The 86,747-nt window shown below is 71.7% G+C and carries 71 protein-coding genes, 1 tRNA gene and 1 other RNA gene; 23 read left to right on the forward strand and 50 right to left on the reverse strand.

The window, feature by feature from the left end:
- The first annotated feature begins 33 nt into the window (after positions 1-33).
- Complete coding sequence (locus HET64_RS01430) at positions 34-621, forward strand: isochorismatase family protein (RefSeq protein WP_215101345.1); 588 nt, start codon at positions 34-36, stop codon at positions 619-621.
- A gap of 35 nt (positions 622-656) precedes the next feature.
- Here HET64_RS01430 and HET64_RS01435 read toward each other — a convergent pair whose 3' ends face one another.
- Positions 657-1,088 carry a hypothetical protein gene (locus HET64_RS01435; RefSeq protein WP_215101347.1) on the reverse strand — a complete coding sequence of 144 codons (432 nt, stop codon included), beginning with the start codon at positions 1,086-1,088 and terminating at the stop codon, positions 657-659.
- Between the two features lie 124 nt (positions 1,089-1,212).
- Entirely contained in the window at positions 1,213-3,615 is a 2,403-nt protein-coding gene (locus HET64_RS01440; protein ID WP_215101349.1) for an immune inhibitor A domain-containing protein, read from the reverse strand.
- 427 nt (positions 3,616-4,042) lie between these two features.
- Between HET64_RS01440 and HET64_RS01445 the strand changes: the two genes are divergently transcribed.
- The gene (locus HET64_RS01445) at positions 4,043-4,354 is read left to right on the forward strand and encodes a hypothetical protein (protein WP_215101351.1); all 312 of its coding nucleotides are present in this window, start codon (positions 4,043-4,045) and stop codon (positions 4,352-4,354) included.
- Positions 4,355-4,384: 30 nt separating this feature from the next.
- On the opposite strand, the gene HET64_RS01450 is transcribed toward HET64_RS01445, so the two are convergent.
- Together HET64_RS01450 and HET64_RS01455 are read right to left on the reverse strand one after the other, a co-directional pair.
- Positions 4,385-5,053, reverse strand: coding sequence for an RDD family protein (locus tag HET64_RS01450; protein WP_215101353.1), 669 nt, complete (start codon positions 5,051-5,053; stop codon positions 4,385-4,387).
- A 183-nt stretch (positions 5,054-5,236) separates the two neighbouring features.
- On the reverse strand, positions 5,237-6,871 hold the full coding sequence (locus tag HET64_RS01455; RefSeq protein WP_215101355.1) for an RDD family protein: 1,635 nt from the start codon (positions 6,869-6,871) through the stop codon (positions 5,237-5,239).
- Between the two features lie 245 nt (positions 6,872-7,116).
- On the opposite strand from HET64_RS01455, the gene HET64_RS01460 reads away from it, so the two are divergent.
- The gene (locus HET64_RS01460) at positions 7,117-7,599 is read left to right on the forward strand and encodes an SsgA family sporulation/cell division regulator (RefSeq protein WP_215101357.1); all 483 of its coding nucleotides are present in this window, start codon (positions 7,117-7,119) and stop codon (positions 7,597-7,599) included.
- 25 nt (positions 7,600-7,624) lie between these two features.
- On the opposite strand, the gene HET64_RS01465 is transcribed toward HET64_RS01460, so the two are convergent.
- Positions 7,625-8,992, reverse strand: coding sequence for an FAD-binding oxidoreductase (locus tag HET64_RS01465; protein WP_215101359.1), 1,368 nt, complete (start codon positions 8,990-8,992; stop codon positions 7,625-7,627).
- Positions 8,993-9,089: 97 nt separating this feature from the next.
- Between HET64_RS01465 and HET64_RS01470 the strand changes: the two genes are divergently transcribed.
- Positions 9,090-10,751, forward strand: a complete 1,662-nt coding sequence (locus HET64_RS01470; protein WP_215101361.1) for a lipopolysaccharide assembly protein LapB — start codon at positions 9,090-9,092, stop codon at positions 10,749-10,751.
- Between the two features lie 112 nt (positions 10,752-10,863).
- Here the strand turns inward: HET64_RS01470 and hppD are convergent, their stop codons facing one another.
- The gene (hppD, locus tag HET64_RS01475; RefSeq protein WP_215101363.1) at positions 10,864-12,009 is read right to left on the reverse strand and encodes a 4-hydroxyphenylpyruvate dioxygenase; all 1,146 of its coding nucleotides are present in this window, start codon (positions 12,007-12,009) and stop codon (positions 10,864-10,866) included.
- Positions 12,010-12,131: 122 nt separating this feature from the next.
- Here hppD and HET64_RS01480 point away from each other — a divergent pair, with 122 nt between their 5' ends.
- The 8 genes from HET64_RS01480 (at position 12,132) to HET64_RS01515 (ending at position 18,717) form a co-directional block, all read left to right on the forward strand.
- Complete coding sequence (locus HET64_RS01480) at positions 12,132-12,605, forward strand: Lrp/AsnC family transcriptional regulator (RefSeq protein WP_215101365.1); 474 nt, start codon at positions 12,132-12,134, stop codon at positions 12,603-12,605.
- A gap of 41 nt (positions 12,606-12,646) precedes the next feature.
- Positions 12,647-13,294, forward strand: a complete 648-nt coding sequence (locus tag HET64_RS01485) for an ABC transporter permease (RefSeq protein WP_030087600.1) — start codon at positions 12,647-12,649, stop codon at positions 13,292-13,294.
- Positions 13,287-14,558: an ABC transporter ATP-binding protein gene (locus tag HET64_RS01490; RefSeq protein ID WP_215101367.1), complete on the forward strand. Its 1,272-nt coding sequence runs from the start codon at positions 13,287-13,289 to the stop codon at positions 14,556-14,558. The genes HET64_RS01485 and HET64_RS01490 overlap by 8 nt, the downstream gene beginning before the upstream one ends.
- Positions 14,555-15,424, forward strand: coding sequence for an ABC transporter permease (locus HET64_RS01495; RefSeq protein WP_215101369.1), 870 nt, complete (start codon positions 14,555-14,557; stop codon positions 15,422-15,424). Before HET64_RS01490 ends, HET64_RS01495 begins: the two co-directional genes overlap by 4 nt.
- Before the next feature lie 110 nt (positions 15,425-15,534).
- On the forward strand, positions 15,535-16,425 hold the full coding sequence (locus tag HET64_RS01500; RefSeq protein ID WP_251144627.1) for a glycine betaine ABC transporter substrate-binding protein: 891 nt from the start codon (positions 15,535-15,537) through the stop codon (positions 16,423-16,425).
- 77 nt (positions 16,426-16,502) lie between these two features.
- A complete protein-coding gene (locus HET64_RS01505) occupies positions 16,503-17,120 on the forward strand; it encodes a transcriptional regulator (RefSeq protein ID WP_215101371.1) in 618 nt (205 codons plus the stop codon).
- 43 nt (positions 17,121-17,163) lie between these two features.
- Positions 17,164-17,358, forward strand: a complete 195-nt coding sequence (locus HET64_RS01510; RefSeq protein ID WP_215101373.1) for a hypothetical protein — start codon at positions 17,164-17,166, stop codon at positions 17,356-17,358.
- A gap of 42 nt (positions 17,359-17,400) precedes the next feature.
- On the forward strand, positions 17,401-18,717 hold the full coding sequence (locus tag HET64_RS01515) for an MFS transporter (RefSeq protein ID WP_215101375.1): 1,317 nt from the start codon (positions 17,401-17,403) through the stop codon (positions 18,715-18,717).
- On the opposite strand, the gene HET64_RS01520 is transcribed toward HET64_RS01515, so the two are convergent.
- The 4 genes from HET64_RS01520 to HET64_RS01535 form a co-directional block, all read right to left on the reverse strand.
- Entirely contained in the window at positions 18,677-19,465 is a 789-nt protein-coding gene (locus HET64_RS01520) for a S16 family serine protease (RefSeq protein ID WP_215101377.1), read from the reverse strand. The two genes, HET64_RS01515 and HET64_RS01520, sit on opposite strands and share 41 nt — an antisense overlap.
- Before the next feature lie 103 nt (positions 19,466-19,568).
- On the reverse strand, positions 19,569-20,213 hold the full coding sequence (locus HET64_RS01525) for an IclR family transcriptional regulator (protein WP_006124906.1): 645 nt from the start codon (positions 20,211-20,213) through the stop codon (positions 19,569-19,571).
- A gap of 496 nt (positions 20,214-20,709) precedes the next feature.
- Positions 20,710-22,494: a DEAD/DEAH box helicase gene (locus tag HET64_RS01530; protein WP_215101379.1), complete on the reverse strand. Its 1,785-nt coding sequence runs from the start codon at positions 22,492-22,494 to the stop codon at positions 20,710-20,712.
- 294 nt (positions 22,495-22,788) lie between these two features.
- Entirely contained in the window at positions 22,789-24,303 is a 1,515-nt protein-coding gene (locus tag HET64_RS01535; protein WP_215101381.1) for an MFS transporter, read from the reverse strand.
- Positions 24,304-24,528: 225 nt separating this feature from the next.
- Between HET64_RS01535 and HET64_RS01540 the strand changes: the two genes are divergently transcribed.
- Positions 24,529-24,603 (forward strand) — tRNA-Cys (locus HET64_RS01540).
- 57 nt (positions 24,604-24,660) lie between these two features.
- Here the strand turns inward: HET64_RS01540 and HET64_RS01545 are convergent.
- From HET64_RS01545 to HET64_RS01615, 15 genes are all read right to left on the reverse strand, one after another.
- A complete protein-coding gene (locus HET64_RS01545; protein ID WP_215101383.1) occupies positions 24,661-25,446 on the reverse strand; it encodes a hypothetical protein in 786 nt (261 codons plus the stop codon).
- A gap of 213 nt (positions 25,447-25,659) precedes the next feature.
- A complete protein-coding gene (locus tag HET64_RS01550) occupies positions 25,660-26,910 on the reverse strand; it encodes a hypothetical protein (RefSeq protein WP_251144621.1) in 1,251 nt (416 codons plus the stop codon).
- A 254-nt stretch (positions 26,911-27,164) separates the two neighbouring features.
- On the reverse strand, positions 27,165-27,470 hold the full coding sequence (locus HET64_RS01555) for a hypothetical protein (protein ID WP_308369722.1): 306 nt from the start codon (positions 27,468-27,470) through the stop codon (positions 27,165-27,167).
- 106 nt (positions 27,471-27,576) lie between these two features.
- Positions 27,577-27,900 carry a hypothetical protein gene (locus HET64_RS01560; protein ID WP_215101387.1) on the reverse strand — a complete coding sequence of 108 codons (324 nt, stop codon included), beginning with the start codon at positions 27,898-27,900 and terminating at the stop codon, positions 27,577-27,579.
- A gap of 332 nt (positions 27,901-28,232) precedes the next feature.
- Positions 28,233-30,548, reverse strand: coding sequence for a DUF6571 family protein (locus tag HET64_RS01565; RefSeq protein WP_215101388.1), 2,316 nt, complete (start codon positions 30,546-30,548; stop codon positions 28,233-28,235).
- 19 nt (positions 30,549-30,567) lie between these two features.
- Positions 30,568-30,987 carry a hypothetical protein gene (locus tag HET64_RS01570; RefSeq protein WP_215101390.1) on the reverse strand — a complete coding sequence of 140 codons (420 nt, stop codon included), beginning with the start codon at positions 30,985-30,987 and terminating at the stop codon, positions 30,568-30,570.
- Between the two features lie 189 nt (positions 30,988-31,176).
- Entirely contained in the window at positions 31,177-33,531 is a 2,355-nt protein-coding gene (locus HET64_RS01575; protein WP_215101392.1) for a molybdopterin cofactor-binding domain-containing protein, read from the reverse strand.
- 106 nt (positions 33,532-33,637) lie between these two features.
- Positions 33,638-35,329 carry a 2Fe-2S iron-sulfur cluster-binding protein gene (locus HET64_RS01580; protein WP_215101394.1) on the reverse strand — a complete coding sequence of 564 codons (1,692 nt, stop codon included), beginning with the start codon at positions 35,327-35,329 and terminating at the stop codon, positions 33,638-33,640.
- Positions 35,326-36,222 carry a xanthine dehydrogenase family protein subunit M gene (locus HET64_RS01585; protein ID WP_215101396.1) on the reverse strand — a complete coding sequence of 299 codons (897 nt, stop codon included), beginning with the start codon at positions 36,220-36,222 and terminating at the stop codon, positions 35,326-35,328. Before HET64_RS01585 ends, HET64_RS01580 begins: the two co-directional genes overlap by 4 nt.
- A gap of 352 nt (positions 36,223-36,574) precedes the next feature.
- Complete coding sequence (locus HET64_RS01590) at positions 36,575-38,245, reverse strand: beta-N-acetylhexosaminidase (protein WP_215101398.1); 1,671 nt, start codon at positions 38,243-38,245, stop codon at positions 36,575-36,577.
- A gap of 4 nt (positions 38,246-38,249) precedes the next feature.
- Positions 38,250-39,155 (reverse strand): carbohydrate ABC transporter permease, encoded by a 906-nt coding sequence (locus HET64_RS01595; RefSeq protein WP_374105526.1) that lies wholly within the window; start codon positions 39,153-39,155, stop codon positions 38,250-38,252.
- Positions 39,152-40,132 carry a carbohydrate ABC transporter permease gene (locus HET64_RS01600; RefSeq protein ID WP_215101400.1) on the reverse strand — a complete coding sequence of 327 codons (981 nt, stop codon included), beginning with the start codon at positions 40,130-40,132 and terminating at the stop codon, positions 39,152-39,154. The genes HET64_RS01595 and HET64_RS01600 overlap by 4 nt, the downstream gene beginning before the upstream one ends.
- A gap of 2 nt (positions 40,133-40,134) precedes the next feature.
- Positions 40,135-41,439, reverse strand: a complete 1,305-nt coding sequence (locus HET64_RS01605) for an extracellular solute-binding protein (RefSeq protein WP_215101402.1) — start codon at positions 41,437-41,439, stop codon at positions 40,135-40,137.
- A 239-nt stretch (positions 41,440-41,678) separates the two neighbouring features.
- Entirely contained in the window at positions 41,679-41,975 is a 297-nt protein-coding gene (locus HET64_RS01610) for a DUF3039 domain-containing protein (RefSeq protein WP_006124925.1), read from the reverse strand.
- A gap of 121 nt (positions 41,976-42,096) precedes the next feature.
- Complete coding sequence (locus tag HET64_RS01615) at positions 42,097-42,657, reverse strand: YqgE/AlgH family protein (RefSeq protein WP_215101403.1); 561 nt, start codon at positions 42,655-42,657, stop codon at positions 42,097-42,099.
- 287 nt (positions 42,658-42,944) lie between these two features.
- On the opposite strand from HET64_RS01615, the gene murA reads away from it, so the two are divergent.
- Positions 42,945-44,285 carry a UDP-N-acetylglucosamine 1-carboxyvinyltransferase gene (gene murA / locus HET64_RS01620; protein ID WP_007450559.1) on the forward strand — a complete coding sequence of 447 codons (1,341 nt, stop codon included), beginning with the start codon at positions 42,945-42,947 and terminating at the stop codon, positions 44,283-44,285.
- 127 nt (positions 44,286-44,412) lie between these two features.
- Here murA and HET64_RS01625 read toward each other — a convergent pair whose 3' ends face one another.
- Positions 44,413-45,243 (reverse strand): AraC family transcriptional regulator, encoded by an 831-nt coding sequence (locus tag HET64_RS01625; protein ID WP_215101405.1) that lies wholly within the window; start codon positions 45,241-45,243, stop codon positions 44,413-44,415.
- A 49-nt stretch (positions 45,244-45,292) separates the two neighbouring features.
- Between HET64_RS01625 and HET64_RS01630 the strand changes: the two genes are divergently transcribed.
- Complete coding sequence (locus HET64_RS01630) at positions 45,293-45,757, forward strand: DUF2000 domain-containing protein (protein WP_215101407.1); 465 nt, start codon at positions 45,293-45,295, stop codon at positions 45,755-45,757.
- A gap of 31 nt (positions 45,758-45,788) precedes the next feature.
- On the opposite strand, the gene HET64_RS01635 is transcribed toward HET64_RS01630, so the two are convergent.
- The 7 genes from HET64_RS01635 to HET64_RS01665 form a co-directional block, all read right to left on the reverse strand.
- A complete protein-coding gene (locus tag HET64_RS01635) occupies positions 45,789-46,349 on the reverse strand; it encodes a hypothetical protein (RefSeq protein ID WP_251144623.1) in 561 nt (186 codons plus the stop codon).
- Positions 46,350-46,560: 211 nt separating this feature from the next.
- The gene (locus HET64_RS01640) at positions 46,561-46,842 is read right to left on the reverse strand and encodes an HU family DNA-binding protein (protein ID WP_003968811.1); all 282 of its coding nucleotides are present in this window, start codon (positions 46,840-46,842) and stop codon (positions 46,561-46,563) included.
- A gap of 376 nt (positions 46,843-47,218) precedes the next feature.
- Positions 47,219-48,655, reverse strand: coding sequence for an NAD-dependent malic enzyme (locus HET64_RS01645; RefSeq protein ID WP_215101409.1), 1,437 nt, complete (start codon positions 48,653-48,655; stop codon positions 47,219-47,221).
- A 458-nt stretch (positions 48,656-49,113) separates the two neighbouring features.
- Positions 49,114-51,495: a UvrD-helicase domain-containing protein gene (locus HET64_RS01650; protein WP_215101411.1), complete on the reverse strand. Its 2,382-nt coding sequence runs from the start codon at positions 51,493-51,495 to the stop codon at positions 49,114-49,116.
- A gap of 156 nt (positions 51,496-51,651) precedes the next feature.
- Complete coding sequence (locus HET64_RS01655) at positions 51,652-52,647, reverse strand: anti-sigma factor (protein ID WP_215101413.1); 996 nt, start codon at positions 52,645-52,647, stop codon at positions 51,652-51,654.
- A complete protein-coding gene (locus HET64_RS01660) occupies positions 52,644-53,231 on the reverse strand; it encodes a sigma-70 family RNA polymerase sigma factor (protein ID WP_063739458.1) in 588 nt (195 codons plus the stop codon). The genes HET64_RS01655 and HET64_RS01660 overlap by 4 nt, the downstream gene beginning before the upstream one ends.
- Before the next feature lie 66 nt (positions 53,232-53,297).
- The gene (locus tag HET64_RS01665) at positions 53,298-53,936 is read right to left on the reverse strand and encodes an ABATE domain-containing protein (protein ID WP_215101415.1); all 639 of its coding nucleotides are present in this window, start codon (positions 53,934-53,936) and stop codon (positions 53,298-53,300) included.
- A gap of 145 nt (positions 53,937-54,081) precedes the next feature.
- On the opposite strand from HET64_RS01665, the gene HET64_RS01670 reads away from it, so the two are divergent.
- Positions 54,082-54,702 (forward strand): GNAT family N-acetyltransferase, encoded by a 621-nt coding sequence (locus HET64_RS01670; protein WP_215101461.1) that lies wholly within the window; start codon positions 54,082-54,084, stop codon positions 54,700-54,702.
- Here the strand turns inward: HET64_RS01670 and HET64_RS01675 are convergent.
- The 7 genes from HET64_RS01675 to HET64_RS01705 all read right to left on the reverse strand — a co-directional run bounded on the left by HET64_RS01675 (position 54,635) and on the right by HET64_RS01705 (position 63,320).
- Positions 54,635-55,198: a GNAT family N-acetyltransferase gene (locus tag HET64_RS01675; protein ID WP_215101417.1), complete on the reverse strand. Its 564-nt coding sequence runs from the start codon at positions 55,196-55,198 to the stop codon at positions 54,635-54,637. The genes HET64_RS01670 and HET64_RS01675 overlap by 68 nt on opposite strands.
- Positions 55,199-55,292: 94 nt before the next feature.
- Complete coding sequence (locus tag HET64_RS01680) at positions 55,293-56,435, reverse strand: uroporphyrinogen-III synthase (RefSeq protein ID WP_215101419.1); 1,143 nt, start codon at positions 56,433-56,435, stop codon at positions 55,293-55,295.
- A 185-nt stretch (positions 56,436-56,620) separates the two neighbouring features.
- On the reverse strand, positions 56,621-57,952 hold the full coding sequence (locus HET64_RS01685) for a NarK/NasA family nitrate transporter (protein WP_215101421.1): 1,332 nt from the start codon (positions 57,950-57,952) through the stop codon (positions 56,621-56,623).
- A gap of 157 nt (positions 57,953-58,109) precedes the next feature.
- Positions 58,110-59,279: an acyltransferase gene (locus HET64_RS01690; protein ID WP_215101423.1), complete on the reverse strand. Its 1,170-nt coding sequence runs from the start codon at positions 59,277-59,279 to the stop codon at positions 58,110-58,112.
- The gene (locus tag HET64_RS01695; RefSeq protein WP_215101425.1) at positions 59,276-61,495 is read right to left on the reverse strand and encodes a glycosyltransferase; all 2,220 of its coding nucleotides are present in this window, start codon (positions 61,493-61,495) and stop codon (positions 59,276-59,278) included. Before HET64_RS01695 ends, HET64_RS01690 begins: the two co-directional genes overlap by 4 nt.
- Positions 61,496-62,188 carry a hypothetical protein gene (locus HET64_RS01700; RefSeq protein ID WP_215101427.1) on the reverse strand — a complete coding sequence of 231 codons (693 nt, stop codon included), beginning with the start codon at positions 62,186-62,188 and terminating at the stop codon, positions 61,496-61,498.
- Between the two features lie 160 nt (positions 62,189-62,348).
- Positions 62,349-63,320 carry a LysR family transcriptional regulator gene (locus HET64_RS01705; RefSeq protein WP_215101429.1) on the reverse strand — a complete coding sequence of 324 codons (972 nt, stop codon included), beginning with the start codon at positions 63,318-63,320 and terminating at the stop codon, positions 62,349-62,351.
- 207 nt (positions 63,321-63,527) lie between these two features.
- Here HET64_RS01705 and HET64_RS01710 point away from each other — a divergent pair, with 207 nt between their 5' ends.
- A complete protein-coding gene (locus HET64_RS01710; RefSeq protein WP_215101431.1) occupies positions 63,528-64,874 on the forward strand; it encodes an MFS transporter in 1,347 nt (448 codons plus the stop codon).
- Positions 64,875-65,036: 162 nt separating this feature from the next.
- Here HET64_RS01710 and ssrA read toward each other — a convergent pair.
- The 5 genes from ssrA to ftsE all read right to left on the reverse strand — a co-directional run bounded on the left by ssrA (position 65,037) and on the right by ftsE (position 68,968).
- Positions 65,037-65,424: a transfer-messenger RNA gene (ssrA, locus tag HET64_RS01715) on the reverse strand.
- Between the two features lie 119 nt (positions 65,425-65,543).
- Positions 65,544-66,032: an SsrA-binding protein SmpB gene (smpB, locus tag HET64_RS01720; RefSeq protein ID WP_032790702.1), complete on the reverse strand. Its 489-nt coding sequence runs from the start codon at positions 66,030-66,032 to the stop codon at positions 65,544-65,546.
- Positions 66,033-66,050: 18 nt separating this feature from the next.
- Entirely contained in the window at positions 66,051-67,238 is a 1,188-nt protein-coding gene (locus HET64_RS01725) for a S41 family peptidase (protein WP_215101433.1), read from the reverse strand.
- Between the two features lie 68 nt (positions 67,239-67,306).
- Positions 67,307-68,224 (reverse strand): permease-like cell division protein FtsX, encoded by a 918-nt coding sequence (gene ftsX / locus HET64_RS01730; RefSeq protein ID WP_215101435.1) that lies wholly within the window; start codon positions 68,222-68,224, stop codon positions 67,307-67,309.
- Between the two features lie 54 nt (positions 68,225-68,278).
- The gene (gene ftsE / locus HET64_RS01735) at positions 68,279-68,968 is read right to left on the reverse strand and encodes a cell division ATP-binding protein FtsE (RefSeq protein ID WP_003968787.1); all 690 of its coding nucleotides are present in this window, start codon (positions 68,966-68,968) and stop codon (positions 68,279-68,281) included.
- A 259-nt stretch (positions 68,969-69,227) separates the two neighbouring features.
- Here ftsE and HET64_RS01740 point away from each other — a divergent pair, with 259 nt between their 5' ends.
- Positions 69,228-69,428 (forward strand): hypothetical protein, encoded by a 201-nt coding sequence (locus tag HET64_RS01740; protein WP_003968786.1) that lies wholly within the window; start codon positions 69,228-69,230, stop codon positions 69,426-69,428.
- Between the two features lie 203 nt (positions 69,429-69,631).
- Here the strand turns inward: HET64_RS01740 and HET64_RS01745 are convergent, their stop codons facing one another.
- From HET64_RS01745 to HET64_RS01760, 4 genes are all read right to left on the reverse strand, one after another.
- The gene (locus HET64_RS01745) at positions 69,632-70,573 is read right to left on the reverse strand and encodes an LPXTG cell wall anchor domain-containing protein (RefSeq protein ID WP_215101437.1); all 942 of its coding nucleotides are present in this window, start codon (positions 70,571-70,573) and stop codon (positions 69,632-69,634) included.
- A 330-nt stretch (positions 70,574-70,903) separates the two neighbouring features.
- Positions 70,904-72,010: a peptide chain release factor 2 gene (gene prfB / locus HET64_RS01750; RefSeq protein ID WP_097871292.1), complete on the reverse strand. Its 1,107-nt coding sequence runs from the start codon at positions 72,008-72,010 to the stop codon at positions 70,904-70,906.
- Positions 72,011-72,124: 114 nt separating this feature from the next.
- Complete coding sequence (locus HET64_RS01755; protein WP_215101439.1) at positions 72,125-73,372, reverse strand: serine/threonine-protein kinase; 1,248 nt, start codon at positions 73,370-73,372, stop codon at positions 72,125-72,127.
- Between the two features lie 248 nt (positions 73,373-73,620).
- Positions 73,621-75,291, reverse strand: a complete 1,671-nt coding sequence (locus tag HET64_RS01760; protein ID WP_215101441.1) for a serine/threonine-protein kinase — start codon at positions 75,289-75,291, stop codon at positions 73,621-73,623.
- A 493-nt stretch (positions 75,292-75,784) separates the two neighbouring features.
- Between HET64_RS01760 and HET64_RS01765 the strand changes: the two genes are divergently transcribed.
- The 5 genes from HET64_RS01765 to HET64_RS01785 all read left to right on the forward strand — a co-directional run bounded on the left by HET64_RS01765 (position 75,785) and on the right by HET64_RS01785 (position 85,762).
- Positions 75,785-79,453, forward strand: a complete 3,669-nt coding sequence (locus HET64_RS01765) for an FHA domain-containing protein (protein WP_215101443.1) — start codon at positions 75,785-75,787, stop codon at positions 79,451-79,453.
- Positions 79,454-79,708: 255 nt separating this feature from the next.
- Positions 79,709-81,073: an ABC transporter substrate-binding protein gene (locus HET64_RS01770; protein WP_215101445.1), complete on the forward strand. Its 1,365-nt coding sequence runs from the start codon at positions 79,709-79,711 to the stop codon at positions 81,071-81,073.
- A 106-nt stretch (positions 81,074-81,179) separates the two neighbouring features.
- On the forward strand, positions 81,180-82,466 hold the full coding sequence (locus HET64_RS01775) for a carbohydrate ABC transporter permease (protein ID WP_215101465.1): 1,287 nt from the start codon (positions 81,180-81,182) through the stop codon (positions 82,464-82,466).
- On the forward strand, positions 82,463-83,344 hold the full coding sequence (locus HET64_RS01780; protein ID WP_215101447.1) for a carbohydrate ABC transporter permease: 882 nt from the start codon (positions 82,463-82,465) through the stop codon (positions 83,342-83,344). The genes HET64_RS01775 and HET64_RS01780 overlap by 4 nt, the downstream gene beginning before the upstream one ends.
- Before the next feature lie 189 nt (positions 83,345-83,533).
- On the forward strand, positions 83,534-85,762 hold the full coding sequence (locus HET64_RS01785; protein ID WP_215101449.1) for a bifunctional glycosyltransferase family 2 protein/CDP-glycerol:glycerophosphate glycerophosphotransferase: 2,229 nt from the start codon (positions 83,534-83,536) through the stop codon (positions 85,760-85,762).
- A 45-nt stretch (positions 85,763-85,807) separates the two neighbouring features.
- On the opposite strand, the gene HET64_RS01790 is transcribed toward HET64_RS01785, so the two are convergent.
- On the reverse strand, positions 85,808-86,747 hold a 940-nt coding region (locus HET64_RS01790; RefSeq protein WP_215101451.1), incomplete at its 5' end, for a glycosyltransferase.

Here is an 86,747-nt window from a genome sequence, read left to right on the forward strand (position 1 = left end):
ATCCGCTCCCGCCCCCACCGAAGGACACCCGCCATGCACCGCGCATTGATCGTCGTGGACGTTCAGAACGACTTCTGCGAGGGCGGCAGCCTCGCGGTGGCGGGCGGTGCCGACGTCGCCGCCGCCATCACCGACCTGATCGGCGCCGCCCAGCCCGGCTACCGCCATGTGGTGGCCACCCGCGACCACCACATCGACCCGGGCGACCACTTCTCGTCCAGCCCCGACTTCGAGCACTCCTGGCCGGTGCACTGCGTCGCCGGTACGGAGGGGGTCGGCTTCCACCCGAACTTCGCGCCCGCCGTCGCCTCCGGCGCGATCGACACGGTGTTCGACAAGGGGGCTTACGCGGCCGCGTACAGCGGGTTCGAGGGCTCCGACGAGAACGGGATCGGGCTCGCCCAGTGGCTGCGCGACCGCGACGTCACCGAGGTCGACGTCGTCGGCATCGCCACCGATCACTGCGTGCGGGCCACCGCTCTGGACGCGGCCCGCGAGGGCTTCGTCACGCAGGTGCTGCTCGACCTGACCGCGGGCGTGTCCGGGGCGACCACCGACCGGGCCCTGGCGGAGATGCGCACGGCGGGCGTGAAGCTCTCCGGCACACCGGTCGTCGCGTAGTCGCGGCCGCCCCTCCCGGACCACGCCCCTTGCGCCTACGCGGCCGGGCGGGCCGGTCCGGCGTACCCGGTGGGACCCAGCAGGGCCCTGATCGGGTGCCACAGCTCCTGGCACGACTGCGGTGACGGGGAGGACCGGGGCGACTGGGGTGCGAGGCCCGACAGGCCGGCCGGGTCCGTCTGCGGGGCGGCCCGCCACAGCAGACCGTCCGGATGGTGCAGCACCGCCGTGACCTCGTCCGGCGTGGGCGGCAGGTCGTTGCCGCGCAGGTAGACCGCCCGCAGCCCCAGGTTGCGCAGCCTGGTCAGGGCGCGCGCCCGGTTCGCCGCGTGCACCAGCACCCGCACCGGGGCCCCGGGCCCCGCTCCCGTACCCCCGTGGGGGCCTGTTCCCCCGTCCGGTCTGGTCAGGGTCAGTGCGACCACCACCGTGCCGTTCGGCAACCTGCAGAAACCTCCGCCAGCCATGCTCCGCGCTCCCCCGTGAGACGTCGTGTCAATAAGGATGTGAACAAGACGCACCTAAACACGATCGGCCGCCGCCCGCTAGGGGGCGACGGCCGATCATGGTTTGACCTGCGGTTCTCCTTGATCAGCGACCCGAGGGGCTGACCAGCACGCTCATCGTCGAGCCGTTGCGGGGCTCGTGGACGATGGAGATGCGGGTGTTCGTGTCAGAAACCTTGACACTGCCCGTGGGGTTCTCCTTGTACCAGTAGGTGCCCTTCCGGTCGTCGAAGACCGGGTTGCCCAGGGCGGGCTTGATGTACTGCGGCACGTCCGCGTTGTGCAGCGTGAAGCCCTGGTTCGGGTACCAGCTGAAGGTCGCGTCGAACGGCTGGATCTTGTTGCGCAGGAGCGAGCCGTCCTTCCACTTCAGCGGCTTGGCGTGCGCGTCGATCGGCAGGATCAGACCCTGGCCCGGGTGGACGGAGGTGTTGTTGTCCTTCTGGGAGGTGTCCCAGAGCCAGACCAGCAGACCGTTCTGGTACGCGTAGTGCTCGACCCAGTCCGGACGGGTGCCGGAGAAGCCGAAGTTGTACGGGCCGACCTTGAGGGTCTCGTCGTACGACACGTACTGGCGGTTCTCCGCGATGTAGTACTGCGGGTAGTCCTGGGTGAAGGACTCGCCGATGCGCGAGAAGCCCTTCGCGGTCCAGCCGTTGTCGTCGCCCTCGGCGTTGTCCGAGAAGAGCGCGGCGCCGTCGGCCGTGACGGTGACGGCGTCGGCCGCGAAGCCCTTGCCGCCCGCGCCGCCGTCCGTCTGGTAGCGGAAGCGGAGGTCGACCTTCTTGCCCGCGTAGGCGTCCAGGGAGAAGGACAGCTTCTGGTACGCGCCCGAGACGCCGGTCAGGGCCGGCTTGTCGCTGGCGTCGCGCGGGAGGGCCTTGCCGTCGGCGGTGCCGTCGAGCGCGGTCCAGTTGGCGCCACCGTTGTCGGACACCTCGGTGTAGAGGTAGTCGTAGTCGGCCTCGATGTCGTACCAGCCCGAAAGGTCCAGCGTGGCCTTGGACTTGCCGGTCAGGTCGACCGGGCGGGTCAGGGTGTTCGACAGGTCGTCGCCCATGTCGCTCCACCACTGCTTCGCGCCCTCGGCGGGCTTGACGACGGTGGTGGTGACGGCCTTCTTGGGCAGCTCGACGACGAGCGCCTGCGGGTTCTTGGTGTTGTACTCCGAGACGCCCAGCTTGTGCAGCGAGGTCTTGCCGGCCTTGGCCTTGTCGTAGTCGAGCCAGCCCAGCTGGAGCTTGTCCCACGAGGTCATGTCGCCCGGCAGGTTGCCGATCTCGCCCTTGCCGGTGCCGAGCCAGGAGCCCGCCGACATCAGGGACCAGAAGCCGACCGAGTTCTCGCCGCCACCGGAGGTGTCGTACAGGTCCGGGAGACCGAGGTCGTGGGCGTACTCGTGGGCGAAGACGCCCAGGCCGCCGTTCTCGGGCTGGACGGTGTAGTCGCCGACCCAGATGCCCGTGTCGCCGATCTGGGCGCCACCGGCCTTGTTGTCCGCGGGGCCGGTCGCACCGGCGTTGGTGCCGTACGCGTACCAGCGGTGCGCCCAGATGGCGTTGGTGCCCTCGGCGCCGCCGCCGGCCGACTCGTCCTCGCCGGCGTGGACCAGCTGGAAGTGGTCGATGTAGCCGTCGGGCTCGTTGAAGTTGCCGTCACCGTCGAAGTCGTAGCGGTCCCACTCGTCGTACTCGGCGAGGTTCGCCTTGATCTCCGCGTCGGTGCGGCCCTTGGCCTGCTGGTCCGCGACCCAGGCGTTCACGCCGTCGCGCACCGCGTCCCACACGTTGGCGCAGTTGGACTGGCCGCAGTAGTTGGAGCCGTAACGGGCCTCGTTGTAGGGGACCTTGACCCAGTCGGAGACCTCTCCCTCGACCGAGTAGCGGCCCGAGGAGGTCTTCTCGTAGTAGGTCTTGAGCGAGTTGACGCCCTTGCCCTCGCCGAAGTAGAGCTCCTGGAAGTGCTCCTGGTTGTAGTCGGCCTGCCAGGCGGTGCTGTTGTCCTTCTTCGGGTCCGGCTTGGCGATCTTGTTGTGCGCCGGGCCCGGGGCGCCCCCGAACTTCTTGACGGGCGGCTTGGGGCCGTCGCCGTCGGGGTCGAACATCGTGGTGTCGTCGACCTGGTCGCCGAACTCCAGCAGGATGGTGAAGATCTTGTCGGTCTTCTCCCGGCCGAGCTCCACGTACTTCTTGTCGCCGAGCTTGACGACCTTGGAGCCGCTCCGGTTCGCCACCTTCTTGTCGCCGGACAGCACCAGCTCCAGCGCGGCCTCGCGCTGGGCGGCCTGCTCCTCGCTGAAGGGGCCCTCCAGGTTGTGCTCCACGTGCCCCTTGGCCGGCGCCGGGTCACGGCGGTCGACGGTGGAGACACCGGAACCTGATGAGCTGTCATGCGCCTGGGCGGTGGCGAAGGTCGACGCCGTCGCGGCGGTCGCAGCCATGGCCACGACAACGGCGGCGGCGCGAAGCGCCTGTCTCTGATTGGTCACTTGATGCAGTCCTCCCCGGGCGTCCGCGCCGCGGCCAGGGGGGTATGAAACGGGCCGTGCGCGTAAACGCGTCACAAGTGACGACATTCGATCGGAGTTATGAGAGAAAAGACAGACCTTGACTTGAACAGGCCAAGTGCACTATGCGGAGGGCTCTTCCGGTATGCGGACGGTATGAGGAGGGCATGGGAACGGCAAAAGAACGCCGCCGGCCGGGACCGGGCCGTTCGCCACACCCCAACAGGCGCGTTCCGCTGTCCGGTTGGTGAGAGGCGTGACTCCGTGCGCCCCCTGTGCACCGGTACCGTGTGTTAGGTCACGCTTACTACCGGTCCGGCTCGGGCATTCACCGTCGTAGGGTCGTTCGGCGCGCACGACCGTGCCGACCGCCGCCCGCCCATCCGACGTCCCGAGGACGGAAACCGCCATGCCGCGTCCGACTGCCGCACAGTTCGCCTACGGTTCGGCCACCGTCGTCGTCACGACGCTCGCCCTGCTGCTGCTGTTCCGCACGGAGTCCGGCATCGGCGTCGCCGCCGTCGGCACGACCGCGCTGGCCCTCGGCCTCCTGGTCGCCGTGCGCCTGCCCCGCCACCGCGGAGGGGAAGGGACGGGACGGACGGCGACCGCCGACGCCGCCTCCCGAACCCACCACGCCCTGGAGGGCGTCGGGGCCCGGGAGCGGGTCGCGGCGGGCCGCTCGTCGGCACCGGCGAACGACCACTCGCTGCGCCGCTGAGCGGACGACGGACCGGAGGATGGCCGTCCGCTAGCGGGCGGCCACCACGACCGTCTTGGCCGCCTTGTCCTGCAGACCCTGCCGGTAGGGCTTGTCGGTGAACATCAGCACGATGTTGATCAGCCACCACAGGCACGGGCAGCACAGCAGCGCCGGGGCCCACAGCACGACGGCCCGCATCAGCGCGGCCCCGGTGTCGGGCACCCGCCCGTCGTTGAGCATCGCGACGCGCAGCTTGAGCAGCCGCTTGCCCGGCGTGCGGCCGTCCTTGTGGGTGAAGTACGTGTCGTAGGCGACGTAGACCACCAGACCGATGATCGACCAGAGCAGCTGGTGCCCGCTGTACCCGCTGGCGACCGCGTCCCCGAACCCGTCGTCCCCGTCCCCGTTGACGTCGACCGCGCCGCCCCAGGGCAGCGAGATCAGGTACAGCGGGATCGAGATGATGAGGAAGTCGATGAGCCGCGCCAGGATCCGCTTCCCCGGCTCGGCGAGCGGCGGCATTCCGGCCAGCGGATCGGGCGCCCCGAAGCCGCCGCCGCTGCCGTACGGGTCGTTCGGCGGGGGCGGAGGCGGCGGCGGGGGCGGCGCACTGCCGTACGGCTGACCCTCGGACGGCGGCGAGGGCTCCTGCGGCTTCTTGAGGAACGGATCGTCGTCCTCGGGCGGCTGGCCGGGCGTCGGCTGGTCGTTGCTCATGGGGGCAGTGCATCCCGCGTCACCGGGCCCCGCAACGGCTCAGGTGCGTTCGGGGGACACGGAGTGGCATACGAGTCTAAACGGGCATGTCGCCGCGCGCTCGGTCACGCGTCCCCGGAGCCCGGGCACGCGAGCCACCGGGCCCGCTCAGCGCGCTCAGCCCGCTCAGCCCGCTCAGCCCGCTCAGCCCGCGACGAAGGTGCGGGCAGCCTTGTCGTGCCAGCACTGGCGCCAGGGCCGGTCGATCAGGCACCAGAGAACGTTGACGACGCCGATGACGAGCAGCCCCAGCACGCCGTAGACGAGCCAGCGGCGCAGGGCCGCGCCCAGGGTGGGCGCGTCGTGGGACTCGATGTCCCGTACGTCGAGCCCGCAGAGCTTCTTGCCCAGCGTCCGGCCCCACTTGGCCGTCGGCAGCGCCTCCAGGAGGAAGCCGATGAGGAGGAACGCGGCGAGCAGGGCCCCCAGCAGCGCCCCGGTGGTGGAGTCCAGCAGCCAGACGGTGACCGTCTCCCCCGTCTCCTTCGCCGCGGTGATCTTCCGGTCGATGTGGTCGAGCGCCCGGGTCGCCAGCGGGACGGCCGCCGCCCCGACGGCCGCGCCGAGCACGAGGCTGTCGACCAGCCGGGCGGCGAACCGCTTGCCGAGCCCCGCGGGCCGGGCCGAGGCCTGGTTGCGGGCGAGTTGCTGGAAGGGGTCGTCGACCGGCGGCTTCCAGGGCACGACGGGCTGGTCCGCGTCCGGCCCCTGGTGCTGGTGCTGGTGCGGTTGCTGGTGCTGGTGCTGGTGCGGTTGCTGGTGCTGGTGCTGGTGCGGTTGCTGCTGCTGCTGGTGCGGTTCGGGCTGGGCCAGTTGGTGGACCTGCTGCGCCCAGGAGGCCGAGCCGCCGCCGGGGCCCGGCGTCAGCGGTGTCTGCAGGGCCGCGGGCCGCACGGGGGCGGGAGACGGTGTGGGCGCGGGGGCAGGGGCCTGGACCGGCCCCTGCCGCACTTCCTGCGGTACGGGAGCCGGGGCCGGGGCGGCCTGTGCGGGAGTCGGCAGCGGTGCCTGCTGCACCGGTGTCCGCCGCGGCTGCGCGTGCTGCGCCGGTGACTGCTGTGGCTGCTGTGCCTGCGCCGGCAGTGCCCGGGGCGCCGGAGCCGGTGCGAGGCTGCTCTGTGCCGCGCCCACGTTCTGCGGCCCCTGCTGCGTACCGGCGTTCGACGATGCCGGGGCGGCAGGCGGAACGGCATTGGCCTGTGCGGCGCCGGGCTGTACGGCGTTGGGCCCCGCGGCGCGCGGTCCCACCGCGCGGATCGTGACCGTCCCGTCCGTCGGCGGACGCGCCCCGGCCTCCTCGGCGGACCGGCCGCCGTCCCGCATCCCCGGCAGCGCGCCGCCGGTCGGATCCTGGGCCAGCGGCGCCCTCGGGTCGGCCGGCGCCGAGGGGTGGCCGGCGGGCTCCTGGGCCGGCCCGCCCCAGTCGACCCGGCGGTCCCGTTCGCCGCCGAAACCGTTCTGGCGCGCGGTGTCCGCCTGCCAGACGGACGCCGAGTCCGCGGTGTCCGCGGCGGGTTCACCGGATCCGGCCGGGGCCGCCGGGCCGTCCTGGAGGCCATCCTCCTCGTCGAAGAAGATCGGCCCGGTCTCCTCCACCGGCGCGGCCTGCGCACCGGCGGCGGGAGCGGCGGCCGGACCCGCCTGACGGGGCGCGGGGCGGCTCGTGCCGGGGACCCAGGACGCGCCGTTCCAGTACCGGACGTAGCCGGGGATGGAGGGGTCGGGGTAGTAGCCCTCGCGGGGGCTTTCGTCACCGGGTGCCGGAGTTGGCGCGCTCATCAGCGGGTCCCGTATCTCTTCGAGGCCTCAGGCCGTCCCCGCCGGGCGGGGACGGCCTCAATACAAGGGTCCACATCTATCAGACCGCCGGCCACCCCCGGGCCGGTCCACCTGTTTGGGACCACTTTCGGGACCGCACGAAGTTTTTTGGAGAAGTCGCGTAATAGGTGGCGGGGAGGGCGCTCTCTCCTTGTGCGGGACGGTCACGGGGCCGGCCCACGAGCACCGGAAGGTTGTGCATTCTCATGATGAGCATCGTGGAACGTGAGCTGGAGCTGAAGCTGGTCCTGTCCCCCGAGCGGTCCATTCCGGTACCCGCCCGGCTGACGTATCGCACGGACGACCCGTACGCCGTGCACATCGCCTTCCACATCGGCTCCGAGTCGCCCGTGCACTGGACGTTCGCCCGGGAGCTGTTGGTGGAGGGCGTGTTCCGGCCGTGCGGGCACGGGGACGTACGGATCTGGCCGACGAAGGTCGCGGGCCGCAGCGTCATCTGTGTGGCCCTCACCTCCCCGGACGGCAACGCCCTGCTCGAAGTGAACTCGGCCGCCGTGGCCGCCTGGGTGGAGCGGACCCTGCGGGTGGTGCCGCCGGGTTCGGAGAGCGACCGGCTCGGCATGGACGAGGCGCTGGCGGAGCTGCTGGCCCCGCTGCCGGCCGACGACCTCTGGTTGAGCGACCCGTGGCAGTCGGACGACGCGCCGTCCCAGGACGGCGAGGCGTGAGGGCGGCCGGACAGCGGGGCCGCTGTCAGAAGAGCTTGCCGGGGTTGAGGAGTCCGAGCGGGTCGAAGGCGGCCTTGACGGAGCGCTGCAGTTCGATGCCGGTCTCGCCCAGTTCGCGGGCGAGCCACTCCTTCTTGAGGACGCCGACGCCGTGTTCGCCGGTGATGGTCCCGCCCAGTTCGAGGCCGAGCGCCATGATGGCGTCGAAGGACTCGCGGGCCCGGCGGGACTCGTCGGGGTCGTGGTGGTCGAAGCAGACGACGGGGTGGGTGTTGCCGTCGCCCGCGTGGGCGCAGACGCCGATGGTGAGGTCGTACTCCTCGGCGATGGCCGCCGTGCCCGCGAGCATCGCGCCGAGCTGCGAGCGCGGTACGCAGACGTCGTCGATCATCGTGGCGGGCTTGACGGTCTCCAGTGCGGTGAGCGACATCCGGCGTGCCTGGAGGAGGAGTTCGGACTCCGCGGGATTGTCGGCGGGGACCACCTCGGTGGCCCCTGCGGCGGTGCACAGGGCTCCGACGGCGGCGAGGTCGGCGAGCGGGTCGGGGGTGTCGAAGGCGCAGAGCAGCAGGGCCTCGGTGGTCTCGGGCAGGCCCATGGAGGCCATGGCGTTGACGGCACGCACGGTCGTACGGTCCATCAGTTCGAGGAGTGACGGGGTGTGACCACGTTCCATGATCCGGCACACAGCGTCACAGGCGGCGGCTGCCGAGGGGAACTCGGCGGCGAGGACGAGCTGCTGGGGCGGCTGTGGTTTCAGCGCGAGGACGGCCTTGACGACGATTCCGAGGCTGCCCTCGGAGCCGACGAAGAGCCGGGTCAGATCGTATCCGGCGACGCCCTTGGCGGTGCGACGGCCGGTGGTCAGGAGCCGTCCGTCGGCGAGGACGACGTCCAGGCCCAGGACGTATTCGGCGGTGACCCCGTACTTCACGCAGCACAGGCCACCGGACGCGGTGCCGATGTTGCCGCCGATGGTGCACGTCTCCCAGCTGGAGGGGTCCGGCGGGTAGTACAGACCGTGTTCGTTCACCGCGCGTGACAGCACCGCGTTGACGACGCCCGGTTCGACGACGGCGATCCGGTCGACCGGGCTGATCTCCAGGATCCGGTCCATCTTCACCAGGGAGAGCACGACGCAGCCGTCCGAGGCGTTGGCCGCGCCGGACAGGCCGGTACGGGCGCCCTGCGGGACGACCGGGACGCGCAGCGCGGTGGCGGTGCGCATGACGTGCTGGACCTGCTCGACCGTGCGCGGGAGCACCACGACGGCCGGGGTGCCGGCCTCGCAGAAGCTCGCCATGTCGTGGGCGTAGGACGCGGTGACGTCCGGATCGGTGATCAGCGCCTCGGGGGGCAGTCCCGCGCGCAGCCGTTCGAGGAGATCGCTCATGATCCAAGCGTGTCACCCGGGGCCAATGGTGTGAACCCGTGGGCGGCGGCGATCCCAAGGAGCGGTGTGCTCGTATGACTGACGCACAGTGATGGCCATGGATGTCATGCCGCAGCAGGATCCGGAGTCCCGCCAGCCGCCCGAACCGTCCCCGCAGGACCCTTACGTGATGCCCGCCGAAGGCGCCACCGCCGTACCCCCGCCGCCGCCGACCCTGCGGACGACGTTGCGCCGGGCCGCGTTCGGCGCGGTCGCCGCCGGGGTGCTGCTGGCCGGGGCGCTGGTGGCGGTGGAGGACGGGGAGGGCGACGGGCCGAAGGAGCCGGGGCCGGTCGAGCGGGCCGAGGCGGCGACGACCGCGGGCTCCCCCGCCTCGCTCTCGGACCTCACCGCGCTGATCGGGGACCGGCAGAAGTGGGTGGAGTCCCACCCGAAGGACGCCCCGTCCCTGGCGACGCTGGGCACGGCGTACGTGGAGTGGGCGCGGCGTTCGGCGGACACGACGTACTACGCCCGCGCCGAGGAGACCCTGAAGCGTTCGCTGGCGGCGCGGGCGGGCGAGCGCGGGAACGGGGAGGCGTGGGTGGGTCTGGCGGCCCTGGCCAACGCCCGGCACGACTTCCTCGCGGCGAAGCGGTGGGGCGAGACGGTGAAGAGGCAGCAGCCGAAGGCCTGGAGCGTGTACCCGGTCCTCATCGACGCGTACACCGGGCTCGGCGACCAGAAGGCGGCGACCGCGGCGACGGAGAAGTTCGGTGAGCTGCGCAAGGGTGTTCCGGCGCTGGCCCGCACCGCCGAGCTGTACCGGGGCCAGGGCTGGCGCGAGGACGCGCTGGCCACCGCCCGGGAGGCTGCCGACCGGGCGACGCAGCCCGCCGAGAAGGCCGAGGCGCTGCACCGGCTGGGCGAGCTGGCCTGGGAGCGGGGCGAACCGGAGGAGGCGGTGGCGCAGTTCGACGCGGCGCTGCGCACGGACGCCGGTCACCACGCCTCGCTGGCGGGCCGGGCCCGGGCCCTCGTGGCGCTGGAGCGCACCGACGAGGCGCTGGCGGCGTACCAGAGCGCGCTGGAGAAGCTCCCGCGCCCGGAGTACGCCCTGGAGCTGGGCGAGCTGTACGAGTCGCTGGGGCTGGACGGGGACGCCCGCACCCAGTACGCGGCGCTGCGGGAGATGGTGGCCGGGGCGAAGAAGGCCGGGGTCGACGAGTCCCTGGTGCTGGCCCGCTTCGAGGCCGACCACGGGGACCCGGACGCGGCGGTGGAGCTTTTGCGCGGCCAGTGGGCGAAGCAGCACCGCAGTGCGGCGGTGGCGGACGCGCTGGGCTGGGCGCTGCACCGGGCGGGCGAGTCCGAGGAGGGTCTGGAGTACGCGGAGCGGGCCGTCGGCACGGGTGTGCGGAACGCCTCGTACGCGTATCACCTGGGCGTGATCCAGCGGGAGCTGGAGGACTACGGTCCGGCGCGCCGGAATCTGGAGCAGGCCGTGCGCACCAACCCGGCCTTCTCGCCGCTCGCCGCGCCGCTGGCCCGGGAGGCGCTGGACGCGCTGGGTGAGCCGCCGCCGGGCGGGCCGGGCGACCTGCAGCCGCCGCCCGCTCCGGAGCCGAAACCGGAGCCGAGGCGGGAGACGAGGCCCGAGGCTCCGGCCCCCTCGAATGCGGCCCCTTCCACGTCCCCGTCCCCGGCCCCGTCGAAGGCCGCGGCGAGCAGCCCGGCGGCCGGGAAGCCGGAGGCGGCCGAGGCGTCGAAGAGCCCCTGACACGGTGCCGTGAACGACGTGGGCCGCCGCGGTCCGGGGTACTGCCCCGGACCGCGGCGGCGTTCCGCGTGGGAGACGCAGATCAGAGAGACACAGATCAGAGAGACGCGGATCAGAGGTTGCCGCGCTTCTCCTGCTCGCGCTCGATCGCCTCGAACAGGGCCTTGAAGTTGCCCTTGCCGAAGCCCATGGAGCCGTGGCGCTCGATCATCTCGAAGAAGACGGTCGGCCGGTCCTGGACCGGCTTGGTGAAGATCTGCAGCAGGTAGCCGTCCTCGTCGCGGTCGACGAGGATCTTCAGTTCGCGCAGGGTCTCGACCGGCACCCGGGTCTCGCCGGCCCACTCGCCGAGGGTGTCGTAGTACGAGTCGGGGGTGTCCAGGAACTGGACGCCGGCGGCGCGCATCGAGCGGACCGTGGAGACGATGTCGTTCGTGGCGAGCGCGATGTGCTGGACGCCCGCGCCGCCGTAGAACTCCAGGTACTCGTCGATCTGCGACTTCTTCTTCGCGATGGCCGGCTCGTTGATCGGGAACTTGACCTTGAGCGTGCCGTCGGCGACGACCTTCGACATCAGGGCGGAGTACTCGGTGGCGATGTCGTCGCCCACGAACTCCTTCATGTTGGTGAAGCCCATGACCTCGTTGTAGAAGCCGACCCACTCGTTCATCCGGCCCAGCTCGACGTTGCCGACGCAGTGGTCGATCGCCTGGAAGGTGCGCTTCGCGGCCGGCTCGACGATCGGCGAGGCCGCCGCGAAGCCGGGGAGGTAGGGGCCCTCGTAGCCGGAGCGCTCCACCAGGGTGTGGCGGGTCTTGCCGTACGTGGCGATGGCGGCGAGGACGACGGTGCCGTGCTCGTCCTTGACCTCGTGCGGCTCGGTGATGCCGCGGGCGCCGTGCTCGACGGCGTACGCGTACGCGGCGCGGGCGTCCGGGACCTCGATCGCGAGGTCGATGACGCCGTCTCCGTGCTCGGCGACGTGGTCGGCGAGGAAGGTGCCCCACTCGGTGGACGGTTTGATCACGGAGGTGAACACGAAGCGGGCGGCGCCGTTGGTCAGGACGTAACTCGCGGTCTCGCGGGTGCCGTTCTCCGGTCCGGAGTAGGCGACCAGCTTCATGCCGAAGGCGGTCGAGTAGTAGTGCGCGGCCTGCTTGGCGTTGCCCACGGCGAAGACGACCGCGTCCATTCCCTTGACCGGGAAGGGGTCGGCCCGCCGGGCGGTCTCGGGGCTGGTGTGCAGAGTCTCAGTCATGTTCGAAGGCTCTCCCCACATCGCAAGGTGCGCAACAGTTCGCGCATTGACTGGTCAATGTGCCCAGTGGATCGCCATGATGGCCGGACTATCTGTACAGGGTGACCATCAGAGGCAGGCTCATGGCGATCGATCATCTGGACGGGCGGCTCATCGTGCTCCTGGCGCGCGAACCACGGATCGGCGTCCTCGAGGCGTCCCGGCGGCTCGGGGTGGCGCGCGGGACCGTGCAGGCGCGGCTGGACCGTCTTCAGTCGAACGGCGTCATCCGGGGATTCGGCCCCGACGTGGATCCGGCGGCGCTCGGCTACCCGGTCACCGCGTTCGCCACGCTGGAGATCAAACAGGGCCAAGGGGTCGACGTACGCGCCCATTTGGGCGGCGTGCCGGAAGTGCTGGAGCTGCACACCACCACCGGGCACGGCGACATGTTCTGCCGCCTGGTCGCCCGTTCCAACGCCGATCTCCAGCGGGTGATCGACCGGGTTGTCGGATTTGATGGCATTGTCCGGGCCTCCACGGCGATCGTCATGGAGAACCCGGTTCCGCTGCGGATCATCCCGTTGGTGGAACAGGCGGCCGAGGACACCGACTGAGCGACGGGCTCGGGAGGTCACCCGATCCGAAGGAGCGCCGTGTGAGCTTCTGGGAGTATCTGAACACCCGCCACCAGCAGCTCCTCACGGATGCGTTCCAGCACGTCAGCGCGGTCTTCCAGTGCATGGTCATCGCCACCGTGCTGGGCGTGGTCATCGGCGTGGTGAGCTACCGCAGCGGCTGGGGCGGCTCGCTCGCCATCACCTCCACGGCCACGATCCTCACCATCCCCTCGCTCGCCGCGATCGGCCTGCTGATCCCGCTGGTCGGCCTCGGCGTCGCGCCGACCGTGATCACCCTGACGCTGTACGGGCTGCTGCCGATCGTCCGGAACTCCATCGTCGGGCTGCGGGGCGTCGATCCGTCGCTGGTCGACGCGGCGACGGGCATCGGGATGTCGCGGCTGGCCCGGCTGTGCCGGGTGGAGCTGCCGCTCGCCTGGCCGCCGATCCTGACCGGGATCCGGGTGTCCACCCAGATGCTGATGGGCATCGCCGCCATCGCCGCGTACGCCTCCGGGCCCGGCCTCGGCAACGAGATCTTCCGGGGCATCGCCTCGCTGGGCAGCGCCAACGCGATCAACCAGGTCCTCGCGGGCACGCTCGGCATCGTCGTCCTCGCCCTGCTCTTCGACGCCGCGTACGTCCTGCTGGGACGGCTGACCATCCCGAGGGGGATCCGTGCCTGAGACCGAGACCGACACCGGGGCCGCCACCGCGGGCGGGACCGCCGCCACCTCCGGGGCCACCATCCAGCTGGAGAACCTCACCAAGAGCTATCCGGGCAACCCGAACCCGGCCGTCGAGAACGTCTCGATGGAGATCAGGGCGGGCGAGACGGTGATCTTCGTCGGCCCGTCCGGCTGCGGGAAGTCCACCACCCTGAAGATGATCAACCGGCTGATCGAGCCGTCGTCGGGCCGGATCCGGATCGACGACGAGGACGTCACCGACATCGACCCGGTGAAGCTGCGCCGCAAGATCGGGTACGCCATCCAGTCCTCCGGCCTCTTCCCGCACATGACGGTCGCGGACAACATCGCCCTGGTCCCGAAGATGGTCGGCTGGTCCAAGTCCCGGGTGAAGGACCGGGTGGAGGAGATGCTCGACCTGGTGGGCCTGGACCCGCGCGAGTTCCACGGCCGCTATCCGCGCCAGCTCTCCGGCGGGCAGCAGCAGCGGGTGGGGGTGGCGCGGGCGCTGGCAGCCGACCCTCCCGTCCTGCTGATGGACGAGCCGTTCGGGGCGGTCGACCCGATCACCCGCGACCACCTCCAGGACGAGCTGATCCGGCTCCAGCACGAGCTGCACAAGACGATCGTGTTCGTCACCCACGACTTCGACGAGGCGATCAAGCTCGGCGACCGGATCGCGGTGCTGCGGGAGCGCTCGCACATCGCGCAGTTCGACACCCCCGAGGCGATCCTGACCAACCCGACGGACGACTTCGTCTCGGGTTTCGTGGGGGCGGGCGCGGCCCTGAAGCGGCTGAACCTGACCCGCGTACGGGATGTGGGCATCGCGGACTTCCCGACGGTGACGGTCGAGGACCCGCTCCAGTCGATCTTCAACAAGCTGCGCAGCGGCCCGCACAACGAGCTGCTGATGCTGGACCGCCGCAACCGTCCGTACAAGTGGCTGCGGCGCGGCGACCTGATGCGGGCGCGCGGTTCGCTGGCGCGGGCCGGGCAGCTGGTGCACGACACGGTGACCCGGGACGCCACGCTGCACGACGCGCTGGAGGCGGTCCTCACCGACAGCGGGGGCCGGGTCGCGGTGACCGGGCGGCGCGGCGAGTTCATCGGGGTCGTCGACATGAAGACGCTGATGGACAACGTGCAGGAGCTGCTGGAGGCCGACCGGCTGACGGCGATGGAGCACCAGCACGAGCTGGAGGAGCTGCGGGTCCACCAGACGGAGCAGGAGCTGGAGGGGGGTGGCGACGGCCGATGAGTCCCAGCCATCCGTCCGGCTCCGGCAAGGGCCCGGCCACCCCCACCCGCCCGCCGGGCGAGCACGACGTCAAGGGCCACGCGTTCCACGACGAGGAGAGCGACCCCTCCCCCGGACCGGCCGCACCGGAGCGCCGGTTCACCTGGCGGAAGCTGGTGGTCCTGCCGGCGGTGCTCGTCGTCATCGTGGTCATCACCTACGTCTGGATCACCAACATCCATCTGGACTCGATCGCGGAGAACTCGCTGAGCGGCGGCAACGTGCAGCTGCGCTGGTGGCAGCACGTGCGGCTGACGGCGATCTCCACGCTCTGGGTGCTGATCATCGCGATCCCGCTGGGCATCGCCCTGACCCGGCGGCGGCTGCGGAAGGCGGCCCCGGCGTTCACCGCGCTGGCCAACATCGGGCAGGCGACGCCCGCGATCGGTCTGCTGGCGCTGCTGGTGATCTGGCTGGGCATCGGCCCGCGGACCGCGATCATCGGCATCGTGATCTACGCGGTGCTGCCGGTGCTCTCCAACACGGTGGCGGGTTTGCGGGCGATCGAGCCGAACATGATCGAGGCGGCGCGCGGGATGGGGATGTCGGGCCGGGGTGTCCTGATGAAGGTGGAGCTGCCGCTCGCGGTGCCGTTGATCCTGGCCGGGGTGCGTACGGCACTGGTCCTGAACGTCGGCACGGCGACGCTGGCGACGTTCGGCGGGGGCGGCGGACTGGGCGACCTGATCACGTCGGGGATCCAGACGCAGCGGATGCCGGTGCTGATCATCGGCTCGGTGCTGACGGTAGTGCTGGCCCTGCTGGTGGACTGGCTGGCCTCGCTGGCCGAACTGGCGCTGACGCCGCGCGGGCTGGAGGAGCGATGAGGAGGACGGCGTACGTTCCCCGGCGCGGGGCCTTCACGGTCGGCGGCACGGCCCTGTCCCTCACGCTGGCACTGACGCTGGGCGGCTGCGGGCTCAAGAGCGGTTCGCCGATGGTGGACGACGTGTCGCCGGGGTCGGTAGGGCAGGGCGAGCCGCTCAAGGGCGCGTCGCTGACCGTGACGTCGAAGAACTTCAGCGAGAACATCATCCTGGGCCAGATGACCGGCCTGGTGTTCAAGGCGGCCGGGGCGGAGGTCCTGGACCGGACGAACCTGCCGGGTTCGATCAGCGCCCGCGAGGCCATCATCAACGGCGACGCCGACGCCCAGTGGGACTACACGGGCACCGGCTGGATCACCTTCCTCGGCCACGCGGACCCCATCGTCGACCCGAGGAAGCAGTACGAGGCGGTGCGGGACGAGGACCGGGGCAACGGGGTGGTCTGGCTGCCGCCGGCGCCGCTCGACAACACGTACGCGCTCGCCATCAGCAAGAAGAACAACGCGAAGTACCGGCTGAAGACCCTCTCGGACGTGGCGGCCCTGGTGAAGAAGGACCCGGGCGCGGTGACGATCTGCGTGGAGAACGAGTTCGCCTCCCGCGACGACGGGCTGCCCGGCATGGAGAAGCGGTACGGGATGAGGATCCCGGCGGGCAACATCCAGAAGATGGACGCCGGGATCATCTACACCCAGGTCTCCGGGTCCGACTCCTGCCTGCTGGGCGAGGTGTTCACCACCGACGGCCGGATCAAGGCGATGAACCTGGACGTCCTGGAGGACGACAAGGACTTCTTCCCCAACTACAACGCCTCCCCGGTCATCCACGAGGCGACCTTCGAGAAGTACCCGGTGATCGCGGAGCTGCTGGACCCGCTGGCGAGGAAGCTGACGACCGAGGTCGCGCAGACGCTGAACGCCAAGGTGGACGTCGAGGGCGAGGACCCGCACGAGGTCGCCAAGGACTGGCTGGTGGCGGAGGGGTTCATCGAGGAGGAGTGAGTTGTCCGGGGTGCGCTGCAAAGACCTCGTTGCAAAAAAGCCTTGCAAAGCACTCTTTGCATCTCTACTGTCGAGACATGCCGGAGAACGAGCACACCCCCCACCCCTACCGCCATGACGGAACCGACCGCAGGATCCACAACGTCGACGCCCGTACGCTGCGCGCCGTCGCGCACCCCCTGCGGATTCGCCTGCTGAAGGCGCTGCGCGATTTCGGCCCCGCCACCGCTTCCCAACTCGGCGAAAGGCTGGGCGAGTCCAGCGGTGCGACCAGCTACCACCTGCGCCAGCTGGCGGAGAGCGGGCTGGTCGAGGACGCTCCGGAGCTGGGCAAGGGCCGCGAGCGCTGGTGGCGGTCGGTGCACGACGGCTCGATGTTCGAGACCACGGACTTCCGGAGGCATGCCGACCCGGAGGTGCGCGGGGCCATCGACTTCGTCCTGCACGAGACGGCCACGTCGCACGCCCAGGAACTGAATACCTGGCTGGGCACCGTGGACGACTGGCCGGAGGAGTGGCAGCGCAGCTGGGACATGAGTGACTTCACGATCCGCCTCACCCCGGAACTCGCCATGGAGATGTCCCGGAAGGTCCACGAACTGATGGAGAGCTACCGGGGCGCCGTCCCCGACGACACCGAGGGATCGGCCGTCGTCCGGACCCACCTGCACGCCTTCCCGCGCCTCTCCGAATGAGCGCCGTGCCGCCAACAGCCCACCACTTGAGGGGAATCCACTTATGCACGCCGACGTCCACCACCTCCTGCACGCCGCCCGAGCATCCGAACTCCAGTGCGAGGCAACGGCGTTCCGTCTTCCCCGCACCAGCCTGCGCACCCGGGTCGGCTGGACCCTGGTCGAGGTGGGGCTGCGCCTGACCACTCAGAGCCGGGAGGCGACCGCGCCCCGCACCGCCGCCTTCCATCCGGCGTAGCCGTCGACTCGGCCCAACCATCGACTCGGGGGAGACAGAACCATGGGGCACCGCACCCCGCTCGCCGCCACACTCGCGGCCAACTCCATTTCCACCGCGGGCACTTCACTGACCCTGATCGGCGTCCCCTGGTTCGTCCTGGAGACCACCGGCAGCGCGGGCCGGGCCGGGTTCGTCGCCTTCTGCGCCACCCTGCCGATCGTCGTCGCCGCCCTGATCGGCGGACCGGTCATCGACCGGATCGGCCGCCGCCGGGTCGCCATCGCCTCCGACACCGTGTGCGCGGCGGCCATCGCCGCGATCCCCCTGCTGCACTTCGCCGGCGTCCTCGACTTCTGGATGCTGTGCGCGCTGATGGCGGTCAACGGGTTCGCCCACACCCCGGGCAACACCGCGCGCTACGTCCTGATCCCGGACCTGGCCGAGCACGCCGGCATCACGCTCCCCCGGGCCGCCAGCCTCTTCGACGCGGTCTCGCGCGGGGCCCGGATGGTCGGCGCGGCCCTGGCCGGCGTCCTCATCGCCTTCGCCGGCGCGGAGACCGTCCTGCTGCTGGACGCGGCGACGTTCGGGCTGTCCGCCCTGCTGATCGCCGCAGGCGTACGGGGGATCCGGGCGGCCGAGCCGCGCGAGACCGGGGCCCCGGTCTCGCTGCGCGTCTACGGCTCCGAACTCCGCGAGGGATACACCCACTTGCTGGGCAACCGGCTGCTGCTGGCGATCGTGGTCATGGTGATGCTCATGAACGGCACCGACCAGGGCTGGTACGCCGTGCTGCTCCCGGTGCACGCCGAGGCCGAGCTGGGCGGGGCGACCGCCATCGGGCTGCTCACCGCGATGTTCGGGGCGGGCGGGCTGTTGGGCGCGTTGCTGTACGGGGCGGTGGGACACCGGTTCTCGCGGCGGACGGTGTTCACGGTGTGCGTGATCCTGTGCGGCGCGCCGAGGTTCCTGGTCGCCGCGGTGACCGGGACGACGCTTCCGCTCGCGGTCACGATGCTGCTCGGCGGGATCGCGGGCGGCGTGCTGAACCCGATCCTGACGACGGTCGTCTACGAGCGTGTGCCGGACCGACTGCGCAGCCGGGTGTCGGGGGTGCTGACGGCGGGCAGCGAGTTCGCCATGCCGCTGGGCGGGCTCGCGGCCGGGCTGCTGGTGGAGGGCGCGGGCGCGACGGGGGCGCTGCTGATGATGGGCGGGGTCTACTTCCTGGCCACGCTGAGCCCGCTGGTGTTCCCGTCCTGGCGGACGCTGGACGACGGGCCGTTGACGGAGCCCGTACAGCCGGCGCCCCCCGTACCGCCGGTTCCGCCGAAGGTCAGCAGCCCGGCACCGGCCCGCCCGTCTCCAGGGCCTTGAGCGAGCCGACCGCGTCCTTCAGTGTGGAGACGGGCACGATCCGCAGCCCGTCGGGCGCCTCCGACTCCGCCTGGGCGCACTCCGCCTTCGGCACGAGGAAGACGCTCGCCCCGTCACGGTGGGCGCCCTGGGCCTTCATCGACACGCCCCCGACCGCGCCGACCTTGCCGTCCGCGCTGATCGTCCCCGTACCGGCGATGGTGCGGCCGCCGGTGAGGTCGCCGCCGGAGCCGTTGCCGTCGAGCTTGTCGATGATGCCGAGGGAGAGGAAGAGGCCGGCGCTCGGGCCGCCGATGTCGCCGAGGTCCACCTCCACGCGCATCGAACCGGGCTCGCGGTCCAGGTAGTTCAGGGCGGCGTCGACGGCGACGTTCTGCGACTGCCTCATGTCGTCGAGGTTGTGCTTCTCGATCTCCTTCTCGGAGCCACCGGTGGGGTAGACGGAGTCGCGCGGCATGACCGCCCGGTCGGTCCGGAACCAGCCGTCGATCACCTCGCCGATACGGACGTCCGCCTTCGGCCCGGTGGCGAGGATCGTCGTCATCCTCAGCTGCCCGTCGGTGGGGCGGGTCTCCGCGCCGGTGATGGTGATCACCGGCCGCCCGTCGTCCTTGCCGAGCACGTCCGCGGTCACCCCGGGCCGGGCCAGGGTGAACGGCAGCGGTGCGAAGGCCGCCGTACCGAAGAGGGCGAGGACGGGCAGCGCGCAGAGGGCGAGGACGCGGGGGCGCGTGAGACGAGTGAGCACGCACCCAATCTAACCGCCGCCCTCCGGCCGGAACGCGCCAGGCGTACGCCGCCCCCGCCGCCTCCGCGAGGACGGACCCGGGCGCTCCCCGGCCGGTACGGGCCTACCGCAGCGCGTCGGCCACCTCCCGGGCGGCGTCGAGCACGCGGGGCCCGACCCGTTCCGGTACGGCGTCGGCGAGCATGACGACACCGACGCTGCCCTCCACGCCCGAGACCCCGACCAGGGGCGCGGCCGCCCCGCTGGCCCCGGCCTCCAGCTCGCCGTGGGTGAGGGTGTACCCGGGGTGTCCGGCCTCCGTGGCCTGCCGGGCGGACAGGATGGCCCGGCCCGCCGCGCCCCGGTCCAGCGGATGCCGGAAGCCGGCCCGGTAGGCGACGTGGTAGTCGGTCCAGGTGGGCTCGACGACGGCGACCGCGAGGGCGTCGCTGCCGTCGACGAGCGTGAGATGGGCGGTGGCCCCTATGTCCTCGGCCAGGGAGCGCAGCGCGGGCAGCGCGGCTTCCCGGACGAGCGGATGCACCTGGCGGCCGAGCCGCAGCACACCCAGGCCGACCCGGGCGCGGCCGCCCAGGTCACGGCGGACCAGGGCGTGCTGCTCCAGGGTGGCGAGCAATCGGTAGACGACGGTCCGGTTGACACCGAGCTTGTTGGACAGCTCGGTGACGGTCAGGCCGTGATCGGTGTCGGCGAGCAGTTTGAGGACGCGCAGTCCTCGGTCGAGCGTCTGGGAGGTCTCCGCTGTCACGACGCCCTCTCCTCTTCGGGGTGAGCGACGACGGTCCTGCTCCGGCGGGGTTGCGACGCCGGTCCCAGCGGCGACGCACGGAGAGGCCGCCGGCCTGGCAAGGCACCGGCTGCGCTCCGCGGCGGCGTTGCCACGGGGCGTTCATATGGCGGGGACAGTAGCGATCCAGTCCGCTCAGCGGAAGTCCTCGTCCAGAATCCGGTCTCCGGACGCGGAGCCCCGGAACGGCCCGCACATAAGGGCCGGTCAGCGGGGCGGCGTCCGGAAAGCGAACATCTACGCGCGTTCACGTGTCGTGACACCGCCGGGGCCGTGCGTCCACGGATGTGAACCAACGTTAACAGTGCGTGAACGGTCACCCAGAAATTTCCCGGACCCGGCGACCGGAAACGTCTCCGCGGAAGCCGGGAGCGTCGCCACGACGCCCGGGAACGCCGTCGGCCCGCACGAAGGGGGGAACCTCCGTACGGGCCGGCGAGAACGGACGGCACCGGGGTCACGTCATCCGCGTCGCCCACTCCTGGACCTTCGCGATGCGCTGCTGGATCTGGTGGGCCGTGGCCTCCGCGCTCGGCGGGCCGCCGCAGACGCGACGCAGTTCGTTGTGGATCACGCCGTGGGGCTTGCCGCTCTGGTGCGTGTAGGCGGAGACCGTGGTGTTGAGCTGCTTGCGCAGGCTCAGCAACTGCTTGTGGGTGACCACGGGCCGGGCGTCGGCCGGCTTCTCCAGGAGGTCGGCCTCCTCGGCCGGCTTCTGGCGGCTGTGCGCGATCTGCCGGGTCTGCCGCTTCTGGAGGAGGAGCTGAACCTGGTCCGGCTCCAGGAGCCCGGGGATGCCGAGGTAGTCCTGTTCCTCCTCGGAGCCGGGGTGCGCCTGCATGCCGAACTCGGCGCCGTCGTACAGCACCCGGTCGAAGACGGCGTCGGACTCCAGTGCCTCGAAGGGCAGCTGCTCCTCGGTCTCCTCGTCCTCCAGCCTCTCCGCGTCGGCGAGGAGCTTGTCCTCCTCGGAGAACGGGTTCTCCTCGTCGCTGCCCTTCTTCGGCTTGTCGAGCACGTGGTCGCGCTCGACCTCCATCTCGTTGGCGAAGTCGAGGAGCATCGGGATGGTCGGAACGAAGACGGAGGCCGTCTCGCCGCGCCTGCGGGACCGCACGAAGCGGCCGACGGCCTGGGCGAAGAAGAGAGGCGTGGAGATCGTCGTCGCGTACACGCCGACGGCGAGGCGCGGCACATCGACGCCCTCGGACACCATGCGGACCGCGACCATCCAGCGCGACTCGTCGCCGCTGAACCGGTCGATCTTCTTGGAGGCGGCCTTCTCGTCGGAGAGGACCACGGTCGGCGTCTCGCCGGTGACCTTCTTGAGGATCTTGGCGTACGCGCGCGCCGACTCCTGGTCGGTCGCGATGACGAGGCCGCCCGCGTCGGGGATGCCCTTGCGGACCTCGGTGAGCCGCTTGTCGGCGGCGGCGAGCACGTTGGGGATCCAATCGCCGGTGGGCGCCAGCGCGGTGCGCCAGGCCTGCCCGATGGCGTCCTTGGTCATCGGCTCGCCGAGCCGGGCGGCGATCTCGTCGCCGGCCTTGGTGCGCCAGCGCATGTTGCCGCTGTAGCTGAGGAAGATGACCGGGCGGACGACGCCGTCGGCGAGCGCGTTGCCGTAGCCGTAGGTGTAGTCGGCGGAGGAGCGGCGGATGCCGTCGTTGCCCTCCTCGTACGCGACGAACGGGATCGGGTTGGTGTCCGAACGGAACGGCGTACCGGTCAGCGCGAGCCGCCGGGTCGCCGGGTCGAACGCCTCCTGGCAGGCCTCGCCCCAGGACTTCGAGTCGCCGGCGTGGTGGATCTCGTCGAGGATCACGAGCGTCTTGCGCTGCTCGCAGCGGTTGCGGTGCAGCATCGGACGGACGCCGACACCGGCGTACGTCACGGCGACCCCGTGGTACTCCTTGCTCAGCGGGCCGGCGCTGTAGTCGGGGTCGAGCTTGATCCCTATCCGAGCGGCCGCCTCCGCCCACTGCTTCTTGAGGTGCTCGGTCGGGGCGACGACGGTGATCTGCTGCACGACATGGTGGTGCAGCAGCCACGACGCGAGGGTCAGCGCGAACGTGGTCTTGCCGGCGCCGGGCGTCGCGACGGCGAGGAAGTCGCGCGGCTGCTCCTGGACGTACCTCTCCATGGCGCCCTGCTGCCAGGCTCGCAGCTTGCCGGCGGTGCCCCAGGGGGCGCGGCCGGGAAAGGCGGGTGAGAGGTGGTGGGAGGCGGTGGTAGTAGTCACGGTCTCCGGTTCGGGGCTCTCGGGTACGTGGGGTGCTGTCCGCACCGGGCCCGGCCCTGATCGGCCCGGCCCGCGATACGACAACCGGGCCACCCTACCGGGGGCCCGGAGAAGATCTCGTACGAACGAGCCGTGGTGCGGTGCCGTTGAGACCCGCTTCACAGGGTCGCGCGCGGGGTCCGGTAGCCGACCCGACCGGGACGCCCGCGGGGCCGGTACCCGACCCGACCGGGACGCCCGCGGGGTCCGGTAGCCGACCCGCGGGCGGGCTCCGAAGCCCGCCCGCAACGCCCCTCAGCTGCCGTGCTTCTCCCGCACGACAACCCGGGTCGCCACCCAGGCCCCCACCAGTGCCACCCCCGCCATCGGCAGGAACACGGCGGCGAACGCGCCCGGGTGCGAGCCGGCGGCTCCGGCCTCCACCGCCCCGTGCGCGGCCGCGCCCACCGCCCCGCCGCCGAGCGCGGCGAAGGCCGCGCCGCCGCTGGCCAGGAGCAGCACGTTGGAGAGCCCGTCGGAGATCTGGAGGGCGGCGGAGTTGGAGCCCGCCTCCTCCGGGGCCGACAGCTTCAGCAGCAGCACGCTGGTGGAGGCGATCACCATGCCCATCCCGAAGCAGCCGAAGGCCCAGGCGACGGCGACGGTCCAGACCGGAACCCCCTCGATCAGCACGGACGGCGCGACGGCGATCGAGGCGGCGACCAGCACCATGCCGCTGACCATCAGCCGCTCCCGGTGGGGCTCCATGCGCGGCCGGGACTGTACGAACGAACCGAGCGCCCAGGTCGCCCCGCCGACGGCCAGCGAGAGCCCGGCCATCGTCGGGGACAGCCCGCGCTGGGTGACCAGCATCAGCGGTACGAAGGACTCGGCGGCGATGAACGACCCGGCGGCGACCCCGCGCAGCAGGACCACCGAGGGCAGCCCGCGCCCCGCCCGTACGGTCCCGGTGGGCAGCAGTCCGCGTACGGCGGGCACCAGCAGGGCGACGCCGAGGGCGGCCGGCAGGAGGGCGAGCCAGTTCAGCTCCTGCCCCGCGTACTGGAGCAGCCCCGCCCCGGCCGAGATCCCGAGGGCGAGCCGGATCCGGCGGCGGTCGTACGGCTCGGTGGCGGCGGCCGGGTCCGCGGGCCCGGAGGCCGTCCGCCGGATCGCCGGGAGGGCCAGGGCGAGCGGGATCACGATGAGGACCGGGATGCCGACGAAGACCCAGCGCCAGCCGAGGTGCTCGGTCACCGTCCCGGAGGCGAGCGGCCCGACGACGGAGGGGATCACCCAGCTCGCGGCGAAGGCCGCCAGGATCGCGGGCCGGATGCGCTCGGGGTAGGCCCGCCCGATGACCACGTACAGGGCGACGATCACCAGCCCGCCGCCGAGTCCCTGGACCGCCCGGCCCGCGATGAAGACCCACATGCTGGTGGCCGCCCCGGAGAGCAGCAGGCCGACGCCGAACGCGGTGATCCCGGTGGCGAGCGGCTGGAGAGGCCCGCGCCGGTCGGCCCACTGCCCGGAGAGGACCATGGCGAACAGACTGGTGGTGAAGTACGCGGAGAAGGCGAAGGCGTAGAGGGGGATCCCGTTCAGCTCGCGCGCGGCGACCGGCATGGCCGTGCCGACCGCCGTGGCCTCGAACGCGATGAGGAACACCACGGAGACGATGCCGATGCTGAGCGCCCGGTAGGTGCGCCCGAGGACCCCTTCGACGGCTGCGAGGGGGATGCCGGACAGCGGGTCCGAGGAGCGATCGTCGGTCGTGGGCGGCGCGAGGTGTGCGGCATCGGTGCCGTCACGCGGTTCGAGGGCGGTCATGGGCCCAGCGTAAGGGGCATGGGGCGGTTTGAACCCTGTCGATGTACCGTCCCGCGCTCGGCCCTTGGTCGTAGGTCGCAGGCCCCGGTACCGGACCGGGTGTGAACGGCGTATGGCAGTCGCGTTGCGGCCCGGCCGGATTCCTTGAGGCGGCGGGCGGAGCCCCGTAGCGTCGTGGACAGCAAGGAACAGAGCACCGCGCGACAGCACCGCAGCACCACACCCGACCGTGTGCCCGAGAGGCTCAGGGGCTCGACTGCAACTCGAGTTACACCGGTTCGAATCCGGTCACGGTCTCCACCGCGAAGCGGCCGTCCCCACGACAGGGGGCGGCCGCTTCCGTTCGCGGTCGGTCGGTCAGCCGGCCGGCCGGTCAGCCTTCAGGGCTTGCATCACCGCGCGGGTGTCGCTGATCAAATCGCCCCGGTAGGCGAGCATCTCCGGCTGGTCCACCACGTCGGGCAGACCCTCCCTTCCGTTGTCGATGTCCGGAGGAGACATCCAGGAGGACAGGGTCAGCGTCACGACGGCACCGCCTTCCACCACCTGCACACGCATGGATTCGTCCTCCATGATCAGCAGATAGGCCAGGTCGCCGAGGTCCGGTACGCGCTCCACCCGGTCCACACTCGTGCCGTCGACCTCCGTCAGCGTGCTGCTCGCCTCGAACTCGGGGCGCGGGTCGGTCTCCTTGTGCAACTCCGCGGTGAGGGAGGCCTGATAGCCGGTGGACCAGCCCGAGGCCTCCGCGCCGTCCGGCGCCCGGGCGGCCGCCACCGTGAAGTCGACGGTGCAGCGAATGCGGCGGAGGGCGGGGTGCTCGATGCCGTCCAGTTCGGTCGACGGCTCGGCCGCCGGCTTCCCCACCGCCTTCGCGAGCGCCTTCAGCTGCACCGCCGCGCAGGAGTCGGACTCCACGCGGTAGCCACGCGGATCGGGCTTCCGGTCGCCGCCGATCCCGTACGCGAAGACCGCCGTCGCCCACACCGCCGACGCCACCACCGCTCCGGCGGCGGCCCACAGCAACCCCCGCACCCGGCGTCGGCCGCCGGCCGCAGGTCCCTGCCGCGGATCGAACCCGCTCACCACGTCCGCGGGCTCCCCCGGCCCGGGCTCGCCCACCAGCTCCGGTTCAGTGATCACGTGGTGGCTCTCCCCTGGTCGGACAACGGTACGAACCATCGGACGGGTTCGGCCCTTCGCGGCATTCTCCGGTTATCCGGGCCGGCCCGGAAGTGTCCAGGAGTCTCCGTCGCCACGGGGAGCCCCTCGCTCCGGCAGAAGACGCGAAGGGCCCCGCACGGAACCGGGGAAGCCGAGGGTTCACGTGCGGGGCCGTTCACAGGGCGTGGTCCGTCAGACAGCGTCCAGGGAGTACGTACCCGTACCGTCCTGCCTGCCGCTGGAGTACTGGCGGATGAACTCCCCGTCCGCGTACCGGTCGTGGCCCATCATGGATCCGGTGTACTTGTTCTGCACACCGATCTTCGGACTGCCGGGCACGTCACGGTAGATGAAGAACCGCTGGAGGTCGTCCTCCGCACAGGTGGCCGTCATCACGACCGCCCGGTCGGTGGCCGCGTTCGGCGCGGCGATGGTCGCGCACCCGCCGTTGCCCCAGTTCCACAGGGTCGCCTCGATGACCCCGTTGCTCTCCGTCACGTTGCACAGGCGCCAGTGGTCCAGGTGGGCGCTGAAGATCGTCGAGGGCCGCAGGCGGACACCGTCGCTCGCCAGGACCGGCGCGCCCCAGGACAGGGGCTTTCCGGGCACGGCGATCTTGTAGACCTGGGTCTGGCAGTCGAGGGCGGCCCGCGCGCCGCGCGCGGTGACCCCGGGCTGTTCGGCGGACGTGCCGCCGGTGGGGGCCGGGGGCTGGGCGAGGCGGTCCTGCTCCTGCCGCGCCGTCGGTGCCACCGCACCCGCCGGGCGCTCGGCCTTCGCGGCCGGCGAGCCGCAGTCGAGGAGACTCTGCGCCTTGGCCATGATGCTGCCCGCCGGCACCGTGTCCTGGCAGCGCACCGCGCCTTCCTCAAGGGTGGTGTAGGTGGTGAAGCTGCCACCGCCGGGCCCCTCGGCCCACTTCAGCGCCCAGCTTCCGTCGCTCTGCTGGGAGCGGATGCAGTTGAGGCTTCCGTAGGTACCGGTGACCTTCTTCGTGCCCTTGTAGACGCCGTAGTAGCCGGGCTGGTTGAAGCTCCACGCGACCGTGTTCGACTCGCTGCTGGTGGAGGAGTATTCGACCTTCACCTCCAGACCGAGGGTCGCTTTGGCCGCTTCGAGGGTCGCGACGGCGAAACTGCCCTCGACGCCGCCGGTGAGGCCGACGGAGACCGTGACGACCGTCTCCGTGCTGGTGACGACGGTGTGGTTGCCGGTGGTGCCCTCGGTGACGTACCAGCCCTTGAAGTGGGTGATCGTCGGGGACACTTCGGTGTTCTTGATGTACGGGTGGCGGGTGCCGAGGTCGGCCGCGGTGCAGGCGCCCCCGAGCTGGGGTGCCGCGGCGGCGGTCGGTACCGCGGCAGCGGGCGAGGCGGCGGCGGGCGAGGCGGCGAGGCCCATGGCGGCGACCGCCACGGCGACCGCGTGGACGGTCACCGCCATGAATGATCTGCCGGTATGGCTCCTGGTTCCTATGGGACGCATAACTGTCTGTTTCCCCCTGGTCGTTTCTGTCCGGACCGGACCGGACAGAGGTGAATGTAGCGGCCACAGGGGGTGCCGGAGTGAGGCCCGAACTAGCCAGTAATTTGCGGGGAGGGGCTTATTCCTCCCCTGTCGCAGACCGTTGTCGAGGGGCGATCAGAGATGGGGCGACCGCCTGCCGAACGCGGCCGCGCGCAGCGCGCGTCACCGGGTCACGCGGGGTCCAGTGACGGCCGGGCCTCCAGCCCCCCGTTGTTCTCCCAGTCCAGTTCCTTCGCCATGGCCAGCGAGATGGAGTGGGCGACCGTCGCGTAGGCGTCCGTCAGCGTCTCGGGGTCGCCTTCGGGGTCCGCGGGCGACCATCGCTCCACACCGAGCCTGATGCGAGCCGGCGTGGAGCCGGGTGGTTTCGCACTCCGGCAGGCGAACTGGACGACGGCCCCGCTCAACGACCTCGCGGCCTGCGCGACGGTGGACTCCTCGCCCGACGCCTCGAACCGCGACGATCCCGTGATCACCTTCAGCGCCTTTCATTGTTGCCGTTCTCCGTGACCACGTCCCTGGCCCTCCCCTGGTCACCGGCCGCAGATTCTCCGAGCTCGCAATAGGCCTCGTCGCCCAATATCAGCGGAGGAGCTGTGCCGGTATAACCGGCTCTCCGATGCACGACAATTCGTCGACCAGGCTTCGGGCGAAGGCCGACAGCAGAGCCTGGCGCTGCTCAACCGCCAGGCCGGGATCGGTGACCGACATCTGCAGGGGTAGCCCTGCTTCCTGTCCTGCTGCGGCACCGGGGACACCGCACGTGACGAGGAGTCCCATGCTCGGCTGCCCGGTCTCCAGCTCGACGAACACGTGGTCGTTCAACTGTCGCCAACTCTTGGCATACTTTGGCTCGCTCATCGAATCGACGGTCAGAGCCGACCACTGAACCGTCGCCTCGATCACAAATGCGCCACCGTCCCCGGCAGGGAGCTGAATGCGGCAAGCACTGTAAGAGTTGTGCAGTAGATCATCAACTGACCACTCCTCAGCCTCACGATCCAGTATCGCAGCCAGCCGTGCAGGGCTGTTCCGCGCGGTAGCAGTCGCCTTACCTCCGTCTACGGAGTCGACCGCCCCGTGGACGTTCTCCGTACCCAGGAACTGGCCACACTTTTCGAGGCCTGCAGAACCACGCGTCTCATTGCCCGGCTCCGAGCTATCCGAGCACCCAGCCAGCGCCAGCGCGCACAGAACGACACCGGACAAGACGAACGCAGAAGATGATCGCTTCACCATCAGTTGACCTTCATCGGCTGTCGCGCGGCCGTGACGCCACTGTTGTAATCATGCTCGATATCGCGGAAAAGATCACGCTTCTCTTCTTGCGTCATACCCACGGAGTCGGCGTAATGGAACATAGCGGCTGCGGCGCTACGCTTACCCTGCGTACTCTCCGCCTCGATACTGGCGAGCGCTTGATCATTGTTGTTATATTCGGCGTCTTTGAGATATTGCAGCGTGTCAGAACCGTACTGCGTGCTCACCGCACTACCAGCCATCTCCATGACCAGCGGTACCGCAACCGTGGAGACGACACCAGCAGCAGGTCCGAGCACAACCGCAGACCCAACCCCCACCACAGCCGTCACCGCTCCGCTGACTCCAGCCTTACGCCATTCTGCACTCTTCTCCCTCGCCAGGTTCTCCGCGTCCTCGTTGTTCTTGAATTCATCACCGATTCCGATGCTGCGCGACTCATCGAGGATCCCATGAACCTTGGTCGCGTTTCCGCCGAATGCCAGCGCCTCCCCCTTGTTATCTCCGAACGACCGCAGTCCGCTGGCCTCGTACACTTGTTGAGCACTGCTCAAAGTCCGATACCCCTCGTCGTCCGTGGCAACTGCGGCCATGAACCTGCGCGCCGCCTCCTCTCCGAAGTCGGTCCTTTCAGATAGGTCACTGCTCTTCATGAAAAGATCTTCTCGCCCCGCTTCGTCTCCGTAGCCGCCGAAGTTGTAGGTCGAGTAATTCAGGTCATCGATGTAGGCGGCACCCATGCGCGCAAGGCTGTCTTTCATCGGCGCATGCCGGTCCCGGAGCTCGGAGTCGCCTCCATAGCTGTCGATCACGTTCTTCATGATGTCCGCCGTCACCTCGTCGCGCTTGAGCGTGGGCGAGGGGTCATCCCAGGCGTGCCCGGTAGTTGCCGCCTCCAGGGCCTTCCCGAGCGCATCAGGCAGGTACTCCATGGACTTTTTCATGTCGTCACGATCGTGACCTGTGATGTCGTAGAACGGGTCGTAGTCTTCGTTCTGGAAGAAGTCCAGGTATCTGGAGATCTCCTGCCCGTCCTTGTTCTTACCGAGATCAGCGTCACCCTTCTTCGGGGTGCCGTCCTCGTTGTACGCGGTGGGTTCGGCAGAGAAGAACTCCTTCGCGGCCTCCGGGCTGTGCCCCAAGGCTTCCATCATGCTGTTCACCGGGTCGTAGCCGGATCCGTTGACGCCCGAGGGGTTCAGTGGATTCTCCGGCCCGCCTGGCAAGCCCTTGGATCCGTAAAAGAAGTCGTGGTCCTTCTGCCTCAACTGGACTACGTGCTCGGCAATGGGGTTGAGGAACTTGGGATCATAGTTCCCGTAGCGCATGATGCCGCCGAGCAACTGGTAGCCGTACGGGCCGCCACTGTTGTCGTACTTGCCCAGCGTGATGCGTTCCGTGCCCATTTTGCGGAGCTCCGGGCCCCACTCCGCAGAAAACGCCTTGTCGTGGGAGGCGGTGGCCAGGTTCAGTCCCAGGTTCTTCTGGAGTTCCTGGACATCCTTGAGTCGCTCCTTGTCGACCTTCATACCCTTGTGCGTGTCTGTGGCGAGCTGGCCGAAGAAGGCGAGGGACTTCTCCGGTCCGAGCTTCTCGTAGAAGGTCTTCGCGAACTCCGGCGACTTTCCGTTGTCGCGCAGCAGCTCGTTCAGCGCCTGGAGTTCGGTGTGGGTGAGGTCGCGGCCCTTGGAGGCCAGCGCGGCGGCCCGGCCCGCCTCCTCCTGGTCGAACTTCGTGTACTTCGGGGCGCTGAAGTCCTTGCGGTCGGTGACGTTGGCCTCAAGGGAGTTCTTAAAGGTCACATCGGTGTCGTTGCAGTTGTCGACGATGAGGTCGATCCTCTTCTGCCACGACGCGATGCTCTCCCTCTCCTGCTGGAGATACTTGCTGAAGTCGGGGTCGTGGCGCGCCGTGTTGTCCTCGGAGATCGGGGAACGCGCCGTCACCTTGCCCCTGCCGTCCACCCGGATGCCGGCCGTCGGCCCTTCGTGGTCCCGGATGTTGACCAGGTCGTCCTTGGCCTTCTTGAAGGCCGTGTAGCCCTCTTCCAGCAGCGTCTTGACGCCCTTGGCCTCGGCGGCGGCGTCCGTGAACTCCTTGGCGGTCTTGCCTATGAACTCCCTGGTGACCCCGGCGTTGAGGCCCTCCCAGCTCGCCTTGCCGGCCTTCGCCTTCATCCCGTCGGAGGCCTGGGTGGCGAGCCTGTCCAGATTGGTCGCCATTTCCGACCAGTCGTCGGCCGCGGCCTTCAGCTTTCCCAGCGGGGCTTCGACGATGTCTTCGTAACTCAGCATGCGCGTGCTCCCCCGAGCCCTACTTCATGTATTCCGAGAGCTTGGAGATCGATGCCAGATCCCCACCGATCTTCACGTCGTCCTTCGCGTGCTGCGCCTTGGTGTAATCCAGGTGGTTCGAGATGTGCGCACAGGAATCGAGCAGCGTCTTGAGATGGGTCTGCCAGCGGTCGTGCACCTTGAGCACCGCCGAACCGCTCGCGAAGTTGCCGTTGGTGAGTGCGGTCGCCGCGTCGAAGGTGGCCGGACGGGCGTGGTCGCCGTCCTTCGACAGCTTCGTCCTCAGCTCGTAGGCGTCATTGCCTATAGCGCCGAGGTCGTCCCGGGTCACCACCAGGTCGGGTGCACCGCCGCCGCCCTCGGCCGGAGCGCCGTTGATTTGCATGCTTCGCTCGGCCGCCGCCGAGCGAAGTTCGGCCCATTCCTTGTCGAATGTCACGTGTTCCCCCGGGTATCGCCGTGCGGACAGCCTTCACGGCAACCGTACGGTCGCGGGTACAGGACGGACGAGTACGATCTGAGCCTTTACTCGGGCACGAATTCAGCGGAGCCTCTGAATCGCTCCTATGTCCGTCGACGTCTTCCTGTTCAAGGGTGCGGCCGGGCCGGGACCGCCGCCTCGTCCTCGTCAGCCCTTGGGCGTCGCCACCGCCGCCTGCGGTCGGATGGGCAGGCGGTTCACCGGGCGGCCCGTCGCCGAGCGGACCGCCGAGGCGACCGCCGCGGGGGCCGTGACGACCGGGACGGCCGAGGCCGGCTTCGCGCCGAAGGGGGCCACCACGTCGCGTTCCTCGACCAGTTTCACGATGCGGATGTCCGGGGCGTCCAGCGAGGTCGGGAGCGCGTAGCCGGTCAGGTCGGGGTGGCGGATCAGGCCGCGGGCGGTGCGGAGGTTCTCCGTGAGGGCCGCGCCGATGCCCTGGGTGATGCCCGCCTCGATGCGGATCGCCAGCTGGGCCGGGTTCAGGACACGGCCGACGTCCTGGGCGACCGCCATCTCGACGACGCGGACGGAGCCGAGTTCGATGTCGACGTCGACCACCGCCCGTACCGCGCAGAACGCGAGGCCGACGAACGCGTCGCCCTGGCCGGACTCGTCCAGCGGTTCCGTGGGGTGGGGGCGGCACTGGGCGGTGGCCCAGAGTTCCTTGCCGTCCAGCTCCTCGGTGACCGTCGTGGACAGCACCCCGTCGTACGAGGTGATCTTGCCGTCGGCGATCTGGAGCAGCTCCGTGGACATCCCGAACTTGTGGGCCAGCGGCTGGAGGAGCTGGGTGCGGACCATCTTCGCCGCGCGCTCCACCGCCCCGCCCGACACCCAGGTGTGGCGGCCGTGCGTCGCCGGGCCCGCCGGGGGCTGGTCGGTGTCGACGGCGGCCACGTGGACCTCTTCGATGCCCAGGGTCTCCTGGACGATCTGGCGGGCGAGCGTGGTGAAGCCCTGGCCCGTCTCCACGGCCGCGCAGATCACCGTGGCCACGCCGTCGTGCACCCGGACCGTGGCCGTCGAGACCTCGTCCGTGCCCTCGGCCCCCAGCATGTGGACCATGCCCAGTCCGTAGCCCACGCCCCGGCGCACCGCCCCGGGCTCCCCCGCGCCCTCGGGACCGCCCGGCAGCAGCCAGTCGTCCTCCGGGGCGTCCTTGGGGAGAGCGGGGAGGGGGAAGTCGCGCACGGACTGCAGCAGTTCGGCCACGGGGGCCGGGCAGGTCACGGTCTGGCCCGTGGGCAGGATGTCGCCCGTGGAGAGCGTGTTGCGCAGCCGCAGTTCGGCCGGGTCGATGCCCAGCTTCGCGGCCAGCTTGTCCATCTGGCCCTCGTACGCCGCGCAGACCTGCATCGCGCCCTCGCCGCGCACATGGCCCGACGGCGGGTTGTTCGTCCGGACCGCCCAGCCCTCGATGAAGGCGTGCGGGACGACGTACGGGCCGCAGGCGAAGGCCACCGCGGCGGCCAGGGATTCGGAGGAGGCGTCGGCGTACGCGCCCGCGTCCAGCAGGATCTGGGCCTCCACCTTGACCAGCCGGCCCTCCGCGTCCGCGTGGTGGCGGTAGCGCAGGAGCGTGGGGTGGCGGTGGGTGTGGCCGAGGAAGGACTCCTCGCGGCTCGCGGCGAGCTTCACCGGGCAGCCGGTGCGCAGCGCGAGGAGCCCCAGCGGAATCTGGAAGCCCGGGTCCTCGCGGTCGCCGGTCGCGCCCGGCACCCCGGTCACGACGACCTTGACCCGGTCCGGTTCCAGGCCGAAGCAGGCGGCGATCAGGTCGCGGTCGGTGTGCGGGTCGGTGGAGGCGGTGTAGATCTCCACGCCGCCGTCCGGGCGGGGCACGGCGAGCCCGGCCTCCGCGCCGATCGGGGCCGGGTCCTGCCGGCCGATGCGGTACAGGCCCTCGACGACGACCTCGCCCGTCGCCTCCGCGTCGCCGTAGCGCAGCGGGATGTGGCGGATCAGGTTGCCGTCGGGGTGCAGGGGCTCGGCCGCGAACGCCTTCTCCGGGTCCGTGACCGGCTCCAGCACCTCGTACCGTACGGCGATGGCGGCGGCGGCCAGCCGTGCGGTGTCCGGGTGGTCGGCGGCGACGGCGGCGATCGGCTCGCCGTGGTGGCGGACCAGGTCGGAGGCGAACACCGGGCGGTCCACGACGTGGCGGCCGTAGTTGCTGTCCCCCGGCACGTCCTCGTGCGTGACGACCGCGCGCACCCCGGGCATCTCCTCGGCCCCCGAGGTGTCGATGGACACGATCCGCGCGTGCGGGTGCGGGGAGCGCAGCACGGCCGCCCACAGCAGGCCCTCGGCCCAGAGGTCCGCGGCGTACGGGAAGGTGCCCTCGGTCTTCGCACGGGAGTCGGCTGCGGTGAGCGACGCCCCGAGGCCCATCCGGGGCAGCTCCTGGTCCGGTCCGCCTCCGGGTCCGCCGCTCAGCGCGTCGATTCTGGGCAGGCTGGTGCTGGTCGCGTTGGCCGCGGTGGCCGCGTCGCTGCTCACGCCGCCTCCTTGTCGTTCGCCCCGCCGGTGCGGCGACGGGAGGTGGGCCGTGGGTCGGTGTGGTCGGTGGGGTGCTGCTGTCGGACGGCGGGGCCGCGGGCGTGCCTCACAGCGCCTCTCCCTCGTGCGGGTGGGGTCCCCGCTGCACGCCGCCCGCGCCCGGCTCGGCCTGGTGCGGGATGCGGGCCTCGTCCTGGACCGCCGCGGCCGCCTCGGCGTTCGCCTCGCGGGCCGCGACGACGTCCGCGACGGCGTCGAGCACGCCCCGGTAGCCGGAACAGCGGCAGAGGTTGCCGCAGAGTGCCTGGCGGGTCTCCAGCTCGCTGGGGGCGTGGTTGCCCTCCAGCAGGTCGTGGACGGTCATCGCCATGCCGGGGATGCAGAAGCCGCACTGGACGGCTCCGCAGGCGGACAGGGCGCGCTGGACGTCGGACGGTTCGCCGTCCACGGCGAGCCCCTCGACCGTACGCACCTCGCTGCCCGCCGCCGTGGCCGCAGGGACCAGGCAGGAGGCGACCAGCCGGCCGTCGACCTGGACGTTGCAGGCTCCGCACTCGCCCTGCGAGCAGCCGTCCTTGGCCCCGGCGAGGCCGAGGCGCTCGCGGAGCACGTAGAGCAGGGACTCGCCGATCCAGGCGTCGCTGACCGGGCGGTCCACACCGTTGACATGGAGCAGGTAGGACGCGGACGGGTGCTCGCTCGGTGCGTCGAGGACAACGGCGTCGGGGGCGGCGATGGCATCGGCTTCCGGGTCGGCTCCCGAAGTCGCGTCCGGGGCTCCGTCCGGGTCGGCTTCCGGAGTCGCGTCCGGGGCTGCTTCCGGGACCGTGTCCGGTGCCGTGTCCGCTTCGGCCTCGGGAGCGAGTGCCGCCTCGGGTGCCGTGCCGGGCTCTTCGCCGGCGGGGGCCTCGATGTCGGGGCCGGTCCCCTCGTGCGCCGCCCGGGCTGCCTGTTCTGGCTGTTCCGCCTGCTCGTCCTGCGCCGGTTCGTCCGTCGCCCGTTCCGCTTCCGGGGTCTGCTCCGCCGCGGGTACGGGGTCGGCCACCGGCTCCGGTTCCGGTGTGGCCCAGGGGGCGGGGGCGCCGCCGGGGAGCGTTGCCGGGCGGGCGCTGTCCGCGTACCACTGCGGCGTGTGCGCCGAGGCCAGGAACTCGCCCGATTCATCTGGGAGATCCCCGTCCGCCACCGGAATCGTCCACTGACCGGTATGACCGGCATGACCGGTGTGGTCTGCCTGGCCGGCGTGGTCTCCATGGTTCGACCGGTCGGCGTGGCTCGCCTGGCCGGCGTGGTTCACCTGGTCCGCGTGGTTCACCTCGTCCGCGTGGCCGGGATGCCCGCCCTCCGGGGCCGCCGTCCCGCCGAACGCCTCGGTGAAGTTCCACTGGGCCGTGGCGTGCGACGTGTCCTGGTACGGGCCCCGGTAGCCGCCCTGCCCGCCCTGCTGGTTCGGGTCCGGCCAGTGGACCGCGCCGGACTCCTGAGCGGCCGCGGCCTCTTGGGCGCGCTGCTCGGCCTGGGCCTGCTGGGTCTGCGTCTGGAGCACCCAGCTGCCCGTCGCCGCCGGGTCCAGACCCGCGGCCGGGGTCAGCGGCAGGATCATCGGGGGGACGTACCCCTGGCCGGGAGCGGCCAGCGGAATGTTCGCCAGGTCCTCCGGCGGGAGGTGGACGAACGCGGTGGCGTCGGCGTCGAACCCGTCGCCCTGCGGCGTCGGCTCCCAGCCGCCGTAGCGGGGGTCCGGGCCCTCGGGGTGGCCCTGCCGTCCCTGCTGGTCGGGGTATTCCTCATTGCTCACGACAGTGCCCTCCCCAGCGCGCGTCGGGCGAGCGCGGCGACGGTGCGCCGCAGGTGCAGTACGGCCGGGGACAGCGGCGGGGCCTCTGTTCCGTCGGCCGGTGGTGCGTGGTCGGGGATGCAGGCCGCGGCGACGTACTCGCCGAAGGCGGCCAGCGCGTCGGGGGCCAGGCCCCGCTCGCCGTCCCAGTCGATCAGCGAGGCGATCCAGCGCTCCGCCTCCAGCGGGCGCAGCGGCATCGGGGCGATGGCGCCGACCGCGCAGCGCACGCCCCGGCGGGCCGGGTCCAGGACGATGGCGACCGAGGCGGTGGCGCGGCCCGGGCCGGTGCGGCCGGTGGCCTTCAGGAACACCTGCGGGGCGTGCAGCAGCGGTACGCGGACGAAGCCGATCAGCTCCGCGGGCTCCAGCAGTTCACGGCCGGCCAGCAGGTGGGAGACGGGGATCTCGCGGCGGGCGCCGCCGGGGCCCGCGATGACCAGCTCGGCCTCCAGCGCTGCCAGCACCGGCAGGGCGTCGCCGGTGGGCGCGGAGGTGACGATGTTGCCGCCGAGCGTGCCGGCGTTGCGGATCTGCGGCGGTCCCGCGGCGCGGGCGGAGGCGGCGAGGGCGGGGATCAGGGCGGCGAAGTCGGGTCGCCCCATGCGGGCGTGGGTGAGGCCGGCGCCGAGGAGCGCGTGGCCGTCCTGGTAGTGCCAGCCGCGCAGCTCGCTGATCCGGCCGAGGCCGACCAGCCCCGAGGGGCGCAGGAGCCCCTTGTTGACGGCCGCCATCAGGTCCGTGCCCCCCGCGACCGGAACGGCTGCGGGCATGGCGCCGAGTGCCGCCACGGCCTCGTCCAACGAGGCCGGCAGCGTCACCGACTGCATCGCCTGCGGTGCGTGCGTGGTCAACCCAGCTGCCCCTTCCCGGTCTCCCGGCTGTCCCGCCTGTTCCGCCGTACGGTACGTGTTCACAGCCCGGACGTGGCAACTCTGGCACATCTTCCGATCGGACCGTCGCGAGGGTCCGCGAAGGGTGGATCCGTCCCTGACCTGCGAGATGGCCGGGTTTCGTACTTCTTCGGCGGGGAGGGTGAATTGCCACTCTTCAGCGAGGCTTGTACGGCTTGTTGTGGTTCGCGGCCTCGCTCCGGCGCGCGGGGGCGGGGTCTCCGGCGCGTGCCGCCGGGGCTGTTGGCCCCGGACGCGCGCCGGCCGCGGCGGTCCCGGAGGACGGCCGCGGCCGGGCGGGGCGGTGCGGGGGTCACACCAACGGCGGCGCTCCGTCGCGCGGGAAGCCGAGGACGCCGGGGCGCTGCTGCCGGGGGTACGGGCCGCCCGGCGGGCGGTAGTCCACGCCGAGGGCGTCGAGCCGGGCGTAGTGGGCCGTCATCCGGGCGTCGAACGCGGCGAAGTCCCGGTCGGCCGGGGCGGGCAGGGCGGACCAGGCGACCTCGGCGAACGCGGCGAGGCGCGGGAAGACCTGGTAGTCGACGCGGGCCCGGTTCTGCATGACCTCGGTCCAGACGTTGGCCTGGGTGCCCAGGATGTGACGGGCCGCCTCCTCGCTCAGGCCCGGCGGGACGGGCTCGAAGCGGTAGACGTCCTCCAGGCTGCGGACGTACCCGATGGGCATCGGCTCGTCGGGGCCGCCGTCCTGACGGTGGTCCAGATACACCTGCTGCTCGGGGCACATGACGACGTCGTGCCCGGCCTCGGCGGCCGCGATGCCGCCGCCGTAGCCGCGCCAGGAGGAGACAGCGGCCCCCTCGGCGAGGCCCCCTTCGAGGATCTCGTCCCAGCCGATGAGGCGGCGGCCGCGCTCGGTGAGCCAGGCGTCGAAGTGCCGGATGAACCAGGACTGGAGCCCGTCCTCGTCCTTCACGCCGAGTTCGGCGATCCGGGCCTGGGCGAGCGGGGACTCCTTCCACTGGTCCTTGGGGCACTCGTCGCCGCCCATGTGGACGAACGGGGAGGTCTCGGCGGGGAAGAGGTCCAGCACCTCCTCCAGGACGCCCTCGAAGAAGCGCAGGGTGCTGTCGGTGGGGGCGAGTACGTTCGGGTTGACGCCCCAGGTGTCCCAGACGGAGAGGGCGGTGGTGTCGACGACGTCGGTGTTGCCCAGCTCGGGGTAGGCGCTGATGGCCGCCTGCGAGTGGCCCGGGATGTCGATCTCGGGGACGACCCGGATGTGCCGCTCGGCGGCGTAGGCGACGATCTCGCGGATGTCGTCCTGGGTGTAGAAGCCGCCGTAGGGGGTCTCGTCCCACAGCTCGGAGGCCCGGTGGCCGTACTTGGTGCGTGAGCGCCAGGAGCCGACCTCGGTCAGCCGCGGGTAGCGCTTGATCTCGATGCGCCAGCCCTGGTCGTCGGTGAGGTGGAAGTGGAAGACGTTCAGCTTGTGGGCGGCCAGCAGGTCCAGGTAGCGCAGGACGTCGTCCTTGGGCAGGAAGTGCCGTGAGACGTCGAGCATCATGCCGCGCCAGCCGAAGCGGGGTGCGTCCTCGACGAGGACCGCCGGGACCTCCCAGGCGCGGCTCGGGGCGAGCGGTGCGCGCCGGAAGGCGTCCGGGCCGAGGAGCTGACGGAGGGTCTGCGCGCCCAGGAAGAGACCCGCCGCGCTGCCGCCCGTCAGGCGTACGGCGTCGGTGTCGACCGCGAGGCGGTACGCCTCGGGGGCCAGCCCTCCGTCGAGCGTCAGCACGATGCCGTTCTCGCCCGCGCCCTCGGCCAGGGGCAGTCCGGTGGCCGCGCCGAGCGTGGTGCGCAGCCAGCGGGCGACGCCCTCCGTGCCCGGTGCGGCGCTCAGCGGGGTATCGGGGCCCAGCGGGTACGGCCGCCCGGAGGGGGCCGCCGTCAGGGTGCGCGGGGCCGGGATCAGACCGAGAGCCGCGGGGTCCGCGGTGTCCGTGTGCTCGGTGTTCCGGGGTGCCATGCCATCAGTCCTTTACCGCTCCGCCCAGTCCGGAGACGAGGCGTCGCTGTACGAGTACGAAGAAGACCAGTACGGGAATGGTCATCACCGTCGAGGCTGCCATGATCCCTCCCCAGTCGTTCTCGTCCGGTTTGAAGAAGACCAGCAGCGCCATGGGCAGCGTCGACTGGGAGGTGTCGCTGATGATGAACGACTTCGCGAACAGGAAGTCGTTCCAGGTGGTGATGAAGGAGAAGACGCTGGTGGCCACGAGGCCCGGGAAGACCAGGGGGAAGAGGATCTGCCACAGGAAGCGGCTGCGGCTGGCCCCGTCGATGTAGGCGGCCTCCTCCAGGGCTTCGGGGACGGCCTTGACGAATCCGCGCAGCATCCAGATGGCGAACGGCAGCGAGAAGGCCAGGTGCGGCAGGATCAGCGAGCCGAGCGTGTTCAGCTGGCCGAAGTCCCGCATCAGGAAGAACAGCGGGATGGTCAGCGCCTCCACGGGCACCATCTGCGCGACCAGGAACATGATCAGCAGCGTGGTGCGGAACTTGAAGCGGAAGCGGGTCACGGCGGTGGCGGCGAGGAAGGCGATCAGCGCGGAGAGGATGACGACCGTGCCCGCCACCAGCAGGCTGTTGAGGAAGTAGCGGCCGAAGTCCTGCTGTTCGAAGACCCGGCGGAACGAGTCGAGCGAGGGGGACAGCGTCCAGGGGCGGGCGTCGGTGGACTGGATCTCCCCGGCCGGCTTGAAGGCGGAGAGCACCATCCAGTAGAGGGGGAAGGCGACCGCCACGGCGATCAGCAGGGCGGCCGCCTCCGCGGCCAGCCTGCCGGGCCGCTTCACGCGCAGCAGCTTGGCGATGCCGCCGCCGCGCGTGCCGCCGCTCGCGGGACCGCGTACGGGACTGCCGGTCGTCGCGCTCACAGTTCCTCCCCCTGGCGCCTCATCAGGCGCAGATAGACCAGCGTGACGGCCAGCAGGATCACCAGCATCACGACGCCGATCGCGGATCCGAGGCTGTACTGCGAGGACGCGAACGCCTTCTGGTACGCGTACACGTTGAGCACCAGGTTCTGGCCGGCGATGCCGCCGCCGTTGGTCATCACGTAGATCTGGGTGAAGACCTTGAAGTCCCAGATGATCGACTGGATGGTGACGACGATCAGGATGGGCTTGAGCATCGGCGCCATGATGGTGCGCCAGATCCGCCACTGGGACGCGCCGTCCAGCGAGGCGGCCTCCAGCACTTCGGTCGGGATGGCCCGGATGCCCGCGTACACGGTGACCATCACGAACGGGAACGAGCACCACAGGACCGCGAAGAGCACCACGGCGAACGCGCTGTAGCGCCCGTACATCCAGGAGAAGTCGCCGAGTCCCAGCATCTTGTTGACCGGTCCGAAGTCGGGGTCGAAGAGGAAGACCCAGACGGTGGAGCCGGTGATCGCGGGGGTCGCCCAGGCGCCGAGCGCGGCCATCATCAGCGCGAGCCGGGGCACGGCGCGGACGCGGGTCAGCAGCACGGCCAGCGCGCAGCCGACGATCAGGGTGGACACCACGCAGGCCGCGGCGAAGACCACGGTGGCGAGGAGGACCTGCCAGAACTGGCTGTCGTTGAAGAGGGTGGCGTAGTTGCCGAAGCCCTGGAAGGTGGTGGGTTCGCCGCCGCTGACCTGGGCCTGGGTGTACTCCAGGAACGAGATCAGGCCGAGTTGGTAGATCGGGTAGACCAGCAGCCCGGCGAGCAGGACGAGCGCCGGCAGGAGGTAGAGCCACGGGGTCCAGCCGGACCGGTTCACGGGCGAGTGCGACCGGCCGCGCCGGGGCGGGCGGGCGGACGGGGTGCCGCCGCCCTTCCCGGCCGCGGGCGGCACCTTGAGCGAGGTGGTGTGCGTGGTCATCGTCAGCCCGCGTCGGTGAAGGCCGTGTCCATCTTCTTCGCCGCGTCGTCCGAGGCCTGGGCCACGTCCTTACGGCCGGAGACGATCTCCTGGAACATCGTCGGCAGGACCAGCGAGGCGTCGATCTGGCCCCAGGCGGGCGAGGCGGGGACGAACTTGGCGCCCGCGCCCAGGGTCTGGACGAACGGGGCGACGAAGGGCTCCTTCTTCGCGGCGTTGTCCAGGACGTCGGTGTAGGTGGGCAGGAAGCCCATCGCGTCGAACATCTCGGCCTGGGCCTTCTTGCCGCTGAGCGACTTCATCAGGTCGACGGCGAGGGTGCGGTGCGAACTGCTCTTGAGGACGCCGAGGTTGTTGCCGCCCGCGAAGGCGGGGGCGATGGAGTTCTTGGCGACGCCGGGCAGCGGGACGACGGCGTACTTGCCCTTGACCGCGCCCGCCTCGACGGCCGCGTGGCTGAAGTCGCCGCCGATGGCCATGGCGGCCTTGCCGGAGGCGAAGGCGGTCACGGTGGCGTTGCCGCCCATGGAGGCGCACTTGGCGGCCGGGCAGTTGTCGTCGCCGAAGAGGGAGGTGTAGGTCTCGATGCCCTTGCGGGACTTCTCGCTGTTGATGCCCGACTTGTACGTCCCGCCGGTCTCGCCCGCGAGTTCGCCGCCGTTGGCCCAGATGAAGGGCATCGCGCCGTAGGTGTACGCGCCGCCGACCGCGAGGCCGTAGAGGTCGGGCTTGGCCTTGCGGATCTTCTTGGCGGTGGAGATCAGCTCGGCCTGCGACTTCGGGGCCTCGATGCCGAGGTCCTCGAAGACGTCGGTGCGGTAGTAGAGGGCCCGGACGCCGACGAAGAAGGGTGCGCCGTAGACCTTGTCGCCGACGGTGACCGACTGCTTGGCGATCGGGTCGGTGTCCTTGGCCTCGTCCCAGGCGCCGAACTCCTCGGTGATGTCCGCGAGTCCGCCGTCCTTGACGTATCCGGCGGTGTCGGAGTTGCCGTACTCGATGAGGTCCGGGGCGCTCTTGGGGTCGTTGAACGCGGCCTTGATCCGCTGCGCGCGGGTGTCGACCGGTATGTACTCGACCTCGACCTCCGTGCCCTTGTGGGCCTTCTCGAACGCGGCGACGGCCGAGTCGACGACCTTCTCCTTGGGCTTGTTGCCGACCTCCTGGAAGAGCCAGACACGGAGCGTGCCGCTCTTCTCGTCACCCTTCGCACTGGTGTCGGAGGTCTGCGGCGCGCAGGCGGTGGCGGTGAGGCCGGCCAGCACAAGCGCCGCAGCCGGGGCGGCAATTCGGGCAGAAAGCTTCATCCGGAACCCCTACCGGTCATGCGTTGCACCATGTGCAACGTGCGTTTCGTTCTGCACAACTGGCAGGAGAGTAGATCCGCGTTCCGGCGACGACAAGTGGTCTCGACCACTCTGTGACCAGCGGATGCAGCCCGTGCAACGCGACGGCCCGGTCACCGAGGGTGACCGGGCAAGCGGAAGGCCCCCGGGGCGTGCGGTGTCGCACGCCCCGGGGGCCTGACAGCAGGTGGGGTCCGGACCTACTTCTTGTCCTTGCCGCCGCCCTTGCCCTTGTCCTTGTCGCCGCCGGCGCCCATGGACTCGTAGATCTCCTTGCACATGGGACAGACCGGGTACTTCTTGGGGTCGCGCCCCGGCACCCAGACCTTCCCGCACAGCGCGACCACGGGAGTGCCCTCCAGGGCACTCGCCATGATCTTGTCCTTCTGGACGTAATGGGCGTAGCGCTCGTGGTCGCCGTCGCCCCTCGACACCTGCGGCGTCGGCTCGACGAGGGTCCCCGTACCTGCCCCGCGATCGGGCTCAAGAGTGCTCATAACCGCCAAGGGTACTGAAAGAGGCGGCCTCCGGTTGAGGGAAGGGTCACCCCCGGTCGAGCGGAGGTTCGTCCCCCAGTTGAACGACGGGGCGGGCCTCGGCCGAGCGGCGGTTCGTCGCTCAGTTGAGCGAAGGGTCGTCCGGATACGTGGCGATCATCGCGAGCTCGCTGCGCTGGCGGCGGAGCACCGCGCGCCAGAGCCGTTCGGGGCACGGGGAGGAGACGTCGCCGGGCTCCGAGTCGACCACGTACCACGCGCCCTCGTCTCGCTCGCCCTCCAGTTGACCGGGGCCCCAGCCCGCGTACCCGGCGAAGATCCGCAGCGAACCGAGGGCGGGGCCGAGCAGCTCGGGCGGGGTCTCCAGATCGACCAGGCCGATCGCCCCGTGCACCCGCCGCCAGCCGAGCGGGCCCTCGTCGCCGGGGATCACCGCCACGCCGAGGGCGGAGTCGAGCGAGACCGGGCCGCCCTGGAAGACGACGTCCGGCTCGCCGGTCAGGCCGGCCCAGGACGCGAGGATGTCGCCGACGCCGACCGGGGTCGGGCGATTGAGGACCACGCCGAGGGAGCCCTCCTCGTCGTGGTCGAGGAGCAGCACCACCGCACGGTCGAAATTCGGGTCCGTGAGGGCGGGTGCGGCCACGAGCAGCCGCCCTGTGAGCGAGGACACCTCCGTCATGGCAGGAATGATCCCGCATCTTCACCCTCCACGGGGGGCGAGTGACCGTGATGCCGCCATCAGGAGAGCGAGCGCAGCTCAGGGCGCACGGAGGCACGGGGAGCGCACCGCCGGGCGGCGTCGCGGTGGGCCATCCGGACGGTAACCCTCCGCAAGATCGGATGCGCGGAGGGTGTTGTGGCGGATTCATGACGTTCGTACACCCCCCTTCGTCTTACGGAAGGGGGGTAGGAGGCCATTACCCTTTTCGTTGGCCCCCTGCCCGACCACTCCGGAACGCGAGATACATGACCGGCACAGACGATGTCCTGCTTGTCCACGGCGGAACCCCGCTGGAGGGCGAGATCCGCGTCCGAGGCGCCAAGAACCTGGTGCCGAAGGCCATGGTCGCCGCGCTGCTCGGCAGCGGGCCCAGCCGCCTCCGCAACGTTCCCGACATCCGTGACGTACGGGTGGTACGGGGGCTCCTCCAGCTCCACGGCGTCACCGTCCGCCCCGGCGACGAGCCGGGCGAACTGATCCTCGACCCCTCGCACGTCGAGTCGGCGAACGTCGCCGACATCGATGCCCACGCGGGGTCGTCGCGCATCCCGATCCTGTTCTGCGGCCCGCTGCTGCACCGCCTCGGCCACGCCTTCATCCCGGGCCTGGGCGGCTGCGACATCGGCGGCCGGCCGATCGACTTCCACTTCGAGGTGCTGCGCCAGTTCGGCGCGACCATCGAGAAGCGGGCGGACGGCCAGTACCTGGAGGCCCCGCAGCGGCTGCGCGGCACCAAGATCCGGCTGCCGTACCCCTCGGTGGGCTCCACCGAGCAGGTGCTGCTCACCGCCGTCCTCGCCGAGGGCGTCACCGAGCTGTCCAACGCGGCCGTCGAGCCGGAGATCGAGGACCTCATCTGCGTACTGCAGAAGATGGGCGCGATCATCTCCATGGACACCGACCGGACCATCCGGATCACCGGTGTCGACAAGCTCGACGGTTACACCCACCGGGCGATCCCGGACCGCCTGGAAGCGGCTTCCTGGGCGTCGGCGGCGCTGGCGACCGAGGGCAACATCTACGTGCGCGGCGCGCAGCAGCGCTCGATGATGACCTTCCTGAACACCTTCCGCCGGGTCGGCGGCGCCTTCGAGATCGACGACGAGGGCATCCGCTTCTGGCACCCGGGCGGCGCGCTGAACGCCATCGCGCTGGAGACGGACGTGCACCCCGGCTTCCAGACGGACTGGCAGCAGCCCCTGGTGGTCGCGCTGACGCAGGCCGCGGGCCTGTCGATCGTCCACGAGACGGTGTACGAGTCGCGGCTCGGCTTCACCTCCGCGCTCAACCAGATGGGCGCGCACATCCAGCTGTACCGCGAGTGCCTCGGCGGCTCGGACTGCCGCTTCGGCCAGCGCAACTTCCTGCACTCGGCGGTCGTCTCCGGACCGACCAAGCTCCAGGGCGCCGACCTGGTCATCCCGGACCTCCGGGGCGGCTTCTCGTACCTGATCGCGGCGCTGGCGGCGCAGGGCACCTCCCGGGTGCACGGCATCGACCTGATCAACCGCGGTTACGAGAACTTCATGGAGAAGCTGGAGAAGCTCGGCGCGAAGGTCGAGCTGCCGGGCGGTTCGCTCGTCTGACCGTCCCCGTGCGCCGTGAAGGCCGCACAGTGCTGCCGCACACAGCACTGCGCACCGCGCAGTTCCCGCGTGAGCGGCCCGCCGCCCCGGCTCCGGACTCGGAGCCGGGGCGGCGGGCTGTCGGGCCTCAGAGGGGCCCCTGAAGGCCGCGTGAGCGGGCATGGCGGGCATAGCGGCCCGGGGTGGTGCCCGCGATCCGCTTGAAGTGCCGGGTGAGGTGGGACTGGTCGTGGAAGCCGACGGCGGCGGCCGCCTCGCCGGGCGGCATCCCGTCGAGCAGCAGGCGGCGGGCCCGGTCGACGCGGCGTGACGTCACGTACTGGTGCGGCGCGATGGCGTACGCCGCGCTGAAGGCCCGTACGAGATGGGTGGGGTGCGCGTGGAGCAGCCGGGCGGCCGCGTCGAGGGTGACGCCCTCGCTCAGCCGCTCGTCGAGGAGCTCGCGCAGATCCCGTGCGACGCCCCGGCCGGGCGCCGGGCCCGCCGGGAGGCCCCCGGGGCGCAGGTGTCCCCGCAGCCGCTCGCCGATGAACGCCAGGCGGCTCTCCGCCTCGAACGCGTCGCCCGGGTCCGCGAGGGCGGTGTGCAGCCGGCCGACGCGGGTGCGCAGCAGCGGGTCGGCGAGGTCGGGGGTGTCCACGGCGGCTCCGACAAGGCCCGCGTCGAGGTGCGTCATGTCCAGGTAGAGCACCCGTTTGCGGAAGCCGTCGGTGGTCGCGGGCGAGCCGTTGTGCGGGACGCCGGGCGGCAGCAGGCTCACCGTGCCGTCCGGGGTGCCGTGCACGCGCCGGTCCAGGTCGTAGCGGACGGCGCCGTCGTCGACGATCAGGAGCGTCCAGGCGTCGTGGACGTGCATGGGGTAGGCGTGCTCGGTGAAGCGGGCGTGAAGGACCTCCACGACGCCGGCGACGGCCGGACGCCAGGCCGCGACGTCCCTGATCTCCTGCCGTGGCGCCACGCCAAGAACGTACAAGACCGCGCCCGGGTCCACCGGCCAGTCTCGAACCATGAGAAACACGCACGAGACCGAGAGCGGGACCACGCCGGCCGGGGGCGTTCCCGTCCGCTTCGACACGAAGGTCGCGGTGCTGCTCCGTGACGACCTGGAGTCCTGGCAGCGCCTGAACGTGACCGCCTTTCTGGTCAGCGGGCTGGGGACGGCGGTGCCCGAGGTGATCGGTGAACCCTACGAGGACGCCGACTCCACCGCGTACCTGCCGATGCTCCGGCAGCCGGTGCTGGTCTTCGAGGGGGCGAAGGAGACGGTGACCGCCGCGCACACCAGGGCCCTGTCCCGGTCGCTGGCGACGGCCGTGTTCACCGCGGACCTCTTCGGCACGGGGAACGACCGGGACAACCGGGCGGCCGTACGGGCGGTGGGGCGGGACGCGCTGGATCTGGTGGGCCTCGCCGTGTACGGGCCGCGCAACGCCGTGGACAAGGTCCTCAAGGGTGCGCGGATGCACCCCTGAGCCCCGGGGGCCGGAGCGGAGCGCCCCGGGCTCAGTACAGGCCGGAGAAGATGCCGGGGGAGATGACGCCCAGGGCGGTGAGCGGCCCCGCCAGTCCGATGACCGCGAGCGCCGTGGTCATGGCGAGGGACAGGAGGAACAGGAGGACGGCGAAGGCCAGCGTGCCGGCAGTGCGGCGGCCGACCTGGGCCGTCTGCCCGGGAGCCGCCGGGTCGTAGAGAACCTCCACCCGCTGCGCGGATTCGTAGCTGTCCACGAGGCGGTGGGTCCGCCCGTCGCGGTCGGCGTACTCGTAGGCGCCGAAGGGCTGCCTGCGCCCTTCGGCCAGGACGCCGCGGGTGCGGAGCCGCCACACCTCCTGGATCATCTCCCGGCTTGCCGTCACGCCGTGGCGGACCGGAACCGCCACGAGGCCGAGCGACCAGCACGCCAGTGCCAGGTACCACTCGTACGCGCCGAGAAGGGCGGCCAGCAGCATCGCCGCGGCTGCCAGGAGGCAGAGCGACACCGAGAGACGCACAGCCGTACGTCTCCGACCGGATTCCACCGGGCGTGCATCCGCGTCCATGGGCGGCAGAGCGTCCGAGGTCATGCGGGAAGACTAGGGGCGTGCAGCGGGAGCAGGTGGCCGGTCGGGCGGACTCGCGGTTCCGCGGGGCATCCCTCCGGGCGTCGGCCCGGGGGCCCCGCAGCTGCCCCGGGCATGGTGCGGGGGCTCCTGCGGGGCGCATGTGCCCCCGGCATGCGCGAGGGCGGCCACTCCTGGTCGGAAGTGGCCGCCCTCTGTGTTGCGCCGTTGGGGGTTACTTGCCCTTGGCGGCTTCCTTGAGCTTCGAGCCCGCGGAGACCTTCACGCTGTAGCCGGCGGGGATGTTGATCGGGTCGCCGGTCTGCGGGTTGCGAGCGGTGCGAGCGGCACGGTGGGTGCGCTCGAAGGTCAGGAAGCCGGGGATGGTGACCTTCTCGTCGCCCTTGGCGACAATCTCACCGACGGTCTCGGCGAGCGCGGCCAGCACGGCGTCGGCGTCCTTGCGAGTCACCTCGGCGCGGTCGGCCAGGGCGGCCACCAGCTCACTGCGGTTCATGTTGTTACTCCCGTGTTCTTCTTGCCTGTGAGGCGTGAGATCGAAGCCGATGCTGCCAGGGCCCTCTGACAGTCCCCGGACCCGGGTCTGATGTCAGACCCTCTCGCCCGATTACGCATCCTGCCCCCACCAGCGGCGGGAAAGCCAATCCGGAACCCTTCGGGGTCAATGAAAAGCGCCACGGTGTGATCGTGGTGACGCTCCGTCGACTTGGCCGAGCGGTCCGCAGCGGATGCCGGGCCCCGCAGGGCCCACTGCCCGCCCACCCTAAAGGGGCGTTTGGGGCGCCGCGACCCGCGACGCGCCGTACGGCACGGGCGGGTGCGGCCCGGGGTGTTTCGCGAGTACCCCGAGAGGGACCCCCGAAACGGTGGGGTCAGACGGATGTGGAGGGTTCTGTTCCGGTGCCCGCTGCGGCCTTCGCGGCCGCCCGGACGGCTCCGGCGACCGCGCCCGCCACCTTGTCGTTGAAGACCGAGGGGATGATGTAGTTCGCGTTGACCTCGTCCTCGGCGACCACGTCGGCCAGCGCGCCGGCCGCGGCGAGCATCATCTCCGTGTTGACGGTGCGGGACTGAGCGTCCAGCAGGCCGCGGAAAACACCCGGGAAGACCAGCACGTTGTTGATCTGGTTGGGGAAGTCCGAGCGGCCGGTGGCGACGACCGCCGCCGTCTGACGGGCGATCGCGGGGTCGACCTCGGGGTCCGGGTTCGCGAGCGCGAACACGATCGCGCCGTCCGCCATCGCGGCGACGTCGTCGCCGTTCAGCACGTTCGGGGCGGAGACGCCGATGAAGACGTCGGCGCCGGCCACGGCCTCCTTGAGGGTGCCGGTGACACCCTCCGGGTTGGTGTTGTCGGCGATCCAGCGCAGCGGGGAGTCCGGGTCGGCCGCGACCAAGTCCTCGCGTCCGGCGTGCACCACACCGTGGATGTCGGCGACGACGGCGTGCTTGACGCCGGCGGCGATGAGCAGCTTCAGGATGGCCGTACCGGCCGCTCCCGCGCCGGACATGACGACCCGTACGTCCCCGATGTTCTTGCCCACCACGCGCAGGGCGTTGGTGAGGGCGGCCAGCACGACGATCGCGGTGCCGTGCTGGTCGTCGTGGAAGACGGGGATGTCGAGGGCCTCGCGCAGCCGGGCCTCGATCTCGAAGCAGCGCGGCGCGGAGATGTCCTCCAGGTTGATGCCAGCGAAGCCGGGGGCGATGGCCTTGACGATGGCGACGATCTCGTCGGTGTCCTGGGTGTCCAGGCAGATCGGCCAGGCGTCGATGCCGGCGAAGCGCTTGAAGAGGGCCGCCTTGCCCTCCATGACGGGCAGCGAGGCCATCGGGCCGATGTTGCCGAGGCCGAGCACCGCGGAACCGTCCGTCACAACTGCGACGGAGTTGCGCTTGATGGTGAGGCGGCGTGCGTCCTCGGGGTTCTCGGCGATGGCCATGCAGACCCGGGCGACGCCGGGGGTGTAGATCATCGAGAGGTCGTCACGGTTGCGGATGGGGTGCTTGGACGCCATCTCGATCTTGCCGCCGAGGTGCATGAGGAACGTACGGTCGGAGACCTTGCCCAGCGTGACACCTTCGATGTCGCGCAGACCTTCGACGATCTCGTCCGCGTGCGAGGTGGAGGTCGCGGCGATGGTGACGTCGATCCGGAGCTTCTCGTGGCCTGATGCGGTCACGTCGAGGCCGGTGACCGAGCCCCCGGAGGACTCCACGGCCGTGGTGAGCTGGGAGACCGCGGTGCCGCTCGCGGGCACCTCCAGCCGGACCGTCATCGAGTACGAGACGCTGGGCGCCGTTGCCATGGCCGAGTCCTTCGCTTCCTGAGCTTCATTGCCGCACATCCGGAACCTTCGTTCCGGACACGCTTCCCGATCGTCGCACCTACCGGCCGGTAGCCGGTAATGACTGCCGCCTTTCGGAAAGTAGTTTCCACCATACGAGAAACTACCCGTTCGGCGGAACCCCCAACGGGACCCGAACCGGCCGGGCGGCCCGCGCGACCGGAGCGGAGCCCGTGAGACACGCCGGGAGCGGAGCCCTGGAAACAAGAACAGACCCGCGCCACCAGCAGGTGACGCGGGCCTGTCTTCTTCGGTTGGGTGGCACCGACCCGCCATGCTCGCCTCGCGGCAAGTGGTCGCTCGAAGCGACGAAGGTTGGGCCCGGGGGCTTGGATCGAGTCGGTGCCAGTACCAAGGTAACAAAGACCCCGGAGAAGTGATTCCCGCGCGCCGGGTTGACTCTCCGCGCCCCTTCGGCGTCAGTCCCTCAGCAGGTCCGGCACCCCGTCCTCGTCCGGCATGTCCCGCTCCCCCGAGACCACCGTGAGCTGCTGGGTCGCCCGGGTCAGCGCCACGTACAGCACCCGCAGACCGGCCGGGGACTCGTCCGCGATCTCCGCGGGCGAGACGACCACCGTGGCGTCGTACTCAAGGCCCTTGGCCTCCAGGCTGCCCAGCGCCACCACCCGCTCCCCCAGCTCCGCGAGCCACTCGCGGGCCTGGGCGCGCCGGTTCATCGCGACGACCACGCCGACCGTGCCGTCCACCTCCGCGAGCAGCCGCGCGGCCTCCTCGCGGACCGTGGCGGCCAGGTCCCCCTCGCGTACCGGCTCGAAGCGGGGCACCACCCCGGTCGAGCGGACCGCCGCCGGGGACTCCATGCCGGGCATCGCCAGCGCCAGCACCTTCGCGGCCAGCTCCGCGATCTCCGCCGGGTTGCGGTAGTTGACGGTGAGGGTGAAGCGGCGGCGCGGCCGGGAACCGAGCGCCTCGTCCCGGGCGGCGCCCGCCTCGTCCGGGTCGGACCAGGAGGACTGGGCCGGGTCGCCGACGATCGTCCAGGTGGCGTGCCGGCCCCGGCGGCCGACCATGCGCCACTGCATCGGCGTGAGGTCCTGCGCCTCGTCGACGATGACGTGCGCGTACTCGGTGCGCTCCGCCGCGAGCCGCTCGGCCCGCTCCCACTGGGTCTCCTCGCGCTGCGGCATCAGCTCCTCCAGGCCGGTGAGCTGGTCCAGCGGATCCGCCTCGCGCTTGCGCCGGGGCCGGTTCGGGGTGCCCAGCAGCGCCTGGAGCTCGTCCAGGAGCGCCACGTCGTGGACGGACAGCGGCCCCTGGCCGTCCGCGTCCAGCCGCTTCAGCGACCGGGCCAGCCGGCGCACCTCGCCCTGGTTGAGGATGCGCCGGGACCAGCGGCCGAGGCGTCGCTCGTCGGCCATCGCGGCCAGCACCCGGCGCGGCGTCAGTTCGGGCCACCAGGCGTCGAGGAACTCCAGGAACGGGGTCTCGGTGGAGACGTCCTCGTCGAACGACGAGCGCAGCTCCGCCACCAGCTGGGGGTCGGTGTACCGGCCGCGTCCGGAGGACTTGCTCCACAGGGCGTCCAGCAGCAGCTTGCGGGCGCGCGGGCGGAGCAGGTTGACCGGGGCGGTGCCGCCCAGGGCGTTGTGCCGGATGCGCTGGAGCTCGTCGGCCTCCAGCTCGACCCGGGCCCCGAAGGCGACGACGCGCAGCCGGTTCGGGGTCGTCGCCGCGGCGCCCCGCTCGGGCTCCTCGCCGAAAGCGAGCTGGCCCGCCTCCTCCCGCGGGGCCGCGGGCCGGCCCTGTTCCAGCGCGCCCCGGGCCGCCTTGCGCAGCACGTGGAGCATCCGGGAGGAGCCCTTGATCCGGGCCACCGGCGGTTCGTCGTACGTCGTGGCGCCCTGGAGGCCCGCCGCGTCGTCGGACAGCGAGCCGACCGCGCGGATCGCGACCTGGCCCTCCTCGCCGAGTGAGGGCAGCACCCCTTCGGTGTACGCGACCAGGAGCGGGGTGGGCGAGACGACCAGGATGCCGCCCGCGTACCGCCGCCGGTCCTGGTAGAGCAGGTATGCCGCCCGGTGCAGGGCGACCGCGGTCTTGCCGGTGCCGGGGCCTCCGGTGACCTCGGTGACGGAGGCGGCGGGGGCCCGGATGACCAGGTCCTGTTCGGCCTGGATGGAGGAGACGATGTCCCGCATGGTGTGGCTGCGGGCCTGGCCGAGGGCCGCCATCAGCGCGCCGTCCCCGATCACCGGCAGCTTCTCGCCGTCCAGGAACGCCGTCAGCTCCGGGCGCATCAGGTCGTCCTCGACCCCGAGGACCTTGCGGCCCTTGGAGCGGATGACCCGGCGGCGTACGACGCGGCCCGGCTCCTTCGGGGTGGAGCGGTAGAACGGCGCGGCGGCCGGGGCGCGCCAGTCGATCACCAGCGGCGCGTAGTCGGAGTCCAGGACCCCGATCCGGCCGATGTGGAGCGTCTCCGCGATATCGGCGGTGGCGTCCTCCCGCACGGTGTCGTCGGCCGGCTCGACGGAGGTGTACGCGCCGTCCGGGCCGCGCTCCCCGTCCTTGCCGAGCAGCAGGTCGATCCTCCCGAAGAGGAAGTCCTCGAACTCGCTGTTCAGCCGATTGAGGTGGATCCCCGCCCGGAACACCTGGGCGTCCCGCTCCGCGAGCGCGCCGGGGGTACCGACCTGGCCGCGCTTGACGGCGTCGTTCATAAGAAATTCCGCCTCGTGGATCTTCTCTTCGAGGCGGTGATAAACACGGTCGAGATGCTCCTGCTCGACACCGATTTCCCGGTCCCGCAGCGATTCGACAGCGGCATCCTGCGCGGCCACCGAGGCCCCCTTCTGACGTGCACTGGGCAGCCGTCAACCCTATAGCGAAGGGGGGCCCGAGCGCACCTGTCGACCGGGGCGGATCGCGCGTCGCGTCGGACGGCGACCGGACGGGGAACGGACGGGGTGGCGCGATGAGGCGGGGCGGGGCGCGGCTCAGGCTCCGATCTCCACCAGCCGCTCCCCGTCGAAGGTCCGCACCTCGAAGCGGTCGATGTCCTCACGGTCCATCGCCGCCCCGCCGTGCACGTACAGCGGGGCCTTGGCCGTCGGGTTCGTCGCGCCCTCGATGCCGTACCCCCACTGCGGAACGGACCAGGAGGTGACGACCTCCTCCTCACCCGCCTTGGAGACGGCGATCAGCCGGCACTTCTGCGGTCCCTTGACGTTCTTCAGCTCCAGGACCGTGTGGGTGCCCCAGGTCTTCTCCTCCATGCCGACCGTGGCGTCGACCCGGGTGGTGGGGTCGGTCGCCGAGACCTTCTCCGTCATGTGCTGGAAGAAGGCGTCCTCGGCGGGGCTGGTGGGATGCGGGCCGGCGGCCACCGGTCCGCCGCCGCGGTCGTCGCCCGCCGTGACCGCGAACGCGGCGACCGGGCCGCCGATGATCAGGGCGGCGGCAGCGGCGACCAGATACCGGCTGCGCCGGGTGCGCCGGTGCCGCTTGTGCGCGACCTCGTCCATCAGCCCGCCCAGCAGCCGGGGCGCGGGCCGCTCGGGCACATGCGGCACGGGACGGGCCCCGGGGGCGCCGGCGGGCGACTCGGAGAGCATCGCGAGCATGGGCTCCATCCCCGCGAACTCGTCGAGATGCGCGGCGCACCGGGCGCAGCCCGCGAGATGGGCCTCGAAGGCGCTCGCCTGCGCGTCGTCGAGGACGCCGAGGACGTAGGCGGCGGCCGCGTCGTGCTCGGACCCTTCGGGCGGGCCGGGGAGGCCGTCCGGACCGGCGGGACCGGAGGGGTGCCCGGGACCGGAGGGGTGCCCGGGACCGGCGGGGTGCCCTGGACCGGAGGGGTGCCCGGGGCCGGAGAGGTACGCGGGGCCCGAGGAGTGTGCGGGACCCGCGGTATACGGGGGACGCGAGGGACCGGACGGCGTGCGGTGGCCGGGCGGGCGGGGCCCGAACGGCTGCCACTGCTGGTCGCTCATGCCGTGATCCCCCTCTCTTCGAGTGCGAGCTTCATCGAACGGAGTGCGTAGAACACCCGGGACCGCACGGTCCCGCTGGGGACGCCCAGCACCTCGGCGGCCTCATTGACCGTACGTCCCTTGAAGTAGGTCTCGACCAATGCTTCCCGGTGCGCGGGGGTCAAATCTTCGAGCGCGTCCGAGAGCGTCATCAGCCACAGCGCCTTGTCGATCTCGTCCTCCGCGGGAATGACCTCCAGCGGCGACGGATCGACCTCGCGCGGCCGGGCCTGCCGGCTGCGGTGGTTGTCGATGACGATGCGCCGGGCGACCGTCACCAGCCAGGGTCGGACGGAGCCGGTGGCCCGGTTGAGCCGGCCGGCGTTCTTCCAGGCACGGATGAGCGTCTCCTGCACCACGTCCTCGGCCCGCTGGCGGTCGCCCGCGACGAGTCGGAGCACGTACGCGAGCAGCGGCCCGGCGTGTTCGCGGTACAGCGCCCGCATCAGTTCCTCGTCGGGTATCCCGGAGGGGGACGGGGGCGGCTCACTGCGATGTCGAGCCCTGTGCGGACGGTCATCGGCCACGGCCGCATCCTTGCGCACCCGAACCTCCCGGTCGAGACCTCTGAAACGAGCTCTTCGGCCATCGGTACGGGGGCGGGGCCCGGTTCACTCAACGCCGGGCGGAATTTCTTTCTCCGGACCGCGCCCGTCGGCCGCCCGCAGGGTCCTGCGCCGGTGCCGGGCGACCCGTTCGCGGTTGCCGCAGACCTCGCCGGAGCACCAACGGCGCCGTCCACCGCGCGAGGTGTCCAGGTAGAGACGGTGGCAGTCCTCGCCCTGGCAGCGGCGCAGGGCCGCCCGTGCGGCCGGGTCGGTGAGCAGGTCCACGGCGTCCCGGGCGACGACGGCGAGGAGCCCCGCGCAGTCGGGTGCCGTGCTCAGGGCCCGCACCAGGCCGCCGTCCGCACCGCGTACCGCGCGGGGCCCCGGAGGCGCCCCGGAGGCCGCGGAGTTGACCCGCTCCAGCGCCCCGTCGGCCTCGGGACCGCCGAGCTGAGCCGCCATCAGGCGGCTCACGGCGGAGCGCAGTTCGTGGAATCGGGCCACCCAGGTGTCGTCCAGTGCCGCCAGTACGGTGCCCTGCGGGACGAGCCGGGCGTCGGTCAGCCACCGCGCCAGACGCACGGGCCCGTCGAGCTGTTCGCAGGCCCCGGGCGCCCCGCCCGCGGGCTCCGTGGCCACCAGATCGAGGCAGATCCGGCCCGTGTCGAACCGCCACATCCGCGCACCCCTGCCCGCTGCCATGCTCCTGTCACCACCTTGGGTCACCGGTCGAACGGCCACCCCCCAGAGTGCCCCGGCAGGGGCCCGGCCGGAACCCCCGCCGCCGTCCCGGTGCCAGGGCCCGCCCCCGTACCGTGGCGCCATGGATCACGAGGGGGAGACGCCCATGGACCACCGGGACGCGAACACCGTGCCCGGCCCCGGCGGCCTGCGGCTGCGCCGGTGGCGCGAGGAGGACCTGCCGGCGCTGCTGGAGGCATATGAGGATCCGGCGATGCGGCGGTGGCTGGCCACCCAGGTCTCCGGGCCGGACGGGGCGGCCGACTGGCTGGAGGCGCAGCGCGCGGGGTGGGCGACGGGCACCCGCTTCGCCTTCGCCGTGACCGACGGCGCGCGGGACGGCGTACCGCTCGGCAACATCGTGCTGAAGCGGCCGGATCCGGGCGACGACCGCGCGGAGGTGGGCTATTGGACGACTGCTGCGGCGCGCGGCCGGGGCGTGGCGTCCCGGGCCCTGACGGCGCTGACCGACTGGTCGTTCACGGAGTTCGCCGAACAGGGCCTGACCAGGCTGGAGTTGTTTCACCAGGTGGACAACGGGGCCTCGTGCCGGGTGGCGGAGAAGTGCGGCTACGCACTGGCGCGGGTGATTCCGGCGCTGCCGCCCGACTATCCGCTGGACGGCCATGTGCATGCGCGCGAGGCCCCCTCGGCGGCGGTCAGCCGGCCGGTGGGTCGTCGTGCAGAAGCCGCTGGAACAGGTGGTGGTCGCGCCAGCCGCCGTTGATGTGCAGATAGCCCGGCGCGGTGCCGATCCGCTCGAACCCGGCCTTGGCGAGCACCCGTTGGGAAGGGCCGTTGTCGGTGACGGTCGCCGCCTCGACGCGGTGCAGGCCCAGCCGGTCGCGGGCGGCGTCGCAGACCGCGCCGACGGCGGCGGTGGCGAGACCGCGTCCGGCGTGGTCCGCGTCGACCCAGTAGCCGAGGCGGGCGTTGCGGTAGGGACCCCGTTCGACTCCGGAGAGCGTGAAGCCGCCGATCACCCGGCCGTCGTCGTCCGTGACCGCCCAGGGCATGGCCCGCCCGGCATCCCGGTCGGCCAGCAGGGCGGTGAGCCGGGCGGTCTGGCCCTCGACGGTGTAGAAGGCCTCGGGGCGTACGGGTTCCCAGCGGCGCATGTACGCGCGGTTGCGGGTGAGGGCCGCGGCGAAGGCGGGAGCATCGGTGATCGCGACGGGGCGGAAGGCCACGTCCGGGGCGATCCGGTGGAGGTGATCGGTCATCCGGTCACGCTAGGGCCTCTCGTTTGGATCATGCCAGGCTCGCGTCCAGACGAAAGACCCTGACCGGGACGCCCCGGCTCCCGCGCGGGGCCCCTCAGCGGTCGTACTTCGTGTCCGCCGACGGGTCCAGCGCCAGCCGGTAGCCGCGCTTGACGACCGTCTGGATCAGCCGGGGCACGCCGAGCGCCGAGCGCAGGCGGGCCATCGCGGTCTCCACCGCGTGCTCGTCGGTGCCACTGCCGGGCAGGGTCCGCAGCAGGTCGGCGCGGGCCACCACCCAGCCGGGGCGGCGGGCCAGCGCGTGCAGGAGGGCCATGCCCGCGGGCGGCACCGCGCGCAGCTCGTCGTCGACGAGGACGGCGTGGCCCCGGATCTCGACCCGGTGGCCGGCGACGGGCAGGGTGCGGGCGGCGAGCGGGAGCCGGGCGCACATCAGCTGGACGAGGGGGCCGAGCCGGAAGCGCTCCGGCTGGACGGTGTCGATGCCCCGGGCCTGGAGCGGGAGGGCGGTGACCGGTCCGACGCAGGCGACCAGGACATCGTCGCGCAGGGCGCCGAGGACCTCCGGAAGCAGTCCGCGGGTCTCGGCGCGGCCCAGGAACGAGGCGGCGGCGGGGGCGCTGGTGAAGGTGATCGCGTCGAGGCCCCGGGCGGCCGTGACGTCGAGCATCCGGTCGAGCGGGGCGATGTCCTGCGGGGGCATCCAGCGGTAGACGGGGACGACGACGACGTCGGCGCCCGCGGCCGTCAGGGACTCGACGAATCCGGGCAGCGGTTCGCCGTGCAGCTGGAGGGCGATCCGGCGGCCGGCGACGCCTTGGGCGAGGAGCCGGTCGAGGACCTCGGCCATCGATTCGGACCCGGGCGACCAGGCCTCGGTCAGCCCGGCGGCCCGGATGGCGCCCTTGACCTTGGGGCCCCGGGCGAGGAGTTCGGTCCCGCTCAGCGTCGCCAGCAGGGCGTCGCCGATGCCCCAGCCGTCGGCCGCCTCGATCCAGCCGCGGAAGCCGATGGCGGTGGTGGCGACCACCACGTCGGGGGCGTGGCCGATCAGCTGCTCGGTGGCGGCGAGGAGTTCGCTGTCGTCGGCGAGCTGCACGATCCGCAGGGCGGGGGCGTGCAGGACGGCGGCGCCGCGGCGCTTGAGGAGGGTGGCGAGCTCCTCGGCGCGGCGGGCGGCGGTCACCCCGACGGTGAAGCCCGCGAGGGGGCCGTGCGTTGTGTCGTCGTCCTGCATGGCGTGTTCCCGGCTCCCGTGGTTCCGCTGGTACGCGAGGTGCGAAGGCCCGAGACTGTCAACGATGCATGACAGGCTCGGTTCCCCCGTATTTCCCGGCCGTTACGTCGCACGACGCCGGGATGTCGTCCCGTGCTCCCTCCGGGGCGACGGGCCCCGGACCCTTCCTGCACCTCCTACACCTCCTACACCTCCGCGTAGCCGAGCCGGCCCCGTGTGGGCACGGGCGCGGGGCGGCGAAGGTATACCGCCCAGGTGAGGGCGAAGCACACCCCGTAGAAGGCGAGGAAGGACCAGAAGGCCGCGGTTCCGGTGCCGGAGGCCTGGAAGGACTGGCGGAAGGCGAGGTTGATGGCCAGGCCGCCGAGCGCGCCGACGGCCCCGATGAGGCCCATGGCGGCGCCGGAGAGCCGCCGTCCGTGGGCGGCGGCGGCCTCCGCGTCGAGCCCCCTGGCGAGGGCCTTGGCGTGGAAGATGCCGGGGATCATCTTGTACGTCGATCCGTTGCCGAGGCCCGTCAGGACGAACAGGGCGGTGAAGCCGGTGAGGAAGACGGGCAGCGAGGCGTTCCCCGAGGCCTGGATGACGACGCCGGTGGCGGCGGCCATCGCGGCGAAGGTGGCCAGGGTGATGCGCGCACCGCCGTACCGGTCGGCGAGCCGGCCTCCGACGGGCCGGATCAGGGAGCCCAGCAGCGGGCCGATGAAGGTGAGCGAGGCGGCCTGGAGCGGGGTCCGGCCGAACTGGGTCTGGAGCACCAGGCCGAAGGCGAAGCTGTAGCCGATGAACGAGCCGAAGGTGCCGATGTAGAGGACCGCCATGATCCAGGTGTGCGGGTCGCGGACGGCTTCCAGCGCGGCCCCGGTGTCGTTCTTCACGGGCCGGAGGTTGTCCATGTACAGGGCGGCGCAGACGGCGGCCAGGACGATCAGCGGGATGTACACGCCGAGGACGATCCGGGGGTGCGAGGCCCCGAGCGTGCCGATGACGAGCAGGCCGACGAGCTGGACGACGGGGACGCCGATGTTGCCGCCGCCCGCGTTCAGGCCGAGTGCCCAGCCCTTCTCGCGCAGCGGGAAGAAGGCGTTGATGTTGGTCATCGACGAGGCGAAGTTGCCGCCGCCGATCCCGGTGAGCGCCGCGACCGCGACGAAGGTGGCGTACGAGGTCCCGGGTTCCATCACCCAGAAGGCGGCCAGGGTCGGGACGAGCAGGCTCACCGCGCTGAAGATCGTCCAGTTGCGGCCGCCGAACCGGGCGACGGCGAAGGTGTAGGGCACCCGTACCAGCGCGCCGACGAGGGTGGCGGTCGAGATGAGGAAGAACTTCCCGGCCGGGTCGATGCCGTACTCCGGTCCCATGAACAGGACCATCACCGACCAGAGGGTCCAGATGGAGAATCCGATGTGCTCGGAGAGCACGGAGAACCACAGGTTGCGGCGGGCGACCCGTTCGCCCTTCTCCTGCCAGAACGTCTCGTCCTCCGGCTCCCAGGTCTCGATCCAACGGCCTGCCATCACGCGCCTCCACAGGGGGTCGGGGTGGTGTCCCCGTCGCTTCGGGGTGTTGTCCCCGACGCTAGGGAGCCCGCGTTTCGGCGTGGTGCCGTGAGGTGACCGGTGGGCAACCTTGCTCTCACCGGGCCCCTCCCGGCCCGGTGAGATGCGGTGTCCGCTACCGCCTGCCGTCCGGCCAGAGCCGCGGCCGGCGCTTGGCCGCGACGTCCTCGGCCCAGCCGAAGGCGAGGACGCAGAGCGCGATGAGGACCCAGGCGATCAGCAGCACGGGCACCCAGCTCTCCAGCAGCCAGGGCACGTTCTCGCCGAGGGCGTCGACGGACCAGAGCCGGTCGTAGAGCGTGGCGGCCGTCAGGATGCAGACGTTGTGCCAGAGGTAGACGGTCACCGCCCGCGAGTTGAGCAGGGTGATGGGCCGGTCGAAGGCGCGCAGCCGCTTCGGCCATGCGGTCCAGGTAGGGCTGACGTGGAGCAGGAGCAGGACGCAGCCGAAGGACCACAGGGCCTGGGCGAGCGGGATGGAGTCCAGGTCGAAGCCGCTGCGGAAGCCCTCGTGGCTCGCCCACCACAGCCCCGCGCCCGCGAAGAGCGGGGCGATCGACGGCACGACGTAGGCGGGCAGCCGTTTCAGGACGCCTTCCTGGTGGGCCATGCCGAGGACCCAGCAGGCGCCGAAGGTGGAGAAGTCGGTGATCGCGGAGTCGAGGCGGTCGGTGGTGGAGAACCACTCCAGACGCATGACGACGGCCAGGGCGAGCGGCGCGAGCAGCGTCGGCCAGGGCAGCCTGCGCAGACCGCGCAGGATCAGCGGGGAGAACAGGACGAACCACAGGTAGGCCCGGATGTACCAGAGCGGCCCGGCCAGTTCCTCGGGCCAGCTCGGGCCGAGGAATCCGTCGATGCCCGCCACGTCGTACGCGTAGGGCGGATCGCTGAGCGGCAGCACCCAGTACAGGAGGTGCTGCCACCACCAGCCGGGGTGGCCCTCGGCGTCCGGGCCCCAGCCCTGGGCGGCCATGCCGGTGACGCCGATCGCGCCGAGCAGCCACAGCGGCGGCAGGAGCCGGCGGACGCGGCCCCGGATCACCTGGACGGCCGGCCGCTTGAGCGAGCGGGCCATCAGCGTCCCGGCCAGGGCGAACATGACGCCCATCGAGGGGAAGACGATGGGCAGCCAGGCCCAGCCGGTCAGGTGGTAGAGGACGACGCGGAAGAGGGCGAGGGCCCGCAGCAGGTCGAAGTACCGGTCGCGGACGGGCTTCCCGGGAGCGGGCGGCGGGACCGCGAGGTCCGGGGCGGCGGCCCTCGGCAGGGGTGGGGCGGTCATACGTACGGCCTCCGGTCCACGGCTCCGGCGGCGGCCCCGGGTCCCTGCGGGCGCGGGGCGGACGAGCCGCCGGGGGCCTCCACCGCGCCGGTGCGGCGCAGCTTCTGCCAGCGCAGCCGGCCGCCGGTGAGCGCGGTGATCCAGGACTGGAGCAGTACGACGTACATGAGCTGGCGGTAGAGGATCTGCTGGAGCGGCAGCGAGATCAGGTGCGTCATGCGCTCCTTGTCCAGCCGGAACGCATAGGCGGCGCACACCGCCTGGACGACCAGGACGCCGAACCACGCGGCGACGGTCTTGCCGGTGGGGCCGAAGACCAGCCCGTACAGCAGGAACACGTCGATCAGGGGGGCCAGCAGCGGGGCGAGCACCATGAAGAGGGAGACGAACGGGAGCCCGACCCGTCCGAAGCGGCCCGAGGGGCCGCGTTCGATGACCGCGCGGCGGTGCTTCCAGATGGCCTGCATGGTGCCGTAACTCCACCGGTAGCGCTGCGACCACAGCTGCTGCACGGACTCCGGGGCCTCGGTCCAGGCGCGGGCGTTCTCCGCGTAGACCACGCGCCAGCCGTCCCGGTGCAGGGCCATGGTGACGTCGGTGTCCTCGGCGAGGGTGTCCTCGCTCATTCCGCCGACCCGGTCCAGGGCCTCGCGGCGGAACGCGCCGACGGCCCCGGGGATGGTGGGCATGCAGCCGAGCACGTCGTACATCCGGCGGTCCAGGTTGAAGCCCATCACGTACTCGATGTGCTGCCAGGCGCCGATGAGGGAGTCGCGGTTGCCGACCTTGGCGTTGCCGGCGACGGCTCCGACCCGGGGGTCCCCGAAGGGCTGGACCAGCTCGCGGACCGTGGACGGTTCGAAGACGGTGTCGCCGTCCATCATCACGACGATGTCGTAACGGGCGTGCCGGATGCCGTTGTTGAGGGCGGCGGGTTTGCCCGCGTTCCGCTGGCGGACGACCCGTACGCGGGGCAGCCGCATCGCCTCGACGAGGTCGGCGGTGCCGTCCGTCGAGCCGTCGTCGATGACGATGATCTCGATTCTGTGCTCACTGGCGGCCAGGGAGCGCACGGTGGCCTCGATGCACGCGCGTTCGTTGTACGCGGGGACGAGGACGGAGACCGGGCGGGTGACGGGCGGGCCCCAGCCGAAGTTCCTGCGGCGGACCTTGCGGGCGTGCAGGAAGGAGAGCAGCAGCATCAGTCCGAAGCGGGCGAGGACCAGGACGCCGATGACGGCGAGGCCGACGACCAGGACGCCGGTGATCCGCTCGGACACGGCGACGGCGGCGATGAACGCCTTGCCCTTCCACAGCGCGAACCCGGTGGCCGGGGTGTGGGCGCTGGGGGCGTCGAGGGCGGTGGTGAGCCGGGTGAAGGTGTAGCCCCGCTCCGTCAGGTCCGGCAGCAGGGTGTCGAGCGCGGCCACGGTCTGCGAGCGGTCGCCGCCGGAGTCGTGCATCAGGATGATCGCGCCCTTGCCGTTCTTCGGCGTGGCCCGCTCGACGATGGCGCGGACCCCGGGGCGCTTCCAGTCCTCGCTGTCCGTGTCGTTGACGACGGTGAGGTAGCCGCGGCTGCCGATGTACTCGGTGACCGGCCAGGATCTGTTGTCCATGGCGTACGAGAAGGAGGAGTAGGGCGGCCGGAAGAGCGAGGTGCGGATGCCGGCGGCACCCGCCAGCGCCAGCTGGTTCTGCGACAGCTCCCAGTCGATGCGTTCGGTGGACTGGTAGGAGAGGTCGGGGTGGTTGAAGGTGTGCAGCCCGATCTCGTGGCCCTCGGCGACCATCCGTTCGACCAGTTCCGGGTGCCGGGCGGCCATGTTGCCGGTGACGAAGAAGACGCCGTGGGCGTCGTACTCCTTCAGCTTGTCGAGCACCTTCGGCGTCCACACCGGGTCCGGGCCGTCGTCGAAGGTCAGGACGATCCGGCGGTCGGGTACGCGCAGGGTCTTCGCGTCACCGGAGCGGGCGTCGATGACGGGCCCGCCGGCGCGGACGTCCTTCGGCACCCGGGTGTTGTGGTCGGCGTCGCGGACCCGGTGGTCGGCGAGGATCTCGCTGTGCACGTATCCGCGCAGCATCAGCATCGCGAGCAGGGCGACGAGGAACGTCGTCGGCAGGAGGTAGCGCATGGGGAGCCTGAACCGGCTCCGGCCGCGTGACGCTTTCCTCGATCTGCCGTTCCTGCCCCGCGTGGCGGGGGAGTTCATCTACGGGGCGCTCTCTTCTTGCACCGGCTGGCCGGGAGTCTCGGCGGGAGGGGTCGTCGGGTCGGACGGCTCCGGCTCGGGGGACGGCGGTGAGGAGTCGACCGGTGGTTCGGCGGTCGAGGTCGTGGGGTCCGGTTTCGTGCCGCCGCCCGCGCCGCCCGAGCCGCCCGCCCCGGTGGAACGGGACGGGTCGGCGGCGATGGACGCGGAGGGGTCCGCGGCCGATCCGGCGGGCACCAGCACGGAGGTGGCCGACGGGGTCGCGTCGCCGGGCGTGCCGGACTCCTCGGCCGCCGGGGGGCCGGAGGCGCTCGGCCCGGGCTCCGGGGGGTCGCCGGACGGGCCGCCGACGGTGCCGTCCGGCGCGGGGGCCTCCTCGGCCTGCTCCGCCTTGGCCTTCTCCCCGGTCTCGGACAGGGGCAGCCAGGGGGCGCTGGAGTTCCCGCCGAGGACGGCGAGGACCAGCGTCACGGCGTAGGCGACGCAGACCGAGGCCAGGACCCAGCCGACGCGTCGGAAGGTCTTGCTGCGGCGGCCGCTCTCGTCGACGAAGACGGGGCCGTCGGTGCCGTCCGGCGGGGCGGGTTCGCCGGGCAGTTCGGCGAGCTGACGGCCCAGCCCGTCGAGCTGGATCGTCGCGTCGTTGGGCTCATGCGTATGCCCGGTTCTCCGGCCTTCGCGCCAATTGTCCACCAGTGCAGCCCCATCCCCCACTCAGAATCAGGCGCATGGAATTGACTGGTTCTTTACTGTTGGACTGGGCCCCCACCCGTCCATGAACCCGGCCTTCCTGCACCCGGACGATGAATGTAGCGCACGACATTGACGCCCAAGTGCCCCTGAACGGAGTTGGTCAGGAACGGTTGCGCATCAGTGACCGATCGCCCTCGGGAAGCCAGCAGCCGGCCGGCGGGACCATCCACCCCTCGGCAAGGGCCAACTGGTCAGTAGCGTTGCGCAGCGCGTCTACGCCGGGGTGGTTCAGACCCTTGCGCCAGACCAGCGCCAGCGGCGAAAGCGGAATCGGTTCGACGAGCGGGCGCAGCACCGTTCCGGGCAGCGCCGGGAAGTCGACGACGGCGAGCACGGGGTGTCCCCCCTTCGACATGACCCGCTGGAATTCGGCCACGCCCACGGCGAGCGGCACGGGTGGGGCCATGGTGATGTCCCACTCGGCGAACAGCAGCGCGGCGAGGTCCGTCCACTCCCGGGTCCGCTCGTTGCCGGCCCCCGCGTAGACGGTCTCTCCGGACAGCTCGGCCAGGGCGACGACCTCCCGCGCGGCGAGGGGATGAGCGACGGGCAGTATCAGGGCCATCGGCTCGTACCGCACGGGGTGCACGGAAAGTCCCGCGCGCACCGCGGGTGCCAGCCCGGCGGCCCGGCCGAAGGAGGCGTCGAGCCGGCCGGCCAGGATCTCGCCGGCGGCCCAGGTGAGACCGGACTCGAAGCGGGCCATCAGCTCGCACTCCGGGAGCAGTTCGCGGGCGCGCGCCAGCACCCGGGCGGCAGTCGCCCCGTCGCTGTTCAGGTCGACGAGCAGCGGCCGGGCGGGCGCACCACTGAAGGCCCCGGCCAGCTCGGCGTGCGCGTCGAGCACCCGGCGGGCGTGCGGCAGCAGGCGTTCGCCGTCCGGGGTGAGCGCGACCTGCCGGGTCGTGCGGACGAACAGCTCGGCGCCGAGCTCGCGCTCCAGCCGCCGGATGTCCCGGCTCAGCGCCTGCTGTGCGACGAAGAGGCGGGCGGCGGCCCGGGTGAAGTGCAGTTCACCGGCGACGGCGAGGAAGGCGCGCAGGAGACGGGGGTCGATGTCGGCGGGGGGCACAGCGCGAATCTACAGCGCGGGACGCCATTCACAACACGGACGCGTGAATCGGCGCGGAGAAGGTGTTGGACCCGGGCGGCGGTACACGGTCAGCCTGGTCGTATGCCGATATCCCCCACCGCCGCCCACCCGGAGCCCGTTCCCCGTTCGAAGGCCGCTCCCCGGTCGGAGCCCGTTCCCCGGCCGGTCCCGTCCCGTCGGGCCGTCATGCCCCGGCCAGTCCCCGCCGCCCGCCCGGACCGGGCCGTCGCACCGCCGTCCACTCCCCTGCTCGCCGTCGCCGGCGGCCAGTTGGTCGCGGCCCCGCGCTCGGCGCCCGGGCGGACCGGGGGCGCCGGGCGACGGCGGTCGTCGAACCCGTACCTCCGGCTGCTGGCCACGCCCGGGGCGCGGGCGTTCACGGCGGGCAACCTGATCGCCCGGCTGCCGATGGGGATGTTCAGCGTCAGCGCGGTCATCATGATCGCCGGGTCCCGGGGTTCGTACGCCCTGGCCGGGGCCGTCACCGCGACCGGGCTGGCGGCGACGGCGGTCGTCGCGCCCTTCACCGCCCGGCTCGTGGACCGCTTCGGGCAGGCACGCGTCGCGGTGCCCGCCACCGCGCTCGCCGTCCTGGGGTCGCTGGCCCTGGTTCTCTGCGTGCACTACGAGGCCCCGGCCTGGACGCTGTTCGCCGCGTACGCCGCGACCGCGACGACCCCGAACACCGGCGGGATGTCGCGGGCCCGCTGGGCGCATCTGCACCGGGGCGACCCGGCGGCCCTGCACACCGCGAACTCCTTCGAACAGGCCGCCGACGAGCTGTGCTTCATGCTGGGCCCGGTGCTGGCCGCGACGCTCTGCGGGGCGCTGTTCCCGGAGGCGGGCACGCTGGTGGGGGCGGTGCTCCTGATGAGCGGCGTCCTGGTCTTCGCGGCCCAGCGCGCCACGGAACCGCCGGTCACCCCCCGTACGGGGACCGTGGCCTCGCCCCTGCGCACGCCGGGGGTGCCCGCGCTGCTGGCGGTCTTCCTCGCCACGGGGGCGGTGTTCGGGGCGCTGGAGGTGGTCTCCATCGCGCACGCCGGGGGCGCGATCCTGGCGCTCCAGGCGGCCGGGTCGTGTGCGGCGGGCCTGGTCTACGGTTCGCTGCGGCCCGCCCGGAACGTCCGTCTCAGGCTGCTGCTGTGCCTGGCCGGGATGACGGCGCTGATGTCCCTGCCGCTGCTGGCCGCCACCGGCTCCGCCTCCCTGCCGGTCCTGGCGCTCTGCCTGCTGGTGGCGGGGGCGGCGACCGCGCCGACGATGGTCACGGGCATGACGCTGGTCCAGCGGTCCACGCGCCCGGAGCAGTTGAACGAGGGCATGACGCTCGCGGTGACCGCGCTGCTGGGCGGGATCGCGGCCGGGGCGGCGGCCGGCGGCTGGCTGGTGGAGCACGCGGGCACGGTCACCGGCTACGCGGCCCCGATGTCCGCGGCGGCCCTCGCCCTGGTCATCGCGGGAGCGGGACCCTGGACGGGGGCGACGAGGCCGACGCGGACGACGCGGAGCCGAGCGAGCCGAGCGGTATGACGAGGGGGCTGGGAGAGACGGGGTCCTCGATGACCCGGCAGGGCAGCGCGAAGACGTCCTCGACCAGCTCCTCGGTGATCACCGGATCGTCCTCGTCAGCCGGCAGGCATGAAAAAGCCTCCGCCCCGCGAGTGAACTCGCGGGGCGGAGGCTTACATGGGGTGGTGGAGATGGCGGGAATCGAACCCGCGTCCAACGGTGCGGAACCAGGGCTTCTCCGAGTGCAGTTCGCTACGCTTTTCTCGGCCCCGGAGGTCACGCGAACAAGCCTCCGACAGGCCCAGCCACTGTTTGATTTCCTTCTCGGCCCCGTGGCCGGGCCGAGAAGTTTAGATCCCTAGTTGATGCCAGGATCCGGGTCGGGATCACCCCCGGGCTGACACTCCGCAGAGTCTTCGCTTAGCTGCTAATTAGGCAGCGAGGGCGAAGGCGGAGGAATCGCGCTTGGAATTGGCGATTATTGTTTGCGACATATGGTTTACGAGATCATTGCCGCTTCCTCGACTCGCTTCCCCTGCTTCGACATCCGCTGTCGAAACCGATCATCCCCATGTTGATTTTTCAAAACGCGCACCTTCGCTGAGGTGCACGGCCCATCGTACGTGACCAACGCCGGACGGTGCCACTGTATTCCTGCCCGGCCGCCGGCCCCGCCGGGACAGGCCCCGCTCAGGCGCTGCGCTGCCGCCGGCGGGCCGCCGAGATGGCGCGGTTCGTCTCCCGCGTGTCCTGCTTCTCCCGGAGCGTCTGCCGCTTGTCGTACTCCTTCTTGCCCTTCGCGAGCGCGATCTCGACCTTGACCCGGCCGTCCTTGAAGTACAGCGCGAGCGGCACGATCGTGTGGCCCGTCTCCTGCGACTTCGACTCCAGCTTGTCGATCTCGGCCCGGTGCAGCAGCAGCTTCCGCTTCCGCTTGGCCGTGTGGTTGGTCCAGGTGCCCTGGACGTACTCGGGTACGTGGATGTTGTGGAGCCAGGCCTCGTGGTCGTCGATCTGGACGAAGCCGTCGACCAGGGAGGCCCGTCCCATGCGCAGGGACTTCACCTCCGTACCCATGAGCACGAGGCCGCACTCGTAGGTGTCGAGGATCGTGTAGTCGTGCCGCGCCTTCTTGTTCTGCGCGACCATCTTGCGCCCGGTGTCTTTTTCCTTCGCCATAGTGCGGTCATTTTCGCACTACGACCCACCCCCGAGGCCACTCAATACCGTCTCGGCCCGCTGCTGGGCCCTCTCCCCCACCACGAGATCGGGTGTGATGCCCCTGCCGTCGACGTTCCGGCCGGCCGGCGTGCGGTAGTGGCCGACGGTCAGTTCGGCCACCGAACCGCCCGGAAGCTCGCTGGGCATCTGCACGGAGCCCTTGCCGAAGGTGGGCGAGCCGACGGTGACCGCGCGGCCCCGGTCCTGGAGCGCCCCGGTCAGCAGCTCGGCGGCGCTCATCGTGCCGCCGTCGACCAGGACGACGACCGGCCGGTCCGTGTCACCGCCCGGATCGGCGTACAGGGCCTGCTGCTCGCCGCGCACGTCGTACGTGGCGACCAGGCCGCCGTCCAGGAAGGCGGAGGCGGCGACGACGGCCTCGGTGACGAGTCCGCCGGAGTTGGCGCGCAGATCGAGCAGTATCCCGGCCCCGTCGGGAGCGTCGCGGACCGCTTCCCGGACATCGGCCCCGGCTCCCTTGGTGAACGCTGCGACCTTGATCAGGACCGCCGACGACGACTCGGCCCCCAGCCGCCGCACGGTGACCGCCTCGGTGGTCAGCCGGGCCCGCCGAAGGGTCTCGGTCCAGCTCCGGCCCTCCCGCACCAGCCCGAGCTCCACCCGGCTGCCCTCTGCCGCCCCCGTACCGTCGCCGCGCAGCAACGCGACGACCTCCGCGACGGGGCGCTTGCCGACCGCGCGGCCGTCCAGGGTGCGCAGCAGGTCACCGGCCCTGATGCCCGCCCGGTCGGCGGGACCGCCGGCCTCCACGCGGGACACCGTGACGTCGCCCCGGTCGGTGCGCCGGGCGGAGAGCCCGACACCGGTGTAGGAACCGTCCAGCGCCTGCTCGAACTCCTCGTACTCCCGCTCGTCGTAGACCGCGCCCCAACGATCGCCACTACGGCTGACGACCTCCTCCGCGGCGTCCTTCACGGACTTCCCGTCCGCCTCGGCCTCGGCGGCGGCGTCCTCGATCTCGTCGCGGTCGACCGGGGCGACGGTGGAGGAGACGGCACGCGTCTGCGGCCCGGCCCCGGAACCGGGGTCCTGCGGCAGGGATCCGGTCGCGGCACCGGTGGCGAGAGCACACCCGAAGGCCAATGTCAGGGCCGCCCCGCGGCAGAGGCCGCGGGGCCGGAAGCGGTGCGAACAACCCGACATGGGGCCGAGTCTAGGACAAGCCCCCTGGGGCGCACGGGCACTCGCCCGTGCGCCCCAGGGGGCACATGTCACACCTTCAGGTACTTGCGCAGCGCGAACAGAGCGGCGACGGCGGGCATCAGCAGACCGATCGCGAGCACCAGCGGGAGCTTGGTGAGGACCGCGTCCCAGCCGATGAAGTTGATCAGGTTGAGCTTCTCCTGGAGCGCGAGGCCGCCGTCGATCAGGAAGTACCGCCCGCCGAGCAGCATGGCGCAGGCCAGCACGCCGCCGATCAGGCCGGCGACGGCCGCCTCCATGATGAAGGGGGCCTGGATGTAGAAGCCGGAGGCTCCGACGAGGCGCATGATGCCCGTTTCGCGTCTCCGGCTGAACGCGGAGACGCGCACGGTGTTGACGATCAGGATCAGCGCGATGACCAGCATCAGGATCATCACGTAGACCGCGACGGCGTTCATTCCGTTCATCAGCTCGAAGAGCTGGTCCAGGATGGACCGCTGGTCCTGGACGGACTGCACCCCGTCACGCCCGGCGAAGGCCGTCGCGACGACCTTGTACTTCTGCGGGTCGTCCAGCTTGACCCGGAAGGACTCCTGCATCTGGTCGGGCGTGATGTTGCCCGCCATCGGGGAGTCGCCGAACTGCTCCTGGTAGTGCTTGTACGCCTCGTCGACCGTCTCGAAGTGGACCGTCTCGACGGCCTCCATCTTCTCCAGGTCGACCTTGATCTGCTCCCTCTGCTCCTTGGTGACAGCCCCCTTGGCGCACTTGGGCATGTCCTTGGCGTCGGTCTTGTTGCAGAGGAAGATCGAGACGTTGACCTTGTCGTACCAGTAGTCCTTCATCGTGCTGACCTGCTCGCGCATCAGCAGCGCACCGCCGAACAGGGCGAGCGAGAGGGCGACGGAGACCACGACCGCGAAGGTCATCGTGAGGTTGCGGCGGAGACCGACGCCGATCTCCGACAGGACGAACTGGGCGCGCATGGCGTCCTTTCAGTACTCGATGCTCGAAGTGCACGAAGGGCCGGAGCCCCTCGGTCAGTGCTGGTAGCCGTAGACGCCGCGTGCCTGGTCGCGTACGAGACGGCCCTGCTCGAGCTCGATGACGCGCTTGCGCATCTGGTCGACGATGTTCTGGTCGTGGGTCGCCATGATCACGGTGGTGCCGGTCCGGTTGATCCGGTCCAGCAGCTTCATGATGCCCACGGAGGTCTGCGGGTCGAGGTTGCCGGTCGGCTCGTCCGCGATCAGCAGCATGGGGCGGTTCACGAAGGCGCGGGCGATGGCCACGCGCTGCTGCTCACCACCGGAGAGCTCACCGGGCATCCGCTCCTCCTTGCCGCCGAGGCCGACGAGGTCGAGGACCTGGGGCACGGCCTTGCGGATCTCGCCGCGGGGCTTGCCGATGACCTCCTGCGCGAAGGCCACGTTCTCCGCGACCGTCTTGTTGGGCAGCAGGCGGAAGTCCTGGAAGACCGTCCCCAGCTGGCGGCGCATCTGCGGCACCTTCCAGTTGGACAGCCGCGCGAGATCCTTGCCGAGCACATGGACCATGCCCGTGCTGGCGCGCTCCTCGCGCAGGATCAGTCGCATGAAGGTCGACTTGCCGGAGCCGGAGGACCCCACCAGGAAGACGAACTCACCCTTCTCGATGTCCAACGAGACATCGCGCAGAGCCGGTCGGGTCTGCTTCGGGTAGGTCTTGGAGACGTTGTCGAATCGGATCACGGATGCACCACGGTCGGCCGGGAGTAGGTGAGCGTGACCATACGCGAACCGGGCTCACGCGTGCAGGCGGCGTCCGGCAATGTGCGTTTTATGGCGGATCGACCCCTGGAACGAAACGGGTCGTGCCGGACCTTGTCCGGCGGGCCGCGCCGAAATCGTCGCGAGCTGGCACAGTGGTGGGGGGAACGGTTGCGTTTCCGTGAGCGTTGTGCGGAGAGAAAGCAGCAAGCGGCTCCGCCGCGCGGGAGGAGGAATGCGCATGACCTATGACCGACTGGTGTGCGCGAACTGCGCGTCCCCCGTCAGTGAGGGCCGCTGCCGCGTCTGCCGTGCCGTGCGGCAGCAGATGCTGGAGGAGCAGGGCCAGGGCCCGCTGGCCGGGATGAGCCCGGCCATGCTGATCGCCCTGATGGTGGTGCTGCTGACCGCGCTCGCGCTGCTGGCGCACCAAGCGGCCTGATCCGGCCCGTACGGTCCCCCGGGGCCGCCCCTCATAGCCCCTCCGGGGCTGACAGACGTATGCGTACGGCCGCCTGAGCGGTCCGGGCGCACAGAAGGGCCCGGGAGGCGTCGTACGCCCTCCCGGGCCCTTCTTCCTGCTGTGCCGTGCCGCGTGGGGGGCCGATGTGCGCCCGCTACGCGTCGGTACGGTCCGCCGCGGAGCTAGGCGACGGTGCGACCGCCGCCGACCAGGCGGGGCAGGATACGGAAGCCGATGCCGCCCGCGATCATCGTCGCGGCGCCGATGACCAGGAAGGTCGTCTCGGCCGCACCGGTCTCGGCGAGCTCTTCCTTGCCCTTGCTCTGCTCGACCGGCTTGTTGCCGACGCTGTCGGTGTCCGTGTTGTCGGTGCACTCGGCGCCGTCGAGGTCCACGGTGCAGCCGGCGTCGTCGCCACCGGTGGTGGAACCGCCGCCGGTCGCGGAACCGCCGCCGGCCGTCGAGCCGCCGTCGGTGGAGCCGCCGGAGGTGCTGGTGCCACCCTGGTCGCCGCCGCCGCTGTTGCCGGAGCCGCCGTTGTTGCCGGAGCCGCCGTTGTTGCCGGAGCCACCGTTGTTGCCCGAGCCGCCGTCGACACCACCATCGGCACCGCCGTCAGCACCACCATCGGCACCGCCGTCAGCACCACCATCGGCACCGCCGTCAGCACCACCATCGGCACCACCATCGGCACCGCCGTCAGCACCACCATCGGCACCACCATCGGCACCGCCGTCAGCACCGCCGTCAGCACCGCCGTCAGCACCACCATCGGCACCGCCGTCAGCACCACCATCGGCACCGCCGTCAGCACCACCATCGGCACCACCATCGGCACCGCCGTCAGCACCACCATCGGCACCGCCGTCAGCACCACCATCGGCACCACCGTCAGCAGCACCGCCGTCGGCGCCCGCGTCGACGCCGCCCGGGTCGCCACCCTCGGTGGTGCCCTCGATGAGGCCACCGATGAGACCGTCCTCGGTCTCGTCCTGGGTGGTGATCTGGGTCTCGTCCGGGCCGTTCAGCGCCTGCGCCGCACCGGCCGCGGTCAGCGAGGCACCCGCGGCGATAACCGCGCCGGCGGCGATCCGCGCGACGCGGATACGCGTCTTCTTCGTCATGTGTTGCTACCCCCAGTAGCCGATCTCGTCAGTGGAGCAGCCATATGCGGGTCGCGGCCCTGCGGGGAATCGCTCTCGGCAAGGCCACGTCGTGTCGTGGTCACCCCGCCAGCCCCCCGGTTCACACCCGTCCCAGACATACGCATGCTGCTCTAGCACCCTGGCCAGAGTTAAGGACTACGTCAAGGCCGTTCCGTGCACTAGGCACCAATATGGGGGTTCTTGACGGCTATTCGGAAGCCGGACTGTGACGCATCGGGCACAGGTCCTCCGCAACGCGGGAAGGCCCGGACAGTCGCCTGTCCGGGCCCAACCTCCGTACCGCCGAGGCTACTTCTCGCTCTGCTTGCGCCAGCGGATGCCCGCCTCGACGAAGCCGTCGATCTCGCCGTTGAAGACCGCTTCGGGGTTGCCCATCTCGAACTCCGTACGCAGGTCCTTGACCATCTGGTACGGGTGCAGGACGTACGAACGCATCTGGTTGCCCCAGGAGTTGCCGCCGTCGCCCTTGAGCGCGTTCATCTTCGCCTGCTCCTCCTGGCGGCGGCGCTCGAGGAGCTTCGCCTGGAGGACGTTCATCGCGGACGCCTTGTTCTGGATCTGCGAGCGCTCGTTCTGGCAGGAGACGACGATGCCGGTGGGCAGGTGGGTCAGACGGACCGCGGAGTCCGTGGTGTTGACGCCCTGTCCGCCGGGGCCCGAGGAGCGGTACACGTCCACGCGCAGCTCGGACTCGTCGATCTCGATGTGGTCGGTCTGCTCGACGACCGGGAGCACCTCGACGCCCGCGAAGGACGTCTGGCGGCGGCCCTGGTTGTCGAAGGGCGAGATGCGGACCAGGCGGTGGGTGCCCTGCTCGACGGAGAGCGTGCCGTAGGCGTACGGGACCTGGACGGCGAAGGTGGTCGACTTGATGCCGGCCTCTTCCGCGTACGCGGTCTCGTAGACCTCGGTCTTGTAGTTGTGCCGCTCGGCCCAGCGGATGTACATGCGCTGGAGCTTCTCGGCGAAGTCCGCGGCGTCGACGCCGCCGGCCTCGGCCCGGATGGTCACCAGGGCCTCGCGCGCGTCGTACTCGCCGGAGAGGAGCGTGCGGACCTCCATCTCGTCCAGCGCCTTCTTCACCGACTCCAGCTCGGCCTCGGCCTCCGCCTGGGCATCGGCGTCGCTCTCGTCCGCTGCGAGCTCGAAGAGGACTTCGAGGTCGTCGATGCGGCCGCGCAGGGTCTCGGCCTTGCGGACCTCGGCCTGGAGGTGGGAAAGCTTGCTGGTGATTTTCTGGGCCGCCTCCGGGTCGTCCCACAGGGACGGCGCCGCAGCCTGCTCCTCGAGCGCGGCGATGTCCGCCCTCAGCGCATCCAGGTCCAGGACGGCCTCGATCGACCCCATGGTCGAGGAGAGGGACTTCAGCTCTTCGGAAATATCGACGACTGCCACGGGTCCAGCGTAACGGCTGGGCGGATGAAGCTTGCCCTCGCCCGGAAACCGGATGCGGGTCCGGACCGGGGCGAGGGCTCCCGGAGGCTCGGTCAGGGGGCGCCCGACGCGTCCTTACGGGGTCGCCGGCGCCGAGTTCTCGCTGTCCTGGGGCGCCGGGCCGCCGTCGCCGTCGCCGCCGGCCAGCAGGCCGCCGACCACGACGGCCGCGCAGAGGGCGAGGGCGGCGACTCCGAGGGTGATGCGGCGTTTGCGGACGGCCGCCGCCTTGTTGCGGGCGGAGCCGGGCCGCGGCCTGCCCGGGGCGCGGGGGGCGCGGGCCGTCCCGAGGGGGCCGCCCGCCAGCTCGTCCGGGGCGGGGACGCGCATGCTCGTGTGGGTGTCCCGGTTGGAGTCGGGGGCGGAGCCGGGCACCAGCGGGACCGCGCCGCGGCGGCGGGGCTCCTCGGCGGCCGGGGTGTACTGCTGCTCGTCGTAGGCGGCGGGCTGCTGGTCGCTCTCCTCCGGGCCCGGCTCGTCCACTTCCAGCGGCGGTATCCCCGCCAGCAGGGGCAGCAGGTCGCGCAGCCTCACGGCGAGCTCCGAGGCGCGCAGCCGTGAGGCGGGGGCCTTGGCCAGGCACTGGACCAGGAGCTGCCAGAGCTCCTCGGGGATGCCGGGGAGCGGGACGACGGTCTCGGTGACGTGCCGGCGCAGGACCGCGCCGGGGTGGCCGCCGCCGAAGGGCGTGAATCCGGCGAGCAGCTCGTAGAGCACGGTCGCCAGGGCGTAGATGTCGACGGCGGCGCGCGGCGGGAGTCCCTCGACGATCTCGGGGGCCAGGTAGTCCGGCGTACCGATGATCTTCGTGGCCTTGGTGCGGCGCGGGGTGTCGATCAGTTTGGCGACGCCGAAGTCGGTGAGCAGGGCCGGGTGCGCGCCGCCGGGGCCGAGGGGGCCCTCCATGTCGAGCAGGATGTTCTCCGGCTTGACGTCCCGGTGGACCACCTGGGCCTTGTGCGCGGCGGCGAGCCCGTCGGCGACGTCCGCGATGATCGCGACGGCGGCCTCGGGTGCGAGGCGGCGTTCGCGGTCGAGGCGGGTGCGCAGGTCGGTGCCGCGGACGAGGGTCATGACCAGGGCCAGGTCGTTGCCGTCCACGACGAGGTCCCGGACGGCGACCACGTGCGGGTGGACGAGTCCGAGCAGGGCTGTGCGCTCCTGCACGAAGCGGCCCACGAGCTCCTGGTCGGACGCGAGGTCCTCACGGAGCAGCTTGATGGCGACCGGGCCCTCGGGCCCTTCGCCGAGCCATACCGTGCCGGCGCTGCCGCGCCCCAGGATCTGGTGGGCCGTGTACCGGCTGCCGATGTTCCGTGCCAAGACTGCTCCCTCAGCGGCTGGCGGTGGACCCCCGGTCGACAAAGTTACGCGGCGTTCGGGGTGTCACGTGCACTCGATGGCACCGACCTTCACTTCTCCGGGCCGAATAGGCCCGGAGAAGTCGACAAAGGGACAGAGTTGCGGGTCGGACCTCGCCCGACCGATACGGGTCGGACCTCGCCCGACCCGTATCGCGCCGGGCGCCGCCCGACCGTTACGCGTCCGGCGCCGCCCGGCGCGGTCTCGGGTCAGGCCCCGTCCGAGCTGCCCGTGCTCTCGCCGACCTTGGAGATCCAGTCGGTGACCGTGCCGATCGCGTCGCCGATCGCCTCCCAGTAGCCCTTGCCCTGGGCGACCCAGTCCTGGAGCGGGGTCAGCTCCCAGATGAGCCAGCCGGCGACGATCAGGAGTACCACGGTGAACAGGCAGCCCTTGAGGCAGCCGAGTCCGGGGATGCGCATCGGGTTGGCGCCGCGCTGCCTCGGCGGACGCGGCTCGCGCGGAGCCGGCTGCTGGGGCTGCTGCGGCTGCGGGGGCGCGTACTGCTGCCGCTGGGGCTGCTGCGGCTGCTGATAGCGCTGCGGCTGGTGCTGTTGCTGCTGGTGTTGCGGTGGGTACTGCTGGTGCTGCGGAGGCGGCTGGCGGCGCTGGGGCGGCTGCTGCTGATGGGGCTGCTGCGGCGGCTGCTGGCGCTGCGGGCGACGGCGCAGCGGGTCCTGGCTCGGGTCGAGGTACTGGACCTGGGTCTGCTCGTTGCGGTCGCGGGCCGCCTGGAGCTGCGACTGCCAGGGGTGCGGTCCGTCCGGCTGCGGCGGCCCGTCGGGTCGCTGCGGCACGGGCGGCATGACGGCGGTCGGGTCGGCGTGGCCGCCGCCGGGGCCCTGACCGCCCGGGCCGCCGGTCTGCTGGAAGACGCTGGTGGGGGCGGCGGGGTCGTAGGAGCCCGCGTTGCTCGGCAGCACCTGCGTGGGGTCGGCCGCGCCCGGGGTGTCCGGGACCGCGGTGGGCGCCGGGTCGGGGGCGAGCAGGGCGCCCACCCCGTCGGCGGCGGCGATCTGGGCGGAGTTCGCGTGGACGCCGATGCCCGAGGCGACCGTACGCAGACCGCGGGCCAGGTTCTCGGCGCTGGGCCGCCGGTCCGGGTCCTTGCTCAGGCAGCGCTCTATGACCGTCCACAGCGGGGCCGGGACGTTGGAGGGGCGGCGGGGCTCCTCGCTGAGGTGCCGGTGCAGGACCTCGAGGGCGGTGCCCCCGGCGAACGGCGGGCGGCCGGTGACCAGCTCGTACAGCAGGATGCCCGCGCCGTAGATGTCGACGGCGGAGGTCTGCGGGCGGCCCTCGGCGGACTCCGGCGCCACGTAGGCGGGGGTGCCGACGAACTCGTGGGTCCGGGTCAGGCCCGGGGAGTCGGCCAGGCGCGCGATGCCGAAGTCCGTGAGCATCGGGTGCATCTGGCCGTCGCGCTCGTCGACCAGCACGTTGGCCGGCTTGAGGTCGCGGTGGACGACGCCGTCCGCGTGACTGGCGGCGAGCGCGTCCGCGATCTGCGCGGTGAGCAGGGAAGCGGCGACCGGGGTGAGCGGGCCGTTGTCGCGGAGGTAGCGGTGCAGGTCGGGGCCGTCGATCAGGTCCATCACCAGGGCGAGGAGATCGCCCTCGACGACCAGGTCCCGGGTGCGCACGATGTTGGGGTGCGTGAGCCGCAGCAGGACGGAGCGCTCCCGCAGGAACCGCATCACGACATCGGCGTCGTTGGCCAGCTCCTCCTTGAGGACCTTGATGGCCACGGTCTCGCCGGGCTGACCCGCGACGGCTGCCTCGGCGCCCGCGGTCTCCCGCTGGCGGGCTCGCCAGACGGTGCCCGTGGCGCCGCGTCCGAGCGGCTCCTCGAGCAGGTACTTGCTGCCTACCGGCCGCACGTCATGCGCTCCCTGCTGATCGTGGTGCTTGCGGTCCCCCAGGGGTCCTGTTCGCTCCCCGGGTCCGTCCGAATGTTCCGGCCCACTGTAGTGCCGCCGAACGGGGCACCGGGGGCTCACGTTTCGGGGGAAGACGCGGAGACCGGGTGGAAGGTTGCCGCACGGCTGATCAGGGGCCGGTCAGGCGTTCGGTCGCCGGAGCGGATTTCCGTCCGGCACCAGGCGGGCGACCACCGGGAAACCCGTCCGAGCGGCGGGATCCGGACGCAAGCAGGCACTTTTGCGCCCACAGCCGACCATTCAAGATCATTTAAAGGTGACCGCCGGGCGTGTTGTCAGTGGCAGGTGCGAGGATGCCTCCAGCACGGATCTGCGAGGTCGGAGTCTCGCGGTGCGTGACGACCTGTACGGACGACGTGTCCGTGCCGGGTGGGGGAATCACAGGGCGTTTCCCCTGCCGGGCACCCCCGCGCAGAAGGGACCGCTGACGGCGATGCAGATCCGGCTGACCGTCCTCGCGCCGCGCAGCGGCCAGACCCCGGCGCGCACCTGCGACGTGCTCGTCACCGCACCCGCCGGGACGGCGCTGGCCGCCGTCGCCTCCCAGCTGGCCTCCGCCGTGTCGGGGCCCGAGAGCTCCCAGGGCGGCGGAGCGATCGTGTTCTTCGCCGGACGGGAGCGGCTGGACGGGCACCGCGCCGCGCTGGGCGAGCCGCCCCTGGTGGACGGCGCGGTCCTCTCGCTCCAGGTCCCCGGCGACGTCGAGGCGACGGACGACCCCGTTCCGGCCCAGCTCCATGTGGTGGCGGGCCCGGACGCGGGCGGCGTCCACCTGCTGCACGGCGGGCAGATCCGGATCGGCCGCTCCGCCGACGCGGACGTCCCGCTCGACGACCCGGACGTCTCCCGGCTGCACTGCGCGGTGACGGTCTCCGACGACGGCCGGGTCTCGGTCGCCGATCTCGGTTCGACGAACGGCACCTCACTGGACGGCGTCGAGGTGCGTGAGCGGCCGGTCCGCCTCGCCCCCGGCGCGCTGCTGCGGCTCGGCGAGTCCGCCCTCCGCCTCACGGCGGGCTCCCGTCCGGCGACGCTGCCGATCGCGCCGGACGGCGAGGGTCACCTGCGGGTGGCCCGCGCCGAGACGGGGACACCCGCCCCGGGCCACGGGACCGGCGCGCCGCCCTCCGCGCACACCCCCGACCACGGCGGCCCGGGCCACGGCCACGGTTACGGCGCACCGGCCTCCCCTTTCCCTCGTTCCCCCGCTTCCGCCGGCTCCCCGGCGTCCTCCGGGCCCCACGGCCTCTCCGGAGCCCCGGATTCCTCCCTCGAAGAGGCCTCCTGGCCCGAGCACGCCGAGGCCGGGCCGGGCACGTACCCGGGACATGGCACCCATGCCCGTGGCGAGGAGTTCGACGACGCCCCGGCACCCCGGCGCGGCATAGGAGCGTGGGCGAGGCGGCTCAAGGGCGGCGCGAAGGGCGAGCAGGCGGCGGGACCGGAGACCGGCGCCGGGCGGCGGGACGAGGCGTACGGCTCCTCCCGCGCCCCGGACGGCCGGACACCGCCCGGATCACCGGCGTACGGATCAGCGGCGCCCGGAGCCGGCGCGTACGGCTCCGCGACGGGGTCCCACGACTTCCCGGGCGGCTCCCCCGATCCGTCCGGCGGCCCGTCGGGGGCCGGTCACCTCGCCTCGCCGGCCTCGCCCGGCTCCCCCTTCTCCGCGCTGCCCACCGCCCCCGAGGGCACCTGGCCGGATCCGGCCGCCGTGCTGCTGACCGCGCTCGGCCCCGGGCCCCGGCTCTGGGAGCGCCATCCGGAGCACCCGGAGGCGCTCGTGGTGCGGCTCGGCACGACCGACCGGGCCGAGGTGCCCGCCGTGCCGGTGACCGTGGGGCTACGGGAGGCCGGTTCGCTCGGGCTCGCCGGTCCGCGCGCCCGGCTGGCGGGGCTTGCCCGCGCGACGGTGGCGCAGCTCGCCGCGCTGCACTCCCCGTTCGACCTGGAGATCGTCCTCATCAGCACGGACCGCGCCCGCCCGCTGGAGGAGCGGCGGCGCGAGTGGTCCTGGCTGGGGTGGCTGCCGCATCTGCGCCCGACGCACGGACAGGACTGCCGGCTGCTCCTCGCGTACGACCGTGAGCAGGCGGCCGCCCGCACGGCCGAGCTGGTGCGCCGCCTCGACGAAGGCCCCCTCGGTCCCGGGTGGCCGCATCTGGACCGGGCCTCGGTGGCCGAGGCCGCCCGCGCCCACACCGGTCCGCACACGGTGGTCGTCCTGGACGGCGACCCCGGTACGGCGATGCTGCGCGAGACCACGGCGCGGCTGGCCGGGGCGGGCGCGGCGGCCGGGATCCATCTGATCTGCCTGGCCGAGACCCCGGCCGCCTCCCCCACCTCCCCGGTGGCCGCGACGTACGAGGCCGCCTGCCGGGCGTCCATCGCCTTCCGGGAGTGCGGGGCGGTCGCGATGCTCAGCGGGGACGTCGCCACGGCGTTGCGCCTGTTGCGCACGGCGGGCGGGCAGGCCGCGGGGCACGGGACGGTGGCCGCCGTGGACGCGGTGTCGGCGGCCTGGGCCGAGCGGTTCGGGCGGGCCCTGGCGCCCCTGCGTGAGGAGGGCTCGGCCGCGCTGGCCGGCCGTCCGACGACCGCGGCGCTGCCGCCGTCCGCCCGGCTGCTGGACGAGCTGGGCCTGGCCCGGGCGACGCCGGCCTCGCTGATGGCCCGCTGGGCGTCCACGGCGGAGCTCCAGCCCGGCGCCTCGGCGCCCCGGGGCGGGGCGGCCCCCGCGCCCCGCCAGGAGCTGGACAGCCCCAACTCCGGGCGGACCCTCAGCGCGGGCCCGCGCGTCGGCCCGCAGCGCACCGCCTCCTCCTCCCACCGTGACTCCGGCCGCACGCCGTACCCGGCCGCGGGCGCCCCCGACCCGGACCGCACCCCGTACCCACCGCTGGACGCCCGCGACTCCGGGCGCACCCCGTATCCGCCGCTGGATTCACGGGACTCGGAGCGCACGCCCTACCTCGGCGGCCGGCGCTCCGGGCCGGGACCGGGCTCCGGGGAACGGGGCGAAGGGGCCACGCCCCCGGCCGGCGCCGCCCACACCGGCCGGCCGGTCCTCGTGCTCGGGGCGGGCCCCCGGGGGCCCCTCAGCGTCGATCTCGCCGACGAGGGGCCGCATCTACTGATCGAGGGGCCGCCGGGCAGCGGCCGCACCGAGCTGCTCCGGGCCGTCGCCGCCTCGCTCGCCTCCGCCGCCCGGCCCGACCGGCTCGGCATCCTGCTCGTCGACGGTGCCGGCGGCGAGCGGGGGGAGCGCTGCGAAGGGCTGCTCCCCTGTACGGAGCTGCCGCATGTGTTCACCCACCTCGTGGCGTGCGACCCGGTCCGGATGCGGGAGTTCGCGCAGGCCCTGGGCGGCGAGCTGAAGCGGCGCGCCGAGCTGCTCGGCGACCTGGACTTCGCCGCCTGGCACGAGCAACACGCCCAGCAGGAGGGCCCGGCGCGCATCGTGGGCCAGCGTCCGCCGAGCGGCGCCGAGCGGCGGGGCGATCTGGACTCCCCGGCCAGCGGCACCCTGCGGTTGCGCCCCGCCGCCCGGTCCGGGGACCCCGGCCCGTCGCCGCTGCCCCGCCTCGTCGTCCTCGCCGACGACTTCGACGCGCTGGTCGCCCCGTCGCTCGGCAGTCCCGGCCGGCCGGCCGCCGGTTCGGTGGTGCGGGCGCTGGAGGCCGTGGCCCGGGACGGCGGGCGGCTCGGGGTGCACCTGGTCGCCACCTCCGCGCGCCCGGACCGCACCGAGGACACCGAGCTGGCCCGTGGCGCCCGGCTGCGCATCGTGCTGGACGCCCCGGTGCTCCCGCCGTCCCCGGACGAGCCGGCCCCCGGCCGGGGCAGACTGGGGCATCCGGACGGCCGGGTGACGCCGTTCCAGGGGGGCCGGGTCACCGGTCGCATCCCGCGTACGGCGACGCTGCGGCCCACCGTCGTCCCGCTGGAGTGGGAGCGGATGGGCGATCCGCCGACCCGGCGCCCGGTGCGGGAGCTGGGCAACGGGCCGACCGACCTGGCGCTGCTCGCCAGCGCGTTGGAGCGCGCGGCCCGTTCGGTGAACGCGGAGCGGCTGCCGGCCCTGGTGCCGTTCCCGGCCTGACGTGACCACCGGCGCGGCCACTCTCACCGCCCTCTCCCGGACCCTCGCCCGGCCACCGTTTCGGCGCGCTCCTCCCCCTGCCCCGGCAGGCTTCCGACATGCCCTGACATGACGTCACGAGGCGATCACGATCAGCCTGTTGGGGCCTCCGGCGGTATTGCGGGGCCCGTGCGCCCGGCGTAGGACTGTGCGCACGGACGACGCAGTCCGGGCATGCGGACATGGCCGGACGCGTACAGAAGAGACGGGGCAGGAATGCGCACAACCTTCTCGATACGCAGGGCCGCGGTCGTGTTCACAGCGGTCGGCGCTCTGGCGCTCACCGCCTGCGGAGGCGACGGTGACGGCAAGAAGAAGACGGACGACGGCTCCGGCAAGGGCACGGACAGCACGTCCACGGTGAAACTGCCGAAGCTGGACGGGGAGGACATCTCCGTCGCCGCGGTCTGGACCGGACCCGAGCAGGAGAACTTCACCAAGGTGCTGGACGAGTTCGAGAAGCGTACGGGCGCGAGCGTGACCTTCGTCCCGGCGCAGGACCCCATCATCAACTTCCTGGGCACCAAGATCGCGGGCAAGCAGCCGCCGGACGTGGCGATGATCCCGCAGGTCGGTGCGATCCAGCAGGCGGCCGCGAAGAAGTGGGCCAAGCCGGTCGGCCCCGAGGCGCGGGCCCAGCTCGGCCAGAACTACGCGAAGGTCTGGCAGGACCTCGGCGCGGTGGACGGCACCCAGTACGGCGTGTACTTCAAGGCCGCGAACAAGTCCCTGATCTGGTACAACGCCGCCGCGTTCGACAACGCCGGGGCGAGCGAGCCGAAGACCTGGAAGGACTTCCTGACGACCGCGGAGACCGTTTCCGCCTCCGGCGTCACACCGGTCTCGGTGGGTGGCGCGGACGGCTGGACCCTGACCGACTGGTTCGAGAACGTCTACCTCTCCCAGGCGGGGCCGGAGAAGTACGACCAGCTGGCGAAGCACGAGATCCCGTGGACCGACCCGTCGGTCAAGGACGCGCTGACCACGCTGGCCGGGCTGTGGGGGAAGCCGGAACTGATCGCGGGCGGCGCGGACGGGGCGCTCCAGACGGAGTTCCCGGCCTCGGTCACCCAGACCTTCACCGGGGGCGACCAGCCCAAGGGCGCGATGGTCTTCGAGGGCGACTTCGTCTCCATCAACATCGCGCAGACCGAGGCGAAGATCGGCACGGACGCCAAGGTCTTCCCGTTCCCGGCGGTCGGCGCGGACTCCCCCGTGGTGACCGGCGGCGACGCGGCGGTGGCGCTGAAGGACACCAAGGGCGCGCAGGCGCTGCTGACCTGGCTGGCCTCCTCCGACGCGGCGAAGATCTGGGCCGAGTCGGGCGGGTTCATCTCCCCGAACAAGAGCCTGGACCTGAAGGCGTACCCGAACGACGTGCAGCGCACGATGGCCCAGGCGCTGATCGACGCCGGTGACGACGTCCGGTTCGACATGTCCGACCAGGCCCCGCAGTCGTTCGGCGGGACGCCCGGGAAGGGCGAGTGGAAGATCCTCCAGGACTTCCTGAAGAACCCGAAGGACATCGCGGGGACCCAGAAACAGCTGGAGTCCGAAGCGGTCAAGGCGTACAAGAGCTGACGCCGTGACGACAGCGACCGCGGGGGGCGCCGGTGCGGCGCCCCCCGCCGACGACACGAATCCACGCCCGTCCCCGCCCCCGGACCCGAAGAGGTCCCGCAAGAGCGTGACCGGCACCCGCAGGGTCATCGCGGCGGCGTTCCTGCTGCCCGCGCTGGTGCTGCTCGGCGCGCTGGTGCTCTATCCGATCGGGTACTCGGTCTACCGGTCGTTCTTCGACCAGGCCGGTACGGGCTTCGCCGGGATCGACAACTACAAGGCGCTGTTCACCGACGCCACCATCGTCACGGCGGTGAAGAACAACGCGATCTGGGTGGTCTTCGCCCCGACGGTCGCCACCGCGCTCGGGCTGATCTTCGCGGTGCTGACCGAGCGGATCCGCTGGGGCACCGCGTTCAAGCTGATCGTCTTCATGCCGATGGCGATCTCGATGCTGGCGGCCGGCATCATCTTCCGGCTGGTGTACGACCAGGCTCCCGAGCGGGGTGTGGCCAACGCGGTGGCGGTGGGCGTGCACGACACGTTCAACCAGTCCTCCGTCTTCCCGAAGGCGCGCCCGCTGCCCGTGCACCCGCTGGAGAAGGGTGACGGCGGGGTGTTCGTCTCCAAGGAGCCGGTCCGGGCGGGCCAGCCGCTGCGGGTGCCGCTGGTCGGCGTGGCTCCGGCGAGGATGCCGGGCGACGCACGGCCTGCGAAGGCGGCCCCGGCGGGGTCCGGGGACGAGATCTCCGGCACGGCCTGGCTGGACTTCACCCGGGGCGGCGGCGGGAAACCGAATGTCGTCGACCCGAAGGAGCTCGGCCTGAAGGGCCTGAAGGTCGAGGCGGTGAAGGACGGGAAGGTCGTCGCCACGGCCACCGCCGGGGCGGATGGCGTGTTCACCCTGCCCGCCGCGGCGGACGGGGCCCAACTGCGCCTGCCCGCCGACAACTTCCGCGAGCCCTACAACGGCGTCGACTGGCTCGGACCGTCCCTCGTGACGCCCGGGATCATCGGCAGCTACGTATGGATGTGGGCCGGGTTCGCGATGGTGCTGATCGCGGCGGGCCTGGCCGGTCTGCCGCGTGAGCTCCTGGAGGCGGCCCGGGTGGACGGCGCCAACGAGTGGCAGGTGTTCCGCCGGATCACGGTGCCGATGCTGGCGCCGGTGCTGGCGGTGGTCCTGGTGACGCTGATGATCAACGTGCTGAAGGTCTTCGACCTGGTGTTCATCATCGCGCCGGGCTCCTCGCAGGACGACGCGAACGTGCTGGCGCTCCAGCTGTACAGGTCGTCGTTCGGCACGGACGCGGACCTGGGGATCGGGAGCGCGATCGCGGTGCTCCTGCTGCTGCTGGTGATCCCGGTGATGCTGTTCAACATCCGCCGGATCCGGAAGGAGGGACGCCGATGAGCGCACCCGACGCATCGATCAAGGCCAAGCAGTCCCTCGGCGCCCGGATCGCCGCCCGCGCCGGCGGCGGGGTGATGCGGGTCTTCCTGATCCTGGTCGCCCTGTTCTGGCTGATGCCCACGATCGGCCTGCTGCTGTCCTCGCTGCGCGGGCCGCAGGACATCGCGGCGACCGGCTGGTGGAAGGTCTTCACGGCCCCGTCGGAGATGACCTTCGACAACTACCAGCGGCTGCTGGACAATTCGACGATCACCGGCTCGCTCGTCAGCACGATCATGATCACCGTGCCCTCCACGGTCCTGGTGGTGGTCATCGGCTCGCTGGCCGGATACGCCTTCGCGTGGATGGAGTTCCCCGGCCGCGACTGGTGGTTCCTGCTGGTCGTCGGGTTGCTGGTGGTGCCGGTGCAGGTCGCCCTGATCCCGGTCTCCGAGCTGTTCGGCACGATCGGGATCTTCGAGACGACGCTCGGTGTGGTGCTGTTCCACACGGCGTTCGGCCTGCCGTTCGCGATCTTCCTGCTGCGGAACTTCTTCGCGGAGATCCCCCGTGAGCTGCTGGAGGCCGCCCGGCTCGACGGGGCGGGCGAGATCCGGCTGTTCACCCGGGTCGTGATGCCGCTGGGCGGTCCGGCGATCGCCTCGCTCGGGATCTTCCAGTTCCTGTGGGTGTGGAACGACATGCTGGTCGCCCTGATCTTCGCGGACTCCGAGTCGCCGCCGATCACCGTGGCGCTCCAGCAGCAGGTACGCCAGTTCGGCAACAACATCGACGTGCTGGCGCCCGGCGCGTTCGTGTCGATGGTGATCCCGCTGGCGGTGTTCTTCGCCTTCCAGCGGCAGTTCGTGTCCGGCGTGATGGCGGGCGCCGTCAAGTAGCTCTCGCCACAAGGCCGTACGCCCTCGGAGGCGTACGGCTGTACGTCAACCCGAAGCGGCCCGGTTCCCCGGAACCGGGCCGCTTCGCCGTCTGAGTCCCCCGATTGCCGCGTCCGGCGTAACCCTGTCATTCCATCCGACGTTTGCGGTCTGCCTGTTTCCCGCGAACGATCGACCCATGGATGTGTAGTGCCCCGGTTCTCCGTCATCGTGCCCGCATTCCGGGTCCAGGCGTATCTGCACGCGTGTCTGGATTCCGTGCTGGCCCAGTCCTTCAAGGACTACGAGATCGTCGTGGTCGACGACTGCTCCCCCGACGCCTGTGGGCCGATCGCCGACGAGTTCGCCCGCCGGGACCCGCGTGTCACCGCACTGCACCTCCCCCGCAACACCGGCCTGGGACCGGCCCGCAACGCCGGGATGGGCCGGGCGGGCGGTGACTACCTGATCTTCCTCGACGGTGACGACACCCTGCTGCCGGACGCGCTCCAGACCATCGCCGACCGGATCGACGCGACCGGCGAACCCGACGTCCTGATGTACGACTACGCCCGCACGTACTGGACGGGCCGCAGCGTGCGCAACGTCCTGGCCGCCCACCTCGACGAGGGCGGGCCCGACCGCTTCCGGCTCACCGACCGCCCCGAGCTGTTGCAGCTCCTCATGGTCGTCTGGAACAAGGCGTACCGCCGCGCGTTCATCGAGGCCGAGGGGTTCACCTTCCCGCCCGGCTACTACGAGGACACCCCCTGGACCTACCCGGTACTGATGTCGGCCGGGTCGATCGCGGTGCTGGACGCGGTCTGCGTCTCCTACCGGCAGCGGCGGCGCGGCAACATCCTCTCCACCACCAGCGAGAAGCACTTCGACGTCTTCGACCAGTACGACCGGGTGTTCGCGTTCATCGACGCACGCCCCGAACTCGCCCTGTGGCGCCCGGTGATGTTCCGCCGGATGCTGGACCACTTCTCCGCGCTGTTCGCCTCCCGGGACCGGCTGCCGCTCCACAGCCGCGCCGCGTTCTTCCGCCGGGCGGCCGCGTCCTGCCGCCGCTACCGCACCCCCGGCGCCCCGGTCCCCCGTCGCGCGCTGCTGCGGCACGGCCTGTTGCGGCTCGGCGCGCGGCGCACCTATCAAGCGCTGTCGGGGGCCCAGCGCCTGGGCGGCCGGCTGCGCCGGGGGGTGGCGGGCGCCCGCCGGGCGGTACGGGGCGTGGCGCTGCGGGCCCACTACCGGATCCAGTTGCGGCTGCCGCTGCGCTCCCGGGACGCGGTGTTCGCCACCCGGGGCGGGGGCGGGTACACGGGCAGCCCGGCGGCGATCGAGGCGAAGGTCCGCGAGCTGGTCCCGGGGGTGCGGACCGCCTGGATCTGCCGGCCCGTCGACGCCCACACCGTGCCGACCGGCACCCGGCACCTCGCGCCCGGCACCTTCGCCCACGGGACGGCGCTGGCCCGCTCCGCGTACCTGGTGAACGACTCCGCCTTCGACCGGGGGCTGGTCAAGCGCCGGGGCCAGGTGCTGCTCCAGACGCACGAGGGCACACCGCTGCGGACCGTGGGCACCGATCTGCTGGACCGGCCCGCCGCCGCCCGGGGCACCGACTTCGAGCAGCTGCTGCGCTCGGTGGACACCTGGGACTTCTCCCTCTCGGCGAACCCGCACTCCACCCTCGTACGGGAACGGGCCTATCCGTCCGCGTACACGACGCTGGAGTACGGATCGCCGCGCAACGACGTGTACCACCGCACCGGTCCGGCGGATGTGGCGCGGCTGCGCGAGACGCTGGGGATCCCGGCGGGCTGCACGGCCCTGCTGTACGCCCCGACGCACCGCGACTACCGGCGTGTCCAGCGGTCCGGCCTGGACCTGGAGCGGCTGGTCCGGGTCCTGGGCCCGCAGTTCGTGGTCCTGGCCCGGGCGCCGCACCCCGCGGGCCCCGGTGGCCACCGGGCGCCGCATCCCCGGATCATCGACGTCCACGGGCACCGGTCCGTGGAGACGCTGGCGCTCGCCTCGGACGCGCTGATCACGGACTACGCGTCGCTGATGTTCGACTACGTCAACCTGGACCGCCCGGTGGTGCTGCACCTCGCCGACATCGAGGCGTACGAGGCGGCCCGGGGCACGTACTTCGACATCACGGCGTTCCCGCCCGGCATCGTGGCCCGGGGCCAGGACGAGCTGTTCGACATCTTCGCCACGGACCACTGGCGGGGCTCACGCTCGGCGCAGCTGCGGGCCGCGTTCCGGGCCCGGTTCTGTCCGTACGACGACGGGTACGCCGCCGAGCGGGTGGTGCGTCGGGTCTTCCTCGGGGAGACGGACGGGCTGCCGCTGCCGGTGCCGTCCGCCGCGCGCCGGACGCCCGCGGCCCTTCCGGCGCAGGACGGGGCCGGGGCGGGCCTCAAGGGCTGACCCGGCCCGTCGCTCCACGCGTGCTCCCACGGGCTCAGGGCGCGCTCAGCGCTCCAGGAACGCGAACAGCTCCTCCCAGCGGCGCAGGGTCTCCGGCTCGGAGAACCGCTGGACGCCGGACCGGGCCCGCGCGCCCATCGCGTCGCGCAGCCGGGGGTTGCCGGTGAGCCGCAGCAGCCGGTCGGCGAGGGCGGCGACGTCCCCGGCGGGGGCCAGCAGCCCGTCCTCGCCGTCGCGGACGATCTCCCGCACCCCCGGCGCGCAGTCGAAGGCGGCGCAGGGCACACCGCTCGCCATCGCCTCCAGCAGGGCCAGCGGGAAGCCTTCGCCCCGGGAGGACTGGACGAAGACGGAGGCCTGGGCGAGGGCCCGCTCGACGTCGTCGGTGCGGCCCATCCACTCCACGGATCCGTCGAGGCCGAGGCCCGTGCACTGCTCCTTGAGCGCGGCCTCGTCCTCGCCGGCCCCGTAGACGCACAGCCGCCAGTCGGGGCGGGCGGGGGCGACCAGGGCCCAGGTGTCCAGGAGCAGGTCGATGCCCTTCTGGTCGCTGAGCCGGCCGATGCTGGCAACGGTCTTCGCGGTGCGCGGGGAGGGCACGGCGGGGAGCCTGGAGAGGGCGTTGGGCAGGAAGCCGACGTTGTTCATGCCGTCGCCGGCCCACTGGTCGGCGTCCTCCTCGGTGAGGACGAGCCAGTGGTCGAGGTCCTTGTAGTGGTTCTTGATCCAGCGGTAGCGGTGGCTCGCGCGGGAGTAGCCGTAGGACTCGTGGCTCATCCCGATGACCCGCAGCCCGGTGGTGTCGGCCTCGCCGACCCATTCCATCGCCCAGACCTGGGTGACGATGACGACCGCGCCGGGGCGGGCGGTCGCGAAGATCTCCGACAGCCGGGCGACCGCCTGCTTCTTGGCGGCGGCCCGGGCCGCCTCCTTGCGCCGGGTGGGGAGTCGGAAGCGGTCACGGATGCCGTGGGGCGTCCAGGGG

This window comes from Streptomyces sp. McG3, assembly GCF_018619185.1.
Taxonomy (GTDB): Bacteria; Actinomycetota; Actinomycetes; order Streptomycetales; family Streptomycetaceae; genus Streptomyces.

Coding starts and splice junctions, on each gene's coding strand:
- HET64_RS01430 (WP_215101345.1), top strand. CDS start 34: ATGCACCGCGCATTGATCGTCGTGGACGTTCAGAACGACTTCTGCGAG.
- HET64_RS01435 (WP_215101347.1), bottom strand. CDS start 1,088: ATGGCTGGCGGAGGTTTCTGCAGGTTGCCGAACGGCACGGTGGTGGTC.
- HET64_RS01445 (WP_215101351.1), top strand. CDS start 4,043: ATGCCGCGTCCGACTGCCGCACAGTTCGCCTACGGTTCGGCCACCGTC.
- HET64_RS01450 (WP_215101353.1), bottom strand. CDS start 5,053: ATGAGCAACGACCAGCCGACGCCCGGCCAGCCGCCCGAGGACGACGAT.
- HET64_RS01455 (WP_215101355.1), bottom strand. CDS start 6,871: ATGAGCGCGCCAACTCCGGCACCCGGTGACGAAAGCCCCCGCGAGGGC.
- HET64_RS01460 (WP_215101357.1), top strand. CDS start 7,117: ATGATGAGCATCGTGGAACGTGAGCTGGAGCTGAAGCTGGTCCTGTCC.
- HET64_RS01465 (WP_215101359.1), bottom strand. CDS start 8,992: ATGAGCGATCTCCTCGAACGGCTGCGCGCGGGACTGCCCCCCGAGGCG.
- HET64_RS01470 (WP_215101361.1), top strand. CDS start 9,090: ATGGATGTCATGCCGCAGCAGGATCCGGAGTCCCGCCAGCCGCCCGAA.
- hppD (WP_215101363.1), bottom strand. CDS start 12,009: ATGACTGAGACTCTGCACACCAGCCCCGAGACCGCCCGGCGGGCCGAC.
- HET64_RS01480 (WP_215101365.1), top strand. CDS start 12,132: ATGGCGATCGATCATCTGGACGGGCGGCTCATCGTGCTCCTGGCGCGC.
- HET64_RS01495 (WP_215101369.1), top strand. CDS start 14,555: ATGAGTCCCAGCCATCCGTCCGGCTCCGGCAAGGGCCCGGCCACCCCC.
- HET64_RS01500 (WP_251144627.1), top strand. CDS start 15,535: ATGGTGGACGACGTGTCGCCGGGGTCGGTAGGGCAGGGCGAGCCGCTC.
- HET64_RS01505 (WP_215101371.1), top strand. CDS start 16,503: ATGCCGGAGAACGAGCACACCCCCCACCCCTACCGCCATGACGGAACC.
- HET64_RS01510 (WP_215101373.1), top strand. CDS start 17,164: ATGCACGCCGACGTCCACCACCTCCTGCACGCCGCCCGAGCATCCGAA.
- HET64_RS01515 (WP_215101375.1), top strand. CDS start 17,401: ATGGGGCACCGCACCCCGCTCGCCGCCACACTCGCGGCCAACTCCATT.
- HET64_RS01535 (WP_215101381.1), bottom strand. CDS start 24,303: ATGACCGCCCTCGAACCGCGTGACGGCACCGATGCCGCACACCTCGCG.
- HET64_RS01550 (WP_251144621.1), bottom strand. CDS start 26,910: ATGGCGGTGACCGTCCACGCGGTCGCCGTGGCGGTCGCCGCCATGGGC.
- HET64_RS01565 (WP_215101388.1), bottom strand. CDS start 30,548: ATGCTGAGTTACGAAGACATCGTCGAAGCCCCGCTGGGAAAGCTGAAG.
- HET64_RS01590 (WP_215101398.1), bottom strand. CDS start 38,245: ATGGCACCCCGGAACACCGAGCACACGGACACCGCGGACCCCGCGGCT.
- HET64_RS01600 (WP_215101400.1), bottom strand. CDS start 40,132: ATGACCACGCACACCACCTCGCTCAAGGTGCCGCCCGCGGCCGGGAAG.
- HET64_RS01605 (WP_215101402.1), bottom strand. CDS start 41,439: ATGAAGCTTTCTGCCCGAATTGCCGCCCCGGCTGCGGCGCTTGTGCTG.
- HET64_RS01610 (WP_006124925.1), bottom strand. CDS start 41,975: ATGAGCACTCTTGAGCCCGATCGCGGGGCAGGTACGGGGACCCTCGTC.
- HET64_RS01615 (WP_215101403.1), bottom strand. CDS start 42,657: ATGACGGAGGTGTCCTCGCTCACAGGGCGGCTGCTCGTGGCCGCACCC.
- murA (WP_007450559.1), top strand. CDS start 42,945: ATGACCGGCACAGACGATGTCCTGCTTGTCCACGGCGGAACCCCGCTG.
- HET64_RS01630 (WP_215101407.1), top strand. CDS start 45,293: ATGAGAAACACGCACGAGACCGAGAGCGGGACCACGCCGGCCGGGGGC.
- HET64_RS01635 (WP_251144623.1), bottom strand. CDS start 46,349: ATGACCTCGGACGCTCTGCCGCCCATGGACGCGGATGCACGCCCGGTG.
- HET64_RS01640 (WP_003968811.1), bottom strand. CDS start 46,842: ATGAACCGCAGTGAGCTGGTGGCCGCCCTGGCCGACCGCGCCGAGGTG.
- HET64_RS01645 (WP_215101409.1), bottom strand. CDS start 48,655: ATGGCAACGGCGCCCAGCGTCTCGTACTCGATGACGGTCCGGCTGGAG.
- HET64_RS01655 (WP_215101413.1), bottom strand. CDS start 52,647: ATGAGCGACCAGCAGTGGCAGCCGTTCGGGCCCCGCCCGCCCGGCCAC.
- HET64_RS01665 (WP_215101415.1), bottom strand. CDS start 53,936: ATGGCAGCGGGCAGGGGTGCGCGGATGTGGCGGTTCGACACGGGCCGG.
- HET64_RS01670 (WP_215101461.1), top strand. CDS start 54,082: ATGGACCACCGGGACGCGAACACCGTGCCCGGCCCCGGCGGCCTGCGG.
- HET64_RS01675 (WP_215101417.1), bottom strand. CDS start 55,198: ATGACCGATCACCTCCACCGGATCGCCCCGGACGTGGCCTTCCGCCCC.
- HET64_RS01680 (WP_215101419.1), bottom strand. CDS start 56,435: ATGCAGGACGACGACACAACGCACGGCCCCCTCGCGGGCTTCACCGTC.
- HET64_RS01685 (WP_215101421.1), bottom strand. CDS start 57,952: ATGGCAGGCCGTTGGATCGAGACCTGGGAGCCGGAGGACGAGACGTTC.
- HET64_RS01690 (WP_215101423.1), bottom strand. CDS start 59,279: ATGACCGCCCCACCCCTGCCGAGGGCCGCCGCCCCGGACCTCGCGGTC.
- HET64_RS01695 (WP_215101425.1), bottom strand. CDS start 61,495: ATGAACTCCCCCGCCACGCGGGGCAGGAACGGCAGATCGAGGAAAGCG.
- HET64_RS01710 (WP_215101431.1), top strand. CDS start 63,528: ATGCCCCGGCCAGTCCCCGCCGCCCGCCCGGACCGGGCCGTCGCACCG.
- smpB (WP_032790702.1), bottom strand. CDS start 66,032: ATGGCGAAGGAAAAAGACACCGGGCGCAAGATGGTCGCGCAGAACAAG.
- HET64_RS01725 (WP_215101433.1), bottom strand. CDS start 67,238: ATGTCGGGTTGTTCGCACCGCTTCCGGCCCCGCGGCCTCTGCCGCGGG.
- ftsX (WP_215101435.1), bottom strand. CDS start 68,224: ATGCGCGCCCAGTTCGTCCTGTCGGAGATCGGCGTCGGTCTCCGCCGC.
- HET64_RS01740 (WP_003968786.1), top strand. CDS start 69,228: ATGACCTATGACCGACTGGTGTGCGCGAACTGCGCGTCCCCCGTCAGT.
- HET64_RS01745 (WP_215101437.1), bottom strand. CDS start 70,573: ATGACGAAGAAGACGCGTATCCGCGTCGCGCGGATCGCCGCCGGCGCG.
- HET64_RS01765 (WP_215101443.1), top strand. CDS start 75,785: ATGCAGATCCGGCTGACCGTCCTCGCGCCGCGCAGCGGCCAGACCCCG.
- HET64_RS01770 (WP_215101445.1), top strand. CDS start 79,709: ATGCGCACAACCTTCTCGATACGCAGGGCCGCGGTCGTGTTCACAGCG.
- HET64_RS01780 (WP_215101447.1), top strand. CDS start 82,463: ATGAGCGCACCCGACGCATCGATCAAGGCCAAGCAGTCCCTCGGCGCC.